The sequence below is a fragment of the Mycobacterium sp. SMC-13 genome, assembly GCF_045311035.1.
In the GTDB taxonomy this organism is placed as follows: Bacteria; Actinomycetota; Actinomycetes; order Mycobacteriales; family Mycobacteriaceae; genus Mycobacterium.
Map to the genome: position 1 here is coordinate 1 of NZ_JBJIAI010000021.1, position 104,418 is coordinate 104,418.

The following is a 104,418-nucleotide window of genomic DNA, read 5'->3' on the forward strand; positions in this document are numbered from 1 at the left end:
GGCCGCTGCGACGACCCGAAGGAGACGGTCTCTCACCGCCTCTCGATATACCCAGCGCCTCGTGGCGCACAGCTCCCCCGCGAAGAAAGTTGTCGCCGCTTTCAGAATCGCGACATCCTCACGTAGCCTTCGGTTTTCAGCCCTCAGCCGCTTGATTTCCTCGTTCTCCTCCGTGGTGACACCGGGTCGTTGACCATCATCGATCTGGGCCTGCACCACCCAGCGCCGCACCGATTCCTTACCCACCCCAAGCTGACGGGCCACCGCTTCCGAAGCGGCGGTCGACGACGAGTACTCCTGCTGATGCTCGGTCACCAGCCGCACCGCCCGCTCACGCAAGGCAGGATCGATTTTCTTCGGCATGCTGTCATCCTTCCGGACTCAAACAGCAGCGGCATCAAACCTGGGGCGGTTCAGTCCCACCCCGTCAGGGGTCAACCCCAGGTGTGCACGAAAGTCGGGGCGATTCAGTTCATGTTCCAGGGTTCGCCGTAGGTGGTGACGCTATCACCGGTCTTGGCGATCAGCCGGGCGAAGGGACGCAGAAGAACACCGCCGGCGGCGCCAGTGACCGTGCCATGGGCATTCGAGACGGCAACAGCACCGGCCGGGCCGGACACGTCCACCGAGAACGTCGCGACTTCCTGGATACCCGGACCATTGCCCAGGTCAGCAGAAATCGACACACCCGGGAATAGGTTCGGCGTGATGATGCCACCGGAACCGCTGCCGATGGTGCCCGGGAAGAACGTCGCCGGCGTCACATCATCGAGCAGGATGTTCGGTGTGGTGTAACTGAAATTGATCCCCACACCCAGCGACCATGGGAAACCAATCTGATAACCCAACTCCAACGTGCCCGCGAACCCGTCACAACCCGTACCAGCGCAGTTGTACTTGGCCCGGCCCGAATGGAACCACTCACGCGTCAACCGGTTGCGATCCAGAGGGAACACCCCGTTGAGGAACGTGTCCCACTGCTGCACCGTCAACGTCCGATCCTGACCATCGACCAGGCTCAGCTCATTGTCCAGACCCGCATGGGACGTCCCTGCCCCCGCGCCCAGGAACGGCGACGACACCGCTGTGGTTCCCCCGAGATCGTGGAGGGTTCCTTATGCCGCTTCCGGCGTGATGTTGGATTCCCTGATCTCGTAGTTGACCGGCGATAGCCCGTCAGCGGCGCTGTGCCGACGCTGGTGATTGTAGAAGGTGTAACACCAATCGATCACCACAGCCTGCGCGTGAACGGTATCACGGAACTTATTGCGGGATAACACTTCCCATTCCAATGAAGAGAAGAACGCTTCCGCGGCGGCGTTATCGAAACACGACCCCACACGGCCCATCGACTGCCGAATACCCAAGGTCCGGCACAACGTGGTGAACACCTTCGCGGTATAAGTGCTGCCGCGATCGGTGTGAAATATGACCCGTTCGGACTCCTCGTCGCGCCAGATCGCTTGGCGGCCACCGCGGGCGACTACGGCCATGTTGATCGCCGCGCACGCCAACTCGGCATCCGGGTGCAGTCCCATCGCCGCCCCCAACAACCGCCGACTGTAGAGGTCGATCACCGTCGCCAGATACAGCTTCTGCCCGCACTCGGTGGGAATCTCGGTCATATCGCCCACCCATTTACAGTTCGGCGCGGCCGCAGTGAAGTCCCGTTTAACCAGGTCAGGGACCTTCGGCGCCGTCTTGTCCTGCTTGGTCAGCCCACCCCGGCGGCGGATCTTGCGGGCCACCAAACCTTGGCGGCGCATCGAATCGGCCACCGTGTTCTCCGATACCTGCCAGCCCAGATCCCGCAGGTCAGCGACCAGCCGCGGCGAACCGTGCAACCCCTTGGCCGCCGTGAACGCCTCAGCGACTGCGGCATCGAGTGCCACGCGGCGCCGATCGGTGTCGGTGTGCACCCCATCATGGTTGCCGGCGCGGCCGAGCCACTTGTAGAACCACGACACACCAACACCCAACAGCGCGCACGTGATCGTATGGGGCACACGGTATTTGGTCCTCTGGTCGGCGATGAAGCGTGCCACGCTCACTTCGTCGCCTCCTTCACCCACAGGACCACCGATCGCTTGAGGACATCACGCTCCATCCTCAGCTCCGCCACCTCGGCGCGCAGCCGCTTAAGTTCGGCCACATCGTCCTTGGACATCTCACCGCGGCCCTCCCGCGCTTCCCGCGCCCGGGTCACCCAGTTGCCCAGGGTGCCCTCGTTCACCCCCAGATCCCGAGCCACCGCCGCGATCGACTTACCCGTCTCCTCGACGATCCGGACCGCTCCCTCACGGAACTCCCGGTCGTACTTCTTCCGCTTCTCTGACATCGCTACTCCTTATAGCTGATGCCTCCACGGTCTCGGGGGAAGGTCACCGCCGCTGCCATCGCCAACAGCACCCGACCAACCACCCTCATGCTCTCCCCAACCTAGCCGGTGGCGCTAATACGCCATCCGTGCAACGGTCGCAAGATGTCCATATGTGTCCGATGGGCGAATTCGCATGTTGCTCTTGCCAATTCCACATCATTGAACACGAAATTCATGGACGGTTCGCGAGCTGGTGGCGGTGGAGCGGGTCAGGAACGTGCGGCCGGGGGTGGCGTCCCGGAAGGCGACCGGGTGGTGGTGGCCTGGGTGAATGCCAGCTTCCATGGAACCTCCGTCAACTAAGTGAAAATTGTTTTCATTAATGGCTGCCGACGATACCCGACACCCAAGGGCTTGTCGAAAATCGTTTCCAATAGGCGGCGCCTCAATGACCTCACGTGGCATGCCGTCCGCCGGTAACGTTTCCACCGTGCCGGAAGCGGCGACGGATGAACTGGCCTCGCTGGGGTTCTTCTCCAGTTGATCCGCCCCTGAACTACCCCAGGTTTTGTTCCGATCCGTATTGGAGGATTGGAATCATGCCGAAGCAGTATCCGCCGGAAATCCGGCACAAAGCGGTCCGCTTGGTGGCGGCGGTCATGGAGGAAGACTCGGTGCTGACCGAGTACGAGGCGATCCGCCGGGTCGCGGCCAAGATGCATGTGGCCGAGGAAACCGTGCGCCGGTGGTTGCGCAAGGCTCAGGTCGACGCTGGCGAGCGTACGGGCACCACCAGCGCCGAGCACGCGGAGATCCGTCGGCTCAAGCGTGAGCTCGCCGAGGCCCGCCGGGCCAACGAGATCCTCAAAGCCGCGTCGGCGTTTTTTGCCGCAGAGCTCGACCGCCCCACGACGAAATGATCGCGTTCATCGACACCTATCGCGGCCAGTTCGGGGTCGAGCTCATCTGCCGCACCCTGGGTGCCACACTCGTGGGCTGGATCACCTCACGTGGCTACCGTGCCGCCAAATCCCGTGGGGCGTCGGCACGTTCGATCAGCGACGCGCAACTGGTCGACACCATCAGGACCCTACACAAGCAGAATTTCTCGGTGTATGGGGTGAAGAAAATGCATGCTGTCGCTTGCCAAGGTGATGGGACCACCTGATTGCCAGGGGGATGGGACCACCGTGGCGCGTTATTGAGGATGCTCGTTGGCCTGGTCTGGGTCAAGCTGGCCGGGCGGGTGCGTTGGCGGTAGGACGGTCCTTCGATGACCAGGGTGTGGGCGGTGGCGGTGAGGCGGTCGATCGCTGATTGAGCCAGCAGGGTGTCGGCGGTCATGGTCAGCCATTCGGCGGGTTCTCGGTTCGAGGTCACGATGGTGGTCTTGGCGCGGTGGCGTTCGACGATGATTTCGTAGAAGTCGCTGGTCTCGGTGGCGCCGAGCGGGCGCAGGGCGAAGTCGTCGATGATGAGGACGTCGATGGCGGTCAGGCGGCGGATTTCGGTGTCGACGGTGTTGTCGAGGCGGGCGGCGCGCAGCCGGGTGAACAGTTTGTCCGATCGGGCGAACAGTACGGTGTGGCGTCGTCGAATTGCCATGTGCCCCAATGCTGTTGCCAGGTGTGTTTTGCCGACGCCGACGGGGCCGAGGATAATCGCGGATTGGCCTGCGTCAAGGAATCGCAGGGAGGTCAGGTCCCCGAGCAGGGTGCGGTCATAGCGCAAGTCCTCTTGTGTGGTCTAGGTGTCGAACCGCATGCTCGGGTCGAGTCCGGCCTTGGCGGATCGTAGTGCCGCGGAACGGGATTCGCGTCGGGTGACCTCGTCGGCGAGCAGTGTTTCGAGGAACCCGATGTGGCTGAGCTTGTGTTGACGGGCCAGGGCGGCGCGGTCGGGCAGTGTGTCGGCCAGGGCACCGAGTTTGAGGGTCTTCAGTAGCCGGAGCAGGTCGGTGCCGACCGGGTCTGCGGCGCTGCGGGGGGTGCTGGTCATGTCAGTTCTCCTCGGCGGGGGTGTTGGGGACAATGGTCAAAGTGTTTGTGGTGGTGGTGAATTCGGCTGGATCGCGGGCGAATCGGGTGGCGCCCTGCCCGACGGCTTGTGGTAGTGCCGGGGCGGTGTTCTCGGTGGCCCGCTCCAGCATGGAAGCGATCTTGTTGACCGAGACGACATCGAGCTCCAGTGACAGCGCGCACGCCGCCTCGACCCGGTCGGCGCCGTAGCGGCGCACCAAGCCCTGCAGCCGGTAGACGGTGCGCATCCGGGTCCATGGCAGCGGGTCATCCAGGATGCGTTCGGCGTAGATCCCGATGTTCGGACCGGCCGCGGCGCAGGTGGCGATCAGCGCGGACAAGTCCCGCAGTGCGTACCCGGCCTTGCGCTCGGGCAGATCGTCGCGGTCGGTGCTGCGCCCCCCTGGGCGTTGGCGGGGATGGATTTCACCAGTGTGCCGCGGTGGTAGAACTTGACCAGCTCACTGTCGGCACGCACATCCAGCGTGGTGCCGATCCACTGCTCGGGCAGCGAGTACAACGCTTTGCCGACCTCGGCGTGAAAATCCTTGTGCACCTTCACCTGTTTGAACACCGGTACGTCGTAGGCTCCCGGCGCCGGCAGCAGCACCGGGGCTTCCTCGGCGGTGAACACCTCCAGTGGGCGCGCGCAGGTGGTGCCGTGGATACGGCTACCAGCGGTCCGTGCGCACCACGTCGCCGCGGCCTGCTGCGCCGCATCGAGACTGGTGAAAGTCTCACCGTCCCAAAAGTTTCGGCGCACATGCTGCACCACGCGTTCCACCCGGGGTTTGTCTTTCGGGGACCGCACCCGCGCCGGGTCGGTGAGGAACCCGGCATGGGCGGCGTAGTCGAGCCACCCCTGGGTGAATCGCGGATTGAGCGCGTCCGCGGCGGCGATCACCGGTTTCAAGTTGTCGGGGATCAGCACCGCGAACACACCCCCGAAAAACGCCCACGCCGCCTGGGCGCCGGCGATCACCGCGGCCAGGGTCTGCGAATAGGACAGCCACACGAACATGTGACGGGAGTACACGGCGGTGAAGATCAACGCATGCACCCGCCGGCGCCGTCCATCGGTGGCGTCGGTGAGCATCCCGAGATAGCCGAAATCGATCTGGCACTCGATCCCCGGGTCACCGTCAGCGACCCGCACGGTGGTGTCTTTGCGGCCGAAACCGCAACGCTCACTGGCGAATCGGTGCAATGTGCGATACGGCACCACACAGCCCTGCCGGGCTAACAGGGTATGGATCTTGGTGACCGTCAACGGCCGCTGCTCACCCTTACCGGCCACCCACGCGCGGATCTGCTCCTCGAACGCGACGAGTTGCTCCCACGCCGCACCATGGCCGTTCAGACGGGCCGGACGCACCGCTTCGGCGACCGCCCCGACCAACCCGTCATCGATGGCGCTCACGTCGTCACTGCGGCGTAACCCGGCCGCCTGGGCGGCCTCGACGTAGCGGCGCACCGTTTTTCGGTCCACGCCGCAATGAGCGGCGATGGTGCGGTATCCAGGTGCGGGCAGCCCCGCCACCCCCAGCCACACCCGAAGTACTTCCCTGATCTCGTTCACACTGACCTCCCGAAAAGCCATGCCGCCGACCTCCGTGACTTGCGCTGTCACGGCGATCGAACGAACAAATGAAGGGACCACCGACGCGGCGCGCCGGTGGTCCCATAACCGGCAATCCAGGTGGTCCCATCACCCTGGCAAAAATCAGATCAGAGTGGTCCCAAGCTCATGGCAGGCGACACATGCTCTGATGCGGCGGGAAGGCTACGCCGTCGGCCGTGAACAGACCCGCCGGCTGATGCGCCTGGCCGGGGTACGCGGAGTGCACCGCGGGCGGCGGGTGTTCACCACCCACGTCGATCCTGATCTGACCAAACCGAAGGACCTGGTGAAGCGCAATTTCTTTGCCACCCAACCGAATCAGCTGCGGGTGGTCGACATCACCTAATGGGAGAGTCGGATTTCGTTCCGACACGCAGGAGGCGAACCGGCAGGGGTCACTGAGATTTCACCGATCCGGGCGCAGTCTGGCCGGTGAGCTGCCGGCAGGTGATCACTGCATGTGATGACACGGACGCGTCAGAGATCTCTTATGTAGACGGTGACCCTGCCGGTCCGCCACGAGGTACGTGATCGGCTAGTGAGATGCCGCGCCATCGAGCGCTGTCCATTAGGTCGCCGCACCAGCCTCGAGCTCAACGAAGGAGAACACGCGGCAACTGGAACGGAGACAACTACATGACGCTGACCTGCGGGGTCGACTGGGCCGAGGTGGTGCTTGGCCAACGGCCAGATGTGGGACGACATCGCTGCCTGGCCACACCGAGAGCAGGAAAATCCGGCCGCTGCTTGACAACTCACTCGCGTGGGATGTCTACGTCCGATTGGCCGGCGGGGCGTTCGTGGACACCGCGTTCGCCATCGACGCCTACGCCGGGCGGATCGTGGGCTGAGAATGCGCCACCGGCAACACCGACATATTGGTGCGGACCACCATCACCCAGGCCGCAGCACTGCGGGTTGTTCGAGTGCTTCCTTCCAGTTGGTGACCACCTGCCCTTCCACGAGGCGTCCAGGGGCTGTGCGGCCCTGTTTCTGGCCGCGTTCCTTGGCCCGCTCGGCGGCGCGTTTGTCTTCGATGTTGCAGATCGCCAGCCACAGCAATTTGACCACTGCGGCGTCGTTGGGGAACTGGCCGCGGTGCTTGATGATCTTGCGCAACTGATATTCAACGACTCGATTGAGTTGGTCGTGTAGATCACCCGGCGCAGCTCGGGCGGGAACGCCAAAAACGGGATGAACTGCTCCCATGCCCGTTCGAAAACCATTGTCACCGTTGGGTTCTTCTTCCCCAGCTCCGAGGCGGCGAACGCGTCCAACTCGACGCGGGCAGCGTCGGCATCGGCTGCGGTGTAGATCGGCTTGAGCGCCGCGGCCACGGCCTTGCGGTCGGCATAGGACACGAACCGCAGCGCGTTGCGGAGTCAGGTGCACCACGCAGGTCTGCACCGCGGCCTGCGACCAGGTCGCGGCGATCGCCTCCGGAAAGCCCGTGAGCCCGTCGCAGCACACGATCAGCACGTCCTTGACACCCCGATTGGCCAGGTCCGCGCACACCGACGCCCAGAACGAGGCACCTTCATTGGGCTGGACCCAGATCCCCAGAACGTGCTTGACCCCGGCCATATCCACGCCCACCGCGATGTGCGCGGCCTTGTTGCGGGTGTGGCCACCGTCTTTGACCTTCACGATCATCGCGTCGAGGTAGATCACCGGATACAGCGGCTCCAACGGCCGGCGCTGCCAGGCCAGCACCTCATCGGAGATCTCTCGTCGACGATCTTGGAGATCGTCTCATGCGACACTTCGGTCCCGATCGTCGACGCGAGGTGAAATGTTGTTCAGCTGTGGTGCGGCGGGACGTTTTCCCGTAGCCAGCGATCCCGGTCACCATCCCCCGAATCTGGCTGATCGTTACATTCGTCCCGGGTAACGTCCGGCAAAACGTCGCCGAACACCTTGTTAACTAGGTCGCGCGAGGGCTGTGTATCGCTCATCACAAGCCACCACGAGTGTGATCAAGATCACACCTTTGCCAAATTGAAGGGTTCAGGTGGGACGAGCCCATGACCACTCCGTTCGACCATCGAGCCCCATGGGAGCTCAGCTATCAGATGTCCAGGCTGGACAGCTGCGCGATGATGTACGCCGCCAACGGCCCCAGCGTCGCCATACCGTCGCGCACCGACGCACGCGAGCCGGCGATGTTGACCACCAGCGTGCTTCCCGAGACGCCGGCAAGGCCGCGCGACAGGCCCGCGTCCGAGATACCGGCCGCCAACCCCGACGACCGCAGCGCCTCGGCGATACCGAGTAGCTCGCGATCGAGCATGGTGCGGGTGGCTTCGGGAGTCACATCCCGGGGGCTGACGCCGGTGCCACCGACGGAGATGACGAGATCGACACCACCGATCACCGCGGTGTTGAGGGCGTTGCGAATCTCGATCTCATCGGCGGGGACCACGACGACGCCGTCGACGAGGAAGCCGGCCTCACCGAGCAGTTCGGTGACCAACGGGCCGCTGTGATCCTCTTCGCCGTGCGCGGTCCGGTCATCCACGACCACGACGAGAGCGCGCCCGGCCAATTCCCCTGCCTGTTCCATGCCTGTCACCGTATATCCCGCCTCTGACATCGAACTCGGCCCTGCACTCATCACTGTTGCGCCTTTCCCAGGGTCACCTGAACGGTCTGCGGTTTGCCCGCGGTGTCGAGGTAGGTCAACGTGACCTTGTCGCCGGGCGCCTTCGAGCGCACGGCAGCTACCAGCGCGTCGGCGCTGCTGATCACCCGGTCGTCCACCTTGGTCACCACCACACCACTCGGCAGACCGGCCGACTGAGCCGCCCCACCGTTGGTGACGTCGACGATCTTGGCCCCGTCGATGGCCTTGTCATTACCCACCTGCACGCCGAGCGACGCATGGCTGGCGATGCCGTTCTTGATCAGCTCGTCGGCGATGCGCTTGGCCTGGTCCACCGGAATGGCGAAGCCCAGGCCGATCGAACCGCTCTGCGACTGGCCGGAATCCCCGCCGAGCGTCGCGATCGCCGAGTTGATGCCGACCAGCTCGCCGCTCATGTTGACGAGCGCGCCACCGGAGTTGCCGGGGTTGATCGCGGCGTCGGTCTGGATGGCGTCCAGCACGGTGTTCTGGTTCTTGGCATCGCCGCCGGCGGCGACGGGGCGATTCAGCGAGCTGATGATGCCCTCGGTCACCGTGCCCTGCAGACCCAGCGGCGAACCGACGGCCACCACCTGCTGACCCACCACCAGGTTGGACGACGATCCCAGCGCGATGGGCGTCAGGCCCGAGACGCCCTTGGCCCGCACGACTGCGATGTCACTGCTCGGATCCGTCCCGACGATCTGGAACGTCGCGGTGCTACCGGTGTTGAACGTGACCTTGGTCTGCACCGGCGGAGCCCCGGGCGGCGGGGCGTCTTTGGCACCGGCCACCACGTGGTTGTTGGTGAGGATGAGCCCGTCGGCGGACAGGATGATGCCCGAGCCCTCTTCGGACGCCCGGCCCATGTCGGTCTCGAGCTTCACGACGCTGGGCACCACCTTGGCGGCGACCTGCTCCACCGAACCGATCGGCGCGTTCCCGGCGTGCTGCCCGCGCGCCGAACCGCCCAACGAGGTCGAATTGCTCGAGTAGTCGGGCTGCGCCAGCATCACGATGCCGCCGCCGATACCCGCGGACACCAGCGCCACCGCCGCCATTCCGGCGATCAAAGGGCCTGTGCGGGAACGGTTTTGCGGCCGTGGCGCGATCGAAGGCCGGCCGTTGGGCGAGCCGTTGCGGTACGGGTCGTACGGCTGCGAGCCGTACTGACCCGTCGAATACTGGCCGGTGGTGTACGAGCCGGTCTGGTGCTGCCCCGTCTGGTACTGACCGGTCTGGTAGCTGCCGGTGGGGTACTGCCCGGTGTTCTGCTGCTGGCCGGCGTAGCGCCAGTCGTATGACGACCCCTGCTGCGGCGACGCGCCGTAGCCGGGCGCGGACTGATAGGAATCAGGACGCCGACCGGACTCGGGCTGCTGCGAGTACCTCGGGTGATTCGTCATTACTGGTCGACACTCTTCCTGTATTTCCGATCCGTTGCCGGGACAACGAACGACATGACCTGACGGTGCCCTTTCGGGCTGAGAATCCACTGAGACACCACAGGCCGCACCCTAGACTTCCTCCCCCGTCCGGGCAGGTTCATTTTCCGTGGTCACGCCCGTTACGTCCAGCCCAGAGGGCCGGTGTGTTGCGGTCACGCCGGAGGGTCGCCCGGGCAACACGAGATGGATCGATGTGCCCGGCGGTGTCCCGCCCGGCACGGTGTCCTCAATCCGCAGTGCGCCACCGTGTTTGAGCACCACCTGCTTGACGATGGCCAGTCCCAGACCGGAGCCGGGCATCGCCCGTGCCGTCGTCGATCGGTAGAAGCGCTCGAACACCAGCGCCCGCTCCTGCGGCGGAATGCCCGGCCCCCAGTCGGACACCACCAGCTCGGCATGCGTCGGATTGATGCGGCCGAGCCGGACCCGCACCACTGAACCGGCCGGACTCCACTTGGCGGCGTTGTCGAGCAGGTTCAGCACCGCCCGGGACAACCCCGCCCCGTCGCCGTACACCTGCCATCCGGCGATTTCGACGTCGAAGTCAATGTCATTGCGGCGGCGGCGAACTCGTTCCAGACTGCGCTCGACGACCTCGGCCATCTCGACGGGCTCGTGGACCGTCACCGCGGCGTCGTCGCGGGTCAGGTCGACCAGGTCGCCGACGAGGGTGGACAGCTCCTCGATCTGGGCGATGACGTCGGACTGCAGACCCGCCATCTCCTCCTCGGGGAACGGCGGCGCGCCGGGTGCCATGGCCGCCATCAGCAGTTCGACGTTGGTCCGCAGTGAGGTCAGCGGCGTGCGCAACTCGTGACCGGCGTCCGACACCAACCTGGCCTGCCGGTCTCTCGACTCGGCGAGCGCCCGCAACATCATGTTGAAAGCCTCTGTCAGCCTGGCCAATTCGTCATTGCCGTACACCGGGATGGGGCGCAGATCGTCGGTGCGGGCCACGCGTTCGGTGGCCTCGGTCAATCGGGCCACGGGTCTCAGCCCGGTCCGCGCGACCGTGCCACCGGCGATCGCGGCGACGGCCATACCGATTCCACCCACGATGAGCAAAATGGTGCCCAGCCGTTTGAGCACCTGGCTGGTGGGCCAGAGATTCTTCGAGATCAACAGCGAGTTACCCGACTGCAGATGCACCGCCAGCACGCGCTGATAGTTGGTGGTACGCAACGACATCAGCAGCTTGCCGGCGATGACGTCCTTCTCCGGCGTCCCGAGCGGCAGCGTCTGCCCCTGCTGATTCGCGGTGTAGATCGACTGGCCCGGGATGACGTACATCGCATTGACGTCCGAGTAGGCGGTGCCCTCGATGGCCTTGCCGGGGTCGACTGCCAGGGAACCGCTCTCGATGAGCAGTTGCGCGCGGCTGTGCAACTGGTTGTCGATGTCGCCGTACAGCGCCTTGGACACCACCACATACACCGCGACCGACATGAGGACGACGACCATCGCCACCATCGACATCGCGAGCAGCATCACGCGCCATTTCAGCGACACAGAGCTGGCGTCGTGTTGCACCGTGCCGTCCGGCGTCGCCGCCGGCATCTGCGGCACTTCCCGCATCTTCCGATCCACGGTTGCGCGAAGCTTGTCGAGCATCAGGGTGGCGTCTCACGCAGCACGTAACCCACGCCGCGCACGGTATGGATCAGGCGCGGTTCTCCCTCGGCCTCGGTCTTGCGGCGCAGGTACCCGACGTAGACCTCGAGGGCGTTTCCCGACGTCGGAAAATCGAAGCCCCACACCTCTTCGAGGATCCGGCTGCGGCTGAGCACCCGGCGCGGGTTGTGGATGAGCATCTCGAGCAGCGAGAACTCGGTCCGGGTCAGGCTGATCGACCGGGAGCCCCGGGTGACCTCGCGCGTCACCGGGTCGAGGCTGAGGTCGGAGAACGTCAATGCCGCCGACTCGGCGCCGTCGGCGGGGCCGGTACGGCGGAGCAGGGCCCGCATCCGGGCCAGGAGCTCCTCGAGCGCGAATGGCTTCGGCAGGTAATCGTCGGCACCGGCGTCGAGGCCGGCCACCCGCTCATCGATCGAGTCACGGGCGGTCAGCATCAGCACGGGCAGGTCATCGCCGCTGCTGCGCAGCTGACGGCAGACACCGCGCCCGTCCAGCCGGGGCATCATGTCGTCGAGCACGACAGCGTCGGGCCGGTCGCTGGAGATGCGCTCCAACGCCTCGACACCGTCTTGAGCCAGTTCGACCGAGTACCCGTTGAAAGTCAGTGACCGACGCAGTGATTCGCGTACAGCGCGGTCATCGTCGACTACAAGGATTCGCACAGGCACAGTCTCACCCCACCATCTGAGAGCGGACTGAGAAGACGCGCCACGCGGGCGCGAGAAAAACCGTCAGTCGGTTCAGGCGCGGCGGTCGAGGTCGATCAGACCCAGACGCGCGGCCTTGAGCAGGCGACGCGGCACCTTGTGTGCCTGACCTGCGACGTTCACGCTGACCAGGCCGGTGGCCTCGGCCTTCCACTGCGCGCGACGGCTACGGGTGTTCGAGCGCGACATCCTGCGCTTGGGCACAGCCATGATGTGCACCTCTCTGACTAAACGGAATTGCTTGCGGTCGGCCGCGTCGCGAACAAATAGGGCCTATGGCCTCTCTATTGCTTCTCACGTGCGCAGCGATTGCACCTCAGGATAGCCGTCGACCTGCGTAGGCTCCAAAACGTCGCCCCAACCGGGCAACACGCAACCCCCAGCCCCCTTGACTCGGTACCGCTAGTACCGACTAACCTCCCTACCGGTTGGTTGAACGACGGGAGTGTGTGTGACATCACCAGCAGTCCGGATCGGTAACTGCTCAGGGTTCTATGGCGACCGGCTGGCGGCGATGCACGAGATGCTCGCCGGGGGTGAGCTGGACTACCTGACCGGCGACTACCTCGCCGAGCTGACCATGCTGATTCTGGCGCGGGACCGGGCCAAGAACCCCGACCTCGGCTACGCCAAGACCTTCCTGCGTCAACTGGAGCAGTCGCTGGGCCTGGCCCTCGACAAGGGCGTGAAGATCGTCGCCAACGCCGGCGGCCTCAATCCGGCCGGCCTGGCAGCAGCGGTACGCGCCCTGGCCGACAAGCTCGGGCTGTCGGTCAACGTGGCACACGTCGAGGGCGACGACCTCGTGGCGCGTGCCGGCGAGCTCGGCTTCGGCACCCCACTGTCCGCCAACGCCTACCTCGGCGCGTGGGGCATCGTGGACTGTCTGAAGTCCGGCGCCGACGTCGTCGTCACCGGCCGGGTCACCGACGCCTCGGTGATCGTCGGACCGGCCGCCGCGCACTTCGGCTGGACCCGAACCGACTACGACGCGCTCGCCGGCGCCATCGCCGCGGGCCATGTCATCGAATGCGGCACTCAGGCCACCGGCGGCAACTTCAGCTTCTTCACCGAGATTCCCGACCTCATCCGCCCCGGTTTCCCGTTGGCGGAGATCTCCGCGGACGGGTCGTCGGTGATCACCAAGCACCCCGGCACCGGGGGACGCGTCAGCGTCGACACCGTCACCGCGCAGCTGTTGTACGAGATCACCGGCGCGCGCTATGCAAATCCCGACGCGACCCTGCGGGTCGACTCGCTGGAGCTGACGGCCGACGGGCAGGACCGCGTCCGCATCTCCGGCGTCCGCGGCGAGGCGCCGCCGCCCACGTTGAAGGTGTCGCTCAACAGCATCGGCGGCTTCCGCAACGCGGCGTCGTTCATCCTCACCGGCCTCGACATCGAGGCGAAGGCAGACCTGCTGCAGCGCCAACTGGAGGCCGCCATCACCGAGCGTCCGGCCGAGTTGCAGTGGACGCTGGCGCGGACCGACCATCCCGACGCCGACACCGAGGAGCGGGCCAGCGCCCTGCTGCACTGCGTGGTGCGCGACCCAGACCCGAAGAAGGTCGGCCGCCAATTCTCCGCGGCGGCAGTCGAACTCGCGCTGGCCAGCTACCCGGGCTTCACCACCACCGCACCCCCGGGCGACGGCCAGGTGTACGGCCTGTTCAAGCCGGGCTACGTCGACGCGGCCCTGGTGCCACACGTGGCGGTGCTGGCCGACGGCACCCGGACGGACATCGCGCCGTCCGCCGAGACGGTGGCACTGGGACCGGTCGACGATCCGGCCCTGCCGGAACCGCTGCCCGCCGGACCGGCCCGTCGCGCGCCGCTGGGCACCATCGCCGGGGCCCGCAGCGGCGACAAGGGCGGGTCCGCCAATGTCGGCGTCTGGGTGCGCACCGATTCCCAATGGCGTTGGCTGGCAAACACTTTGACGGTCGAGAAGCTGCGCGAGCTGCTGCCCGAGTCCGCCGAGCTGCCCGTGACGCGACACCTGCTGCCCAACCTGCGCGCCATCAACTTCGTCATCGAGGGCATCCTCGGCGAAGGCGTCGCATACCAGGCCCGATTCGATCCCCAGGCCAAGGGCCTCGGGGAATGGCTACGAACCCGTCATCTCGACATCCCGGAGGAACTGATCTCGTGAGCATCTGGACCACGCCCGAACGTGACGCACTGCGAAAGACGGTGCGCGCGTTCGCCGAACGCGAGATCCTGCCCCACGTCGACGAGTGGGAGCGCAGCGGCGAGCTGCCCCGTTCATTGCACGAGGCAGCCGGCGCGGCCGGCCTGTTGGGCGCCCAGGCGCCCGAATCCGTCGGTGGCGGAGGCGGCGACGGTGCCGACGCCGTGATCGTCTGCGAGGAACTGCATTACGCCGGCGTGCCCGGCGGTGTCTTCGCGTCGCTGTTCACATGCGGCATCTCGACGCCGCACATGATCGCCTCCGGCGATCAGCGGCTGATCGACACCTACGTGCGACCGACGTTGCAGGGCAAGATGATCGGCTCACTGGCCATCACCGAACCCGGCGGCGGCTCCGACGTCGGACACCTCACCACCCGCGCCGACCGCGACGGCGACGACTTCATCATCAACGGCGCCAAGACCTACATCACCTCCGGTGTGCGGGCCGACTATGTCGTGACCGCAGTGCGCACGGGAGGCCCTGGCGCAGCGGGTGTTTCGCTGATCGTGGTGGACAAGGACACGCCGGGCTTCACCGTCAGCCGCAAGCTGGAGAAGATGGGCTGGCGTTCGTCGGACACCGCCGAGCTGTCCTACGTCGACGTCCGCGTCCCGGCCGCCAACCTCGTCGGGCCCGAGAACTCCGGCTTCCTGCAGATCGCGGGCGCCTTCGTCTCCGAGCGGGTCGGCCTCGCCGCCCAGGCCTACGCGAGCGCGCAGCGCTGCCTGGACCTGACCGTGCAGTGGTGCCGGGACCGCGAGACGTTCGGCCGGCCGCTGATCACGCGCCAGTCGGTGCAGAACACCCTGGCCGAGATGGCCCGGCGCATCGACGTCGCCCGGGTCTACACGCATCACCTGGTGGAGCGCGAGCTGGCCGGCGAGACGAACCTGATCGCCGAGGTGTGCTTCGCGAAGAACACCGCCGTCGAGGCCGGCGAGTGGGTGGCCAACGCCGGAGTCCAGTTGTTCGGCGGTATGGGCTACATGGCCGAATCGGAGATCGAACGGCAGTACCGCGATATGCGCATCATCGGTATCGGCGGCGGCACCACCGAGATTCTGACCTCGCTGGCCGCCAAGACGTTGGGATTCCAGTCGTGAGCTGGGTCAGTATCGCGACGAGCGTGCAACCAGCGCGAGAACATCGCGAGAAAGACGCACTGACCGCACATCCGATGACGGGAGCACGCGCATGACCGCGCTCAAATCCAGGCTCGACACCGCGTCGGCCGGCTACACCGAGGCCGCGGCGGCGATGACGGCCAAGCTCACCGAGCTGGACGCCGAGCACGCCAAGGCCCTCGCCGGTGGCGGCGCGAAATACGTTGACCGCCACCATGCCCGCGGCAAGCTGACCGCACGCGAGCGCATCGAACAGCTCGTGGATCCGGACTCGCCGTTCCTGGAGCTGAGCCCGCTGGCCGCGTGGGGCAGCGACTTCGTCGTCGGCGCGAGCCTCGTCACCGGCATCGGTGTGGTCGAGGGTGTCGAGTGCCTGATCGTCGCCAACGATCCGACCGTCAAGGGCGGCACGAGCAACCCGTGGACGCTCAAGAAGATCCTGCGCGCCAACCAGATTGCCCGCGAGAACCGGCTGCCGGTGATCTCCATGGTCGAGTCGGGCGGCGCGGACCTGCCCACGCAGAAGGAAATCTTCATCCCCGGCGGCGCGATGTTCCGCGACCTGACCCGGCTGTCGGCCGAGGGCATCCCGACCATCGCGCTGGTGTTCGGCAACTCGACCGCCGGCGGCGCCTACATCCCCGGCATGTCCGACCACGTGGTGATGATCAAGGAACGCTCCAAGGTGTTCCTGGCCGGCCCGCCACTGGTCAAGATGGCCACCGGCGAGGAGTCCGACGACGAATCCCTCGGCGGCGCCGAAATGCACTCCCGCACATCGGGACTCGGTGACTACTTCGCACAGGACGAGCTCGACGCCATCCGCATCGGCCGGCGCATCGTGGCCCGGCTGAACTGGCGCAAGCAGGGCCCGACGCCGGCACCGGTCGTGCCGCCGCTGTATCCCGAGGACGAACTGCTCGGCATCGTCGGCGCCGATCTGCGTATCCCGTTCGATCCGCGCGACGTCATCGCCCGCATCGTCGACGGCTCGGACTTCGACGAGTTCAAGCCGCTGTACGGCTCTTCGCTGGTCACCGGCTGGGCCAATCTGTGGGGCTACCCGGTCGGCATCCTGGCCAACGCGCGCGGCGTGTTGTTCAGCGAGGAATCCCAGAAGGCCACGCAGTTCATCCAGCTGGCCAACCGCTCCGACACGCCATTGTTGTTCCTGCACAACACGACCGGCTACATGGTCGGCAAGGCGTACGAGGAGGGCGGGATGATCAAGCACGGCTCGATGATGATCAACGCCGTGTCCAATTCGAAGGTGCCGCACATCTCGCTGCTCATCGGTGCCTCCTACGGCGCCGGCCATTACGGCATGTGCGGCCGGGCCTACGACCCCCGCTTCCTGTTCGCCTGGCCCAGCGCGAAATCCGCCGTGATGGGTGGCGCGCAGCTGGCCGGTGTGCTCTCGATCGTCAGCCGCGCCGCCACCGAAGCCCGGGGCGGCCAGGTCGACGAAGCCGCCGACGCGGCATTGCGGGCCGCCGTCGAAGCGCAGATCGACGCCGAATCACTGCCGGCGTTCCTGTCCGGCCGGCTCTACGACGACGGCATAATCGACCCCCGCGACACCCGCACCGTGCTGGGAATGTGCTTGTCCGCCATTGCCAATGCGCCGATCGAGGGGACGTCGAACTTCGGCGTCTTCCGCATGTGACCGTGATGAGCGCTCGCGCGAAGAACAGAAAGCACAGCGATGATTCATAAAGTCTTGGTCGCCAACCGCGGTGAAATCGCCCGCCGGGTGTTCGCCACCTGCCGCCGGCTCGGCATCGGCACCGTCGCGGTGTACACCGACCCCGACGCGGCCGCCCCGCACGTCGCCGAGGCCGACGACCGCGTGCGCCTGGAGGGTCGCACCGGTTATCTCGATGCCGCCCAGCTGATCGCCGCGGCCAAGGCGTCCGGCGCCGACGCGATTCACCCCGGCTACGGATTCCTCTCGGAGAACCCGGATTTCGCGGCCGCGGTGCAGGACGCCGGGCTGACGTGGATCGGTCCGCCGGTGGCCGCCGTGCAGGCCATGGGTTCCAAGATCGAGGCCAAGAAGCTGATGTCTGCGGCCGGCGTTCCGGTGCTGACCGAGCTGGACCCCGACACCGTCACCGCCGACCAGCTGCCGGTACTGATCAAGGCCTCTGCCGGCGGCGGCGGTCGCGGCATGCGGGTGGTGCGCGAATTGTCCGCGCTGCCGGCCGAAGTCGCGGCCGCACAGCGCGAGGCGCAGTCCGCGTTCGGCGATCCGACGGTGTTCTGCGAGCGCTACCTGGCCAGTGGCCACCACATCGAGGTCCAGGTGATGGCCGATGCGCACGGCACGGTCTGGGCCGTCGGCGAGCGTGAGTGCTCCATTCAGCGGCGACACCAGAAGGTGATCGAGGAAGCGCCGTCCCCGCTCGTCGAGCGGACGCCGGGCATGCGCGCCAAGCTGTTCGAGGCCGCGCGGCTGGCGGCGACCGCCATCGGGTACACCGGCGCCGGCACCGTCGAGTTCATGTCCGACGGAGGTGGCGACTTCTTCTTCCTGGAGATGAACACCCGCCTGCAGGTCGAGCACCCCGTCACCGAGGAGACCACCGGACTCGACCTGGTCGAGCTGCAGCTGGATGTAGCCGACGGTGGTGCGCTGGCCGCGGAACCGCCCGCCACGCAGGGTCATTCGATCGAGGCCCGGCTCTACGCCGAGGATCCGGCCAAGGACTGGCAGCCGCAGGCCGGCACGGTGCACAAGTTCGACGTACCGGGCGTCCGCACCGAGTTCAGCCTGCTCGGCCGCGCCGGAACGCGCGTCGACTCCGGCATCGTCGACGGCTCGGTGGTGTCGGTGTTCTACGACCCGATGCTCGCCAAGGTCATCTCGTTCGCGCCGACGCGGGAGCGGGCCGCGGCGATCCTCGCCGACGCGCTGTCCCGCGCACGCATCCACGGCCTGCGCACCAACCGCGACCTGTTGGTGAATGTGTTGCGGCACCCCGCTTTCCGGGCCGGCGATACCGACACCGCGTTCTTCGACACGCACGGTCTGGCCGAGCTCGCGGCACCGGCGGACACCGACGTCACACTCGCTGCCGTCGCCGCGGCGCTGGCCGATGCGGCGCACAACCGAGCCACGGCAACGGTTTACGCTGCCGCACCGAGCGGTTGGCGCAACCTCGCGTCGGGCTACCAGAGCCGTTCGTACAGCGACGCGGCCAGTGCCGAGCATCAGGTGCGGTACCGGTACACCCGCGACGGTGTCGAACTGCCCGACCGTGACGACGTCACCGTCGTGACCGCCGATCCCGCTCGGGTGGTGCTGTCGCTCAAGGGAGTTGAGCGGTCGTTCGACGTCGCCCGGTACGGCGCCGACGTTTTCGTCGACTCCCCCGCCGGCGCCGTGCACCTCGTGGCGCAGCCGCGGTTCCCCGACCCGGACGCGGCCGTCGCCCAGGGCTCCCTGCTGGCGCCGATGCCCGGACTGGTGGTCCGGGTCGACGCGGCCGTCGGCGACGCCGTCACCGCCGGTCAGCCCCTCATCTGGCTGGAAGCGATGAAGATGGAACACACCATCGCCGCACCGGATTCCGGTGTGCTCGCCGAACTCAACGTGCAACCCGGCCAGCAGGTCGACGTCGGCGCCGTATTGGCGCGTGTGGAAACCCCCGAAGGAGAATGACCGTGTCTTTCATCGAATCCGACGAGCGCAAGGCGCTGCGCGAGGCCGTGGTCGCGATGGCCTCGAAATTCGGCCAGGACTACTTCCTGGAGAAGGCCCGCGCGGGCCAGCACACCGACGAATTGTGGGCCGAGGCAGGCAAACACGGATTCCTGGGCGTGAACATGCCTGAGGAGTACGGCGGCGGTGGCGCCGGCATGTACGAGCTGAGCCTGGTCATGGAGGAGATGGCCGCCAATGGCTGTCCGCTGCTCATGATGGTGGTCTCGTCGGCCATCAACGGCACGATCATCTCCAAGTACGGCACCGAAGAGCAGAAGAAGCGCTGGGTCCCGGGTCTGGCGGACGGCTCGCTCACCATGGCCTTCGCGATCACCGAACCCGACGCCGGCTCCAACAGCCACCGCATCACCACGACGGCCCGCCGCGACGGCGGCGACTGGATTCTGTCCGGCCAGAAGGTCTTCATCTCGGGCATCGACCAGGCCGACGCCGTGCTGGTCGTCGGCCGCACCGAGGACCACAAGACCGGCAACCTCAAGCCGGCGCTGTTCGTGGTCCCGACCGATGCGCCGGGCCTGAGCTGGACCAAGATCGAGATGGAGATCATCAGCCCCGAGAGCCAGTTCCAGGTGTTCCTGGACGAGGTGCGGCTGCCCGCCGATGCGCTCGTCGGCTCCGAGGACGCCGCGATCGCGCAGCTGTTCGCGGGCCTGAACCCGGAGCGGATCATCGGTGCGGCCATGGCCGTCGGCACCGGCCGGCTGGCGATCCGCACCGCGACCGAGTACGTCAAGACCCGTCAGGTCTGGAAGGTGCCGATCGGTTCGCACCAGGGCATCTCGCACCCGCTGGCGCAGATCCACATCGAACTCGAGCTGGCCAAGCTGATGATGCAGAAGGCCGCCACGCTGTATGACGCCGGTGACGACTTCGGGGCCGCCGAAGCCGCCAACATGGCCAAGTACGCCGCCGGTGAGGCCTCGGTGCGCGCGGTCGACCAGGCCGTGCAGTCGCTCGGCGGCAACGGCCTGACCAAGGAGTACGGCATCGCCGCCGCGGTCACGGCTTCGCGACTGGCACGCATCGCTCCGGTCAGCCGTGAGATGGTGCTTAACTTCGTGGCGCAGACCTCGCTGGGTCTGCCTCGCTCGTACTGACAGGGAAGTCTCATGACCGCACTGGTCCACTACTCCGTCGACAACGGTGTCGCCCGGTTGACGCTGGACTCACCGCACAACCGCAATGCGATGTCGACCGCGCTGGTGGACCAGTTGCGGCAGGGCCTCACCGACGCCGCTGATGATCCGGGGGTGCGCGTCGTGGTCCTCGGCCACACCGGCGGCACCTTCTGCGCCGGGGCCGACCTCAGCGAGGCGGCCGGGCGCGATCCGGGAGACCTGGCCACCGCCCGCGCACTGGAGGCAGCCCGGTTGCTGCGGTCGATCCTGGAGCTGCCGGTTCCGGTGATCGCCGCGATCGACGGTCACGTCCGGGCCGGCGGCATGGGGCTGATCGGCGCCTGCGACCTGGTGGTCGCCGGCGCTGCGAGCACCTTCGCCCTCACCGAGGCCCGGATCGGGGTGGCGCCGTCGATCATCTCCCTGACGCTGCTGCCGAAGCTGACGGCCCGCGCGGCCGGCCGCTACTTCGTCACCGGCGAGAAGTTCGGTGCCGAGGAAGCCGAGCGGATCGGCCTGGTGACCGTCGCGACCGACGACGTGCCGGCGACCGTGGCGAAGCTGACGGACGAGATCACCAAGGGTTCACCGCAGGGTCTGGCCACATCCAAGGCGCTGACCACGGCATCGATCCTGGCCGATTTCGACCGCGACGCCGAGAAGCTGGCCAAGCAGTCGGCGGAGTTGTTCGTCTCCGACGAGGCCCGGGAAGGCATGCTGGCCTTCCTCCAGAAGCGGCAGCCGAACTGGAATAAGTGATCCACATCCCGTAACGGATCCGACATCGATGCGGCCACAGTTTGCAACATCAGCCTTGCAAGTCCCTGTGATCGTCGTAGGCTCGAGTTGATGAGCACCCCAGGTTCGCGCGCACAGATGCGCGTCGTCGATACCGACCGGATACAGGTCGCTCACCTCCTCAGCGACGCGGCCGCGCAGGGACGCCTGCCCATGTCCGAATACGAGGACCGGCTCAACCGCGCCTACTCGGCGCAGACGTACGCCGAGCTGTCGAAATTGAGCGACGATCTGCCGTACATCACCACCGCGCCGTGGGAAGCGGGCGGCGAATGCCACCCCGCGCCGTCGACGCTGCTGCTGGCCATCATGAGCGGATTCGAGCGCCGGGGCCGCTGGAATGTGCCGCAGCGGCTGACGTCGTTCTCGTTGTTCGGTGGCGGTGTCATCGATCTGCGCTACGCCGATTTCACCTCGCCGGACGTCGAGATCCACTCCTACTCGATCTTCGGCGGGCAGACCATCCTGCTCCCGCCCGAGGTCAACGTCGACGTGCACGGCGTCGGCGTCATGGGCGCGTTCGACCACCTCGGTCAGCAGGGCACACCCGGCGCCCCGCGCGTCACCATCCGCGGCTTCTCGCTGTGGGGCCGCGTCGGCATCAAGTGCAAGAAGCGCAAGCCGCCGACCACTTAGCTCACTTCCCGCCAGCTCTCATTCCCGCGAGCGGCCGTGTTTGTACGCAACACGCCGCAGTTGGCGTGCACTTTGGGGCCGCTCGCGGGCGGTGAACGGCCGCATCCGGCACAGGCTCGACAGCGTGTCGCGGTACAAACACGGCCGCTCGCGGTGAAGTGGTTACCCTCGCGTGAAGTGGTTACCCCCGCGTGAGGTGGTTACCCCGCCGTGGAGTGGTTACCGACGCCGGCGCCGCGAGCGGAGGTAGTCACCAACGACCGCGGCGCCCAGCCCGTCGAGCTCGGGCACGACGACGCGGCCTTCGACGCGCCGGGCCACCTGATCGATGAACCGCGCCAGGCCGGGATCGCTGCCCAACCGGAAGATCGTGATCTGCGCGCCCAGCCGGGCCACCTCGTCGAAGCTGCGCACCGTGAAGGCGATGGTGCGCGGGTGCGGCGGGTAGTCGAAGAACGTCTCGGTCCCGTTGCGGTACTGCTCGAGGTGGGCCGTGGGCTCGCCGTCGGTGACGACGAGGACGACCGGCTGGGCGTTGGGATGACGCCGCAGATGCCGGCCGGCGAGCAACAGCGCGTGGTGCAGGTTGGTGCCCTGTTCGTAGACGCCTTCCAGCCCCGTCAGTTCGGCCGCCGAGACAGTGCGGGCATGGCGACCGAAAGCGATGATCTGCAACGCATCTGACCGGAACCGGGTGCTGACCAGGTGGTTGAGCGCCAGGGCGGTGCGCTTCATCGGGAGCCACCGGTTCTCCATGACCATCGAGAACGAGGTGTCCACCAACAGCGCCACCACAGCCTGGGTGCGGGTCTCGGTCTCCGAGATCTCCACATCGTCGACGGTGATGCGCAACGGCCCGTCCTGACCCGTACCCGCCTGTCGCAGTACTGCATTGGTCAAGGTGCGGGTGACGTTCCACGGCTCGGTATCGCCGAACTGCCACGGCCGGGTGGCCCCGGTCAGTTCGCCCGCGGCGCCGGCGCGACGGGTGTCCCGCTCGCCGTGACGGCCGGAAAGCTGTTGCGCCACGTCGCGGAGCGCTGCCTGACCCAACTGCCGCATCGCCTTGGGCGACAACCGCCACTGCCCGTCGGAACCGCGGTCCAGGAAGCCCTGGTTCATCAGGGTGCGTTCCAGTTCCGCGAGGGCGCGGGCATCGACGGCGGCCTCGCCTCCCAATTGCCGGGCGAGCATGTCCAGATCGACGTCGTCCATCTGGGCACCGGCGTAACTCTGCGAAAGTTGTTCCGCCAGTTGCTCCAGCTCGGCGATGTCCTCCATCGCCTGTGCGGCCTCCCCCATGCCCAGCGGGTTGTTTCCGGTGAAATTCCGCTCGCCGGTCCAGTCCTCACCCGGGCGGGCGGCCTGCAGGTTGGCATCGAGTCGGTCGAGTGCGTTCATCAACGACGGCGACCCGAATGCCTGCTGCGCCAACGCATCCAACTCGGCGCGTTGGTCGGGTGAGAGGCTGTTGCGGAACCGCTGCGCGGCGGCGGCCCGCTTGGCCAGGGAGTCCAGCAGTTCGTCGACGTTCTGTGGATTCTCGGGAAAGAACTGGCCGTGCTTGGCCATGAAATCCTGGAAATCCTGTTGGGTGTCTTCGCCGTTGGCGTGCTTCTCCAGCAGGTTGTTCAGGTCGTCGAGCATGTCATTGACGGCTTGACGGTCCTCGTCGGTGGCGTTCTGCAGCGCATCTTTCATGCCGGCGAATCGCTGGTCCAGCATCTCCCGGCCCAGCAGATCCTTGATCTGCTCGTACTTCTGCCGGGCTTCGGCCGATCGCCAGTCGTATTCGGACAGCTCCTGAACTGCTTTGGCCGGTGACGGCGACAACGACTCCAACTGCAGTTCACCGAACCGTGCGTCGTCGTCGAGCGCCCGGGCCAGTTCCTTGCGCTCGGCGAGCACCGCTTCGTCGAGCAGCTTTTTGATCTCCTGCAGGGTGCCGTCAAGGTTGTTGCGCGACAGCAACTCCCGACGACGCCGGTTGGCCTCGGCGGCCAGTCGGTCGGCGCCGCGCATGTTCTGGGTGCCACGGCGCAGCAACTCGGAGAGTGCGCGCCGGGGCGACGCGCCCTCCATGACGTCCTGCCCGATCTGCTCCAGCGCCTCCCGCAGGTCGACGGGAGGCGCCAGCGGGTCGGGCCCGCCGGTGTAGCGCGAGTACCGCGAGAGGTGGTTAGCCATATACCGTTTCGCCGTCGTCGGAGGTCTTGTCGATGCGCTTGGCCAGATACAGCGCTTCCAGCGCCAGTTCGACGGCCGCCGCCCGCTCGCCGTCGGACTGCGCGCCCAGCCGGTCGGCGATGGCATCGATCACCGGCAGGTCCGGCAGCGCGGCCAGGACGTCCTTGGCCGACACCCGCTCGCCCGTCGTGACCGGTGAATCGCCTTCCACCGCGGCGACCAACGAACCGACGTCGATGCCGCCGAGCAGCCGCTGCGCGGTGTCCGCCGTCGCGCGCCGCAGCAGGTGCTCCAGGACGGCCTGTTCGCGGCCTTCCTCACCGGATTCGAATTCCAGCTTGCCGCGTAGGACGCCGATGATGGTCTGCAGATCGACCACGCGCGCGACCGGATCCTGTTCACCCAGAATCGCGGAGCGGTGCTGGGCCGCGGCGCCGACGGTCTCGGCCGCCGCGATGGCGAAGCGGGCCGAGACGCCCGACCGCTGATCGATCGACTGCGACTCGCGCAGGTACCGGGCGAACCGGGCCAGGATCTGCAGCAGGTACTCCGGGACCTCGGCAGCCAGGTGCGCTTCCTGCCTGATGACGCCGACCTCCGCGTCGAGCTCGAGCGGGTAGTGGGTGCGGATCTCGGCGCCGAAGCGGTCCTTCAGCGGCGTGATGATGCGGCCACGGTTGGTGTAGTCCTCGGGGTTGGCGCTGGCCACCACGAGCACGTCCAGCGGCAGGCGCAACGTGTAGCCGCGCACCTGGATATCCCGCTCCTCCATCACGTTGAGCATGGCGACCTGGATGCGCTCGGCGAGGTCGGGCAGCTCGTTGATCGCGACGATGCCGCGGTGCGCCCGCGGGATGAGGCCGTAGGCGATGGTTTCCGGGTCACCCAGACTCCGCCCCTCGGCCACCTTGATGGGGTCGATGTCACCGACGAGGTCGGCGACGCTGGTGTCGGGCGTCGCCAGCTTCTCGAAGTAGCGCTCGCTGCGGTGTTGCCAGGTGACCGGCAGGTCGTCGCCGGAATCCGCGGCCCGGCGGATCGACTCGGGCGTGATCGGCGAGTACGGGTGCTCGCCCAGCTCCGAGCCCGCGATGACGGGCGTCCACTCGTCCAGCAGACCGACCAGACCGCGCAGCAGACGGGTCTTGCCCTGGCCGCGTTCACCGAGCAGCACGACGTCGTGTCCGGCGATCAGCGCGCGCTCCAGTTGCGGCAGGACGGTGTCCTCGAAGCCGAAGATGCCGGGCCAGACGTCCTTGCCGTCAGCCAGCGCTGCCAGCAGGTTCTCGCGAATCTCGGTCTTGATGCCCCGCTCACGGTGGCCCGAGGCCTTGAGCTCGCCGACGGTCCGCGGCAGGTCGGCTGGAAGGTCGTTAGGTGATGTCACGACCTCCACGCTACGACGGTGCACGGTGAGCGGCAGCCCCTTGGGCTCCGGAGCTTTACCCAGTACCCTCGGTATCGTGAACTCGCTCGACTGGACGCACCGCCCCACCGACCTCGAGTTCGGCCCCGCCGCGTGGCAGAGCCGACTGCTCGGCGGGCTCACCGCGGTGTTCGTCCGACCGGTAATCGCCCTGCTCACGCTCATCGGCCTGGTGGTCAACCGGTTCTATCCGGAGCTGGTCCAGCGCGGCCGCTACGACATCATCGACGGGCCCTTCCGCGCGTTCCGCGCCCTGCCCGGCACCACGGTGACGCCGATCAAGCTCGACGACTGCGACGCCGAATGGATCGTCGCGCCGCGTGCCCAGGGTTCCGATCGCGTGATCATCTACTTCCACGGTTCGGCGCTGATCACCCTCGGGCTGAACTCGCACCGGCGGTGGGCCAGCAAGCTCTCGGCCGCGACCGGCGCCCGGGTCCTGAACGTCGGCTATCGACTGGCGCCGCAGGCGCTGATCGAGGACGCCATCGCCGACGGCGTGTGCGCCTACCGCATGGTGCTGGGCGCGGGCGTCGACGCGAAGAAGATCGTCTTCGCGGGCGACTCCGCCGGCGGCCTGATCGCGACCGGCACGGCGCTCGCGGCGCGGGACGCGGGCCTGCAGGTACCCGCCGGCCAGATTTTGCTGTCGCCGCTGACGTCGTCCGACATGAACTTGAAGTACAACGCGATGCTCGAACACCGCGACGTGCTGTTCCCGTTCATGGCGGTGAAGTACCTCTACGACGTCTTCGCGACCAAGAACGGCACGCACCCGGTGCCCGAGATGCCGACCGAGGCCGATCTGCACGGCCTGGGACCGACGCTCCTGCAGGTCGGCAACAACGAGATGCTGCGCAACGACTCGTTCGCGCTCGCCGACGCGTTGCGGGCGGCGGGTGCGCAGGCGTGGGTTCAGGTGTGGGACAAGGCGATGCACATGTTCCAGCTGAGCTTCGACGTCAACCCGGACGCCCGCAAGGCCGTCGACGAGATCGTCGACTTCTTCGAATACGCCACGACCACGCAGCAGTCCGGCGAGGTCGCGTCCTGATTCACGCGGCGTCAGCGGTTGTGGGCGGCCTTGGCCGCCCACTCCGTACGCAGGAAGGCCAGCAGTCTGCGCGCTGCGGGAGTGCCGGCGGTCGGCGCCCACGCCAGCGCGATCTGTCGCTGATAGTTGTTGGGCGTCAACGGGATTTCCCGGACCTTGCGTGAGGTGTGCTCGTCGTGCGGCAGCAGCGCGATGCCCATCCCCCGGCCGACCAGCTCGCGGATGGTCGAGAATTCGGTGATCTCCACGGGCACGTGCGGAACGAAACCCGCGTCACGGCACCAGCTTTCCGTCGCCTGACGCAGGTGATAGCTGGCCGGGTTGGCGATGAAGGTCTCGTCGCGCAGTTCGTCCAGCCGAAGACGACGACGGGCCGCGAGCGGATGGGCCGCCGGTAACACGGCCCGGATGTGTTGTCCGCCGATCACCACATGTTCGACGCCGTCGGGCGGCGGGATCACCACGGCGACGTCGAGTGTCCCGGCCTTCAGATCCGCGGCGAGTTCACTGCCGTGCGCCTGCTTCATCTGCAGCCGGATTCCCGGTGCGCGCCGGTGGAATTCGGTGACCAGGTTCGGCACCACGCCGGCCCCCATCGTCAGGGGGAAGCCTAACCGGATGGTCCCGTGCTCGGGGTCGGCTTCGCCCGCGATCGTCTCGACCGTCGCTTCGAGCTCGCGCAACGGGCGCCGTGACTGTTCGGCAAGCTGCACCGCGACCGGTGTCAGGCGCACCGTCCGCCCCTCCTGAGTGAGCAGCCGGACGCCGAGCATCTTCTCCAAGGCGTGGATGCGCCGACTCATCGATGACTGCGGAATACCCAGGCTGTCGGCGGCACGGGTCATGTGTCCGCCCTGGGAGTCGAGCTCTTCGAGCGCCCGAAGCTGCGGCGCGAGCAGACTCATCCATTGATCCATATTCGGATGATAATCGCCAGAACATTCATTGGACGGATCAAATTCTCGGGGGTGATGCTGGAGTAACGAGACAAGGAGCAACCATGAACACCGTTGAACCGGAAGTCGCCGACGTCGTCCTCATCGGTGGCGGCATCATGTCTGCCACCCTGGGCGCCATGATCAGCACATTGGAACCACAGTGGCGCATTGTGTTGGTGGAGCGGGCATCCGACATCGCCACGGAGAGCAGCGGGCCGTGGAACAACGCCGGCACGGGCCACTCCGGCTACTGCGAACTCAACTACATGCCCGATCCCGAAGACGGCAGCGCGCCCACGCAGATCGCCGCACAGTTCCAGTTGTCCCGCCGCTGGTGGGCACATCTGGTCCAGCAGGGCCTGCTGGACCCGGCGACTTTCGTCCACGGCACGCCGCACATGGACGTGGTGTTCGGTGACCACGATGTGGCCTACCTCCGGCGCCGATTCGAAACCCTCAGCGCCGATCCGCTTTTCGCCGATCTGGAATTCAGCGACGACCCCGCGACCATCGCGGCATGGGCACCGCTGGTGATGGCCGGCCGCGATCCGGCGCAACCGATTGCGGCGACCCGCCACCCCGGCGGCACCGATGTCGACTTCGGAGCGCTCACCCACGGACTGACCCGCATCATCACCTCGAACGGCGGCGAGGTCCGCCTCGGCCATGAGGTGCGCCGGCTACGCCAGGACCCGGACGGCACCTGGTTGGTCGGCGGCCGACGTACAGGGTCGCACAACAGGTTTCAGCTGAGGGCGCGCCACGTGTTCGTCGGAGCCGGCGGGTTCGCCCTGCGGCTGCTGCAGCGCGCGCACGTTCCCGAGGTCCGCGGCTACGGTGTGCTGCCCGTCGGCGCAGCGTTCCTGCGGTGCGCGCAACCCGACGTCGTCGCACGACACGATGCCAAGGTGTATGGCCAGGCGGCGATAGGCGCCCCGCCGATGTCGGTGCCGCACTTGGACAAACGCGTCGTCGACGGCAAGGGCTACCTCATGTTCGGCCCGTATGCGACGTTCAGCACCAAGCTGCTCAAAGGCGGCAGGCTCACCGACTTCTTCACCACACTGCGGTGGCACAACCTGCATGTGCTGGCCGCCGCGGCCCTGCAGAGCCTGACCCTGGTGCGCTATCTGATCGGCGAGTTGCTCACCCCGCTCAGCGGCAAGATCAAACAGCTGCAACGGTTCTACCCGGAGGCCGACCCCGGCGACTGGGAGCTGATACCGGCCGGACAGCGGGCTCAGCTCGTCACACCGGACCCGAAGCGCGTCGGCGTGTTGCAATCGGGAACCGAGCTCGTCACGTCGGCCGACGGCACCATCGCAGGACTGCTGGGCGCCTCTCCGGGAGCCTCGACCGCCGTGCCGATCATGCTCGGCCTCCTGCAGCGGTGCTTCCCCGAGCGCTGGGCCGCCTCCTGGCAGTCCCGCATGGATGATGCCGTGGCCCCTCGCGACACTGCAGCGCTGCTCAGCCTCTGAACGGCCAATGGCCAGGTTTGCACGGAGCATCTCCGTGCGAACCTGGCCATCAGCCTGTGAATCTAGTGGGCGAAGTGCCGCGCCCCGGTCAGGTACAGCGTGATGCCCGCAGCCGCGGCGGCCGCGGTCACTTCGTCGTCACGGACCGAACCACCCGGGTGCACAATGGCTTTCACGCCGGCGTTGGTCAGGGTCTGCAAACCGTCCGGGAACGGGAAGAACGCGTCGGAGGCAGCGACGGCGCCCTTGACGCGGTCACCGCCCCGCTCGACCGCCAGCCGCGCCGCGTCGACGCGGTTCACCTGGCCCATGCCGACGCCGACGGTGGCGCCGTTGGCAGCGACCACGATGGCGTTCGACTTCACCGCGCGGCACGCGCGCCAGGCAAACACCAAGTCGGCCAACGTCTCCGGGTCCGCCGGGCTGCCGGTCGCCAGGGTCCAGTTCAGCGGGTCGTCACCCGCGGCATCGAGCGCGTCACGCTGCTGCACCAGCAGGCCACCGCTGACCTGACGGAACTCGGTGCCGCCGGGCTGCGGTTCGCTCGCCACCAGGATGCGAATGTTCTTCTTGCGGCTCAGGATTTCGACGGCGCCCGGCTCGAAGGCGGGAGCGACGATCACCTCGGTGAAGATGTCCGCGACGGTCTCGGCCATCTCCTCGGTCACGGCCGTGTTGGCCGCGATGACACCACCGAACGCGCTCAGCGGGTCGCACTCGTGAGCCTTGCGGTGCGCATCGGCAACCGAGATCGACGACACCGCAATGCCACACGGGTTGGCGTGCTTGATGATCGCCACGCAGATGTCCTCGTGGTCGAACGCCGCCCGCCACGCCGCGTCGGCGTCGGTGTAGTTGTTGTAGGACATCTCTTTTCCGTGCAGCTGCTCGGCCTGGGCCAGCCCCGGCCAGCCGGCGTCGTCGCTGTAGAGCGCCGCCTTCTGGTGCGGGTTCTCGCCGTAGCGCAGCACGTCGGTGCGACGCCATGTCGAACCGAGCCACGCGGGCATACCGGCGGCGGATGCCTCGTCGTCGCCGGGCACCAGCACCGAACCCATCCAGGATGCGACGGCCACGTCGTACTCGGCGGTGTGACGGAAAGCCAACGACGCCAACTTCTTCCGCTCTTCGAGCGTGAAACCGCCATCCCGGACGGCGGCCAGCACACCGTCGTACCCCAGCGGGTCGACGACGACGGCGACGCTGGGGTGGTTCTTGGCCGCAGCACGGACCATCGACGGGCCGCCGATGTCGATCTGCTCGACGCACTCGTCCTCGGAGGCGCCCGACGCCACGGTCTGCGTGAACGGATACAGGTTCACCACAACGAGTTCGAACGCCTCGACCCCGAGCTCATCGAGCGCGGCGAGGTGCTCGGCCTTGCGGGTGTCGGCCAGCAGACCGGCGTGCACGCGCGGGTGCAGCGTCTTGACCCGGCCGTCCAGCACCTCCGGGAAACCGGTGACCTCTTCGACCGGAGTCACCGGGATACCCTCGGCAGCAATGGTTTTCGCTGTCGAACCGGTCGACACCAGGGTCACCCCGGCCTCGTGCAGCCCGCGGGCCAGCTCGGCCAGGCCGGTCTTGTCGTACACGCTGATCAGCGCGCGCCGAATCGGTCGTCGCGTCATCCTATTGCTCCTCACCGCGGCACCCGATGGCCGCCTTTCGCCCACTCCACGTCACACCGCGGAGGGCCACCGCGGCGATCACATCTACCAACAGTCGTCGTTCGACGACTTTGATCCGCTCATGCAGCGACGACTCGTCATCGTCGTCGCGTACCGCCACCGGCTCCTGCGCCAGGATCGGTCCGGTATCGGTGCCGTCGTCGACCAGGTGCACCGTGCTGCCGGTGACGCGAACCCCGTAGGCGAGGGCCTCGGACACCGCGTGTGCGCCCGGAAACGACGGCAGCAGCGCCGGGTGGGTGTTGAGCACCCGTCCCTGGAAGCGCGCCAGAAATGCAGGTCCGAGGATCTTCATGAACCCGGCCGACACCACCAGGTCCGGCTCGTGGGCCGCGACGGCGGCGGTCAACGCGGCATCCCAGGCGGCCCGGTCGGCGTGGTCGCGCAGCCGCGTGGTGAACGTCGCCGCCCCGGCGGCCGCGCCGATCTGCAGTGCCGGGCAGTCACGGTCCGTGCCGACGGCGACGACGCGCGCCGGGTAGTCGCCGACCGCTGCGGCGAGCACAGACTCCAGCAGCGAACCGGTCCCGGACGCCAGGACGACGAGCCGCGCCGGCGCAGTCGGGGGCACATGGACCGGTAGCTGCACGGGAGCAGCCTAGTGGCCGTCGTCGTCGACCACGAAATGCGCCTCAGGGTCCTCGTCCGGGTCGAAGGTGACGTGCTCACCGATGCGATCGGTGGTGCCGGATTGATAGGCCTCCGCCGGCGCCGGGGTCATGTCCGGTTCCGGACGTGCCGGCCGGCGTGGTTCGGCGGGTTTGGGCGCGGGCTCAGCATCCGGCTCCGGCGCAGTCTCGGCGGCCGGCTCGAATGCCGGGCCACCGGCGAAGTGCGAGTCGTCGTCCCCGTCCGCCGGGGCGGCCGACACGTCACCGATCAGCTTCTCGGTCACGGGCTCGTCATCGTCGACGACGTCTGCCGCGTCATCTTCGTACGGTTCCTCGTCAACCGGCGGGGCCGGCGCGACGGGTGCCGGCCGGGCCGGACGGCGGGTCAGGCCGCCCGCCATGGCCACCGTGAGACCGCCGATGGAGATGAACCACAGGAAAACCGCAGGCCCGAACGTCGTCTGATCGACGCCGAGCTCACCGAAGTTGCCCAGGCGACCGCTGCCGGCGACCGCGAGCAGGACCATCATCACCGCAGCCAGGAGCGACGCCACCGCCAACTTGGCGAATGCAATCGGCCACGGGGCCGGGCGCCGCGAACACTGCTGGCCCACCGCCACGGCCGAGGCCGCCGCGATGATCAGCAGCGCCACCCATACCGGACCCAGCGGAGGTGACGGCACGGCGGCGAGTACCGGCACGGCGGGCACATCCCCGCCGAGGACCGTGAAAGAACTGAACGTGGCCAACCCGACGTGCACGCTCGAACCGACGGCCACCGCGGCGGCGCCGACCATCACGTTCGGGATGTACAGCGCAGACAGCACGGTCAGGCTGAGCTGGCCGAACACCGAATCCGTGATGCCGAAGAGGTCGTGCATGGTCGACCAGTGCACGACCATCGAGCCGACCGCGACCAATCCCGACAGACCGAGCAGCGCCAACACGCCGGCGACGGCCCCGCGCAACGCCTCCGGGAGCCAGTCCGGCAGGTGCGCATCGGTCAGCAGCCGTCCCTGCAGGCGCGAGCCGACACCGATGGCCGCGCCGACCGCGTGCACCGCCAGGACGCAGCCGAATGCCTGGAGGGCACTCGGGGTTTGCAGCTCGGTGAGCACCGACGACGCATCGTGGATCACCGCGATCGCGATCGCCGCGATCAGCAGTGGTCCACCGAGCGCCGACGCGACGATCCACCGGACCACGAACCAGGACGCACCCGGCCGCGTCGCCGCGGCCGTGGTGCGGGCCGTGCCCCAGACCATCGCCAGCAGCGGGGCCAGGGGCATCACGCCGAGCTCGGCACCGCCGATCGACACCGGGACGCCGTGCACGCCCAGCCACATACTGGCCATCGCGCCGAACGCACCGGTCAGATCGCTGTTGGCGATGACCAGCTGGATCAGCACCAGCGCGGCGATGATCGCCAGGGCGATGCCCGACGGGCCGAACGCAACCCGAAGCAGGTCACGCGCCTGACGCGTACCGACTGGTCGGTTATCCACTAGCTGGGTCACTCCTCGCGAGGTCGTCACTCGCGTGCCGCGAGCGCCCTAGCGATTATGACGAAGCCGGACCCGATTACTGCGGAGCCGGGGGTTGCTGGAAGGTCGTCGTCGGCTCCGAGCCGGATCCCGTCGAGCCCGGAACGCTGGGCGACGAGGTGAACGACGACGATCCGGCCGAGGCCTCGGACGCCGACGGACCCTGGCCCGACGACTGCTGCGGGGACGACGACTGGCCGGCCGACTGCTGCGGCTGACCGAAGGCCGGGAACCCGGTCGGCGGGGTCGGCGGACCCGAGTCGGCGCCGTGCTGCGACGCGCTCTGTGCACCGGTGTAGCCGCCGATGGGACCGTTCTGGGACTGCGGCTGGTAGCCACCCTGCTGACCGAAGTGCTGGCCGGTCTGCTGGCCGTACTGCTGCTGGGGCTGCTGGCCGTAGTACTGAGCCTGCGGGTTGTAGCCCTGCGCCGGTCCGCCGTAGCTGTACGGATCGGCCTGCGGACGCGGTGCCGGCGGCTGGATGACGCCGGCGTCCAGCAGCAGCGCCCCGACCGCGCTACCGGCCTGCAGCACCGACAGCGCGAGCACGACATAGAGGCCCCACTCGACCTCGATGCCCTTGGGCGCCTGCACGATCTCATTGATCACCAGCAGCAGGGCCAGCACCGCGAGGATGGCGACCCACGACTTGAAGCTCTTCTGCTTGGGCAGGAGGCTGACACCGGCGAGCAGCGCCGCCAGTACGGCGACGACGATCGGCGCCTGGGTCAGGATGCTGCCGGTGCCCGCATCCAGGCCTCCCGCACCCAGCTGGGGCGCGAAGTTGAAGCCGAAGATGAGCAGGCCGAGCGCCGCGACCGCGATGGTCAGGTACTCCGGCAGTTTGCTCGGGCCGGCCGGCGCCGCGGGCGCAGCCGGGATCTGCTCGGGCAGACGGTTGAACTGCTGGGTCGGCCCGCCGTACTGGTTGCTGTACTGGCCGGGCTGCTGGGCGGGCGGGTAGCCGGGGTTACCGGGCTGGTACGTCATGACCTCTCCTGTACCTGTCGACTCGACCAACCACGCTAGCGCACTTCACTGAGGTCGCCCCGCATCAGTTCGACCCGCAGTGCACCGCGCTGACCGGCCGCGACGGTCCTGAGCAAACTCGCCGAGGCGTCACGCCGGGACGCGGATCGGCGCCTCCGCGGCGTCCTGTTCCGCCTCCTCGATTTCCCGCACCAACGGCAGCACCTTGGCTCCGAAGTACTCGATTTCCTCCTGGAAATGCAGGAAGCCGCCGAGGATCAGGTCCACGCCCCGTTTGCGGTAGGCAGCAATCCGTTCGGCGATCTGTTCCGGAGTTCCGATCAACTTGGTACGAAAACCGTCGTTGTACTGCACGAGGTCGTCGAAGCTCGAATCCGCCCACATGCCCTTCTTGTCACCGGTGGAGTTGCCGGCCTGCTGCACGGCCTGGCGGAATCCCTCGACGGCGGGCCGGTTGGCCTTCGCGACGATCTCCTTGAGGACCTCTTTCGCCTCTTTCTCGGTGTCGCGCGCGATGATGAATCCGTTCAGCCCGAAGCGGACCTCCCGGGCAACCTGACGGGCGTGGTCGCGGACGTCGACGACTTGCTCGGTCACACCGTCGAAGTCCTTGCCGTTGGAGAAGTACCAGTCGGCGTAGTAGCCGCCGTTGCGGCGGGCCGCGCTCGAGTTGCCGCCCTGGAACAGTTCCGGGTTGGGGCGCTCGGCCGTGTTGAGCGGCTTGGGCTTCAGCGTGAAGTCGTGGATCCGGTAGAAGTCGCCGCGGAAGTCGACGTCGTCCTCGGTCCAGATCTTGCGCAGCACCTGGAGGAATTCGGCGCTGCGGCGGTAGCGCTCGTCGTGTTCCAGCCAGGGCTCGCCCAGGTGCGTGAATTCGTCCTTGAACCAACCGGAGACGACGTTGACGGCGAAACGGCCGTTGGAGAGGTGGTCGGCCGTCGCTCCCAGTTTCGCGAGCACCGCCGGCTGCCAGAGGCCGGGGTGAACGGCTGCAATGACTTTCAGCCGCTCCGTTGCCAGGAGCAGCGCGAGGCTGAAGCTCGTCGACTCGTGCTGATACTCGGCGCCGTAGCTGGCCTCGTACCGCACCTGGCTGAGGGCGTACTCGAAGCCGTTGTTCTCCGCGGTCTGCGCGAGCTTCTTGTTGTACTCGTAATTCCAGTCGGTCCGCTGCTCGATGTCACTGGTCACCAGGCCGCCGCTGACGTTGGGCACCCAGTAGGCGAACTTGACGTGGTCGGCGATGCGTTCGGTCGTCATGGGCCCATGTGAACAAGCAAGCCCAGCCACCGTCGTGGGTAACGTTCGCGATGAAGTTATCTCCGGATCGGTTCACGGGCGTCCAGCAGCTGCGCTGTTTGGGAAATTCCCAGGTAATGGGCCCACTTCGGCATTCTTGACACCCACTCTTGCGCCCCATACTGAAACACGTTCTAATTCACCGTATGGACTACGGGCTCGTACTTTTCACCAGCGACCGCGGCATCAAGCCCGCCGCCGCCGCCAAACTGGCCGACGACCACGGCTTCACCACCTTCTATGTGCCCGAACACACGCACATCCCGATCAAGCGCCAGGCGGCCCACCCCACCACCGGTGACGAGACGCTGCCCGACGACCGCTACATGCGGACGCTCGATCCGTGGGTCGCGCTCGGCTCCGCCGCATCGGTGACGTCGCGGGTGCGGCTGTCGACCGCGGTGGCGCTGCCTGTCGAGCACGACCCGATCACTCTCGCGAAATCGATTGCGACACTGGATCATCTGTCCGGCGGCCGGGTCTCGGTCGGCGTCGGATTCGGCTGGAACACAGACGAACTCCAGGACCACAACGTCCCGCCGGCCCGCCGCCGCACCATGCTGCGCGAGTACCTGGAGGCCATGCGCGCGCTGTGGACCCAGGAAGAAGCCGAGTACGACGGCGAATTCGTGAAGTTCGGTCCGTCGTGGGCCTGGCCGAAGCCCGTGCAGTCGCACGTCCCGATCCTGGTCGGGGCGGCCGGCACCGAGAAGAACTTCAAGTGGATCGCCAAGTCGGCCGACGGCTGGATCACGACGCCGCGCGACTTCGACATCGACGAGCCGGTCAAGCTGCTGCAGGACACCTGGGCCGCTGCCGGCCGTTCAGGTGCGCCGACCATCGTCGCGCTGGACTTCAAGCCGGACGCCGACAAGCTGGCGCACTGGAAGAAACTCGGTGTGACCGAGGTGCTGTTCGGGTTGCCGGACAGTGACGAGGCCACCGTGTCGGCGTATGTCGAGAAGCTGGCGAAGAAGTTGAGCGACTTCGGGATCTGAGGTTCTGTCCCGCGCCGAGATTGACGAATTGGTCGCTAATCTCTTGCAAGAACGACCATTTCGTCGATCTCGGCAACCAAGATCAGGCCAGCACAGCCCGATTACCCTCGTCGGTCGAGGTGACGACGATCTTTGCGCCCAGCGGCTCGCCGTCGCAGAGCACTGCCATGAGGTCCACGTCCGTTGTGGTGGCCAAGAACCGGCTGCCATCCGCGTCAAGGCGCCCGATGATGATGCCCGTGTTGGGAGTCCAGTCGTATCGGACGGTGTAGGTCTCGATGGTCGCGGGGCCTTTCGCATGCTCGGTGACGGCGACCGTCGGCCACGACGCGACCTCTGCGCACAATTCGGCGCTGTTGTCGGCCACCCAGTCCGCCGGCTCGGTCGAATAGATGCCGACCGAGAACTTGCTGGCGATGCCGCCGTTCGCGCCCACCAATGCGAATTCGCCTGGGGCTTCCCGCATTCGGGTGACCGCTTCAGCGATGCCATGCAGCGAGTAGTTGTTTCCCGGGCCGCCGAAGTACGGCAGGCCGCCGGTCAATGTCAGACCCCGCGGATCGTCGGTCGCCAGGCCGACGCCGTCACAGATGTTGAACACCGGGAACGGGAAGCAGCTGTACAGGTCGAATGCCGAGACGTCATCGATTCCAATTCCGGCCACCCGCAACGCTTCCCGTACGGCCAGTACCGATGCCGGGCTGGCACCGACATCGGGACGGTCGAGCAGCTTCTGCTCCTTCATGTCCGCATGACCACGCAAGTAGACCCACTTGGATTCCGGCACACCGAGTTTGCGCGCCGACTCCACGGACATCAGCAATGCGGCCGCACCCATGTTCACTTGGTCGCGGGCCACCATCAGCCGCGGGTAGGGGTCGCAGATCATCCGGTTCTTGTCGGTGACGGTCACCAGCTCGTCGACGGTGCGCTCCACCGGCGCCGACGAATACGGATTCTTGGCCGCGACTTTCGACATCGGGGCGAACAGCTCCCCCATCGCCTGTCGGTAGTCCTGCACGGACAGGCCAAGCCGTGCCCGCCGGGCGTTCTCCAAGAGGCCATACTGCACCGGCGCACCGATCAGCCCGTGCCGGACGGTGTACTCGTCGAAGATGCCGTCGTACCCGTAGCCGCGGTCCTCGAGCTGGCCGTCGATGGTCTCCGAGTGATCGGGGTTGTCATCCCGACCCTTGAAGTAGCGGATGCTGGACGTGTTTTCCGACCCCATGATCATCACGACGTCGGCGCGGCCGGCCACGATCTCGCCGGCGAATTCGGTGATCAGGTGTTGCGGGCTCTGCCCGCCGATGACTTCGAGCACGGCGCGGGCGGGATCAGCGCCGATGCGCTGCGCCACGGAGCGCGGGTAGTTGTTCGATTTGCCGAGCGGCGCCGGAACGTGGCCGGAGATCTCGAACTGCCGGGTGCCCGCGACAGTGTCGATCGCCGCGGCAACTGCGGTGACGTCGGCTCCGGTGTCCTGCAGTGCCGCCTGCGCGGCCGCCGCTGCGAGGTCGACCGAGGACATGCCGCGGTAGTCGGGGTCCTCAAGGCGCTCGGTGAACTGACCGACACCCACGATCACCGGCGTACGCGGATCGACACCCATTACAAACCTCCAGGCAACTGTTAATTCGACAGGCTAACCGATTGGGATGCGAACACGCATTACGGGTAGCTGCACATTTGCGCCAGGAGGTACCCACAGAGCGAAGTACGGTTGAGTGATGGCAGTGGCGAAGTCGCACGTCGACGGCGTTGATCTATGACTACCGCGACGAGGGCAAGCCCACGATTGGGCGGTCTATGCCAACTGGCGGCGGCAGGCCTCATTGTCTCGATGGCGAGCGCATGCCACATATCGTCGCCCGGCCGGTCCGCTTCTGAATCGCCCCATGAAATCCCTGACTTCTCGAAGTACACCTCCGTCGATTGGCAACAGTTCGACGCCGACGGCAGCCCCGGCAAGGGGTATCTCGTCCGCTTCAGCACGCCCGACGGGTCAACACGCTGCAGCATCCTGAACGGCCTTTCAGCATCATGTGTGGGCAACATCGTCGGGATGCCGAACTCCGCCCCTGATTACTCCCGAGATCGAGACACCTTCGCCGGCAACGACAGCGGCAGTTGCCCCGGCGTCTTGTTCGATGCCTCTGACGCCCAGAATCCCCAATACGCGTTCCGCAAGAACGGCGGTGGATGTCCGCCCTTTGCTGAGACCAAGACGCTCGGCGCCGGCCAGAAACTCGTCAAGTACCAGATCACGTGCGCCGTCGGCGACGACGGCCTGACTGCCTGCGTCAACACCGTAACCAATCACGGCTTCGTTCTCCGCCAGACCGGCAGCTGGACCTTCTAATCCACGACGATTCCAACGTACAACTATCTAGACGTACATCTAATTCGACGTACAATTGCCAGATGAATTGGCCCATCAGACCCATGTCCCTCGTGGTCGGCGGCGTCGTCCCGCCCGAGAACGTGGTGGGCCGCGTCCGCGAGCAGCAGGAAATCCTGGCCAGTCTGCCCGACGGTGGCGCTGCCCTCGTTGGCGATCGCCGGCACGGCAAGACGTCCCTGGCTCGACTCGTCGCGCACACCGCGCGGCTGCAGGGCTTGAACGTCGTCTCGGTCAGCGCCGAGCGGCAGACCTACGCCGAGTTCGTCACGGCTCTCGCCGCCGAGCTCGGCCGCGTCGACAACGCCCTTCGCCAGGAGGTCGACCGCTGGAAGGTCGCGGTGGGCACCGGGCCGTTCAAGTTCGAGCGGGTCCGCGCCGACGCCGCTCTCGACGATCTGCTGCAGCGCGCCGTCGCCCGCACGAAGGACGGCCCGTTGGTGCTGTTCATCGACGAGGTCACCGTGCTCGCACGCAACCTCGAACGCGAAAAGCCCGGCGGCGGAGACGCGTTCCTGCACCTGCTGCGCCGCTTCCGCCAGGAACACTCCGGACGCCTGGCCACCGTCCTCTCCGGTTCCATTGGCTTCCACCATGTCTCGGAAGACGCGCTCAGCTCGGTCAACGACATCCGCAAGGTCACGGTCGGCCCGATCCGCCACGACCACGCCACTTACCTCGCCGAGTGCCTGCTGCTCGGCGCGAACGTCCCGACCACCGACCGACATCAGGTCGCAGAATCCATTGCAGCGGCGGCGGAGAACGTGCCGTACTACATCCAGCACCTGGTCGCAGGCGCGGCACGAGAAGGGTCCGTCAAGCCAGACCGTATCGCGGAGCTACTCTCAACCGCCATCACCGATCCGCACGACCCCTGGGACCTGCGGCACTACCGCGACCGCCTGCGCAACTACTACGGCGACGATGCCCCCGCCATCGCCGGACTGCTCGACATCTACGCCCACGCCCCAACCCCGTTGAGTGTCAACGCAACACTGCAGTTCCTGAAGACCGAGGGCTCACCCATCACCGACCGCGACCAGCTGGTGTCCTTCATCGAGCGCCTCGAGCAGGACCACTACCTGCGCCGCGTCGGCGACGACGACTGCTTCGCCTCCGGCCTGGTGCAGTCGGCATGGCGAGCCATGAGGCGGTAGATGATGACTCATCCCGCCTTCTCCCCCGGCACCGTCGACCCCGACGAACTCGACGCCCGCACCGTCGGGCGCGGGCCCCTGCTGAAGCGACTGACGGATCGCATCGTCAGCTCCGCACAGGACGGCTCCCGGCCGCACACCTTGCTCATCGCACCTCGCGGCGCCGGTAAGACCCACACACTTCGGGTCGCGATCCATCGCGCGCTGAAGCACCGTAAGGCCGCCAAAGCCACTCTGCTGCTAGCACTTCCAGAGGACGCCCTGTCCATCGGCAGCTACCCGGACCTACTCGTCGAACTGCTGCGCACGCAGGGACCGGACACATACGAACGAGCGCAGGAGCTTCGGGGCGACGCACTGGAGCTGGAACGGGAAATCCTCGACCTGGCCGCGGGCCGCATGGTGCTGGTCGCGATCGAAAATGCCGACCGCATCTTCGACGCCATCGGCGAGGCAGGTCAGGGCAGCTTTCGCGCCTGGGTCGAAACATCCACCGCCGTCCTGGTTTTCGCGACGGCGCCGGCGTTGTTCCCGGCAGTCTCCTCCCGCACCCACCCGTGGTACGGCTCGTTCATCATCGAGGAACTACCCGACCTCGCTGACACTGACGTCGCCGAACTCCTCAGGCAGCGCGCCCGCGCTCGCGAATTGGCTTCATATGTCGAGACTTCCGAGGGCCGGGCCAAGATCGACGAGGTGGCCCAGATCATCGGCTGGTCACCGCGTAGCTGGCAGATCATCGCCGAGACCGTCGACCGCACCGCACTGGAAAGCGTCACTCCCGCTGCCGACGCGGTATTGGAACAGCTGACGCCGCACTACCAACAACTCCTCTGGCAGCTTCCGGCCGGCGAACAACGCCTGATCGTCGAACTGGCCCGCGCCGACGGCGCCCGGACTGTCACCGATCTCGCTGCCGCCGTGGGTATTTCGAATCAGTCGGCCTCCGCGGCGCTGGGCCGCCTCACCACCGGCGGCTGGGTCCACGCCGCAAAAGCAGACTCCGGCGATCGCCGCGCCACCTGGTACGACCTCAGTGATCCACTGCTCCGGAACTACTTGCACTACCGCGAGCGCCGCCAACACTGACGCCGTGAGCGCGCCGCCAGCATGCCGGAGGTGCGATCAGCGGCGGCGACCCGACTCCTTGACGAACCTGTCACTTAGTGACACAGTTGGACTGTCACTAAGTGACAGAAGGGAGGGCTATGAGCGACAAGCAGGACCAGGCGCGGCTTGCGGTGTCGCGCATTGCCTGTGCCTTGTTCTGGGAACGGGGCGTCGCCGGAACCAGCGGTGACGACATCGCCGCGGCCGCCGGACTCTCCACCCGCACCATCTGGCGCTATTTTCGCAGCAAGGAGAGTTGCGTCGAACCCCTGCTCGCCAAGTCAGCCGACCGGTTCGTGACGAGCGCCCGGCGCTGGCCGCATGAGCTGTCGTTGTCGGAACACCTTGCGGCAGATGCCATTACGCATCCGCTGTCACCGCAGGACATCGAGGACGAGCTCAGCGCGATCCGGCTGGCGACCATGACAGCATCCGACCCCGCGCTGCGCACTGCGTACCTGATGGTCCATGACCGCATGGAGCGGGGACTCATCCCGGTCATCGCCGACCGATTGGGCTTACCCGACGACGATCTCACCGTCCGCCTGTGCGCGGCGGCCGTAACGGGCGCCTTCCGAGTCGTCGATGAAGACGTGAGCAGGGCAATCGTGGTCGACGGCAAGAAAGTCAGCCAGGAAGAGGCGCTGACGCTCATGGACCGGGCGATTCGCGAAGCCACCAACGGCAGGCTGGGCGGCCCGGTCAAACACTGAAAAATCCCATATTCCTCACGAGCCGGCGATGCCGGCCCGGCGAACAAGCTTGTCCTAGAAAGGATTCCCATGGCGTTACCCGAACTCATCTCAGTCGAAGACCTTTTCAGCGCACCCGAACGCACGGCGGCGACGATCTCACCCGACGGAACCAGGATCGCGTACCTGGCACCGTGGAAGAACCGTCTGAACGTCTGGGTACAGGACGTCGACGACGACGAGACGGCGCGGTGCGTCACGGCCGACGAAACGCGCAGTGTGTACATCTACCGGTGGACCGACAATCCACGATGGATGCTCTATATGCAGGACACCGGCGGTGACGAGAACTGGCATGTCTACCGCATCGACCTGGAGAACCCGGATACGCCCGCGGTGGATCTGACCCCGTTTCCCGGCACGCGAGCGAGTTTCGAATTGCCGAAGAGGTTGCCGGGGAAGGCCATCGTGCAGATCAACAAACGCAATCCCGAGCTGTTCGATGTCTACGAACTCGACATTGCCACAGGCGAACTCACGCTGCGCGCGGAGAATCCCGGCAACGTCGTCACCTGGCTGAGCGGGCCGAGCGGCGACCTGTTCACCAACACGCTGACCGCAGAAGGCGACGTCGAGATCTCGCATTGGGACCCGGCAACGAGCACGCTACGCCCGGTCAAGGTCTATGACGGCAGCGATTACCCACTGGGCATCTTCCCGGTCACCGTCACGCCGGATGGCAAGGGCATCTGGCTCCCCTCGTATGAGAACAGTGACAGGTCTCGCCTGGTCGTGGTCGACGTCGCTGACGGCACTGAGACCGAGATCGACAGCCACCCGACATTCGATCTGGGCAACCAGATGGTCCTCCCGTCGCCGTTCATCCTCAGCCAGCGGACCGGCGATCTGATCGGAGTCCGCTACTACGGCGAACGTCAGGTCATCCACCCGCTGGACCCGAATTTCGCTGCGGTGCTGGAGAATTTGGCCAAACTGTCGGACGGCGACCTCGCCAACGTCTCTTCCGACGACAGCGGTCAGCGGTGGGTGGTCAGCTTCACCCATGACCGTGATCCGTGGGCCACCTATTTCTACGACCACTCGACCGGCGAAAGCCGGTTGCTGTTCCGGCCGTACGCGCGTCTGGACCCCGATGCGCTCGCCCCGATGACACCCGTGACCATCACGTCGCGCGACGGGCTGGACCTGCATGGGTATCTGACGCTGCCGGTCGGGATCGAACCGCTCGGCCTGCCGTTGATCCTGCTGGTCCACGGCGGTCCGTGGGCGCGCGACTGCTGGGGTTTCCAACCTGATGTGCAGCTGCTGGCCAATCGCGGATATGCGGTGCTGCAGGTGAACTTTCGCGGCTCGACGGGCTACGGCAAGGCCTTCACCAAGGCTGCGATCGGCGAATTCGCGGGCAAGATGCACGACGACCTGATCGACGCCGTGGACTGGGCCGTCAAGCAGGGCTACGCCGATCGGGACAAGGTGGCGATCTACGGCGGCTCGTACGGAGGTTACGCCGCGCTGGTGGGCGTGACGTTCACCCCGGACGTGTTCGCGGCGGCCATCGACTACGTCGGGATCTCCAGTCTCGCCAATTTCATGCGCACCCTGCCCAACGTGGCCCGGCCCTTTCTTGCCACCAACTGGCACACGTACGTGGGCGACCCCAGCGACCCTGCGCAGGAAGCCGACATGCTGGCCCGCTCCCCCATCACCAGGGTGGATCAGATCCGCACACCACTGCTGGTTGTCCAGGGCGCCAACGACTCTCGTGTCGTGCAAGCAGAATCCGACAACCTCGTCGAGGCATTGCGCGCCCGCGGAGTCGCGGTCGAGTACATGGTCAAGGCCGACGAAGGACACGGATTCCTCAACCCCGACAACCAGATCGATATGAACCATGCCGTCGAGCGCTTCCTCGCCCGGCACCTGGGCGGCCGCGTCTGATCACGCATTCGCCGCGAAACACAACAGGCCCCCACCAGAAGGTGGGGGCCTGTTGTGCAGAAAGAAATTACAGCGACTGCAGGATCTCGCGAGCCAGCGCAGCGGTGGCCGACGGGGTCTTGCCGACCTTGACGCCGGCAGCCTCGAGGGCTTCCTGCTTGGCGGCGGCGGTGCCCGACGAGCCCGAGACGATGGCGCCGGCGTGGCCCATGGTCTTGCCCTCCGGAGCGGTGAAGCCCGCGACGTAGCCGACGACCGGCTTGGTGACATTGGCCTTGATGTAGTCGGCGGCACGCTCTTCGGCGTCGCCACCGATCTCGCCGATCATCACGATGACCTTGGTCTCGGGGTCCTTCTCGAACGCCTCGATGGCGTCGATGTGGGTGGTGCCGATGACCGGGTCGCCGCCGATGCCGATGGCGGTCGAGAAGCCGAAGTCACGCAGCTCGTACATCATCTGGTAGGTCAGGGTGCCGGACTTGGAGACCAGACCGATCGGGCCCTTGCCGGTGATGTTGTTCGGCGTGATGCCGACCAGCGCCTCACCGGGGGTGATGATGCCCGGGCAGTTGGGGCCGATGATGCGGGTCTTCTGACCCTTCTCGACGTTGTAGGCCCACGCGTACGCGCTGTCCTGCACCGGGATGCCCTCGGTGATGACGACCAGCAGCGGGATCTCGGCGTCGATGGCCTCGATGATGGCGTCCTTCGAGAAGGCCGGCGGCACAAAGGCGATCGACACGTCGGCGCCGGTCTCCTTCATGGCCTCGGCCACCGTGGCGAACACGGGCAGCTCGATGTCGTTGCCGTCCTTGTCGACGTGCGAGACCTTGGTGCCGGCCTTGCGGGCGTTCACGCCACCGACGACCTGGGTGCCGGCCTTCAGCATCAGCTTGGTGTGCTTGGTGCCCTCACCGCCGGTGATGCCCTGGACGATGACCTTGGAATCCTTGTTCAGGAAGATAGACATAAGTTGTTGGCTCCCTTACTTGTTCGCCAGCTCGGCGGCTTTGTCGGCACCGGAGTCCATGGTCTCGGCCTGGATCACCAGCGGGTGGTTGGCCTCGGCCAGGATGCGGCGGCCCTCTTCGACGTTGTTGCCGTCGAGACGGACGACCAGCGGCTTGTTGGCCTCGTCGCCCAGCATTTCCAGGGCCTTGACGATGCCGTTGGCGACGGCGTCACACGCGGTGATGCCACCGAAGACGTTGACGAAGACGCTCTTGACCTGGCTGTCGCCCAGGATGACGTCCAGACCGGCGGCCATCACCTCGGCCGAGGCGCCACCACCGATGTCCAGGAAGTTGGCGGGTTTCACGCCGCCGTGGTTCTCGCCGGCGTACGCGACGACGTCCAGCGTCGACATGACCAGGCCGGCACCGTTACCGATGATACCGACGGCGCCGTCGAGCTTGACGTAGTTGAGGTCGTGCTCCTTCGCCTTGAGCTCGAGCGGGTCGGTGGCTTCCTTGTCCTCGAACTCGGCGTGGCCGGGCTGACGGAAGTCGGCGTTGGCGTCCAGGGTGACCTTGCCGTCGAGGGCGAGAATCTGGTCGTCGGGGGTGCGAACCAGCGGGTTGACCTCGACCAGGGTGGCGTCCTCGGCGACGAAGACCTCCCACAGCTTCTGGATGGTCACGGCTGCGGCGTCGAGCACCTCGGCGGGCAGGTGGCCCTTCTCGGCGATCTCGCGGGCGAAGGCCAGGTCAACGCCCTTGACGGCGTTGACGGGAACCTTGGCGAGACGCTCCGGCTTGGTGGCGGCGACCTCTTCGATCTCCATGCCGCCCTCGACAGAGCACATGGCCAGGTAGGTGCGGTTGGCGCGATCGAGCAGGAAGGAGATGTAGTACTCCTCCGCGATGTCGCTGGCCTCCGCGACGAGCAGCTTCTTGACGATGTGGCCCTTGATGTCCAGACCGAGGATGTTCTGCGCGTGCGTGAGGGCGTCCTCCGGGGTGGCGGCGTACTTCACGCCACCGGCCTTGCCACGGCCACCGACCTTGACCTGCGCCTTGATCATGACGGGCTTGCCGATCTCTTCGGCGATCGCCTTGGCGTCATCGGCGGACTCGGTGACCCGGCCCGGTGTAGTAGGGACGTTGTGCTTGGCGAACAGCTCTTTCGCCTGGTACTCGAAGAGATCCATGAGCTCTGAGAAATCCCGTTCTGTCTGCGTTGACGGTTGAATTCACTTCAGCATTGGGCCGCACTGGCTCGCTCGGCACTTTAGCCACGTACTAATGAGTAGCCAGCACCGCCTACTACCCATGTGGTACATCTCACCTGAGAGCAACCAGTGAGGCAAATCACAGTTCCCGGCCAATGACATCTATAGGTTGCCAATCGGTTCTGATTTTCAGTACCGTCATGGGCGGTCTCGGTAACGGTACGGTCACGGAGCAAAGGAATTTTCGGTTGGCTGAGCACGATTCGTCGGTAACTCCCCTCGGAGAGGCGACGAACGCCGGCAACACTGAGAACGCTGCCCGCACCACCATCAAGCTATCCCGCGCTGTGAGCCCTGCTGAAGTGACCGACATCATCCCGTTCAACGAGTTCGGTGACCTGCACGATCTGGACCTCTCCGAGAGCGCGTTCCACCGCGATTCCCGCGTCAACGCCGCCCCCGAGCTCGACGATCTGAACGACACCGACGACGAGACTCCCCTGACTCTGACTGTTCCGGCCGAATTCCGGCAGCCCGAGGGCGCGCAGCGCCTCTCCGCGAGCGCCTACCGCGACAGCCACACCGACACCAGCAACGGTCTCGACGACACGGACGTCATCGACCTGCGCGCGAGCCGTGGCACCCATCGCAAGCCTGAGCCCGTCAATGGCGTGAAGGGCCGCCTGGTCGCCGCCGCCATGGCCGTCGGCGCCACCGCTGCCGCCGGGTACTCGATGATGACCAGCGCCGACCAGCCGACCAGCACGAAGCTGGCCGCTGACCAGGTCGTCCGCGCGGACGGGTCGACCGGCTCCTCGGACGGCATCCAGATCGTCAACGTCGAACCCGCCGCCGCGTCCGGCGCGGTGCACGCCCAGGAGCTCGCCAACGGCGCGGCGTTCGCGCAGGAACGCGCCGAGCGCGAAGCCCGGCTGGCCCGCCCGCTGTTCGTGATGCCGACCAAGGGCGTGTTCACCTCCGGCTTCGGTTACCGCTGGGGCGCGTTGCACGGCGGTATCGACATCGCCGGCCCGATCGGTACGCCGATCGTCGCCGTCTCCGACGGCGTCGTCGTCGCTGCAGGCCCGACCGCTGGTTACGGCGCGTGGGTCAAGGTCCGTCACTCGGACGGGACCGTCACGCTGTACGGCCACGTCAACACCTGGGTCGTCTCGGTCGGCCAGCGGGTTTTCGCCGGCGACCAGATCGCCACCATCGGCAACCGCGGCAACTCGACCGGCCCGCACTGCCACTTCGAGGTGCTCATGGGCGGCAGCCAGCGCATCGACCCCGTGCCGTGGCTGGCACAGCGTGGCCTGAGCCCGGGTAACTACGTCGGCTGATCCGTGACGGACAACAACGCCGACGGGCCAGCCCAGACGCATTCGTCCGACCCCACCCAATCTTTCGGACGTCACTCTGACGACGAACCCAGAACGGGGTTGATCCGGCGCGCGCCGACGGGAGCCTTTCCCGTCGCTGACGCACCGCCCACCAGCATCATCCGCCGCACGCCCACTGGTTCGATACCCGTCGTCGACGCTCCTCAAACGAGTGTCATCGAGCCCGCGACCGGTCTCATTCCCGCCGAGCCCGTGACCGGCCTGATCCGGGCCGAGGATGCCCCCGCGACCACGTTCATCCCGGCCTCGGGCCCCGCTCCGGCAGCGGCTCCCGCTCCCGAGTCGGCTCCGACGCCGGCGCCCAAGCCACCGCCCGGGCCGTTCGCCGCCTGCGCCACTGCCACGGCCTGCATCTTGAGTGGCTGGGCGACGGCCGTCATCGCCACTTCACTGATCGCCGGGTGGTGGCGCACCGATCCGCTGTTCTGCGTCGCCATCGGCTTCCTCGCCGCCGTCGGCTGCGGCGCCACCATCGGCGGGCAGATCGCCGTCCTGCTGCGGCGCCGCACGGGCCGGGTCGTGGTGGTGGTCGGCGCCTTGGTGACGCTGGTGATCTTCGCCAGTTTGTTCGTCGCCGGGGCCAAACTGCCGCCGATCGTCTACGGCATCCCGGTGCTGCCGATCGCCAGCATGGTGCTCGCGATGCTGCCCGTTACCGGCCGCTGGTGCACCAAAACCTGACGCGCCGAAGCGAATCCGGCTAAAAATCAGCGAGATCGCACCGTCCGACTTTCGCGCGCGCCGACGCTAAAGCTTCTGTACCGGAGCGTGGTTGTGCATCAGTTTGACCCGGCCGGAGCTGCCGAAATCGATGAGCGACATGGCCGATTCGCCGACACCACTGACCTCCTCGACGCGGCCCAGGCCGTACTTGTCGTGCGTGACACGGTCACCTGGCGAGAGCACCACCAGCGGCTTGTTGCGGTTCGGCGCCGGCCGCATGGGCGACGGACGTCCACCACCGAGACCACCGCCCGATCCGCCGGACCCGTAGCCTCGCGGCGCCGACAGCGATGGTGGCGGCTCGACGCGGCGCCAGTCGATGAGCTCCTGCGGAATCTCCTGCAGAAAGCGCGATTCCGGGTTGAGCATGGGCTGCCCCCACGACGAGCGCACCTTGGCGCGGCTGAGGTACAGCCGCTGGCGCGCCCGGGTGATGCCGACGTACGCCAGCCGACGTTCCTCGGACAGTTCGGTCGGGTCGCCGAGGGCGCGCATGTGCGGGAACATGCCGTCTTCCCAGCCGGTCACGAAAACCACGGGGAATTCGAGGCCTTTGGCGGTGTGCAGCGTCATCATCGTGACGACGCCGTCGCCGTCTTCGGGGATTTCGTCGGCGTCCGCCACCAGCGAGACCCGTTCCAGGAACGCGGCCAGCGCTCCGGTGTCGGGCACGTCCTCGTCCAGTTCCTCTTCCTGCAACGCCTGCGCGTTGGCCAGGTCGGTGCTGAATTCGTGTGCGACGCTGACCAATTCGTTCAGGTTGTCGAGCCGCGCCTGGTCCTGCGGGTCGCTGGACGCTTCCAGTTCGCGGCGGTAGCCCGTGCGGTCCAGCACCGTCTCGACCAGGTCACCCAGCTCGCCGTCGAGCCCGCCGCGCAGGCTGTCCATGAGCTCGACGAAACTGGCTATCGCCTTCTCCGAGCGGGAGTTCAGCATCGGCACCCGGCCCTCGGCGGCGGCCTGCAGCGCGTCACTGAAGCTGGCGCCGGTGTTCTCCGCGTACACCGCCACGCAGGCCTCGGCGCGGTCACCGATGCCGCGGCGGGGGGTGTTGAGGATGCGCCGCAGGCTCACCGCGTCGCCCGGGTTGTCCAGCACCCGCAGGTACGCGACGATGTCGCGAATCTCCTTGCGCTCGTAGAAGCGCATGCCCCCGACGACTTTGTACGGGATGCCGGCCCGGATGAAGATGTCCTCCACGGACCGCGACGAGTTGTTGGTGCGGTAGAACACCGCGATGTCGCCGTAGCTGTACTTGGTGTCGATACCGCTGCCCTTGGTGGTCAGCGTGTCGATCTCCTCGGCGATGAACCGGGCCTCGTCGTGTTCGTTGTCGGCGACGTAGCCGACGATCAGCTCGCCCTCGCCGGCGTCGGTCCACAGCTTCTTGTCGCGGCGTCCGGCGTTGCGGCTGATGACGCCGTTGGCGGCCGACAGGATGGTCTGCGTGGAACGGTAATTCTGTTCCAGCAGAATGGTTTTCGCATTCGGGAAGTCGCGCTCGAAATCCTCTATGTTGCGGATCGTCGCGCCGCGGAACGCGTAGATGGACTGGTCGGCGTCACCCACGACGCACAGTTCGGCGGGCGGGACGTCGTCGGCGCCTTCGGGCGCGTGGTGCCCGACGAGCTCGCGCACCAGCACGTACTGGGCGTGGTTGGTGTCCTGGTACTCGTCGACCAGGATGTGCCGGAAGCGGCGCCGGTAGTACTGCGCGATCTGCGGAAAGCTCTGCAGCACAGCGACCGTCTCGCCGATCAGGTCGTCGAAGTCCATGGCGTTCGCCGCCCGCAGCCGGCGCTGGTATTCGCCGTAGACCTCGGCGACGATCTTCGGCAGGTCCTCGTCGGCCTCCGACGCCTCCGAGGCCGCCTGCAATGGGTCGATCAGTTCGTTCTTCAGGTTCGAGATCGCGGTCGCCAGCATGCGCGGCGAGTACCGCTTGACGTCGAGGCCCAGGTCCTTGCCCACCATCATCAGCAACCGGCGCGAGTCGTCGGCGTCGTAGATGGAGAAGTTGGAGTTCAGCCCCGGCAGCAGTGAGGCCTGGTTCCGGAGGATGCGGACGCAGGTGGAGTGGAACGTCGACACCCACATGGACTTGGCGCGGGGGCCGATCAACTGGACCACGCGCTCACGCATCTCGGCGGCGGCCTTGTTGGTGAACGTGATGGCCAGGATCTGGCCGACGCCGACGTCGCGGTTGGCCAGCAGGTAGGCGATGCGCCGGGTCAGCACCGCGGTTTTGCCCGAGCCGGCGCCGGCCACGATCAGCAGCGGCGAACCCTCGTGCAGAACCGCTGCACGCTGCTGCGGGTTGAGGCCGTCCAGAAGCTGATCGATGTCGGGGGCTGTGCTCGTCATATCAGCTCAAACTTACCGCCGGGGTGCGACAAGCCACGCATTTCCCCGGTCGCTTCAGTCGCCTCTTTGCGCTGGCACCGGCCGGGATGGCACACTCGGAACGTGCTCAATGCGCAGCAGCGATTTTTCTACGGGTACCGGACGCCGGTACCCGGGGTTTAGCTGCTTCCCTTCAGCCCCGTGGTCCGCATCCGGATCCGGGGCTCGTTTGTTGTGTGAGGCCTGAATTCGGATGACACCAGAATCCACCAACAGCGAGGAAACCATGTCGACCGAAACTGAACTCCCCAACATCGACGAGCTCCGCCTGGAGATCGACAAGCTGGACGCCACCATCCTTGCGGCCGTCGCCCGTCGCACCGAGGTCTCCAAGATGATCGGCAAGGCCCGCATGGCCTCCGGCGGCACCCGGCTGGTGCACAGCCGCGAGATGAAGGTCATCGAGCGCTACAGCAAGCTGGGCCCCGAGGGCAAAGACCTCGCCATGCTGCTGCTGCGTCTCGGCCGCGGCCGCCTCGGCCACTGACCAAACTTCCCGCGAGCGGCCGTGTCTGTACGGCGACGCACCGACTTCGATGCGTGGTTTGCGCACCTTCGCGGCCGGTGAGCGGCCCCATTTGTACAAGCAACCACGGCGTGTTGCGTACAGACACGGCCGCTCGCGCCAAGAGAGGCGCAAGGGTGAGAGGCGTCAGGGAGTCAGGGCGATGTACTTGGTGTCGAGGTACTCCTCGATACCTTCGGTGCCGCCTTCGCGGCCGAACCCTGACGACTTCACCCCGCCGAACGGCGCCGCCGGGTCCGAGATGACGCCCCGGTTGACGCCGACCATGCCGGACTCCAGCGCCTCAGACACCCGTAGCGCCCGGTCGAGCGATTGCGTGTAGATGTAGGCCGCCAGACCGTACTCGGTGTCGTTGGCCGCGGCGATCGCCTCGTCCTCGGTGTCGAATCCCGTCACGGGAGCGACGGGCCCGAACACCTCCTCCCGCAGGATGCGGGCATCGGCAGGGACGTCCGCCAGGACCGTCGCCGGATAGAAGTAGCCGGGGCCGCCCGGGGCCGTGCCGCCGACGGCGACGGTCGCGCCGCGCGACACCGCGTCGGACACCAGGTCGGTGACGGTGCCGAGCTGCTTGGCGTTGATGAGCGGGCCGAGCGTCGCGTTCTCGTCCAGGCCGTTGCCGAGCGTGAACTCGCTCATCCGCTGCACCAGCTTCGTGGTGAACTCCTCCCGCACCGCATTGGCGACGTGGAAGCGGTTGGCCGCCGTACAGGCCTCGCCGCCGTTGCGCATCTTGGCGAGGATCGCGCCGTCGACGGCGGCATCGATGTCGGCGTCGTCGAACACCAGGAACGGCGCGTTGCCGCCGAGTTCCATCGACATGCGCAGCAGCTTCTCGCCGCCCTGCTGCACCAGCGCCCGGCCGACGCCCGTCGACCCGGTGAAGGTCAGCTTGCGCAGCCGGCCGTCGTTGACCAGCGCGGCGGTCAGTTCACCCGGACTGGTGGTCGGCAGCACCGACAACACTCCCTTGGGCAGCCCCGCGTCGGCCATCAGTTTGGCCAGCAGCAACATGGTCAGCGGGGTTTCGGCGGCGGGCTTGACCACCATGGTGCAGCCGGCCGCCAGGGCCGGGCCGATCTTGCGGGTGCCCATGGCCAGCGGGAAGTTCCACGGCGTCACCGCGTAACACGGGCCGACGGGCGACTTGGTGACGACGATGCGCCCGGTACCTGCTGGGCTGGGGGTGTAGCGGCCGCCGATGCGGACGGCCTCTTCGGCGAACCAGCGGAAGAACTCAGCGCCGTACTTGACCTCGCCGCGGCTCTCGGCGAGCACCTTGCCCATCTCGAGCGTCATCAACATCGCGAGATCCTCGGCGCGGGCGGTGATGGTCTCGAACACCGACCGCAGGATTTCGCCGCGCTCACGGGGCGGGGTTGCCGCCCACTCCTTTTCGACGGCCTCCGCGGCGTCGAGTGCGGCGATGCCGTCCTGCGGCGCGGCGTCGGCGACGCGGACGATGACGTCCTCGGTTGCCGGGTTGAGCACTTCGAACGTGGATTGACCGGCGCGCTCCTCACCGCCGATCCAGAGGCCAGTTGGGACAGACGACAACAGCGCGGCGATGTCCATACACCCATCATGTACGGCGGCGTTTCCTACGTCACACTAGGGTTTGAGGCATGGCTGATCAGACTCCCGCTGCCGACATCACGACCACCTCAGCCTGGAAGGCGCTCAGCGCGCACCACGCCGCGGTCGAGGCGACCACGCTGCGCGAGTTGTTCGCCGACGACCCGGACCGCGGCCGGGAGCTGACGCTGACCGTCGGCGATCTGTACATCGACTACAGCAAGCACCGCGTGACCAGGGAAACCCTTGCCCTGCTGCTCGATCTGGCCCGTGCGGCCGGCCTCGAGGAGCGGCGCGACGCCATGTTCGCGGGCCAACACATCAACACCTCCGAGGACCGCGCCGTGCTGCACACGGCGCTGCGGCTGCCCCGCGGCGCCTCGTTGGTGGTCGACGGTCAGGACGTGGTCGCCGACGTGCACTCGGTACTCGACGAGATGGGCACCTTCACCGACCGGCTGCGCAGCGGTGAGTGGACCGGGGCCACCGGGCAGCGCATCACGACCGTCGTCAACATCGGCATCGGTGGCTCCGACCTGGGCCCGGTGATGGTCGACCAGGCGCTGCGCCATTACGCCGACGCGGGCATCACGGCGCGGTTCGTGTCGAACGTCGACCCGGCCGACCTGGTGGCCAAGCTCGACGGACTCGACCCTGCCACAACGCTTTTCATCGTCGCCTCCAAGACGTTCTCGACGCTGGAAACGCTGACGAACGCCACCGCCGCCCGGCGCTGGCTGATTGAAGGACTGGGCGACGGGGCTGGATCGGAAGCCGTCGCCAAGCACTTCGTCGCGGTGTCGACCAACGCAAAGCTGGTGTCCGAGTTCGGCATCGACACCGCGAACATGTTCGGCTTTTGGGATTGGGTCGGCGGCCGCTACTCCGTCGACAGTGCCATCGGGCTGTCGGTGATGGCCGTCATCGGCAAGGAGCGCTTCGGCGAATTCCTGGCCGGCTTCCACCTGGTCGACGAGCACTTCCGCACCGCGCCGCTGGAGGCGAACGCGCCGGCGCTGCTCGGGCTCATCGGCCTGTGGTACTCGGATTTCTTTGGGGCACAAGCGCGTGCGGTGCTCCCCTACTCCAACGACCTGGCCCGGTTCGCCGCCTACCTGCAGCAGCTGACCATGGAGTCCAACGGCAAATCGGTGCGCGCCGACGGCACTCCGGTGAGCACCGACACCGGCGAGATCTTCTGGGGTGAACCGGGAACCAACGGCCAGCACGCCTTCTACCAACTGCTGCACCAGGGCACGCGGCTGGTGCCGGCCGATTTCATCGGCTTCAGCGAGCCGACCGATGATCTGCCCACCGCCGACGGCACCGGCAGCATGCACGACCTGCTGATGAGCAATTTCTTCGCCCAGACCCAGGTGCTCGCGTTCGGCAAGACCGCCGAGGAAATTGCCGCCGAAGGCACCCCTGCTGCCGTCGTCCCGCACAAGGTGATGCCCGGAAACCGGCCCACCACTTCGATTTTGGCGACCAAGCTGACGCCGTCGGTGGTCGGGCAGTTGATCGCGCTGTACGAGCACCAGGTGTTCACCGAGGGCGTCATCTGGGGCATCGACTCGTTCGATCAGTGGGGTGTCGAGCTCGGTAAGACGCAGGCCAAGGCCCTGCTGCCGGTCATCACGGCCGACGCCGCGCCCGCACCGCAGTCCGACAGCTCCACCGACGCCCTGGTGCGCCGCTACCGAGCGGAGCGCGGCCGCGTTTCCTAGGGATTTGTGCACGAAAATCCGCGGCCGGCGCGGAAAATCGTGCACAAATCCCTAGGCGAAGTACTTGGTGAACCGCGGCGGCACCAGCTTCATCACCTCGACCAGCGGCCACCACGGCCAGCCGGGGACGACGGCGCGGCCCTTCTCCTTCTCGATGGCGTCGACCATGGCCTTCACACCGGTCTCGTTGTCGACCATGAGCATCGTGGAGCCGGCTTTCGCGGTCATCTCCGACTCGATGTAGCCGGGCTCGAGGACCGTGATCTTGATGGGTCCGGACGGGTACTCGGCACGCAGCGACTCACCCAGCGACGTGACGCCGGCCTTGCTCGCGGCGTACGCGGCCTTGAACCCGGGCACCCCGACGTTGCCGAGCACCGACGACACCAGGACCAGATGGCCGCGGCCCGTGGCCTTGAACATCTCCAGTGCCGTTTCGATCTGCACCAGCGCCGCAACGAGATTCGTCTCGATGGTCACCTTGTTGGCCCACAGCTTGCCGCCGCCCAGCGGGTAGCCCTTGCCGATGCCGGCGTTGACGATGACGCAGTCGATACCGCCCAACTGATCGGACAGTTCCTCGAACACCTTGGGCACCTGGTCGTGGTCGTTGACGTCCAGCGCCGCGATGGCCACCGTCACCCCAGGGTACTGCGCCGTCAGTTCGGCCTTCAGTTCTTCCAGGTTGTCCAGCCGGCGAGCGCACAGCGCGAGGTCGCGGCCCTTGGCGGCGAACTGCCGGGCCATACCGGCGCCCAGGCCCGAGCTCGCGCCGGTGATGAGGATCTTCTGCCGAGTCATGCCTGCAGCGTAACCAACTCGACACCTGTCAAGAAAGGTTGCATGGTGCAGGATCGAAGGATGAAGCTCGCCGCCCTGTTGATTGCCGCCATGGGCATGACGTGGCTGCCGCTCGCCCACGCCGACGACGATCAGCTGTTCCGGCTGGTTGACACCGCCGCCCAGCGGCTGCAGACCGCCGATCCGGTGGCCGCCGTCAAGTGGATCAGCGGCGGCTCGATCGAGGATCCCGCACGGGTGCAGCAGGTGCTGAATGCGGTCGGCGCCCAGGCCACCGCGTCCGGCGTCGACCCGGTGTTCGTGCGGCAGGTGTTCACCGATCAGATTCACGCCACCGAGGGCATCGAGTACCTGCGGTTCAGCCAGTGGAAGTTCGATCCGGCCGCGGCTCCCACCACCGCCCCGGATCTATCCGAATCACGCACGGCGATAGACGGTTTCAACCGCACCATGGTCGCCGAGCTGGCGGCACACCAGAGTGTCCTGCACGGCCCTGGATGCCCGGGTGCGGTGGACGCCGCTCGAACACAAGTCACCGAGCAACGGCACCTCGACCCGCTGTACCAGCAGGCACTGGTGGCGGCGACCAAGAACTACTGCAACTGAATCACTTGAGCAGTTTCGACATCCGCCGGTCGGCCAGCACCTTGCCGCCGGTCTGGCACGTCGCGCAGTACTGAAAAGACTTGTCCGCGAAGGACACTTCCCGGACGGTGTCACCGCAGACCGGGCACGGCAGCCCGGTTCGGGCATGGACCCGGAGCCCAGAGCGCTTCTCCCCCTTGAGGGTTGCCGCCCCCTGCCCGACCGATCGGGTCACCGCATCGGTGAGCACCGAGATCATCGCGTCGTGCAGCGCACTCAGTTGTTCGGGCGTCAGCTTGCCCGCGGTCGCGAACGGCGAAAGTTTGGCCACATGCAGAATTTCGTCGCTGTAGGCGTTGCCGATCCCGGCGATCACGCGCTGATCGGTGATGACGTTCTTGATCCGGCCGGTGTTGCCGGCCAGCACCGCTGCCAACTCCGCCGGCCCGAGCGATAGCGCGTCCGGACCCAGCGTGGCGATCTGCGGCACGGCCAATGGATCGTTCACGAGCCAGACCGCCAGCCGCTTCTGGGTCCCCGCCTCGGTGAGGTCGAAACCCGGTGCCTCACCCGGCTTTCCGAGATGCACCCGCAGCGCGATCGGGCCCTTGCCCGGTTTCAGCGGCGCGGCCGCCAGCTTCTCCGACCAGCGCAGCCAGCCCGCCCGTGACAGGTGGGTGATCAGGTGCAGGTCGCCGACCTGCAGCCCCAGGTACTTGCCCCAGCGGTTGGCGCCCGTCACCTCCTTGCCGTACAACGCCGTCGGCGGCGGGTCGAAGGTTTTGAGCACCGACAGGGCGGAGACGTCGACGCGGCCCACCGGCAGTCCGACCGCATGACGACGCAGGTGATCGGCGAGCGCCTCGACCTCGGGAAGTTCCGGCATGGGTTCAGGCTAGCGACTGGATGTACCGCATGCTGTACACATGGCAGACCGCTCGGCGCCCGCCCCGGCCACCAATCCGCTGCGACGCATGCTGGTCATCAACAGCGTGCCGCGTCGCTGGCCGTTCGCACTGCGGGCGTCGATCTGCATGGTGGTGCCGATTCTCGCCGGGTGGGCGGCAGGAGACGTGCCGGCCGGGCTGGTCGCCACCATCGGTGGTTTCACCTCGCTGTACGGCAGCGGACGGCCGTATCTCAACCGTGCGATGTATCTCGGCGCCATCGCGGTCTCGTTCGCGGTGGTCGTGGCGCTCGGCGACTGGGCGGCGGCAACCCCGTGGTCGGCGGTTCTCGTGGTGAGCGTCATCGCGATGGCCGCCGTACTGATCTGCCAGGCCCTGTCGGTCGGACCGCCCGGCGCCTACATGCCAGTGCTGGCGTGCGCGGCGGCGGTCGGGATCGCGGCCGAGCACCTGAGTCCCTGGCGGCTGGGTGCGCTGGTACTGGCCGGCGGCGCGTTCGCCTGGGTGGTGCACATGGCCGGCGTACTGGTCCGCCCCCGCGGGCCCGAGCGCGCTGCGGTGGCCGGTGCCGCCGAAGCGGTGGCCACCTACATCGAAACGTCTTCGCCCGATGCGCGGCACCGCGCCGCTCAACTCTTGCACGAAGCGTGGATCACGCTCGTCACGTTCCAGCCGGTGCACCCCAAGCCTGACGACACCCTGTATCGACTGCGGATGACGAACCGCCGACTACATGTGCTGTTCGCCGAGGCCATGGCCGCCGCCGATCACGGCCGGCCGCTGTCCGTCGACAGCGCCGCACTAGCCCGGCAACTGGGCACGGTGCCCGACGACATCGGCGGCAGTTTCGCGGGCCTGATCCCGCTCGGGCGGCCGTCCGTCGCGACGCTGCTGCGCCGGGCGATGACGCCGGGGGCTCCCCCGCTGACCGCGGCCCTGCGCACCGCGGTCGCCGTCGCGATCGCCGGAACCGTCACCGTCGGCCTGAACATGGACCACGCGTACTGGGCGATGGCGGCGGCGGTGCTGATGCTGCACCAGGGCTTCGACTGGCGGCGCACGGTGCAACGCGGCCTCGAACGCACCCTGGGCACGTGGCTCGGCTTGGTGCTGGCCGGGGGAATCTTGACCGCGGCACCGGGTGGACCGTGGCTGGCCCTGATCGTCGGTACGTTGCAGTTCGTCATCGAGATGTTCGTGGTGCGCAACTACACCGTCGCGGTCATCTTCATCACGCCCGCGGCACTGACCATCGCGTCGGGCGGACACCACATCACCGATGTGCCCGCCATGCTGCTGGCCCGCGGCATCGACACCGTGATCGGTTGCGCGGTGGCACTTGTGGTGCTGTGGCTGACGCGGCGTGGCCATCCCGCAGCGCGCCCCGCCGAGTCGATCGCGGCCACGCTGGACGCCGTCGCCGTCGTGGTCGGCCATCTGGCCGCGGGTGCGGTCACCACCGATCAGGCCCGCAACGACCGCCGCGATCTGCAGGTACGGGCGATGGCGATGCTCCCGGTCTACGACACCGCCATCGGCGGATCGAACCGCAGCCGGGTTGCGGCAGAACGACTTTGGCCGATCATCGTCGCAACCGAGCAACTGGCCTACCGCACACTCGCCACCGCATGGGCCACCGAGCAGTCCGAAGCGCCGTTCACCCCCGCCGACGCCCAGCGACTGACCGCGACGCTCGGCGATCTGGCCGACGCGGTGCGCACCGGACGCCCGGCAGCCGAGATCACCGAACCACCGGCGTTCGGCGCCAACGAATTACACGCGATCCGGGCGTCGCTGGCGTAGGGATTTGTGCACGTTTTTCCGCGGTCGGCGCGGAAAAACGTGCACAAATCCCTAGCTCTCGATGGCGCGCTGCACCAGACCCAGCGCCCAGCCGACGATTGACAGCAGGATCGCCGCCCAGATCGCCGTGAACCAGAACTGGTCGATCCCCAGGCCCCAGTGGGTGGTGTTCTCGGTGATCCACGAGGTGATCCACAGCATCCAGGCGTTGATGACGATGTGGATGAGGCCGAGCGTGAGGATGTAGAGCGGGATCGCGAACAGCTGCACGATCGGCTTGATGATGGCGTTGACCAACCCGAAGACGAACGCCACCACCAGGATGATGCCGACCCGCTCGAGTTGGCCGGCGCCCACGGGGAAGACGAAGTAGATCCCCGACACCATGCGCGTGACCAACCACAACGCCAGGCCGGTCAACCCAGCACGAACCAGCAGCGATTTCATGCTGTCGATTCTGCCCGCAGCAGGTAGGTGTCCATGATCCAGCCGTGCCGCGCCCGGGCGTCGGCCCGCTCCCGCGCGATGCGTTCCCCGACCTCGCCGACGGTCCCGGCGATCAGCATCTCGTCCGGGGTGCCGAGGTAGGCGCCCCACCAAATCCGCGTCTGCGGTGGGCATTCCAGGAACGAGCACTCGCCGTCGAGCATCACCACCGCGGCCCCCGCCAGCCCGTGCTCACGCAGCTGACGCCCCGTCGTGATGAGCACCGGCTCGCCAATGTCGTTGAGCGGGACGCGATGTCGAGCGGTGAGCGCCTGGATGGCGGTGATGCCGGGGATGACGTCGAACTCGAACTCGACGTGTTCGGCGACGCGGTCCAGGATGCGCAGCGTGCTGTCGTAGAGCGACGGGTCGCCCCACGCCAAAAAGGCGCCCACGCCATCCGGCCCCAGTTCGGTCTCGATGGCCTGCGCCCACAGCCGGGCCCGCGCGGCATGCCATTCGGCGACGGCCTCGTGGTACTCGCGATCTTTGGCCCGCTTGGGATCGGGCAGTGCCACGAACCGGTAGCCGGGGTCTTCGATGAAGCGCTCGCAGATCAGCCGGCGCAGCGCGACGAGATCGTCCTTGGTGTCGCCTTTGTCCATCGCGAAGAACACCTGCGTGTCGTTGAGCGCCGCGATGGCTTGGGCGGTGACGTACTCCGGGTCGCCGGCGCCGATACCGATGACGTGGATTGTGCGCATCCGCGAAGGCTAGCGGCCTGCGGCGGCCGCAGTTTTATCCAGTACCGCAGGTATTGACTACCTCTGGTATCGGACGTAGCTTCGGATTACGGACACTTTCGAAGGGATGTCAACGATGACAGCTTCGGTCAAAGGCCAGACGACGCGCGCGGAATTCGCCGAACGCCTGCTCAAAGGCTCGGTACGCAAGTCTTACGCGCCGATCGTCGACATCGACTGGGACGCGCCGATCGACCCGGACAAGTACTTCCTGCCGCCGAAAGTGGTGTCGCTGTACGGCACCCCGCTCTGGGAGTCGATGAGCCGGGCCGAGCAGATCGAGCTGTCACGCCAGGAACTGGTGAACACCCTGTCGGCGGGCATCTGGTTCGAGAACATCCTCAACCAGGCCCTGCTGCGCAAGGCGATGCATCAGGACCCGACGGCGAGTGCCACCCACTACGAGCTGACCGAACTCGGCGACGAGACCCGCCACATGGTGATGTTCGGCAAGGCCATCGAGAAGGTGGGCGCCGACCCGGTACGCCCCAAGTGGTACCAGCGCACCATCATCAACATGCTGCCGTTCGCGTTCCAGGGCTCGGTGCTGTGGGTGGCGGCGCTGATCGGCGAGGAGATTTTCGATTCACTGCAGCGGCAGATGATGGACGATCCCGAGCTGCAGCCGATGGTGCAGCGGCTCATGCGAATTCACGTCACCGAGGAGGCCCGGCACATCCAGTTCGCCCGCGACGGCCTGCGCAAGCGGGCGCCGGAGATGTCGTGGGCCAAGCGCTTCTGGATCGGTAACCTCAACGGCGTGGGCGGCCTGTTCTTCCGGTTCCTGTTCACCAACAAGGTGCAGTACCGCCGCGTGGGGCTGGACGCGCGGGCCGCGCGCCGCATGGCGCGGACGTCGCCGCACCGGATCGAGACACAGATCGCCGGCTTCGCGCCGCTGGCGTCATTCCTGGAGGAAGTTGGACTCCTCGGCCCCATCGCGCGGCGGTTGTGGCGGCGGAGCGGATTCCTGCCCGGCGGTCCCGTGGCGCCGGCCGCGCGGGCGGAAATTGCGGAGGCCGAAGACCTGTACGACGGACCCGCCACGATCGACGGCCGCGACGTCCGGGTCCGGCTGGCCGGGCACCTCGATCCGATCGACGGCCAGTACCACTGGCGGGGAACGGTTTTCGAGACGCTCGACGAGCTGCCGCGCACTGCCGTCACCGTGGCCGTGGGCGAGCGCACTGCAACGGCACGCGTCACCGAGCGCAGCCAGCAGGGCGGCTACGCAATCAGCGGCACCGGGTTGCCGCCGTTCCCGCTGAACTGACGACCACTGAATGGGCCGTACCCGGCCCATGAAACTAGAACACGTTCTAGTATCGCTTCATGAGGTTCACCTACGCCGAAGCGATGACCGACCCGTCCTACTACATCCCGCTGGCCAAGGCGGCGGACGAGGCCGGCTACCACGCGATGACCATCCCGGACAGCATCGCGTACCCCTTCGAGTCCGACTCGACCTACCCGTACACCGCCGACGGCAGCCGCGAGTTCCTCGACGGCAAGTCGTTCATCGAGTCGTTCGCCCTGATCGGCGCGCTGTCGGCCGTCACCACCAAGCTGCACTTCAACATCTTCGTGCTGAAGCTGCCCATCCGGCCGCCGGCGCTGGTGGCCAAGCAGGCCGGCTCGCTGGCCGCGATGTTCGACAACCGCCTGGGCCTGGGCGTGGGCACCAGCCCGTGGCCGGAGGACTACGAGGTCATGGGTGTGCCGTTCGCCCGCCGCGGCAAGCGCATGGACGAGTGCATCGACGTCATCCGCGGCCTGACGCAGGGCGACTACTTCGAGTACCACGGCGAGTTCTACGACATCCCCAAGACCAAGATGACGCCGGCGCCGACCAAGCCGGTGCCGATCCTGGTCGGTGGCCACGCCGACGCCGCACTCAAGCGCGCCGCCCGCAACGACGGCTGGATGCACGGCGGCGGCGACCCGGCTGAGCTCGACCCGCTGCTCAAGAAGCTCGCGCAGTACCGCGAATCCGAAGAGCGCATCGGGCTGTGCGACGAGTTCCAGATTCACGTCATCTCGATCGACGGCTTCACCGTCGACGGCGTGAAGCGCCTCGAGGACAAGGGCGTCACCGACGTCATCGTCGGCTTCCGCGTGCCCTACATCATGGGCGAGGACACCCAGCCGCTCGACGAGAAGATCAAGCACCTGGAGATGTTCGCCGAGAACGTCATCGCCAAGGTCTGAGCGCGACTACTCGTCGATGACGTGGACCGCGGCCTCCTCGGCGGAGGCCGCGCTCCCGTCGATGCCGACGTCCCCGGCAAGCAGCTCACCGTCCTGCTCGCCGGCCACGAGCCGGCCGGACCGCTGGTCACCGACCTCGTCTTCGCCCCACTGCTCGTCGGGATCGTCACCCTCGTCAAGCTGCAGCGCCGGGTCCGGCTCTTCCTCGGCGAGCAGCTCGTCGAGGGTCTCTTGGTCCCGGGGCTCACGCCATTTGTCGGGCGGCACGTAGCCCTCGTCCAGCAGGTCGTCGACGCCGCGGTCGATCAGCATGTCCTCCTGCGTCAGCTGATCGTCATCCTCGTCGGTGTAATCGCCTGAGCTCATGGCCTCAGGATGCCACCGAACGGCGCCTTTGGCGAGGAGACACAGATGTCCCCGACACGTCAGGGCGTCAGGGACATCTGTGCACACTCCAGCAGCTGGATCACAGCGTGCGGCTGATGATCTCCTTCATGATTTCGCTTGTGCCGCCGTAGATCTTGTTCACGCGCGCCGCGGCGTAGGCCCGGCCGATCGGGTACTCCATCATGTAGCCGTACCCGCCGAAGAACTGCACACAGCGGTCGACGACGGCCACTGCCCGATCGGCGGCGATCAGCTTGCCCATGGACGCGATCGCCGGATCGTTGTCGCCGTCGATCAGCGACTGGACGCAGTAGTCCACCGTGGTCTTGATCGACAGCACCTCGGCCTTGAGCTCGGCGAGCTGGAATCGGTTGTGCTGGAAGTTGATCAGCGGTTTGCCGAAGGCCTCGCGCTGCTTGGTGTACTTGATGGCCTCCAGCACCGCGGCCTCGGCCATGCCGGCGCAGATCGATCCGATGACGAGCCGCTCGCGGGCCAGCTGCGACATCAGCTGGTAGAAGCCCAGACCTTCCTGCTCACCGAGCAGGTTGGTGACCGGCACGCGCATGTCGGTGAAGAACAGCTCGCGGGTGTCCTGGCCGTGCTGACCGACCTTCTCCAGCACCCGGCCGCGCTCGAAGCCCGGCAGGTCGTTGACCTCGGCGACGATCAGCGACACCCCGGCCGCGCCCTGCGTGGGATCGGTCTTGGCGACGATCACCACCATGTCGCACAGAGATCCGTTGGAGATGAAGGTCTTTGAGCCGTTGATGACGTAGTGGTCGCCATCGCGGATGGCGGTGGTGCGGACGGCCTGCAGGTCCGAACCGGTGCCCGGCTCGGTCATCGCGATGGCCAGCACCGTCTCGCCGCTGATGATCTTCGGCATCCAACGGGCCTTCTGCTCCGCGTTGCCGTAGGTGTCGATGTAGTGCGCCACGATCGGCGAATGCACCGACCAGCCGGAGGCCGAATCATGGGCCAGCGCAAACTCTTCGGCCACCACGGCCGAGAACCCGAAGTCACCGCCCGCACCGCCGTACTCCTCGGGCAGGTCCAGGCCGAGCAGGCCGGCGTCGCCGAGCTTGTTCCAGAACTCGCGGTCGACCTGGTGGTTCTTGGCCCACCGCTCCTGGTTGGGCGTGGCCTCCTTGGCCAGGAACGCCGCCGCGTGCTGACGCAGCTCGCGGTGCTGATCGGTCTCCCAGCTGGCCCGGTACTTCGGGAAGAGCTCTGACATTGGTCCACCTCGCTAAATTCTGCGCGCTATACAACTGTATAGGCCCCTGTTCATGTGTACAGTACATTGATCCGGTTGCCGATGGGAGGTCTGATGGTTGATCCGAGGGCAACTGTCGACGACCTGACAGCCAAAGCGCGCATCCGCAACACCGCGCTGGACCTGTACGCCAAACACGGCGAAGACCGAATCTCGTTGCGCGCCATCGCCGCGGAGGCAGGCGTCGCGGTCGGCCTGGTGCAGCACCACTTCAAGACCAAGGCCGGCCTGCGGAACGCGGTGGACCAGCTGGTGGTCGACTACTTCGCGGGTGCGCTTGCCGAGGTGCCCGAAGACGCCTCCACCGCCGTGCGCGACGCCGCCGTCCGCGACATGCTGCGGGCCAATCCGGCGGTGGTCGACTACGTGCGCCGGGCCCTGCTGCAACCGAACGTCGCCGACAGCCACCTGGTCGACGTCATCGTCGACCTCACGCAACGCGAGGTCCGGGCGGCCCGCAAGACCGGTCGCGCCTCGACCACGCGCCGCGAGAACACCCAGGTCGTCGCCGTGCTCGCCCGGCAGATGGGCGAACTACTGTTGGCGCCCATGGTCGACGCGGTGTGGGCACGGGTGGCGCCGGATACGAAACCGCCACGACTCCGGGTGACGGTCGACGAGGCCGGGCAATGACCGTCAGCGTCGATGAATTCGAGGTCGCCGACCCCGCCGACGCGTGGACCGCGGCCGGCTTCACCGTCGAGCCGGACGGCGTATGCCGGGTCGGCGGCGTCCGTATGCGGTTGGTCGGACGCGAGCGTGGCACGGGCATCGTCGGATGGGCACTGCGCGGCGTGCCGTCCGACCAGCCGCTCGACGGCATCCCCACCATGCGATCGGACGCGCCGCCGCCGACGCCCGCCGAGCACCCCAACGGCGCGGTATCGGTCGACCACGTCGTGCTGCTGTCACCCGACTTGAAACGGACCGTCGCGGCGCTGGCGGCCGTCGACGTCCATCCGCGCCGCGAACGGGACGGCGAACTGGGCGGCCGGCCGATGCGGCAGATCTTCTTCCGGCTGGGCGAGGTGATCCTCGAGGTCGTCGGGTCGCCCGGCGCCACGGGCGACGGCCCGTCCACGTTGTGGGGCCTGACCTACGTCGTCGACGACATCGATGCCACCGCCGCCTTCTTCGCTGACCGCACCGCGCCCGTCAAACCGGCGGTGCAACCCGGACGCCGGATCACCACGCTGCGGCATCACGAATTCGGGATGTCGGTCCGCACGGCGATGATCTCGGCACCTATTCTCAGCCGATGAGCGACTCCGCTACCGACGACGTCGTGGTCATCCACACCGACGGCGGCTGCCGCCCCAACCCCGGCCCCGGCGGCTGGGGTGCGGTGCTGCGCATGCGCCACCACGTGCGCGAAATGTTCGGCGGTGAGGCCGGTGAAACCAGCAACAACCGCATGGAGCTGATGGCACCGATCATGGCGCTCGAGGCGTTGACGCGGCCCGTCGTGGTGCACCTGCACACCGACAGCACCTACGTCCGCAACGGCATCACCAAGTGGGTGTACGGCTGGGAGCGCAACGGCTGGATGACGGCGTCGAAGCAGCCCGTGAAGAACGTCGATCTGTGGCAGCGACTACAGGCGGCCTGCGCCCGGCACCAGGTCGAGTGGTTCTGGGTCAAGGGGCACTCCGGCATCACCGACAACGAGTTGGCCGATCAGCTGGCGACGCGCGGGCTGGAAGAGGCCGTCGCCGCCGCACTCTGCCTGCCGTGATTTGTGCACGAAAATCCGCGCCTGCCGCGGAAAATCGTGCACAAATCACTCCCAGGTGACCTCTGCGGGCGTCTTGTCGGGGCGGAGGCCACGCCAGCTGGGCTGGCGCAAGCGGTTGTCCGTGGTGCGCTCGCTGTAGCGCACCTCGCCCACCAGTTCGGGCCGCACGTAGGTCACGCCTTTGGCATCCAGGGTGGAAAGCGGTGCGGTAAAAGGTGATTCGCGCGTCTCGAGCGGCTTGAGCATCGCCTTCAGATCAGCCAGCATCTTGTCGGTGAACCCGGTACCGACGCGGCCGGCGAACTGCAGGCCGTCGCCTTCGGGAACCCCGACCAGCAGCGCCCCGATACCGCTGGTGCGGCCGCCCTCCCCGGCCCGCCAGCCGCCGATCACCACTTCCTGTGTGCGCCAGAACTTGTCCTTCACCCAGGCCTCCGACCGCCCCGGCCGGTACCCCGAATCCCATTTCTTCGCGACCACCCCTTCATAGCCGCGCTCATCGGCGAACTTCAGGGGGTCTTCCGCCGGCAGCAGTGGCGGTACCGTCAGCGCACCGTCAGAGGCCAAGGTCTCCAACAACTTTCGCCGATCCCGGTACTTCGCGCGGGTCAGGTCGCGTCCGTCGAGGGACAGGATGTCGAAACACCAGAATTCGATGTGGCTGCCGGATCCGCGGTTCTGCATGGCCTGGAAGCTCGGCACACCGTCCTGCAACGCCACCACCTCGCCGTCGAGGATCACGTGGTGGTCGGCGAGATCGGCTGCCAACGACTGCAGTTGCGGGAATTCTCCCGTGACGTCACGGCCGCTGCGAGCGGTCAGCCGAATTCGGCCGTGGTCGGCGTCGACCAGGAGCCGGTAGCCGTCCCACTTTCCTTCGAAGGCCCAGTGGTCCGGAGACAGCCGGCCCACCGAGCCGTGCGTGGCCAGCATGGGTTGCAGCCGTTGCTCTTTCATCCGGCGCACCAGCCAGTTCTTACCTTCGGTCTGGATCAGCACGTAGCGCCCGGAGACCCGGCTGCCGTGGAGGTTGACGATGACCTCGCCGTTTTCGCCTGGGTCCCGGAACTTTTCGGTGTCGTAGGTGCCCGAATCCCAGATCGTGACGTGCCCGCCGCCGTATTCGCCCTTGGGGATGTCGCCTTCGAAGGTGGCGTACTCCAGCGGGTGGTCTTCGGTGTGCACCGCGAGGTGGTTGACGGTCGAGGTGTCCGGAAGGTTCTTCGGGACAGCCCAACTGACCAGCACGCCGTCGCGTTCGAGCCGGAAGTCGTAGTGCAGCCGGCGGGCGTGGTGTTCTTGGATGACGAAGCGGTTGTTGAGACCCGATGCGGGCGGGGCCGCGGGCACCGGCTCCGGCGTGCGACCGGGGTCCCGCATGCTGCGGTAGGTGGTGAGCCGGTCGGCCACCGGCGCGTCGCCGTCCATGTCCGCGAGCAGATCGCCGTCGTCGGCCAGGCGGGCCAGCACCTCGTCGAACCGCAGCTGGCGCAACTCGGGATCGTCGAGTTCCTCCCAGGTACGCGGCGCCGCCACCGTCGGCTCGTCGCGGCCGCGCAACGAGTACGGGGCCACCGTCGTCTTGGCCGCGGAGTTCTGGCTCCAGTCCAGAAACACCTTGCCGGCCCGCAGACTGCGGGTCATGGTCGCGGTGACCAGCCCACCCATCGACGATTCGAGTTGCTGGGCAACACGTTTGGCGACAGCCGACGCACCGCGGGAGCTGACGGGCGAGGCCAGCGGCACATACAGGTGTAAACCCTTACTGCCGCTGGTCACCGGATGGGCCTCCAGATCCATGCCGGCGACGAGTTCGCGGACGGCACGCGCCACCTCGCACAACTGCGCCATCGTGACACCCTCGCCCGGATCCAGGTCGAACACGATGCGTGTCGCGGGCCCGGGCGCCGGGGCCTCGCCCGGCCCGCCGCCCCCACCGACAAAGCGCCATTGCGGCACATGCACTTCCAACGACGCCTGTTGGGCGATCCAGGCCAGCCCCTCGGGCGTGTCGATGATCGGATAGACGGTGGTTCCGCTGCGATGCGTGATGGCGCCGCGCTCCAGCCACTCCGGCGCCGACGACGCCAGCTGCTTCTCGAAGAACGGCTGCTGCGCAACACCATTGGGCCACCGTTTACGGGTGACGGGACGGCCCGCGATGTGCGGCAACATCGCGCCGGCGACGGCGAGGTAATAGTCGAAAACGTCGGCCTTGGTGGTGCCGGTCGCCGGATAGAGCACCTTGTCGGGGTTGGTCAGCCGCACCCGTCCGAATTGCTCCACACCTCAAGTATCCAAGCCACGGCGCGATCATGGGCCATACTGGGGTATGCGGTCCATCTGGAAGGGGTCAGTCGCCTTCGGTCTGGTCAATGTGCCGGTGAAGGTGTACAGCGCCACTGAGGATCACGACATCAAGTTTCATCAGGTGCACGCCAAGGACAACGGCCGCATCCGATACAAGCGGGTGTGCGAGGTCTGCGGCGAGGTCGTCGAGTTTCGGGATATCGCCAAGTCTTTCGAATCGGAGGACGGCCAGACCGTCATCATCACCGACGAGGACATCGCCACGCTGCCGGAAGAGCGCAGCCGCGAGATCGAGGTCGTCGAGTTCGTCCCGGCCGAGCAGATCGATCCGCTCATGTACGACCGCAGTTATTTCCTCGAGCCGGACTCGAAGTCCTCGAAGTCGTACGTGCTGCTGGCCCAGACGTTGGCGCAGACCGACCGCGTGGCCATCGTGCATTTCTCGCTGCGTAACAAGACGCGGCTGGCGGCGTTGCGCGTCAAGGATTTCGGCAAGCGCAACGTGATGATCGTGCACACGCTGCTGTGGCCCGACGAGATTCGCGATCCGGATTTCCCGGTGCTGGACAAGGAAGTCGAGATCAAGAAGGCCGAGCTGACGATGGCCGGCCAGGTGGTGGACTCGATGACCGAGGACTTCCAGCCCGAGCAGTTCCACGACACCTACCGCGAGCAGATGGAAGAGCTCATCGAAGCCAAGATCGCGGGCGGCGAGGCGTTCACCACCGAGGAAGCGGCGACCGAGCTGGACGCGACCGAGGACGTCTCCGATCTGCTGGCCAAGCTGGAGGCCAGCGTGAAGTCGCGGAAGTCCACCGCCAAGGCCGGCTCGAAGTCCGGCGCCAAGTCCAGCGCGAAGTCGCGGTCCTGAGCGGTCGGCGGTCTCTCACCGGGGCCGCCCGCGCGTCCTACGACGAACGTGTCGCTTTTGTCTGGTTTCGCCCGCCGATCCGGTCCAAACCCGCACGCTCGCCATAGCACCCCACGTGTACGTATCAGCCGGAGCGGTCAACGCATTCGCAGCAATTGAAACGTGTTCTAGAAATTCGTTCCCGCGGCGTCCCAAACTTGCTAGCGTGCCTAACAACGACCACGACGACGCGAGTGAGGCACACGTGATTCTGGACAGATTCCGGCTCGACGACCAGGTAGCGGTGGTGACCGGCGCGGGCCGCGGCCTCGGCGCGGCCATTGCCGTCGCATTCGCCGAAGCCGGTGCTGACGTGCTGATTGCCGCGCGGACCGAGTCTCAGTTGCACGAGGTCGCCGCGCAGGTCGAGGCCGCCGGCCGCAAGGCGCACGTCATCGCCGCCGACCTCGCCCACCCGGACGAGACCGCCAAGCTCGCCGCCGCGGCGGTCGAGGCGTTCGGCCGACTAGATGTCGTCGTCAACAACGTCGGCGGCACCATGCCCGGGCCGCTGATGTACACCTCGCCGCAGGATCTCAAAGACGCCTTCACCTTCAACGTCGCCACCGCGCACGCACTGACACAGGCGGCGGTCCCGCTGATGCTGGAGCACGCCGGCGGTGGCAGCGTCATCAACATCACCTCAGCCGTCGGCCGGCTGGCGGGCCGCGGATTCGCCGCATACGGCACGGCCAAAGCGGCACTCGCGCACTACACCAAGCTCGCCGCCATGGACCTGTGCCCGAAGATCCGGGTCAACGGCATCGCGCCCGGTTCGATCCTGACCTCCGCGCTGGACATCGTCGCCTCCAACGAGGCGTTACGCGACCCCATGGAGAAGGCCACCCCGATGCGCCGCCTCGGCGACCCGGAGGACATCGCGGCCGCCGCGCTGTACCTGGCCTCCCCGGCCGGTGCCTACGTCACCGGCAAGGTGCTGGAGGTCGACGGCGGCCTCACGTTTCCCAACCTTGATCTCCCCATCCCGGACCTGTGAGGAACGTCTGCATGCCCATCAAAGTCGCCGCAGTCGGCACTGGCAACGTCGGCCGCCATGCCCTGACTCAGCTCATCAATGACCCCGCCTACGAACTGACCGGCGTCTGGGTGTCCTCTGCCGCCAAGGCCGGCAAAGACGCCGGAGAGCTTGCCGGACTTGATATTTCGACCGGCGTCACGGCCACCGACGACCTCGACGCCATCTTGGCGAGCAAGCCCGACTGCGTCGTCTACACGGCGATGGCAGACAACCGGCTGCCCGAGGCGCTGGAGGACTACCGCCGCATCCTGGCCGCCGGGATCAACGTCGTCGCCAGTGCGGCGGTGTTCCTGCAGTATCCGTGGCAGGTGCTGCCCGCCGAACTGATCGCGCCGCTCGAAGACGCCGCACAACAAGGCGGTTCGTCGCTGTTTGTGAACGGCATCGACCCGGGCTTCGCCAATGACCTTCTCCCCCTTGCCCTCATGGGCACCTGTCAGAGCGTCGAGCAGGTCCGGTGCATGGAGATCGTCGACTACGCCACCTACGACAGCGCGACGGTGATGTTCGACGTGATGGGCTTCGGCAAGCCCATCGATGAGTTACCGATGCTGCTGCAGCCCGGCGTGCTGAGCCTGGCGTGGGGTTCGGTCGTGCGGCAGTTGGCCGCGGGTCTCGGCATCGAACTCGACGAGGTGACCGAGACGCACGCCCGGGTGCCCGCGCCCGAGGACTTCGACATCGCGTCGGGCCACATCCCGGCGGGCACGACGGCAGCCATGCGGTTCGAGGTGCGCGGCATGAAGGACGGCCACCCGGCCGTCGTGCTCGAGCACATCACCCGCCTCCGTGACGATCTCTGCCCCGACTGGCCACAGCCCGCGCAGGAGGGCGGCTCGTACCGCGTCGAGGTGACCGGCGAGCCGTCGTACGCCCTGGACCTGTGCCTGAGCAGCGGCAAGGGCGACCACAATCACGCCGGACTCGTTGCCACCGCTGCCCGCGTCGTGAACGCGATCCCGGCGGTCGTGGCCGCCGAGCCGGGCATCCGCACGACGCTGGACCTGCCGCTCATCACCGGGAAAGGGCTGTACCGGCGCATCTGACGCCGTCGAAAATAGAGTCATTCGTCGCTAGCGGGCGACCCACCTCTCGAAGCCAGAATCAGGGCGAACTTACGCGAAAGTCAGTTCGCCGAATGTCCGATTCTGAGCCTTTGAAAGGGCCCGCCATGCACACCGCCGCTCGACCGTTCGCTTCCGTCGGCGTGTCCCTGGCCGGGGCCGCGGCTATCGCCGTCGCCCCGGTCATGGCGCCGACCGTCAGTACCCAGATTCACCACATGGAAGCTCAGATCGAGCGCACCGCGGTACGTCTGACCGCCACCATCAACCCCTTCGAGGCGTACGCGCAGGCGTTCAACAACACCGTCGCCAGCCTGCAGACCATCGTGAGCACGGCACAGACCAACGGGCCGACGCCGATCCTGACCGCGGCCCTCAACAACCAACTCGCCGCGCTGCAGGACCTGCTGAAGCTGGTGTCGTCGCCGGGTTCGGTCAAGGTCGACCCGACTCCGCAGCCGGCCGTGCCGTTCGCACCGGCGCCGCCGCTGTTGAACGCGCTGGGCAGCACCCTCGGCCAGATCGGGACCAATCTGACGAAGGGCAACGTCGAGGATGCGACGAATCAGCTGCTCCTGGTCGGGTTGAACGCGCTGATCCCGCTGACCAATCTGCTGGCGCCGGCGCTCAACTCCATCGCCTACCCGCTGCAGGGCCTCGTCAGCGCGATCGACAAACTCGGCCCGCTGGGCGTCATCGCCGCCAACCCACTGCAGAACGCGGTCAACGTCCTCAACACCCTGAACCAGGGCTTCGGCGGGCTGCAACCGTCGAACGCCCTCGTCATCGTCGGCGGCCTCCTCGGCCCGCTGATCCAGGCGCCTGCCGCGCTGGGCGCCGCCGTGCAGGACGTCATCGACGCCACGCGCACCGGCGATCTCGGCAAGGTCGCCACCTCGCTGATCTCGATTCCCGCCACCGTCCTCAACGGTGTTCTCAACGGCGGCTACGGCCCGGACCTGTCGACCGTGATCGATACCGGGCTCCCCGGCGTGCCGCTGTACGCGGGCGGGCTGCTGACCTCGTTCGGCATCAACATCGGTGACGGACCACTGGGCTTCACCGTCAATCTGCCCGGTCCGGTGGCCGCGCTGCAGCTGCTGCAGAAGCTGGTTGCGGGTGCGCTCAAGCCGCCGCCGATCACGACGACCAAGACGGCGGCGGCCAACGCTGTGCCGGCCACCGATGCGACGACGATCGCCCTGCCGGCAGCGACCACCGTGAAGGCGCTGCCCGCCAAGGCAGCAACGGAGACCGCACAGCCGGCCGACCAGCCCACGACGAAGACCGACACCACGAAGACGGATACCCCGAAGACGGATCCGGCCAGCTCGGCGGACACCGCCACGAAACCGGCTGTGACCAAACCGGATTCGTCGACGGGCATCGGCACGGATGGCGGCAAGGACACCGCGACCGACCCCAGCGGCGCGACCAAGCCCGCGGACACCAGCGGCGGCACGTCCGGCAACAGCGGCACCGTAGCCACCGGCACCGGCACCGGTACCGGCAGCGGCAAGACGCCCACCACGGGACAAGGCAAGGGCGCTGACCACGCCTCAGGTGGGGACTCCTCATCCGGCGCCGACGGCGGCGACACCAAGGCCGGCACCAAGGGCAGCACCCCGGGCGGAACGAAGACCGAAACCAAGCCGGCCAAGACCGGAACCACGAAGCCCGCCAAGGCATCCCACGACGCCGGGCACACCAAGGAGGGCACGGGCACGCACGCCAAGTAGCAGTCGAATGTCGGCTTGTGGTCGAGGATGTCGACGATCGTCGACCACAAGCCGACACTCCCGATGAGCTAGCCTGGCGCCGCCTGGATCAGCATGTCGGCCAGGGCCGCGGTGGCCGGTGTCAGGCGGTCCCTGGGCTGCGACGCCAGATAGACCTGCCACCTGACAGATTGCCGCAATTCGATGACGCGCAGATCGTCGAACTGTGCGCACTCCGACGCCGGCATGAAAGTGGTCCCGAGGCCTTGGCGAACCAGTTCACCGATAACCGAGAAGCCGGCAGGGATCACATGGACGGGCCGCGACTGGACGCCCGCGGACAGAAAGGCGTTGTCCAGCAAGGACCGAAAACCCCAGTCGGGTGGGAACCCGATCAGGTCCTCCCCCGCCAGTTCGAGCAGACCGGCCACGTTCTGGGCTGCCATCGGGTGATCGTCGCGGCACACGAACACCATCGGTTCCTCGAACATCAGCCGCATCTCGAGCTGTGGCGGGAATCTGTTGGGCACCGAGACCAGCGCCAGGTCCAACGAGCCGTCGACGAGTGCCGAGAGGTATGCCGAGGCGCCAGATTGATTGAGTTGCAATCGAAGTCGTACAAAGGGGTGCTCTCGATGGAACTCTCCGAGCACCTGGGCGACATTCATCGGCCCGTAGGAGATCAATGACCCGAATTCGACGCTGCCCATCAGCCGGCCGCGACTGGACGCGACCGATTCCGCGGCTGAGCCCGCGACGCGCAACAGTTCGTGCGCCTGGGCGAGAAATCGTTCGCCGGCGACCGTGAGTTCGATCTGCTGACGGGAGCGATCGAACAACTGCACACCGAGCTCACGTTCCAGCTTCGCGATCGATGTCGAGACGGCGGACTGCACGACGTGGACGCGGCGTGCCGCGCGGGTGAAGCTGCGCTCGATGGCGACCGCCACGAAGTGCTCCACCTGCCGTAACTCCACGCGCCAGATTATCTACGGCGTAGATGGAAGTTATCAATATCTGTCGTTAGACGTGCTGACCGATCGGATGTCTCATGGTGCGTGTGAATACCGCGTCGACACGGCTGATCGGCCGCGACGCGGAACTCACGGTCCTGCGGAACGCCATCGCCACACCACCGCACGGGCAGGTGATCGTCATCTCCGGGGCCTTGGGCTCGGGCAAGACGTCCCTGCTCACGATCGCCCAGCAACAAGCAGCCGCGTCGGGTCATCGCGTCCTCGGGATCGCCGGATTACCCGGAGAGACCGGCACACCGCTGGGCGGTCTGCACCGGCTCCTGCGGGCGTTGAACGGCGCCGAGGCCAACCCCTACGGGCGTGCCGACATCATCGAGACCCTTTTCAGCACACCGCTGTTCGGCGATCAGATCCACACCGCGCGACTGGCCACGGCGCTGCTCGAACTCTTGGACGCGGTGCCGCGGCGACAGCCGGTCCTCGTCACTGTCGACGACGCGCATTGGCTCGATGACCAATCCCGCAGCGTCCTCTTGTTCGCCGCCCGACGCAGTGCCGGCCGCCCGGTCACCGTGGCGCTGACCTTGCCCGACACCGTCGCGGCAACGGGTCTGGCAGGCCGGTCCGCCGTCGAAATCCCGCTCAAACCAATGAATCTCGATCAGTCGCTCAGGCTGTTGGAGGCGCAACCCACACCGCCGAGCGGAGTCCTGCGCGAGCAGATCGTGAAGCAATCCGCGGGCAATGCCGCGGCGATCATCCACTTTTCCAGTGCGACCTCAGGCCCGGCGGCCATGGCGGGCCAGGCCCCGGACCCCCTGCCCCTGCCGATCAACGTGCAAGCCATCTACGCGCAGCATCTGGCGCATCTGCCCGCGGCCACGCGTGCGGCGCTCGTCGTCGTCGCCGCGGCGTCCGCCGCAGATCTGCGCGTGCTGCCCCCGGGCGCGCTGGCCGACCCGGCTGCCCTGGCGCCGGCGGAGACCGCGGGCATCATGCGGATCGAGGCGGCGCGCATCAGCCCCGTCAACCCGCTCATCCGCTCCGCGGCCTACTACGGGGCGCCGCTGGCCGCCCGGCAGGACGCACATCGTCTCCTGGCCGATGCACTGCATGCGTTGCCGCAGCGCCAGACCTGGCACCGTGCCCATGCCGCGTCAGCCACCGCGCACAGTCCGCATGACCGGATTCGCGCCCTGACCGCCCACGGGATGGCGACGATGTGGAACGACGGCCAGGCCGCTGCCGCGACGCTGCTGGCCGCAGCCGACGAAGCGCTCCAACTGGAACCCGCGCTGGCCTGGGAACCGCTACGCGTGGCGGCCGCCGCAGCATTTCTGTCCGGCGACCCGGCCGCCTATCACGACACAGCGAAAACACTTCAGCGACTTGCTGACTCGATCCCGGCGGCCACAAGGAGCGCATCGACATCACGGCTGTGGGTCCGGGCGGTGACCGACGCCCCGCGCGCACGCGCCGAGCTGGCGTCTTTCAGCACCCGGCCGATCGACGGATTCGGGGTGCTGGATCTGAGCCTGATCGGGCTCGCCGCCGGAGTCACCGACGAGTCAGAGCTCGGCATCCGGACGCTACGTGCCGCCCAATCCCTGATGACGCAACATGATTCGACGACCGGGCACGCCCTTACGACGGCGATGCTGGCGTGGTCGTGTGTCGACACCGGGCGCTGGGACGAGGCGCTTCGCATCACGGGCCACTTGCACACGCTCGGGGCCGTCAGCGATCAGCCGTTGGTCACCGCCACCGGGGACCTGATCAGAGCCACGGTCACAGCGCGGCGCGGCGACACCACGTCCGCGCGAGATCAGCTGACCGCTGCCCTCGATGTGCTGGATTTCCACGACAACCGCCTGCACTCTGCGCGGGCACACCACATCCTCGGGCAGATCAATCTCGTCGACGGCAACGACCTCGGGGCCTACGGCCATCTGGCCGAATTGTTCAGCGATTCCGGCGCACCGCTGCACCCGCACGTCTCCTTCCGCGCCCTCGTCGACTACGCCGAAGCAGCCCTCCGGACGGGCATGGTCGACGACGCACGACGCAGATTCAGCGCGGCACTGACCCACCTTTCACCACCGCACTCCGCGCGCGTCGGCCAGTTGGTGAACCACGCCTCGGCCCTCCTCGGCGTCGGAGACACCGGCGACACCCTCGCCCGGACGCTGGCCGACGCCGCAGGTGAGCAGTGGCCGTTCGAACGCGCGCGGTTGCGGCTCAGCTACTCGGGCTGGCTCCGGCGCAGTCGACGACGCAAAGAAGCGCGCCGGCACATCTCCGCCGCACTGGCGACGTTCGAAACACTCGGCGCCGGACCGTGGCTGGAAATCTGCGCCCGGGAGCTGCGCGCTTCCGGAGTTCCGACGACGGCACCCGCGACGCCGTCCACCGGACGGTTGAGTCCCCAGGAGCATCAGGTTGTCTATCTGGCCGGCCGCGGTTTGACGAACCCGCAGATCGCGGCCCGGCTTCAACTCTCGACGCGCACCGTCTCCGGGTACCTCTACCGCTCATTTCCGAAGCTGGGCGTGACCAGCCGGCATCAGATCCGCGACATCCCGCCGCCACCCGACGGGCGCTCGACGGCCGGCTGACAGGGTTTCCACAATCCCAAGATTTCGGCTAACCTAACTTTTCTATTCGCAAACCCGGATAGAGAGTGAGTGCATGCTGACCGAGACCCGCGCACCGTCGCGCTCGTCGCGCCCGACCTGGTCCCTGTTGGGTCCCGCGTTCGTCGCTGCCATCGCCTACGTGGACCCGGGCAACGTCGCGGCCAACATCAGCGCAGGCGCGAAGTTCGGGTTCCTGCTGGTCTGGGTCATCCTGCTGGCCAACGTCATGGCCGGCCTGGTGCAGTACCTGTCCGCCAAATTGGGGCTGACGACCGGCCGGTCCCTGCCGGAGCTGGTCGCCGAGAACTGCCGCACGCCCACCCGGCTCGCATTCTGGGTGCAGGCCGAAATGGTCGCCGTGGCAACCGATCTCGCCGAAGTGGTGGGCGGCGCCATCGCGCTGCAACTGTTGTTCGGGCTGCCCATGCTGGCGGGCGGTGTGATCACCGGCGTGGTCTCGATGTGCCTGCTGTCGGTGCAGAACCGCGGGAGCCAGCGCGCGTTCGAACGGATCATCGCGGGACTGCTGATGATCATCACCATCGGCTTTCTCACCAGTCTGATCGTCGATCCGCCCGCGCCCGGTGCCGTGCTCGGCGGCGTCGTGCCGCACTTCGCCGGACCCGAGAGCCTCTTGCTGGCCACCGCGATCCTGGGTGCGACGGTCATGCCGCACGTGGTCTACCTGCACTCCGGCCTGGCCCGCGACCGGCACGGCAAGCCCGAGACCGGCGCTCCGCTGCGCCACATGCTGCGCGTCACCCGCTTCGACGTCGGCCTGGCGATGGTGGTCGCGGGCGCGGTGAACCTGTCGATGCTGCTTGTCGCGGCGACGCATCTGCAGGGGGTGGCAGGCACCGATACCATCGCGGGTGCGCACGCCGCCGTCGGCAATGCCCTGGGCCCCGCGGTCGCGCTGTGCTTCGCGGTCGGTCTGCTGGCTTCGGGCCTGGCGTCCTCATCGGTCGGTGCGTACGCCGGGGCCATGATCATGCAGGGCCTGCTCAATCGGTCGTATCCACTCTTGCTGCGCCGGGCCGTCACGGTGATTCCGGCGCTGGTCGTGCTGGCCGTCGGCTTCGACCCGACGCGCGCGCTGGTCATCTCGCAGGTGGTGCTGTCGTTCGGCATCCCGTTCGCGCTCATCCCGTTGGTCCGCCTGACCAGCAACCGCGCCGTGATGGGCGAGAACATCAACCACCGCCTCGTCACGACATTGGGATGGGCTGTGGCCGTGCTGATCTCGGCCCTCAATGTGGTGCTGATCTACCTGACCGTCACGGGCTGATCGCCGCCGCGATCTCGCCGCTGCGAACGGCCACGTTCGACAGCAGCGTCGCGCCGAGCCCGTGGCTGTGTTCGACGGTCGCGCCGTTGAGGTAGATGTCCCCGGGCGCGCCCGGCCTGGCCACCAACTTGTAGTCCCGGGTCGCCAAGGGACGGCCCCGCTCATCGAACTCGTAGCAGGACGCCAGCTCGCCCAGGAACGCCGGCACATCCATCGGCGCGTAGCCGGTCGCGTACACCACGGCATCGCAGCGCACGGTCTCGGTCGTGTTGTCGATGCGATTGCGCAGGCCCAGCCGGACCTCCGCGCCGTCTTCGTCGGCGCCGGTGACAGTGCAGGCCCGGTGCAGGAACAACCGGCGGTCCCCGCTCACGCGTTCGCTGTACTCGCGTTCATACAGTTCCGCGATGAGGTCGACGTCGACGGCCGAGTAGTTGGCCGACCGGTGGTAGTCGAGCAGCCGCTGACGTTCCACGCCGTCCGCACCGTAGAACTCGTCGACCGCGGCGGGATCGAAGATGCGGTTCACGAAGGCACTGTCGTCGGCGAGGCTGTACCCGTACCGCCCGAACACCGCGTGCACCTCGGCGCGCGGGTAGGTGCGGTGCAGGTAGGAAACCACCTCGGCGGCGCTCTGCCCCGCGCCCACCACGGCGAACCGGCCACGCTCCACCGGACCGAGAGCAGCCACCCCACTGAGTAATTGGTGGCTGTGCCACTGGCGCAGGCTCGAGCGCGCGCCCGGGGGCAGCACCGGGTGCAGGCCCGTGCCCAGCACCAGGGTGCGCGCCGAGATGACCTCGTCGGGTTCCAGATGCACCGCGAATCCCGCGTCCCCTGCCGTCACGCCGACCACGCGGCGGCCGTAGCGCACATCGGCGGCGAACTGATCCGCGGCCCACTGCAGGTAGTCGTGGAATTCGTGCCGGCTGGGAAAGACGTCATGGCGACCGATGAAGTCGACGAGCCTGCCCCGATCACTCAGGTAGTTGACGAACGTGAACGCGCTCTGCGGATTGCGCAGCGTCGCCAGGTCTTTGAGGAACGGAATCTGCATCCGGGTGCCGGGCAGCAGCATGTCGCGGTGCCAGCCGAACCGCTGCTGGGCGTCGACGAATCGGCCGCGCACGCCACGCTCGGCGAGCGCCACGGCCAGCGCCAGATTCGACGGTCCGAACCCGACGCCCAGCATGTCGGGGTTCTCAGGTCTGGACATGGTTGCGGGTGAGCCGGGCCAGATAGAGCTGGTGCACCATGTCCCGATTGATGAGCACCACGAAGTCGGCCATGTCGAATTCCGGGTCGTACGACGGTTCCCCACAGATCACACCGCCGATCCGCAGGCTGCCGGCCACCATCGGCGGAATCCGCACCAGACCGGGATCGGGCAGCTCGGCGAGGGGTATTCCGTTGACCTGCACCGGGTTTCGTGGTGTCACGCGAAACTCCGGCGGCGCCGGATGCTGCCGGTACGCCCGGTCGAGAACGCCGCGCACCAGCGCACCACGCGAACCGCCGTCCGCCATGCGCACCGAGAGGCTGCCGATCGCCCACTGGTAGCCGGTGAGTTCCTGGTAGCGCAGGATGCCGGCCCACAGCATCGCCATGACCGCGCCACTGCGATGGTCGGGATGCACGCTGGCCCGGCCCAACTCGACCAGCGACGGCCGCAACGCGTCGATGCCGGCACCGAGCTCGAAGTTGGTGTCGGTGAAGATGCCGCCGGCCGCCCGCGCGCCGTCCGGGGGCAGTAGCCGATAGCAGCCGACGATCGCCCCGGTCTGTTCGTCCCGGGCCAGCAGGTGATCGCTGTAGGCGTCGAAGCGGTCGATGTCGATCATCTCGCCGGTGCGCGGTCCGCGAATCGCTTGTGGCAGTGCGGCCCCCAGCTCTTCGGCGAACGTCTGGTACCGCAGGCGCTGCGCCGCTTCGATCTCATCGGGGTCGTCGGAGATGACGATGCTGTAGCGGCCGGAATCGGTCGCTGGGATGAGAACAGCAGCGCCGAACATAAGATTCGAAACTATCCGCATTGCGGCGCGGCCGTAGCAACTTCGGCTAATCCACAGACTCTGCACGGATTGTTTGCCGGGTGCCAGTCCGGATGAGCAGCGCCACGAACAGCGTGGCCGTGGTGGCGGCGAGCGCGGCAGCGGTCAACGCGGACTGCAGGCCGGCGGCATTGGCTTCCCGTGCGAGCGTCGCGAGCGCGGGGCGCAGCCTGTCGGGCACGGCCTCGAGCGCCCGCAACCCGGCGCCGGCCGCCAACCCGTCACTGAGCTGCCGGCGCGCTTCGGCGCCGAGTCCCGGTACTGCGGAAAGCCGAGACGTGGCAAGGTCGCCCGCGTGTCGGCTGAACAAGGCTCCGAGCCCGGCCACGCCGGCCAGAATCCCGACCTGCCGCGCCGTGCTGACCGTCCCCGTCGCCATCCCGGCGTCGGCGACCGGCACGAAGCGCAGCGCCGCGTCCGACGTCAACGCGGACAGCCCGCCGAGTCCCAGCCCGGCCACGACCGACCCCGAGACGAAGTGCGTCCACGTCGTGTTCGCGTTTACTGCGGTCATCATCCACATACCCGCGGCAATCAATGCGACGCCGGCCGGGATGGTGGCGGCCACCGGTATCCGCCGCGCCGCGACCATCGCCATCGGGGCACCCAGGACGATGGCCAGCGTCAGCGGCAGCGAGCGCAACCCGGCCCCAAAGGGACTGAACCCCAACGTGTTCATGAAGTACAGCGCCAGGTAGTTCGTCGACGCGATCAGCGTCCCGGTCGCGGCGAACGCGGCCAGGGAGACACCCGCGAAACCGGGACCGGCGAGCAGCCGCACGTCGAGCATCGGCTCGGCCAGGCGGGACTCGCGCAGCCCGAAGGCGGCCAGCGCGACGACACAGAAAGCACTCAGTCCCAACATGATCGGGCTGCCCCAGCCGAAGTGGTTGCCCTCGATCAGCACGTACACGCCCGCGAACAGCGCCGCTGTCAGCACCACCGTGCCCCAGATGTCGACCGGACGGGACCGCGGGACGACGCTTTCGGGGACAGCGAAGATGACGATGTACAGCGCGACCACGCCGACCGGCAGGTTGATCAGAAAGATCGACGGCCACCCGTACGCGGTGACGAGCGCACCGCCCAGCAGCGGCCCGACGGCACCGCCCGCCCCCATCGCCGCTCCGTACGCCGCGATGGCGCCCGCCCGCTGCCGCGCATCGGGGAACGCGGCCGCGAGCATCGGCAACGACACCCCGAGCAGCACCGCGCCGGCCGCGCCCTGCACTGCCCGCAGCCCGTTGAGCGCATCGATGTTGCGGGCGAGCGCGCACCCGGCCGACGCGAACATGAACACCACGAGGCCACCGAGGTACAACCGCCGCCGTCCCAGCCGGTCCCCCACCGTCGCCGCCGTGAGCAGCAATCCGGCCATCGGCAGGGCGTACGCGTCGACGACCCACTGCAATCCGGACAGCGGCGCGTGCAGGGCAGCCTGCATGTCGGCCAATGCCGCGGCGACGATCGTCATGTCGAGCAGCAGCATGAACACCACCACGCAGACCGCGGTCAGTGTCAGTCTGGGGCGCACACCTGCAGTTTGCACCGGCGTGCACGCCCCGCGCGTCCGTAAGGTCGAACCCATGACGAGAGATTTCCGTTTCGGCGTCGGCCTGCGGCACACCGACAGCCGGTCAGCGGTCCAGGAGGCGGCGCGCCGCGGTGAGGACCTCGGCTACGACGTCCTCCTGGTGCCCGACCATCTGGGCGCTCCGGCGCCGTTTCCGGTGCTGGCGACCGCCGCCGCGGCGAGCAGCACGCTGCACCTGGGCACCTTCGTGTTCAACGCGTGCTTCTACAAGCCCGCGCTGCTGGCCCGCGACATCGCGGCCATGCGCGACCTGACCGAGGGACGTTTCGAGACGGGCCTCGGTGCCGGGTACGTCAAGGAAGAGTTCGATGCCGCCGAACTGCCGTTCCCCAGTGCCGGGAAACGGGTGGAGTACACCGCGCACGTCACCTCGTATCTGCGCACCCACCTGCCCGAGGTGCCGGTGATGATCGCCGGTGCCGGCGACAAGCTGCTGACGGTCGCCGCCCAGCAGGCACAGATAATCGGGCTGACCGGCGGCGGCCCGCCATCCGCCGACCACGACCCGCTCGCTGAGCGAATCTCGTTCGTGCGCAACGCCGCCGGCGACCGGTTCGATGAGCTGGAGCTGAACCTGGCCATCACCGCGGTGCCGACCGACGGGTCCGGGATACCGAACCTGTCCATGACCCGGCGCTTCCAGCCCGACCTCAGCGACGCCGAGTTGTTGACGACACCGGGCGCCCTCAGCGGCAGCACCACCGACATGGCCGACCGGATCCGCGACCTGCGGGATCGCTACGGGGTGAGCTACTTCATTGTCCAGCAACAGCATTCGGAGGCCTTCGCGAAGGTCATCGCAGAACTGCGCTGACGGCGCGCGCAGGGCTCGGCTGCGCCATGGGCTCGTAGACGGCGAACTGCAGCACGGTGTTGAGGATCAGCTGCGCGAGGCCGTCCCACGGCGTGGCCTGCACGGGCCGAGTGGACGCGAACGGCAACGCCACCGCGGTGGCCGGTCCGGCTTTGGTGTCGATCGTGATGGTCTGCCCTGGCGCGCCATAGATTCCGGTCTGGGTACCGGCGAACATGTCGTTGATCCAGCCGATGGCGAGCGTCTTCTCGGCCTCGATATTCGGTGACCGCGAGAAGCCGGCCACGACGTACTCGGCGAATTGCAGCACGGGGTTCGCGCCCTGCAGCGCATCGATGTGCCGGCCCCCGACCAGCATGACCCCGTTGAACTGCCCGGGCCGAGCCGCTTCGAGCTCCCGCCCGACCAGACCGTCGATGTTCCATACATACGGCTCGGACGAAATGTCGTAAATCGGGCGGTAATTGGCGCCGCTCAGCTTCTGCAGCGCGGCGGGCACCACACCGTTCAGATCGACCGAATCCATCAACACCACCCCCTCCAGATTCGCGACCGCACCGTTGTCCACCATGCGGCCGGCGGCCGAACTCACCAGCGCGCCGCCGAGCGAATGGCCGACCAGGATGAACTTCGTGGGTAGCGTCACCTCGTGTCCGGCTGCGGCGCCGGCACTTTCGGTCAGTGACGCGCGATCACCGGCGAACAGGTCGGCCACCGCCTGCTGGTCTGCCGAACCGCCGAGCCACCGCGCCTTGGAATCAAACGCGTTGGAGGACAACGTCGGAGCCACCACGATGCTGTTGGTGCCCTGCGCCAGTGCGGCCAGCGTGTAGCTGTACATCGGGGCGACGGCCATGAAGCCGTGCTGGAAATAGATCACCCGGGTCGCCGAATCCGCGTGCTCCGGGAAATACCAGTTCGCCTGGACCTTCTGCCCGGTGCCCGGCATGGCCAGGCTGGACACCTTGACCGTGACTGTGCTGCCCCGCGGCAGCACCGGCGGGCCGGCGAACGCGAGCATGGCGCTGCCGATCACGTTGAACACGAACGACCCGATGACGTTGATCAGGCTGGGCCGTGCGGTTTTCACCGCCGCGGTCGGGGTGTCGGTGGTCGTGGCACCGGTGGTCACGGCGCTCGTGGTCGTGGCGCTGGTGGTCGTGGCTGCGGCTGCCGCCGTCTTGACCACGGCACTCGGCTGCGATGCCGTCGCTGAAACCGGTTGCGCAGCGGAGACGGCTGGAACCTGAGACCGCTTGGCCAGCAACGCGTTCGGAAGCTTCACCGCCGGCAGTGTCGGCTTGGGTCGAGCCGCCTGCGCCCGGACCGCTTTCTCCGGCGCGGTGGGTCGCGTCACCGAGGCCTTGTCGGGCGCGCCCTTGTCGGGTTTGGTGGCGTCTTTGGCCTTCTTGGTCCGCGAGGAATGGTCGGCGGACTTGCGCGCATGCGGATCAGTCGCGGGCTTCGACTTCCCGGCCGGCGCCGCCCCAGCCTGTGACGCCGTCCCTGCCGGTGACGTCGTCGGCTGCGAAGCGGTGGGGTGCGACGCGTCCCCCACGCTGTGCGCGGCACCGGATGCATCGTCGGCCCACACCGGCGCCATCGGCAGCCACAGCGCCAGACACCCCGCGGCCAGCATCACCCAAACCGCTCTCGACCACCCCGTCATCAACCGCACGCTAGCCCGCAGCGCGGCGCGTGGGAGGAAAATGAACAAATTGGTTCAGATGTTCCATTAGCGCTCGGGGCGCCCCACTTGCCTGCGGCATACTGGTGATCCCCATCGCTCCCAATCCCCGACAGGACAGTCGAGTGTCAGCACCGCAGCGCAGGCCCCGCGGGCGTCCGGTCGGTGGCGGCAACAACACCGAGCAGGCCCGGCAGGTACTGCTCGACGCCGCGGAGCAGTTCTTCATCGACGGTGGCAGCGGGACCTTCACCATGGAGGTCATCGCCGCCGAAGCCGGCTACTCGCGCAGCGCGATCTACCGCCAGTTCGCCACCCGGAAAGAACTGATCGCAGCGTTGGTGCAACGCACCACCCAACGGCACATGCTGACGATGCTGCAGCAGGTGGCCGCCGACGCCACGCCGGTCGATCTGCTGATCGACAGCCTCGTCATCGTCGCGACGCAGCTGGTGCACGATCCACTGCTGCAAACCATCGCCGACCAGACGCCCGACGGCGCCGTCGCCACGCTCATCGCCAACGACGGCTCGCTGACCAGGACGGTCCAGTCGATGGTCGAAGGCATGCTCGCCAACAGCACGACGGGCCAGTTCCGGCCCGGCCTGCATCCGCATGACCTTGCGCAGTTCCTCATCTCGACGGCACTGAGCCTGCTGCTGGACGTGGTGCCCGGCAGCAGCGATCCGACGGTGGCGCGGAACTACCTCCGGACCTTCGTGTTGCCGGCAATTGTCGACAGTCCCCCACCGGCGACGCGCGTGTTTCCGGAGTAGCCGACACGGGTAGCCCACCCAGGTGCTCAAGGAACTGCAAGGCCGCCGGATCGCCATCCTGGCCGCCGACGGGGTCGAGAGAGTCGAGCTCGAGGAACCGCGCGCCGCGGTGGAGGAGGCCGGCGGCGCCGTCGAGGTGTTGTCGATCAAGGCCGGCGAAATCCAGGCCCGCAATCACGACCTCGAACCGGCGGGCAGCATCGCGGTGGACCGCACCGTCGGTGAGGTGCGCGTCGACGCATTCGACGCGCTGATCCTGCCGGGCGGCACGGTGAACCCCGACAAGTTGCGGGTCGACGAGACCGCGGTGGCGTTCGTCGGTGACTTCGTGCGCTCCGGCAAGCCCGTCGCCGCCATCTGTCACGGCCCGTGGACCCTCGTCGAGGCCGATGTCGTGCGCGACCGCAAGGTGACCAGCTACCCGAGTGTGCGCACCGATCTGCGTAACGCCGGGGCCACCGTCGTCGATGAAGCAGTGTGTATCGACGGCAATCTCATCACCAGCCGTTCGCCCTCCGATCTACCGGCGTTCTGCGAGGCCATCACCGAGGCATTGGCGAGCAGTCCGGCCCAGACCTGAGGTCAGCCGGCTCATGACAGCCATGACCACACAGAACCCCGCTGAGGTGCCGGACGCAGCTCCCGGTATCCGCCAGCGCAACTTCGTCTTCCTGGCCGTCGTCCTCGGGATGCTGCTGGCCGCGCTCGACCAGACCATCGTGGCGACAGCCCTGCCGACCGTCGTCGCCGACCTCGGCGGCGCCGGCCATCAGTCCTGGGTCGTCACCAGTTACCTGCTCGCCTCGACGATCGTGACCGCGGTGGTCGGCAAGCTCGGTGACATCTTCGGCCGCAAGAAGGTGTTCCAGGTCGCGATCCTGCTGTTCCTGGCCGGCTCGGTCCTGTGTGGGCTCTCGGGATCGATGGGGATGCTCGTCGCGTCGCGGGCACTGCAGGGCCTGGGTGGTGGCGCCATCACCGTGACGGCCGTCGCGGTGATCGGTGAGGTCATCCCGCTGCGCGAAAGAGGCAAGTACCAAGGCGCTTTGGGCGCGGTGTTCGGTGTCACGACCGTCGTCGGCCCGTTGCTCGGCGGGCTGTTCACCGACCATCTGGGGTGGCGGTGGGCGTTCTGGATCAACGTGCCGGTGGCGGTGGTGGTCATCGGGATCGCGGCAGTTGCCATACCCGAACTGGCGCGCGCCGGGCGACCCGTCGTCGACTACGCGGGCATCGTGCTGGTCGGCCTCGGCGCTGCCGGCCTGACGCTGGCGACCAGCTGGGGCGGCACCACGTATGCCTGGGGCTCGGCGACGATCATCGGATTGTTCGTCGCCTCGGCCGTGGCCATCGCAGGCTTCGTCATGGTGGAACGCCGTGCGCCCGAACCGATTCTGCCGATCCGTCTGTTCGCGAACCCGGTCTTCACGGTGTGCTGTGTGCTGTCGTTCGTCGTCGGGTTTGCGATGCTGGGTGCGCTGACGTTCCTGCCGACCTACATGCAGTTCATCGACGGTGTTTCGGCAACCGCGTCCGGGCTGCGGACCTTGCCCATGGTGGCCGGTCTGCTCGTCACCTCGCTGGGCAGCGGCGCGATCGTGGGCCGCACAGGGCAATACCGGATCTTCCCGATCGCCGGTACGGCCATCATGGCGCTGGGGTTCGTGCTGCTGTCACGGATGGACGCCGACACCTCGACGCTGACCCAGTCACTGTTCCTGCTGATCCTCGGCACCGGTATCGGGCTCAGCATGCAGGTGCTGATTCTCGTGGTGCAGAACACCGTCGACTTCGCCGACCTGGGTGTCGCCACCTCCGGTGTGACGTTCTTCCGCACCATCGGAAGTTCCTTTGGTGCCGCGATTTTCGGCTCGATGTTTGCGAACTTCCTCGGCGACAGGGTCCCGTCGGCCATGCGATCGAGCGGCGCGCCACCCGACGCGGCGACGTCCCCGAAAGTGCTGCACAGCCTTCCGCACGACACCGCCGCCCCGATCATCAACGCCTACGCCGATTCCCTGAGCCAGGTGTTCCTGTTGGCGGCGCCCGTCGCGATCGTCGGCTTCGTCCTGGCGCTGTTCCTCAAACAGGTGCCGCTGCGTGACGCTGCCGCCAGTGGCAGCACCGACATGGGCGAGGGCTTCGGCATGCCGACCACCGAGTCGCCGGAGAAACTCATCGAAGTCGCCGTCGGCCGGTTGTTGCAGCGCAGCAACGGCATCGATCTCGAAGCCGTGGCCCGCACCACGAACAGCCGCCTGGGGACGGCGCAACTGTGGGCACTGATGCTGATCTACCGCTATGCCTCAGTGACCGGGGCCGCGGATCTGCTCGACATCGCAGACGATCGACGGGTGCCACGTCAGGTCCTCGAACCGACCTTCGATCGCCTGGTGGCCACCGGATTCGCGACGCACTCCGGAACCGAATACTCGCTGACGCCGGCCGGTTCCGCCGAGGTGGGTGCGGCCCGCAACGTGATCACGAGTTGGATCACCGAAACCCTCACGCAGTCAGACGAATTCCAGGGCGTGCCCGAGCGCATCCATGTCCAGAGCGCGCTCGAGCGCATCGCCCGTGGTCTGCTGACCGAACGGGAGTCGGCCCGGCCGGAGCGGCGGCCGACGAAACTCGGTCCGCCCCAACAGTTTATCGCCGAGCAACCCACGACCCGCATGCGCGCGGCGCGGCCCGACGAACCCCCGACCCGGCCGTTCCGCCCCCACGCGACGCTGCCGCGCGGCTGACCGGACCGGCGTCGTCCCCACACATGGTGGCCGGGACGGTCCTGTTTGCGGCTGAACCGTCCCGGCGGTGCCAGTACGGAGCGACCGGGCGCCCGGATCTGTGGACCGGAGAGAGCGACGGCGATGTCTGAGCCACTCCGGCGGGGCGTCGCGATCGGATCCAACTGACGGTGGCTGAATACCCGCTCGGCCGCTTTGAAACACGCACTGTGGATGAGAGACAGCAAAAGCCGATGGGTTCAGATTCGCCACCGCGGGTATATGACGACCGACGCCTGGCGGATGCCGTCCAGCCGTAACGGCCGATCTGCGTTCCAGTCGGCAACGAAACACCGAGGAGGACATGTCATGACGCTTTCAACTCGACTCGCGGGCCTGATCCCGGTACTGGCCGCCGTACCGGTGTGTCTGAGCCTGGTCACCCCCGCGACGGCCGTCGCAGAAACCGACTGCAGCCCGGAATCTGTTGCGAACACCGTCAGTTCGGCCACCGGCGCGGCGAGCAACTACCTGACAGCGCATCCGGATGCCAATCAGGTTGTGGTGGCGTCGTATTCGCAGCCGCGGCCGGTGGCGTCGGCCAATCTCCGGGCCTACTTCACGGCCCACCCCCAGCAGTACCAGGACCTGCGCGGAATTCTGGCGCCGATCGGTGACACTCAGCAGCGGTGCAACGTGACGGTGCTGTCACCCGAAATGGCCTCCGCCTACGCCGAATTCATGGCCGGCTAAGCATGGCGGTGACCGGACCTCCCGAAGGTTGCCACCTGACCTCGTTGTGGTTGGCCGACCGTGAGATGTCGCCGTCCTCGTCGCCGGCGCCGGAGTCGACCGACATGGCGTCTCCCGCCGACGTGGTCGTGATCGGCGCCGGCATCACCGGGCTGACCACTGCCGTGCTCCTGGCCCGGGCGGGTAAGAACGTCACGGTTGTCGAGGCACGGCATGTGGGTGCCGGCACGACCGGCAACACCACCGGCAAATTGAGCGTCTTGCAGGGCAGCAAGCTGGCGCGCATCGCCGCCAAGCACAACGCGGATGTGCTGCGCGACTATGTCCGCGGCAACGCCGAGGGGCGTGACTGGCTGGTGCGGCATTGCGAGAACCACGCGATCCCGTGGCAGGCCGAAGCCGACCACGCCTACGCCCAGACGTTCTCCGGCGTCGCCACCGCGCGCGACACGTTCAGCGCCTGCCAGGAAGCGGGATTGACGCAAGCGCAGTGGGTCGACTCCGCCGATGTGCCGTTCCCCTTCCATGGCGGCGTGCGGCTACCCGAACAGGCGCAGCTCGACCCGATGCCCCTGCTGAACAGTCTGGCGGTGGAACTCGAGAGCCACGGCGGCACGCTGCTACAGGGTGTCCGCGCGCTGTCGGTGGCCGACGACGGCTTGGTGCGCGTGGCATTGCAGGCCACACATCCGACGGTCGACACCGCCGACGGTTCCGACATGTCGGTCACGGCGCACCGGTGCATCCTGGCGACCGGAACGCCGATCCTGGACCGCGGCGGCTTCTTCGCGCGGCTGACGGCGAAACGCTCCTATTGCTTGGCATTCGACATCACGCGCGAGGCGACGGGCGGCATGTTCATCTCGGTCGATTCGCCCACCCGGTCGGTGCGTTACGCGCCATCCGCGAGCGGTGAGAAGCTCATCGTCGGTGGCGCCGGCCATCCGGTGGGCCGCGCCCACGCGCCCGCCCACGACGTGGCCGAGCTCGCCAAGTGGGCGGAACTGCACTACCCGGGTGCCCACCCGACGCACTTCTGGTCGGCCCAGGACTATTCGCCCATCGACGAGTTGACGTACGTCGGACCACTACTCCCGGGCTACGAAAAGATCCGGGTGGCAACGGGTTTCGACAAGTGGGGGCTGACCAACGGCGTCGCGGCGGCGCTGGTCCTGGCCGCGCAGATGCTCGGCGGCCACATCGAGTGGGCTCGCGCGTTCGACAGTTGGAGTCCGCACGAGCTGCGCGGGATGACCGCCGCCCTGCGCGCGAATCTCGAGGTCGGACTCAATCTGGCCAAAGGCTGGATCACGCCGATCGTCACGTCGCCGGATGGCCTCTGCGAAGGCGGCGGGGTGGTCAGCGGGCTCCCGTGGCAGCTACGCGCCGACAGCCTGGTCGACGGGAAACAACACACCGTGTCGGCGATCTGTCCGCACCTGGGCGGCGTGGTGCGGTGGAACGACGCCGACCGGGCCTGGGAGTGTCCGCTGCACGGCTCGCGGTTCGCACCGGACGGGCGGCTCCTGGAGGGGCCCGCCACCCGAGGTCTCGCGGCGAAAACCCGGGCACGACAACCGAGCTGATCAGCCGCCCGTCACTTGGAGCGGTTGCGCCGATCGGCGGCGCTGCGCAGCGCGCTGTTGGCGTCCTCCAATTCGAGGATCCTGCTGATTCCCGCGATGTTGACGCCCGAGGCGACCAGGTCGACGATCCGTCCGATCCGGGCCACGTCGTCGGCGCTGTAGCGGCGGGTGCCGCCGTCGGTGCGCGCCGGAGTGAGGAGCCCGTGACGCTCCCACAGCCGCAGTGATTGCGTTGGCGCACCGGACAGTTCCGCCGCGACCGTGATCCCGTACACCGCATGATCGGATGCCGGGCCCGCGGCCGCGGGTCCTGCGCTCGGCGGCACCGGCCGGCGATCTGCATCGTTCATGAGATTCCCTGTTCCACCACTTGCATTGAATCATGTACCAGTGCTATATAGAAATCTATGTCAGTTGCCATAGATAAGCTACCCTGAATCGCACAAGTGGTAAAGGAAAGGACAGTGAGGTGACTGCCGGAGGGCCCGGCCTTCCCGGTTGAGCTGACGAGCATGAGCTTGTGTGCCAGATCTGGGCTGGATTTGGCACACAAACTCAGCTTCGGCGCCCGAATCGGTGATCACCTCAGGGACGCTTGGAGCAGAAGAGATGTCAGCAGAGAAGCAGGAAATGCACCTCGCGTACATCGAGCGCATCAGCGCGGCTCATCAGGCGCTGCGTGCGGCCCAGAGTGAACTGCGCGATGCTGTCCAAGCGGCACATGCCGCCGGCCACACCTGGGACGTCATCGCGACGGCGCTGAGCGACACCACACATCCCGCGACCGACGGGTTCGAGGAGATCCCCAGTATCGATGCTGTCGTTCAGACAGTTCTCGGCATAGACCGGAAGGCCGGACCACCTGACCACCAGGACTCCGTTGCTGGTCTGCAGTGACAGCGCTCAACCCGCGTGGTGGTGCGCGGTTTCAGCGCCCTGTGAACGTCAGCCGCTGTGCAGCACCGGCACGATGTTGAGATGACCTGATACCCGGGCCCATGGCCCGCTGCTCACGCTCGAAGTTCTCGAGGTCATATCGTCCGAGTCGGCGCCCAGGACCTTGATGGCGCAGCGAGCCGGAATGGGGTCACCCGCGGAAAATTGCTGCCCCTTTGTTCCTCAGGGACAACGATTCGGGCCAGATCGCCAAAAGATTGTCTCGGCGGTACCTGGGTCGCCGCATGCCCGCGCCGTACCGTTCTGGTATCAGCTTCCCCGTTGAGAAAACACCAAATATCAACGGAACAAACATATTTCACCAACCCAGGAGCACAGCCATGTTCGAGCCCGCTTTCATCTTCGACGCCATCGTCCTCTTCGCCATCGGCCTGTGGCCGCTGCTGCTGGTCGTCGGCGCCGCCGGCATCCGCTGGTTCAACGCCCGCCGCACCGCGGCCGCGGCCGCTGTCCACTCGGTGGCATTGCCGCACGTCGCCGCGCCCGCACGTGCGCGCACCCTGGCCTACGCCACCGGCCAGTAACAAATTGACGATTCAGTCAGTCGCGGGTCGCGCCCGCATTCCCAGATAGCGCGCCGCTGGGACGCGGGAGCCGGCAGGCGTCGCAGGACTCCGCCAATCGCATCGCCCCGCCCACCCCACGGCAGCACCGGGCACACCGCCTCGGCCAACCACCGCGCCGAGAACGCGGCCTCGCGCGAGTTTGCCAGGCCCATGGCCACGCCCACCTCACCCCGACAGCGATGAGCGGTGCCCCGACCCTCCCGGCGCGTACGTGCGCACCAACCCGAGGTTCAATTCCAGCGCCCGCGAGCTGCACCTGCACGTCAACTCGGTGAAGTACCGCAGCCAGCTCGCCATCGCGCGGCTCGGCAGACCGATCGAAGAAGACCACATAGACGTGGAAGTCACACTGCTGCTTTGCCATTGGTTCGGCGCCGCAGTTGTCGCTCCTTAACGCAACCTGTGGATTCCGGCAAAGTCCATACACCACCGGGGTCGACAAGGGACGCTGTGGGGAGAACCAGCAGCGCCACGGGGCGCTGCCGCAACCGAGGAGCGCCTGGTGTACGCACGCTCAACCACGTTTCAGGCCGAGCCGGCGTCGATCGACGCCGGTATTGCGTACATGCGCGACACCGTGCTCCCGGCCTTGGAGGAGCTGGGGGCCGCGGGGATGTCGCTGCTGGTGGACCGGCGCCTGGGCCGGTGCATCGCCACCAGCTCCTGGGAGTCGGAGGCAGTGATGCACCTGACGGCGCACGCCGCCCGACCCCTCGGTGAACGTGCGGCGGAGCTGCTGAACGGGACCCGGAAGGAGATCAGTGAGTGGGAGGTGGCGGCGCTGCACCGCCACCACCGCTCACCGGAGAGTGCCTGCCTTCGCGTTGCCTGGTTCTCCGTCGAGCCTCATCAGGCGGACCTCCTCACCGACTTCTACCGGACGCTGGTCCTGCCGCCGTTGGAGAAACTCGAGGGGTTCTGCAGTGCCAGCCTCCTGCTCGACAAGCCGTCCGGACGCGCCGTTTCGTCCGTGACGTTCGACAGCGCCGCGGCGCTGGACAACAACCGCGAACAGGCCAGTGCGCTGCGCACCGAAAAGCTCGCCCAGTTGGGCGGCAGTCTGGTCGACATCTGTGAGTTCGAGCTGGCGATCGCTCACCTGAGAGTGCCGGAACTCGTCTGATTGCCCTGATGGTGGTCTCGGCGTACCGGCCGCATCGATGAGTCTTGATTCAGCGGATCGTCAGGCCCGTCACCGCCCGTGAGATGACCAACCGCTGAATCTCACTGGTGCCCTCGAAGATCGTGAAAATCTTGGCATCTCGGTGCATCCGCTCGACCGGATAGTCGCGGGTGTACCCGTTGCCGCCGAGAATCTGAATCGCCTCGTCGGTCACGTACACGGCGGTCTCGCTGGCCACCAGCTTGGCCATCGAACCCTCGGCGTTCTCGAACGGCACATTGTTGCGCGCCATCCAGCCGGCCCGCCACACCAGCAGCCGGGCGGCGTCGATGCGGGCCTTCATGTCCGCCAGTTTGAAGGCAATGGCCTGGAATTCGCCGATCTTCTTACCGAATTGCTCACGCTGGCAGGCATATTCGAGGGCGTACTCGTACGCCGCCCGGGCCACCCCGACCGCCATCGCCCCGACCGTCGGGCGGGTTCGCTCGAACGTCTTCATCGCGGCCTGGCCACCCGCGGACACGCCCGACTTCACCCGCGCCACCCGGGCCTCGAACTTCTCCCGGCCGCCGAGGATCGCGTCCTCAGGCAGCCGCACGTTGTCGAGCACCACCTCGGCGGTGTGCGACGCCCGGATGCCGTGCTTCTTGAACTTCTGCCCCTGCGACAGCCCCTTGGTGTCCGGCCCGATCACGAAGCTGGCCTGGCCGCGCGACCCGAGCTCCGGGTAGACGGACGCGACCACGACGTGCACGTTGGCGATGCCGCCGTTGGTGGCCCACGTCTTGGTGCCATTGAGCACCCATTCCCGGGTGGCCTCGTCGTAGCGGGCCCGGGTCCGGATGGACCCGACGTCGGAGCCCGCGTCGGGCTCGGATGAGCAGAACGCCGCGACCTTCGGGTCCGCGGCCGAGCCGAACATCTGCGGCAGCCACTGCCCGATCTGTTCGGGAGTTCCGTTGCCCGCCAAGGCCGCCGCGGCCAGACCGGTACCCATGATGGACAGCGCGATGCCGGCGTCACCCCAGAACAGCTCCTCGAACACGGTGAGCATGCCGAGGCCGCTCGGTTCGGCGGCCTGCGTGCCGAACAGTTCGGGTGAGTACAGCCCGATCTTCGCCGCTTCCTGGATGATCGGCCACGGCGTCTGCTCCCGCTCATCCCATTCCGCGGCGGCAGGGCGGACGACTTCGGCGGCGAACTGGTGCACCCAGTCGCGCACCTCGATGACGTCGTCGCTGAGTTGTAGTGAGAATGTCATGTCACTCCTGTTGGTGGTCAAAGTGTTTCGGTGCCGCGAGTGATCAGTTGCTCCGCCACGCGGTGGCACCGACGTTCAGATACCGGATCTGGCGCTCGAGCATGGTGGCCGCCGCATCCAGGTCACGCGCCGTCGTCTCTTCGTCGAGCCCGCGCGCGATGACCTCGAGCATCGAATCGATGCCGGCGAGGATGGTGGCCATCAACATGCTCGACAGCATCTCGACATCCCCGACGCTCCACGACCGGATGGGTTCGAACCGGGCCATGTAAGTGGCCAATTGGCTGGCGTACAAACGGATTTCCGACCGAATCTCGCGCCGGAGCACCGAATGACCGGCCGCACGTTGGCGCGCCAGGAACGCCAGGTGTGCATGGTCCCGCGAGACCACGCCACGAAGCGCCTGCACCCCGACGTGGATGGCGCCGCCGGACGAATCGATGTCGAGAGTGGCCATCTCGCCCATGATCTCGCGCAGCGTCCGAAAGGTCTCGTGAATCACGGCGAGACCGAGGTCGTCGAGCGACTGGAAGTAGCGGTAGAACGCCGACGGCGCGACACCCGCCTTACTGGCGAGCTGCCGCAGGCTCAGCGCGTCGAAGCTCGATCCGCTGCCGGTCAGTTCCAGCGCCGCCGTCATCAACGCGCGGCGGGTGTGCTCGCGGCGCTCCTGCTGCGTCCGGCGCCCATGCCGATCCCGACCATTGCCGGAGTCCGCCTCGACAGATAGAGAGCGTTTGTTCTCTGTGTTGCCTGTCACGAAACCAACTATAGCTATTGACCTCGCCATATCGACAAACATACCTTACGGAACATTCGTTCTCTAACTTGAATGGAGAAATCATGGCACGTATCGCAACCCGCCTACCCGGCGAGCGCAACCTGGCCGAGGAGGACCGCGACCGGATCGCCGCGATCCGGGGCGAGCTCATCCGCATCGGCAACGGCTGGCGGGAACGCCATCCGTTCCTCGCCGCACACCAGGACGGCGTCGGGATGGCGATATTCCTGGCGTCCATCGCCGGCGTTCTCGTCGACGCCGCGCTGTACGCGGCCGGCATCCTGCCCTGGTACGCAACCATCCTGATCACCGCGTTCTGGCTGTCATTGCTGCACGAACTGGAACACGACCTCATCCACTCGATGTACTTCCGGCAGAACCGCCCGGTGCACAACGCGATGATGTTCGGGGTGTGGTTCTTCCGGCCCAGCACCATCAACCCCTGGATCCGGCGGACGCTGCACCTGCACCACCACGAGGTCTCGGGCACCGATTCCGACCTCGAGGAGCGCGGCATCACCAACGGCGAACGCTGGGGCAGCCACCGGCTGCTCAGCCTGCTCGACTCGATGCTCGGCATCTACACCAAGCCACTCCGACAGCGCGCCATCGTCACCGCCTACATCAAGCACGAGGCCCGCTCCCCCGAAGAAGCGCGTCAGCTCGCCGCCAAGACGCTCGCGCTGTACTTCCCGCTCGGCACCATCCACTACACGCTGTGGCACCTGTTCATCGGCGTGCACGTCTACGAACTCGTCACCGGCAGCAGCATTTCCGGCAGCTGGGTGACGGTGCTTGACTTCGTTGCCGTCACGCTGCTGGCACCGAACGCGGTGCGCACGTTCTGCCTGCACTTCGTCAGTTCCAACATGCACTACTACGGCGATGTCGAGGAGCACAACGTGATGCAGCAGACCCAGGTGTGGACGGCCAAGTGGCTCAAGCCCTTCCACGCCCTGTGCTTCAACTTCGGCGAGACCCATGCCATCCACCACTTCCTGGTGCGTGACCCGTTCTACCTCCGCGAGGCGATCAAGCATGATTGCCAGAAAGTGCTGCGCGACAACGGTGTCCGCTTCAACGACTTCGGCACCTTCGGGCGGGCCAACCGCTTCAGCCTCGCCCCGGCGCACGTCGAGCCCTGACCACACCACTTCTCCGAACGGACACACCATGACCGAGAGCCAAACCGCCCAGCTGTGGATCTGCGTGCGCTGCGGCATGATCTACGACCCCGCCGACGGCGACCCCGACAGCGGGATCGCCCCCGGCACCGCGTTCGAGGACATTCCCGACAACTGGGTGTGCCCCGTGTGCGGCGTCAGCAAGGACGAGTTCGTCCCCTACGAGGACTGAGCCGCGCGCCAGGCACCGCGCCGGAGCAGCCGTAGTCCGTTGAGCCCGACGATGATCGTCGAGCCTTCGTGACCCGCCACCCCCAGCGGGAGGGGCAAGGTGCCGACGAGGTCCCAGACCACCAGCACGGCAATGAAAGTCGCCGCAATCGCCAGGTTGGCCATCACCACGCGGCGGGCGCGCCGCGACAGTGCCATCACCGCAGGGATGGTGCGCAGGTCATCGCCGATGACGACGGCATCCGCGGTCTGCAGGGTGAGATCCGATCCAGCGCCGCCCATCGCAACGCCCAGGTGCGCCGCCGCCAGCGCGGGCGCGTCGTTGATGCCGTCGCCGACCATGACGAGCCGGTGGCCGTCGGCCTGCAAGTCCCGGACGGCCGCCACCTTGTCGTGCGGCAGCAGGCCGGCGCGCACCTCGGCGATGCCCACCTGACCGGCCAGTTGCCTTGCCGCCGCGGCATTGTCACCGGTGAGCAGGACCGGGGCCTGGCCCGTCAGGGCGGCGACGGCGGCGACCGCGCCGTGGGCGTCGGGGCGAAGTTCGTCGGTCATGCCGAACACTGCGACCGCACGACCGTCGACCGCCACGACGACCGCGGTGCAACCGCGCTGCTCCATCTGAGCCACCGCCTCGTCACTTTCCATCGACGGTGAGGACACGGTGATCGGGTGTCCGTTCACAGTGGCCCGCACGCCGCGGCCCGGTTCGGCGGCGAAATCGGCAACGCGCGGCAGGACCAGTCGACGCGCCTTCGCCGCACGGACGATCGCCGCGCCCAGCGGGTGCTCGCTGGGATGTTCGGCGGCCGCGGCCAGCGTCAGCACCTGGTTTTGTGTGAAATCAGCTGTCAGTAGCCGAATCTCCGCAAGTTCCGGCGTCCCCCTGGTCAACGTTCCGGTCTTGTCGAACGCCACGCGGGTGGCGGCGCCGAGCTGTTCCATGACCACCGCCGACTTGACGAGCACGCCGTGGCGCCCGGCATTGGCGATCGCCGCCAACAATGGCGGCATCGTGGCCAGCACCACCGCGCACGGGGACGCGACGATCATGAACGTCATCGCCCGCAGTAGCGCCTCCCGCACGGAGTCGCCCGCGAGCAGCGGGATCACGAACACCGCGAGGGTGACGACAACCATCCCGATCGAGTAGCGCTGCTCGACTTTCTCGATGAACAGCTGCGTGCGGGCCTTGGTCTGGGACGCCTCTTCCACGAGCGCCGCGATGCGCGCCACGACCGAGTCGGCGGCCCGTCGGTCGACCCGAATCCGCAGTGCCCCGGTGCCGTTCAGCGTGCCGGCGAAGACCTCGTCGCCGACGGCCTTGTCGACGGGCAGCGGTTCACCGGTGATGGTCGCCTGATCGACCTCGCTGGCGCCGTCGAGCACCGTGGCGTCCGCGGAGATGCGCTCCCCCGGGCGCACGAGCACCACGTCGCCGACCGCCAGCTCAGTGGCCGGCACGACGTGCTCGCCGTCGTCGGACAACCGGGTCGCGGTATCGGGCGCCAGGTCCAGCAGGCCGCGCACCGAGTCCTCGGTCCGCGCGGTGGCGAGCGCTTCCAGCGCGCCGGAGGTTGCGAAGATGACGATCAACAGCGCGCCGTCGGTGACCTGGCCGATCGAGGCCGCACCGATCGCGGCGACGACCATCAGCAGATCCACGTCGAGGGTCTTCTCACGCAGCGCCTGCAGCCCCGCCAGCGCCGGCTCCCAACCGCCGGTGACGTAGCACGCGAGATACAGAGCCCACCAAACCCATGCCGGGCCACCGGCCAGCTGCACCACCAAACCGGCGAGGAACAACGCCAAAGCGGCTGCTGCCCAGCGCATCTCAGACAGGTCGAACCATCCGCGGCGCGCCGGAGCCACCGCCGCACCGGCCATCGCCGGCCGGGCGTCCTGAGTCACCGTCGCCATGGCGAACCTCGCAAACACATGCGGCCAACGTTATCAGAACAAATGAATATGTCTTCATGTGTGTGCCCGAGTACACTACAACCGTGGGACATGGTGTCGAGGGGCGTGACCGCCCCACCGGGCGGCTCGATTCTGACGCCGCGGCTCAGGTCGCCACGACTCTGCAGGCACTCGCCACTCCGAGCCGGTTGATGATCCTCACCGAACTGCGCCAGGGCGCTCGCTCCGTAACCGACCTCGCCGACGCGATCGGACTCGAGCAGTCGCTCGTCTCACACCAGCTCCGCCTGCTGCGCAATCTCGGGCTGGTGACCGGCACCCGGAGCGGCCGCAGCATCGTCTACAGCCTGTACGACAACCACGTCGCGCAACTGCTCGACGAAGCCGTCTATCACAGCGAGCACCTGCGACTGGGGCTGGCGGACCGCACGGGCGACGCGAGCTGAGCGCCGGGTGGTCTCGTGAAGCGTTGCGCCACATCGCAAGGAGGGTCCATGTCCACCACACCCACAAGCACCAATGTCGCGACCTTCGAACGATTCCACTGCAGTTGCAACAGCGGCGACATCGACGACATCGTGGGCACGATCGACGACGTCTTCCTCCCCGACGCCGTGGTCCACTCACCGCTCGCGGCGGGTTCCGGGCCGGACACCATGAAGCTCATCTGGACGCTGCTCCTGCGCGCCTTCCCCGACATTCACGTCATGGTCGACGACATGGTCGTCGACCATGACAAGCTGGCCTCCCGCCAGACGGTGACCGGGACACATCTCGGCGAGTACCGCGGACTGGCGCCGACCGGCAAAACCGTTGTGTACGAAGAGATGTTCATCATCCGGTTTGCCGAGGGGCAGATCGCCGAAGTCTGGGGTGTCGTCGACACTTTCGCCCAGTTGCAACAACTCGGCGCCATCGACGGGGTCTAGCGCGCGGGGTATGCGTGGATCAGCGCCGTCGTGAGCTTGGGCACCGCGTGCACCAGACGATGCTCGGCGTCGTGGGCGATCTGGTGGGCCTGCGCCAGGCTCAGCTCGGGATCGAGGTCGAGTTCGACGTCGGCATGCAGGCGATGCCCCAGCCACCGCGTGCGCACGCTGTGCACCGACCGCACCCCCGGTTCGGCCGCCAGCGACTGCTCGGCGGTGTCGACGAGCGCCGGGTCGACACCATCGAGCAAGCGGCGGAACACATCTCGCACCGCCGTGCGCAGCACGACCAGGATTGCCACCGTGATGATCAACCCGACGATCGGATCCGCGAGCGGATATCCGAGGGCCACTCCACCGGCGCCGAGCACCACGGCAAGTGACGTGAAGCCGTCGGTGCGCGCGTGGATGCCGTCCGCGACCAATGCTGCCGACCCGATCTGCCGCCCCACCCGGATGCGGTAGACCGCCACCGTCTCATTGCCGAGAAATCCGACCAGTCCGGCCAGCGCAACCCACCCCACGTGGTCGATGACCTGCGGATGGATCAACCGCCGTATCGCCTCATAGCCGGCAATGACCGCCGACAGCGTGATCATGCCGACCACGAACAATCCCGCCAGGTCCTCGACTCGGCCGAAGCCATAGGTATAGCGGCGGGTTGCGGCCTTGGCACCCAACGCAAATGCGATCCACAACGGCACCGCGGTCAGGGCATCGGAGAAGTTGTGAATCGTGTCGGCAGCCAGGGCCACCGACCCGGACACCGCCACGATGGCGATCTGCACGACTGTGGTGAGGGCCAGCACCAGCAGACTGATCTTGACCGCCCGGATGCCGGCGGCGCTCGACTCGAGCGCGCTGTCCAGGCTGTCCGCCGCGTCATGGGAGTGGGGAGCGAACAGCCCGCGGACAGCGCCCCAGCCGCCGTGGGAGTGGCCGTGGTCGTGGTCGTGCGCATGGTCGTGGCCGTGGTGATGGTGGTGGTGCGCGCTCATCGTCGGCCGCCCTTGCGCACAGCTGTGTCGGCGTCGAGCCTCCGCACACCGGGGTCCTGACGATGATGTGCCGGCACCCCGGGACCCGCGTGTTCGGCGTTGTGCACGGCGTCGACCACCAACTGCCGCACGTGCTCGTTCTCGAGGCTGTAGAAGATCGTCGTACCGGCCCGTCGCGTCTGGACCAATCGCGCCATCCGCAGCTTCGCCAAATGCTGTGACACCGACGGCGCGGGCTTGCCGACGCGCTCGGCCAGTTCATTGACCGACAGCTCGCATGCGCTCAACGCCCACAGCAGTTGGACGCGGGTCGGGTCGGCGAGCATCCGGAACACTTCGGCCACCAGACGCACCTGGTCGTCGGCGAGCGGCGCCGGCACCTGGTTATCTGCATTCATACGCAGATAATAGACCATCGGGCCGCCGATCGGCCCGCGGAGCGACGCTCAGCTGCCGCGGTCGACCAGGTCGAACACCTTGACCGCATGCGAAAACGGCTGCGGGGTAACGCCTATGGGGCCGAACGGATGGTCGAGGGTGTAGATGACGTACAGCAGCAGTGACAACAGGATGGCGACGGCGCCGACGAGTACCGCGTGCGCACGGGCGTTCTCCAGCCGCATGAAGCACGTCAGCAGGATCAACACCGCCCCACCGAAGATCAGGGCGCACCACAACAGTGCCGGGATGCGCTGGTGGGAATTGAGGATGCGCTCGCTGCGGTCGGAGGCCAGCACCGTCAGCTCGCTCAGGAACTGCGAATCGATCGGACTCGCGCTCGGCCCCGAACCATGCGTTCCCACAACGCGATACAGCTCGCTGAGCGCGGCGCGGCCGTTGTTGCTGATGTCGGCGAATTCGTCCATGCCCCAGGCGGAGCCCTGCACCGCGGCGGCGTACTTGCGCAGCTGCTCGCGAACCTGCGCCTGCTCGGGTTGCGGCATGGCGACGGTCTGGCGATACAGCGTCGTCAGCGTCGATGCTTCGTTGGCGACATTCGTCTCCGCACTGAGGAACTGCTGCCACCCGACGACGACCGTGAACCCCAGGAGCGCCCCGTAGACCAGGCCGACGACGGTGAGGAACGGGGACAGGAACGAGTTCTGTTCCGGGCGCGCATCCCGGGCGATGATGCGTCGCGTCACGAACACACAGCCGACCGCCACGCAGACCGCCCCGCCGACGACCAACGCCAGCATGAGCCACGCGCCGAACACCCCGAGATCACCCATAGTGGACCAAGCATGCCAAGCTCGCCGAGGGCTTGCCAAGCAATCTCCGCAAACTGCCTAGAGCACGAAACCGCACAACACGACCCAGTTGTCCGGCGCTTCGGCAACCTGCGGCGGTAGCGCCGACGGACTCCGACACCGCGACCAGTCAGCCGTCGAGGTAACAGCCGTCAGACAGGGATCGTCCACGACAAGCCGGAGAAGAAGATCAAGAACGAGCCCGGGATTTGCGCCCTCGCAGAAAATGTCGGCGGGGTCAATCCGCCTGCTACAGTCCGGCTGTGTCCGGTGGTCGATCGACCCGGAAGCCGGGACTGTGGAAAGGAATACGGCAATGGTCTTCACCAAATCGGTCGCCCAGCGGGCGGTCGTAGCTGCCGCAGGAGCCGCCATGGCCGTCATGGCCGTCGCCCTGCCGATGTCGGGTCAGGCGATCGCCGCTCCGACGGCCCCCAACTGCACTCCCGCGGATCTGGCCGGGGTGGCTTCGGGTGTCGCTGCTGCCGCCTCCGCCTACCTGTTCACGCACCCGGACGTCAACGACTTCTACGGCAGCCTGCAGGGCAAGCCGCGCGATGAGGTCGCCAATGAGGTGCGCACCTTCTTCGACGCAAACCCGCAGGCGCACAACGAACTTCGGGCGATCCGTCAGCCCATGACCGATTTCCGTGAGCGCTGCGGCCTGGCGCAGCCCGACCGGCCGCTGCTGGGCGAATGATGTCCGCGCCACGCCCCCGCCGCCGGCTGATCGCCGCCGCATTGGCCGCGGCTGCCGTACCCGGATTGATCGCGATCGTCCCCGCGGGCACCGCCAATGCCGACGTCTGCTTCGGTGCCGGACGGCGCATCACGGTCAGCGGCTGCACCGACTTCGGCGCTGTCGCGCCGTACGCGCCGCCGCCGGCCTACTACGCGCCACTGCCCGAGGACATGCCGCCGCCACCGCCGCCCCCACCGGTTCAGGGCTGCGTCGGCTGGAACGGCCGCTGGGTCAGCGCCAACACCTGCCGCTGAGCGCGGCACCCGCCCCGGACCACGCCGGTCAGTACGCCCCTGCGGCCGCCGGCTGGTCCGCGGCGTCGGTGCGGCCACGCAAGGCCCAGTGCAGGCGCTTGGCCGCGGCCAGCGCACCGCTGGGCGCGTGCGGCTGGCCGTAGTGAATGAGCAGTGTCACGCGCCGCCGGCCGGAAGCGATCGGCATGTTGGCATGCAGACTCCGATAGCCCCAAAACAGGTACACGTCACCGACATTCATGTCGACGACGGTCGGGCCGTGGCTGCGGCCGAGACTGTCCAGGATCCGCTGCCGGAACGTCGCGCTCTGATGGACGATCTTCTCGAAGATGTTGACCATCACCGAACGGCGGAACGGCCGCTTGTTGAAGTAGCCCACCAACTCGCCCGACCGACCCGGTTCTGCTTCGGGGATGAACAACGGGACCACCATCGTCACGACGCTGGCGTCGTAGTGGAACCACCAGGCATCGCCGTCGGCGTGTGGCCCGGCAACGATGCGCACCGCCGTACCGTCCATTTCATGGGCGCGGTCCGGGAACCGCTGGCGGACGACATTGTCGAGAAATGCGCGAACCGAATCGCTGGCCATGAACGCGTGAATCGATTCCAGGTGCCCGTCCTGCGGCGATAGGACGAAATGGTCTTTCTCGCCGTACTCGGCCAACCAGCGGTCGATTTCCGCCCGGGATTCAAGCACCCAATCCCATTGCACTGCGTTTGCTACCCGCGCGACGCCGGTCGCGTCCAACTGGTGCGCCACATCGACGGGATCGCACGCGCTCATGTCAAATTCACACATTTGGACGGAAGTGTAGACAACCAGAGAACGTCGTTACCACGATTGCTGCGATTTGACATTTGCCCGGTAATGACCGTGCAATTCGCGAGTCAAGAGAGCGATTCTGCAATCACGTAAATATTGCCGAATTACTGCACTTCAAGCCAGTAACCGCGCACCGAGGGCGCGTTGCGTTACTGCTCGATGCGAGTGAGTCCGAGAACCGGAATCGTCCGCGTGGTTTTGCGCTGATATTCGGCGAAATTCTCGAAGCGGCCGGCCTGCGTCGCGTAGACGCGGTCGCGTTCGGCGCCCTGCAGCTCGCGTACCCGAACCTGGTACTTGTCGGGCCCGATCTCGACCGCGACCTGCTCGGGATGGGCCAGCGCATTGTGGTACCAGGCCGAGCTCGTGTCCTTGCCGTTGTTGGAGGCGAAGACGTAGATCTCGTCGCCGTCCGACTTCTGGTAGGCCATCGGGTTCTGCCGCGGTTGGCCGGACTTGGCGCCAACGGTATGCAGGATCAGCATGTCGAACTGGGCGAACCAGCCCTCGACCACGCCGTTTTCGCGAATCTGCCTGATGACGTCGTTGTGGAAATCGGTCTCATCCCCGGAAGTGCTCATGCGTCCATCCTGCTGCCGCACGACCACCTATGTCAATCAGGTTGATATGTGGGCCGCCTCACGGGCCGGTGGGTTGCTGCCAATCGATCGACCTGTCGCCATCAACCCGCCCCTAGCGCGATATACCCCCCAGGGGTATCGTGGAGTCGACTCCGATACCGCTCGATTTCGACGATGAGGAACGACAACGATGGCCAGCGATTCCCACCACCATCCCGCCGACCACCACGGCGGACACGACCACGGCTCCCACCTGGATCATGCGCACCACGGCGGCGACATCAACGCCATGGCAGTCAGCGCGACCCTGCATTGCCTCACCGGCTGCGCCATCGGGGAGATCGTCGGCCTGATCATCGGCACGGCTCTGGGTTTGACGAACCTGGCGACCATCGGACTGGCCATCGCGCTGGCATTCGCCTTCGGCTACACCCTGTCGACGCTGCCACTGCTGAAAGCGGGTGTCGCGATCGGCACGGCGCTCAGCGTGGTCCTGGCTGCAGACACGCTGTCGATCGCGACGATGGAGATCGTCGACAACCTGGTCATGGCCGTGATCCCGGGCGCGATGAATGCCGGCCTGGTCAACCCGATCTTTTGGATCGGGATGATGATCGCGCTGACTGTCGCCTTCTTCGCCGCCTACCCGGTAAACCGGTACCTGCTGCAAAAAGGCAAAGGCCACGCACTGACGCACAAGTACCACGGGGGCGCCGGCTCCGACGTCACCGGAATTCGGCGCTTCATCCCGACGCTGAGTACGCCGACGCTGACCGCGGCGATCACCGCGTTCATGCTCGGCGGCTTGGTCGTCGCCGTCGCAGACCAGCTCGGCTCGCCCGACACCGCGCCGCACAGTGACACATCGCCGTCCGCGCACGCGGCACCGTGACCGACATCAGAATCCCGATGCCACCGATACGGCGCGCGGCGTTTAGCATGAGTCGTCCCTATGGGTCCCTATCTCGGTAGGTGCCGCCCCCGTAGCTCAGGGGATAGAGCACGGCTCTCCTAAAGCCGGTGTCGCAGGTTCGAATCCTGCCGGGGGCACTTTGCCGGGTGTATTACGTCGGTTGATGGCTGACATTCCTCTGTCGGGTGATGCCTGACAGTGTTTCGGCTGATGCTTTACACCTGCTTCGGTTGATCCTTGACACTCCCTGAATGAGGGAGTTGAGCGTGGCTGAGCAGCGGTATCAGACGGTGCTGGCAGTGATCAGTGATGGGTTGTCGGTGACGCAGGCGGCCGAGAAGGCGGGGGTGTCGCGCCAGACAGTGCATGCCTGGTTGGCCCGGTATGAGGCCGAGGGTTTGGACGGGTTGGTTGATCGGTCACACCGGCCGGTGTCGTGTCCGCATCAGATGCCAGCCGAGGTCGAAGCGGCGGTGCTGGAGTTGCGGCGCTCACGTCCGTATTGGGGGCCGCGGCGGTTGGTGTTCGAGCTGACCAAACGCAAGGTGTCACCGGTGCCCTCGGAGTCGGCGGTGTACCGGGCGTTGGTGCGGTCGGGGTTGATCGATCCGCGGTTGCGCGACCGGCGGGCCCGCAAGTGGAAACGCTGGGAGCGGGGCGCGCCGATGGAGTTGTGGCAGATGGATGTCGTCGGTGGGTTCCCGCTGGCCGACGGGACCAGCGCCAAGGCCTTGACCGGGATCGACGACCACTCCCGGATGTGCGTGTGCGCCCGGCTGATGACTCGCGAGCGCACCCGCGCGGTGTGCGATGGACTGCGCGGTGCGTTGGCGACCTACGGCTCACCAGAACAGATCCTGACCGACAACGGCAAGGTGTTCACCGGCCGGTTCAACCATCCACCGGTGGAGGTGCTCTTTGATGCGATCTGCCGCGAGCACGGCATCGAGCACTTGTTGACCCAGCCGCGCTCGCCGACCACTACAGGCAAGATCTGTGAAGACTTGGACTTGGCGCTGTACCGGCTCGGTCTGACCCCGGCCAAGGTATGACCACGGTGTCC

At 67.1% G+C, this 104,418-nt stretch carries 94 protein-coding genes, 1 tRNA gene and 5 pseudogenes; 53 read left to right on the plus strand and 47 right to left on the minus strand.

Going from position 1 to position 104,418, the window contains the following annotated elements; translation table 11 throughout:
• The 4 genes from ACJH6I_RS24440 to ACJH6I_RS24455 form a co-directional block, all read right to left on the minus strand.
• Positions 1–363: transposase (locus ACJH6I_RS24440; protein ID WP_406784699.1), on the minus strand; the 363-nt coding region annotated here is incomplete at its 3' end.
• A gap of 104 nt (positions 364–467) precedes the next feature.
• Positions 468–1,082 carry an MspA family porin gene (locus ACJH6I_RS24445; protein ID WP_212812944.1) on the minus strand — a complete coding sequence of 205 codons (615 nt, stop codon included), beginning with the start codon at positions 1,080–1,082 and terminating at the stop codon, positions 468–470.
• A gap of 33 nt (positions 1,083–1,115) precedes the next feature.
• Entirely contained in the window at positions 1,116–2,051 is a 936-nt protein-coding gene (locus ACJH6I_RS24450; RefSeq protein ID WP_212812946.1) for an IS3 family transposase, read from the minus strand.
• Positions 2,048–2,338: a transposase gene (locus ACJH6I_RS24455; RefSeq protein ID WP_212812948.1), complete on the minus strand. Its 291-nt coding sequence runs from the start codon at positions 2,336–2,338 to the stop codon at positions 2,048–2,050. Before ACJH6I_RS24455 ends, ACJH6I_RS24450 begins: the two co-directional genes overlap by 4 nt.
• Before the next feature lie 581 nt (positions 2,339–2,919).
• Between ACJH6I_RS24455 and ACJH6I_RS24460 the strand changes: the two genes are divergently transcribed.
• Positions 2,920–3,240 carry a hypothetical protein gene (locus ACJH6I_RS24460; RefSeq protein ID WP_212812950.1) on the plus strand — a complete coding sequence of 107 codons (321 nt, stop codon included), beginning with the start codon at positions 2,920–2,922 and terminating at the stop codon, positions 3,238–3,240.
• 94 nt (positions 3,241–3,334) lie between these two features.
• Here ACJH6I_RS24460 and istB read toward each other — a convergent pair.
• Positions 3,335–4,318 (minus strand): annotated as a pseudogene (gene istB, locus ACJH6I_RS24465) (IS21-like element helper ATPase IstB).
• A 1-nt stretch (position 4,319) separates the two neighbouring features.
• Positions 4,320–5,938: pseudogene (gene istA / locus ACJH6I_RS24470) on the minus strand (IS21 family transposase).
• Positions 5,939–6,107: 169 nt separating this feature from the next.
• On the opposite strand from istA, the gene ACJH6I_RS24475 reads away from it, so the two are divergent.
• On the plus strand, positions 6,108–6,305 hold the full coding sequence (locus ACJH6I_RS24475) for a hypothetical protein (protein WP_061006803.1): 198 nt from the start codon (positions 6,108–6,110) through the stop codon (positions 6,303–6,305).
• A gap of 548 nt (positions 6,306–6,853) precedes the next feature.
• Here the strand turns inward: ACJH6I_RS24475 and ACJH6I_RS24480 are convergent.
• The 6 genes and pseudogenes from ACJH6I_RS24480 to rpmF form a co-directional block, all read right to left on the minus strand.
• Positions 6,854–7,752, minus strand: a pseudogene (locus tag ACJH6I_RS24480) (IS256 family transposase); the annotation flags it as partial.
• A 275-nt stretch (positions 7,753–8,027) separates the two neighbouring features.
• A complete protein-coding gene (locus ACJH6I_RS24485; RefSeq protein WP_133763292.1) occupies positions 8,028–8,552 on the minus strand; it encodes a molybdenum cofactor biosynthesis protein B in 525 nt (174 codons plus the stop codon).
• Positions 8,553–8,572: 20 nt separating this feature from the next.
• Complete coding sequence (locus tag ACJH6I_RS24490; protein ID WP_212812952.1) at positions 8,573–9,988, minus strand: S1C family serine protease; 1,416 nt, start codon at positions 9,986–9,988, stop codon at positions 8,573–8,575.
• 111 nt (positions 9,989–10,099) lie between these two features.
• Entirely contained in the window at positions 10,100–11,587 is a 1,488-nt protein-coding gene (locus ACJH6I_RS24495; RefSeq protein ID WP_212814964.1) for a HAMP domain-containing sensor histidine kinase, read from the minus strand.
• A gap of 53 nt (positions 11,588–11,640) precedes the next feature.
• Positions 11,641–12,327 carry a response regulator transcription factor gene (locus ACJH6I_RS24500; RefSeq protein ID WP_020099048.1) on the minus strand — a complete coding sequence of 229 codons (687 nt, stop codon included), beginning with the start codon at positions 12,325–12,327 and terminating at the stop codon, positions 11,641–11,643.
• A 78-nt stretch (positions 12,328–12,405) separates the two neighbouring features.
• The gene (gene rpmF / locus ACJH6I_RS24505; RefSeq protein ID WP_029104679.1) at positions 12,406–12,582 is read right to left on the minus strand and encodes a 50S ribosomal protein L32; all 177 of its coding nucleotides are present in this window, start codon (positions 12,580–12,582) and stop codon (positions 12,406–12,408) included.
• Positions 12,583–12,823: 241 nt separating this feature from the next.
• Here rpmF and ACJH6I_RS24510 point away from each other — a divergent pair, with 241 nt between their 5' ends.
• The 7 genes from ACJH6I_RS24510 (at position 12,824) to ACJH6I_RS24540 (ending at position 21,969) form a co-directional block, all read left to right on the plus strand.
• A complete protein-coding gene (locus ACJH6I_RS24510) occupies positions 12,824–14,524 on the plus strand; it encodes an acyclic terpene utilization AtuA family protein (protein WP_406784700.1) in 1,701 nt (566 codons plus the stop codon).
• Positions 14,521–15,669, plus strand: a complete 1,149-nt coding sequence (locus ACJH6I_RS24515) for an acyl-CoA dehydrogenase family protein (protein WP_061005709.1) — start codon at positions 14,521–14,523, stop codon at positions 15,667–15,669. Before ACJH6I_RS24510 ends, ACJH6I_RS24515 begins: the two co-directional genes overlap by 4 nt.
• A gap of 91 nt (positions 15,670–15,760) precedes the next feature.
• A complete protein-coding gene (locus ACJH6I_RS24520; protein WP_133426626.1) occupies positions 15,761–17,356 on the plus strand; it encodes an acyl-CoA carboxylase subunit beta in 1,596 nt (531 codons plus the stop codon).
• A gap of 39 nt (positions 17,357–17,395) precedes the next feature.
• Positions 17,396–19,354 (plus strand): biotin carboxylase N-terminal domain-containing protein, encoded by a 1,959-nt coding sequence (locus ACJH6I_RS24525; RefSeq protein ID WP_212812958.1) that lies wholly within the window; start codon positions 17,396–17,398, stop codon positions 19,352–19,354.
• A complete protein-coding gene (locus ACJH6I_RS24530; protein WP_212812961.1) occupies positions 19,351–20,514 on the plus strand; it encodes an acyl-CoA dehydrogenase family protein in 1,164 nt (387 codons plus the stop codon). The genes ACJH6I_RS24525 and ACJH6I_RS24530 overlap by 4 nt, the downstream gene beginning before the upstream one ends.
• 12 nt (positions 20,515–20,526) lie before the next feature.
• Complete coding sequence (locus ACJH6I_RS24535; RefSeq protein WP_212812963.1) at positions 20,527–21,294, plus strand: enoyl-CoA hydratase family protein; 768 nt, start codon at positions 20,527–20,529, stop codon at positions 21,292–21,294.
• A gap of 90 nt (positions 21,295–21,384) precedes the next feature.
• The gene (locus tag ACJH6I_RS24540) at positions 21,385–21,969 is read left to right on the plus strand and encodes a DUF1707 domain-containing protein (RefSeq protein ID WP_133426623.1); all 585 of its coding nucleotides are present in this window, start codon (positions 21,385–21,387) and stop codon (positions 21,967–21,969) included.
• A gap of 219 nt (positions 21,970–22,188) precedes the next feature.
• Here ACJH6I_RS24540 and ACJH6I_RS24545 read toward each other — a convergent pair whose 3' ends face one another.
• Together ACJH6I_RS24545 and ACJH6I_RS24550 are read right to left on the minus strand one after the other, a co-directional pair.
• Positions 22,189–24,156, minus strand: coding sequence for a VWA domain-containing protein (locus ACJH6I_RS24545; protein WP_406784701.1), 1,968 nt, complete (start codon positions 24,154–24,156; stop codon positions 22,189–22,191).
• Positions 24,149–25,543 (minus strand): sigma 54-interacting transcriptional regulator, encoded by a 1,395-nt coding sequence (locus tag ACJH6I_RS24550; RefSeq protein WP_133426621.1) that lies wholly within the window; start codon positions 25,541–25,543, stop codon positions 24,149–24,151. The genes ACJH6I_RS24545 and ACJH6I_RS24550 overlap by 8 nt, the downstream gene beginning before the upstream one ends.
• Before the next feature lie 76 nt (positions 25,544–25,619).
• On the opposite strand from ACJH6I_RS24550, the gene ACJH6I_RS24555 reads away from it, so the two are divergent.
• Complete coding sequence (locus tag ACJH6I_RS24555) at positions 25,620–26,636, plus strand: alpha/beta hydrolase (protein WP_318987236.1); 1,017 nt, start codon at positions 25,620–25,622, stop codon at positions 26,634–26,636.
• An 11-nt stretch (positions 26,637–26,647) separates the two neighbouring features.
• On the opposite strand, the gene ACJH6I_RS24560 is transcribed toward ACJH6I_RS24555, so the two are convergent.
• Complete coding sequence (locus ACJH6I_RS24560; RefSeq protein ID WP_406784702.1) at positions 26,648–27,553, minus strand: LysR family transcriptional regulator; 906 nt, start codon at positions 27,551–27,553, stop codon at positions 26,648–26,650.
• 83 nt (positions 27,554–27,636) lie between these two features.
• Between ACJH6I_RS24560 and ACJH6I_RS24565 the strand changes: the two genes are divergently transcribed.
• The gene (locus ACJH6I_RS24565; protein WP_406784703.1) at positions 27,637–29,055 is read left to right on the plus strand and encodes a malate:quinone oxidoreductase; all 1,419 of its coding nucleotides are present in this window, start codon (positions 27,637–27,639) and stop codon (positions 29,053–29,055) included.
• A gap of 62 nt (positions 29,056–29,117) precedes the next feature.
• On the opposite strand, the gene purH is transcribed toward ACJH6I_RS24565, so the two are convergent.
• The 5 genes from purH to sfnG form a co-directional block, all read right to left on the minus strand.
• Positions 29,118–30,686 carry a bifunctional phosphoribosylaminoimidazolecarboxamide formyltransferase/IMP cyclohydrolase gene (gene purH, locus ACJH6I_RS24570; protein ID WP_073694331.1) on the minus strand — a complete coding sequence of 523 codons (1,569 nt, stop codon included), beginning with the start codon at positions 30,684–30,686 and terminating at the stop codon, positions 29,118–29,120.
• A 1-nt stretch (position 30,687) separates the two neighbouring features.
• Positions 30,688–31,335: a phosphoribosylglycinamide formyltransferase gene (purN, locus tag ACJH6I_RS24575; RefSeq protein WP_212812979.1), complete on the minus strand. Its 648-nt coding sequence runs from the start codon at positions 31,333–31,335 to the stop codon at positions 30,688–30,690.
• A gap of 9 nt (positions 31,336–31,344) precedes the next feature.
• Complete coding sequence (locus ACJH6I_RS24580; protein ID WP_406784704.1) at positions 31,345–32,862, minus strand: DUF6350 family protein; 1,518 nt, start codon at positions 32,860–32,862, stop codon at positions 31,345–31,347.
• A 76-nt stretch (positions 32,863–32,938) separates the two neighbouring features.
• Positions 32,939–33,892 carry a DUF5336 domain-containing protein gene (locus tag ACJH6I_RS24585; RefSeq protein WP_406784705.1) on the minus strand — a complete coding sequence of 318 codons (954 nt, stop codon included), beginning with the start codon at positions 33,890–33,892 and terminating at the stop codon, positions 32,939–32,941.
• A 129-nt stretch (positions 33,893–34,021) separates the two neighbouring features.
• Positions 34,022–35,152, minus strand: coding sequence for a dimethylsulfone monooxygenase SfnG (gene sfnG, locus ACJH6I_RS24590; RefSeq protein ID WP_212812982.1), 1,131 nt, complete (start codon positions 35,150–35,152; stop codon positions 34,022–34,024).
• Positions 35,153–35,337: 185 nt separating this feature from the next.
• Here sfnG and ACJH6I_RS24595 point away from each other — a divergent pair, with 185 nt between their 5' ends.
• Positions 35,338–36,189 (plus strand): LLM class F420-dependent oxidoreductase, encoded by an 852-nt coding sequence (locus ACJH6I_RS24595; protein WP_212812984.1) that lies wholly within the window; start codon positions 35,338–35,340, stop codon positions 36,187–36,189.
• 82 nt (positions 36,190–36,271) lie between these two features.
• Here ACJH6I_RS24595 and ACJH6I_RS24600 read toward each other — a convergent pair whose 3' ends face one another.
• A complete protein-coding gene (locus ACJH6I_RS24600) occupies positions 36,272–37,801 on the minus strand; it encodes an acetyl-CoA acetyltransferase (RefSeq protein ID WP_318987230.1) in 1,530 nt (509 codons plus the stop codon).
• A gap of 156 nt (positions 37,802–37,957) precedes the next feature.
• Here ACJH6I_RS24600 and ACJH6I_RS24605 point away from each other — a divergent pair, with 156 nt between their 5' ends.
• From ACJH6I_RS24605 to ACJH6I_RS24625, 5 genes are all read left to right on the plus strand, one after another.
• Complete coding sequence (locus tag ACJH6I_RS24605) at positions 37,958–38,551, plus strand: hypothetical protein (protein ID WP_318987229.1); 594 nt, start codon at positions 37,958–37,960, stop codon at positions 38,549–38,551.
• A gap of 83 nt (positions 38,552–38,634) precedes the next feature.
• Entirely contained in the window at positions 38,635–39,747 is a 1,113-nt protein-coding gene (locus ACJH6I_RS24610; protein ID WP_318987242.1) for an ATP-binding protein, read from the plus strand.
• A 3-nt stretch (positions 39,748–39,750) separates the two neighbouring features.
• Positions 39,751–40,836 (plus strand): MarR family transcriptional regulator, encoded by a 1,086-nt coding sequence (locus ACJH6I_RS24615; protein ID WP_318987228.1) that lies wholly within the window; start codon positions 39,751–39,753, stop codon positions 40,834–40,836.
• A gap of 119 nt (positions 40,837–40,955) precedes the next feature.
• Complete coding sequence (locus ACJH6I_RS24620) at positions 40,956–41,570, plus strand: TetR family transcriptional regulator (RefSeq protein ID WP_318987227.1); 615 nt, start codon at positions 40,956–40,958, stop codon at positions 41,568–41,570.
• 69 nt (positions 41,571–41,639) lie between these two features.
• Positions 41,640–43,508, plus strand: a complete 1,869-nt coding sequence (locus ACJH6I_RS24625) for a S9 family peptidase (protein ID WP_318987226.1) — start codon at positions 41,640–41,642, stop codon at positions 43,506–43,508.
• Between the two features lie 67 nt (positions 43,509–43,575).
• On the opposite strand, the gene sucD is transcribed toward ACJH6I_RS24625, so the two are convergent.
• Together sucD and sucC are read right to left on the minus strand one after the other, a co-directional pair.
• On the minus strand, positions 43,576–44,478 hold the full coding sequence (gene sucD / locus ACJH6I_RS24630; RefSeq protein ID WP_020099021.1) for a succinate--CoA ligase subunit alpha: 903 nt from the start codon (positions 44,476–44,478) through the stop codon (positions 43,576–43,578).
• A gap of 15 nt (positions 44,479–44,493) precedes the next feature.
• Positions 44,494–45,657, minus strand: a complete 1,164-nt coding sequence (gene sucC, locus ACJH6I_RS24635) for an ADP-forming succinate--CoA ligase subunit beta (protein WP_318987225.1) — start codon at positions 45,655–45,657, stop codon at positions 44,494–44,496.
• A gap of 269 nt (positions 45,658–45,926) precedes the next feature.
• On the opposite strand from sucC, the gene ACJH6I_RS24640 reads away from it, so the two are divergent.
• Complete coding sequence (locus ACJH6I_RS24640; RefSeq protein WP_318987224.1) at positions 45,927–47,021, plus strand: M23 family metallopeptidase; 1,095 nt, start codon at positions 45,927–45,929, stop codon at positions 47,019–47,021.
• Positions 47,022–47,024: 3 nt separating this feature from the next.
• Positions 47,025–47,762, plus strand: a complete 738-nt coding sequence (locus ACJH6I_RS24645; RefSeq protein ID WP_406784706.1) for a hypothetical protein — start codon at positions 47,025–47,027, stop codon at positions 47,760–47,762.
• A 66-nt stretch (positions 47,763–47,828) separates the two neighbouring features.
• On the opposite strand, the gene pcrA is transcribed toward ACJH6I_RS24645, so the two are convergent.
• Positions 47,829–50,168 carry a DNA helicase PcrA gene (gene pcrA / locus ACJH6I_RS24650; RefSeq protein WP_318987223.1) on the minus strand — a complete coding sequence of 780 codons (2,340 nt, stop codon included), beginning with the start codon at positions 50,166–50,168 and terminating at the stop codon, positions 47,829–47,831.
• A 232-nt stretch (positions 50,169–50,400) separates the two neighbouring features.
• On the opposite strand from pcrA, the gene ACJH6I_RS24655 reads away from it, so the two are divergent.
• Entirely contained in the window at positions 50,401–50,694 is a 294-nt protein-coding gene (locus tag ACJH6I_RS24655; protein ID WP_406784707.1) for a chorismate mutase, read from the plus strand.
• A gap of 165 nt (positions 50,695–50,859) precedes the next feature.
• On the opposite strand, the gene ACJH6I_RS24660 is transcribed toward ACJH6I_RS24655, so the two are convergent.
• Complete coding sequence (locus ACJH6I_RS24660; RefSeq protein ID WP_318987221.1) at positions 50,860–52,308, minus strand: NAD-dependent succinate-semialdehyde dehydrogenase; 1,449 nt, start codon at positions 52,306–52,308, stop codon at positions 50,860–50,862.
• Between the two features lie 50 nt (positions 52,309–52,358).
• On the opposite strand from ACJH6I_RS24660, the gene pgi reads away from it, so the two are divergent.
• A complete protein-coding gene (pgi, locus tag ACJH6I_RS24665; protein WP_406784708.1) occupies positions 52,359–54,035 on the plus strand; it encodes a glucose-6-phosphate isomerase in 1,677 nt (558 codons plus the stop codon).
• Between the two features lie 51 nt (positions 54,036–54,086).
• Here pgi and ACJH6I_RS24670 read toward each other — a convergent pair whose 3' ends face one another.
• The gene (locus ACJH6I_RS24670) at positions 54,087–54,836 is read right to left on the minus strand and encodes an SDR family oxidoreductase (RefSeq protein ID WP_346416128.1); all 750 of its coding nucleotides are present in this window, start codon (positions 54,834–54,836) and stop codon (positions 54,087–54,089) included.
• Between the two features lie 60 nt (positions 54,837–54,896).
• On the opposite strand from ACJH6I_RS24670, the gene ACJH6I_RS24675 reads away from it, so the two are divergent.
• The gene (locus tag ACJH6I_RS24675) at positions 54,897–55,442 is read left to right on the plus strand and encodes a chorismate mutase (protein ID WP_406784709.1); all 546 of its coding nucleotides are present in this window, start codon (positions 54,897–54,899) and stop codon (positions 55,440–55,442) included.
• A gap of 1 nt (position 55,443) precedes the next feature.
• On the opposite strand, the gene ACJH6I_RS24680 is transcribed toward ACJH6I_RS24675, so the two are convergent.
• Both ACJH6I_RS24680 and ACJH6I_RS24685 read right to left on the minus strand, forming a co-directional pair.
• Positions 55,444–55,917 carry a zinc finger domain-containing protein gene (locus tag ACJH6I_RS24680; protein ID WP_346416179.1) on the minus strand — a complete coding sequence of 158 codons (474 nt, stop codon included), beginning with the start codon at positions 55,915–55,917 and terminating at the stop codon, positions 55,444–55,446.
• Positions 55,918–56,064: 147 nt separating this feature from the next.
• Positions 56,065–56,307: pseudogene (locus tag ACJH6I_RS24685) on the minus strand (DNA-formamidopyrimidine glycosylase family protein); the annotation flags it as partial.
• Between the two features lie 40 nt (positions 56,308–56,347).
• Between ACJH6I_RS24685 and ACJH6I_RS24690 the strand changes: the two are divergent.
• Positions 56,348–58,132: an FUSC family protein gene (locus ACJH6I_RS24690; RefSeq protein ID WP_406784710.1), complete on the plus strand. Its 1,785-nt coding sequence runs from the start codon at positions 56,348–56,350 to the stop codon at positions 58,130–58,132.
• 51 nt (positions 58,133–58,183) lie between these two features.
• Here the strand turns inward: ACJH6I_RS24690 and ACJH6I_RS24695 are convergent, their stop codons facing one another.
• Together ACJH6I_RS24695 and cobF are read right to left on the minus strand one after the other, a co-directional pair.
• The gene (locus ACJH6I_RS24695) at positions 58,184–58,579 is read right to left on the minus strand and encodes a phage holin family protein (RefSeq protein ID WP_318987171.1); all 396 of its coding nucleotides are present in this window, start codon (positions 58,577–58,579) and stop codon (positions 58,184–58,186) included.
• Positions 58,576–59,322, minus strand: coding sequence for a precorrin-6A synthase (deacetylating) (gene cobF, locus ACJH6I_RS24700; protein WP_406784711.1), 747 nt, complete (start codon positions 59,320–59,322; stop codon positions 58,576–58,578). Before cobF ends, ACJH6I_RS24695 begins: the two co-directional genes overlap by 4 nt.
• Positions 59,323–59,437: 115 nt before the next feature.
• Between cobF and ACJH6I_RS24705 the strand changes: the two genes are divergently transcribed.
• Both ACJH6I_RS24705 and ACJH6I_RS24710 read left to right on the plus strand, forming a co-directional pair.
• Positions 59,438–60,634: a diiron oxygenase gene (locus ACJH6I_RS24705; RefSeq protein ID WP_318987169.1), complete on the plus strand. Its 1,197-nt coding sequence runs from the start codon at positions 59,438–59,440 to the stop codon at positions 60,632–60,634.
• 59 nt (positions 60,635–60,693) lie between these two features.
• Positions 60,694–61,569 (plus strand): LLM class flavin-dependent oxidoreductase, encoded by an 876-nt coding sequence (locus ACJH6I_RS24710; RefSeq protein ID WP_318987168.1) that lies wholly within the window; start codon positions 60,694–60,696, stop codon positions 61,567–61,569.
• 6 nt (positions 61,570–61,575) lie between these two features.
• Here ACJH6I_RS24710 and ACJH6I_RS24715 read toward each other — a convergent pair whose 3' ends face one another.
• A complete protein-coding gene (locus ACJH6I_RS24715) occupies positions 61,576–61,935 on the minus strand; it encodes a DUF5709 domain-containing protein (RefSeq protein ID WP_318987167.1) in 360 nt (119 codons plus the stop codon).
• Between the two features lie 100 nt (positions 61,936–62,035).
• On the minus strand, positions 62,036–63,196 hold the full coding sequence (locus ACJH6I_RS24720; RefSeq protein WP_318987166.1) for an acyl-CoA dehydrogenase family protein: 1,161 nt from the start codon (positions 63,194–63,196) through the stop codon (positions 62,036–62,038).
• A gap of 93 nt (positions 63,197–63,289) precedes the next feature.
• Here ACJH6I_RS24720 and ACJH6I_RS24725 point away from each other — a divergent pair, with 93 nt between their 5' ends.
• From ACJH6I_RS24725 to rnhA, 3 genes are read left to right on the plus strand one after another with little or no spacing between them, the layout of a single operon-like run.
• The gene (locus tag ACJH6I_RS24725; RefSeq protein WP_020099003.1) at positions 63,290–63,868 is read left to right on the plus strand and encodes a TetR/AcrR family transcriptional regulator; all 579 of its coding nucleotides are present in this window, start codon (positions 63,290–63,292) and stop codon (positions 63,866–63,868) included.
• On the plus strand, positions 63,865–64,497 hold the full coding sequence (locus ACJH6I_RS24730; protein WP_318987165.1) for a glyoxalase: 633 nt from the start codon (positions 63,865–63,867) through the stop codon (positions 64,495–64,497). Before ACJH6I_RS24725 ends, ACJH6I_RS24730 begins: the two co-directional genes overlap by 4 nt.
• Positions 64,494–64,970, plus strand: a complete 477-nt coding sequence (gene rnhA / locus ACJH6I_RS24735; protein ID WP_212813016.1) for a ribonuclease HI — start codon at positions 64,494–64,496, stop codon at positions 64,968–64,970. Before ACJH6I_RS24730 ends, rnhA begins: the two co-directional genes overlap by 4 nt.
• A gap of 45 nt (positions 64,971–65,015) precedes the next feature.
• On the opposite strand, the gene ligD is transcribed toward rnhA, so the two are convergent.
• Positions 65,016–67,256 (minus strand): non-homologous end-joining DNA ligase, encoded by a 2,241-nt coding sequence (gene ligD, locus ACJH6I_RS24740; protein WP_318987164.1) that lies wholly within the window; start codon positions 67,254–67,256, stop codon positions 65,016–65,018.
• Positions 67,257–67,302: 46 nt separating this feature from the next.
• Here ligD and ACJH6I_RS24745 point away from each other — a divergent pair, with 46 nt between their 5' ends.
• The 4 genes from ACJH6I_RS24745 to ACJH6I_RS24760 all read left to right on the plus strand — a co-directional run bounded on the left by ACJH6I_RS24745 (position 67,303) and on the right by ACJH6I_RS24760 (position 72,032).
• On the plus strand, positions 67,303–68,151 hold the full coding sequence (locus ACJH6I_RS24745) for a Ku protein (protein ID WP_318987163.1): 849 nt from the start codon (positions 67,303–67,305) through the stop codon (positions 68,149–68,151).
• Positions 68,152–68,395: 244 nt separating this feature from the next.
• Positions 68,396–69,187, plus strand: a complete 792-nt coding sequence (locus ACJH6I_RS24750; protein WP_318987178.1) for an SDR family oxidoreductase — start codon at positions 68,396–68,398, stop codon at positions 69,185–69,187.
• A gap of 11 nt (positions 69,188–69,198) precedes the next feature.
• Entirely contained in the window at positions 69,199–70,275 is a 1,077-nt protein-coding gene (locus ACJH6I_RS24755; RefSeq protein ID WP_318987162.1) for a diacylglycerol kinase, read from the plus strand.
• Between the two features lie 125 nt (positions 70,276–70,400).
• Entirely contained in the window at positions 70,401–72,032 is a 1,632-nt protein-coding gene (locus ACJH6I_RS24760; RefSeq protein WP_318987161.1) for a hypothetical protein, read from the plus strand.
• A gap of 68 nt (positions 72,033–72,100) precedes the next feature.
• Here the strand turns inward: ACJH6I_RS24760 and ACJH6I_RS24765 are convergent, their stop codons facing one another.
• Positions 72,101–72,988: a LysR family transcriptional regulator gene (locus tag ACJH6I_RS24765; RefSeq protein WP_318987160.1), complete on the minus strand. Its 888-nt coding sequence runs from the start codon at positions 72,986–72,988 to the stop codon at positions 72,101–72,103.
• A 74-nt stretch (positions 72,989–73,062) separates the two neighbouring features.
• Here ACJH6I_RS24765 and ACJH6I_RS24770 point away from each other — a divergent pair, with 74 nt between their 5' ends.
• Positions 73,063–75,603: an AAA family ATPase gene (locus ACJH6I_RS24770; protein WP_318987159.1), complete on the plus strand. Its 2,541-nt coding sequence runs from the start codon at positions 73,063–73,065 to the stop codon at positions 75,601–75,603.
• Positions 75,604–75,676: 73 nt separating this feature from the next.
• Entirely contained in the window at positions 75,677–76,912 is a 1,236-nt protein-coding gene (locus tag ACJH6I_RS24775; protein WP_318987158.1) for an Nramp family divalent metal transporter, read from the plus strand.
• Here ACJH6I_RS24775 and ACJH6I_RS24780 read toward each other — a convergent pair.
• Genes ACJH6I_RS24780 through ACJH6I_RS24790 form a run of 3 tightly spaced genes read right to left on the minus strand, consistent with a single transcriptional unit; the run spans position 76,902 to position 80,485 of the window.
• Entirely contained in the window at positions 76,902–78,104 is a 1,203-nt protein-coding gene (locus ACJH6I_RS24780; RefSeq protein ID WP_406784722.1) for a lysine N(6)-hydroxylase/L-ornithine N(5)-oxygenase family protein, read from the minus strand. The genes ACJH6I_RS24775 and ACJH6I_RS24780 overlap by 11 nt on opposite strands.
• Positions 78,105–78,114: 10 nt before the next feature.
• Positions 78,115–78,924, minus strand: a complete 810-nt coding sequence (locus ACJH6I_RS24785) for a GNAT family N-acetyltransferase (RefSeq protein ID WP_406784712.1) — start codon at positions 78,922–78,924, stop codon at positions 78,115–78,117.
• A gap of 46 nt (positions 78,925–78,970) precedes the next feature.
• Complete coding sequence (locus ACJH6I_RS24790; protein ID WP_406784723.1) at positions 78,971–80,485, minus strand: MFS transporter; 1,515 nt, start codon at positions 80,483–80,485, stop codon at positions 78,971–78,973.
• 64 nt (positions 80,486–80,549) lie between these two features.
• Here ACJH6I_RS24790 and ACJH6I_RS24795 point away from each other — a divergent pair, with 64 nt between their 5' ends.
• Positions 80,550–81,371, plus strand: a complete 822-nt coding sequence (locus ACJH6I_RS24795; protein ID WP_406784713.1) for a TIGR03621 family F420-dependent LLM class oxidoreductase — start codon at positions 80,550–80,552, stop codon at positions 81,369–81,371.
• On the opposite strand, the gene ACJH6I_RS24800 is transcribed toward ACJH6I_RS24795, so the two are convergent.
• On the minus strand, positions 81,352–83,040 hold the full coding sequence (locus ACJH6I_RS24800; protein ID WP_406784714.1) for an alpha/beta hydrolase: 1,689 nt from the start codon (positions 83,038–83,040) through the stop codon (positions 81,352–81,354). The genes ACJH6I_RS24795 and ACJH6I_RS24800 overlap by 20 nt on opposite strands.
• 143 nt (positions 83,041–83,183) lie before the next feature.
• Between ACJH6I_RS24800 and ACJH6I_RS24805 the strand changes: the two genes are divergently transcribed.
• The 5 genes from ACJH6I_RS24805 (at position 83,184) to ACJH6I_RS24825 (ending at position 88,899) form a co-directional block, all read left to right on the plus strand.
• Positions 83,184–83,834, plus strand: coding sequence for a TetR/AcrR family transcriptional regulator (locus ACJH6I_RS24805; protein WP_267324732.1), 651 nt, complete (start codon positions 83,184–83,186; stop codon positions 83,832–83,834).
• Between the two features lie 22 nt (positions 83,835–83,856).
• Positions 83,857–84,414 carry a type 1 glutamine amidotransferase domain-containing protein gene (locus ACJH6I_RS24810; protein WP_406775484.1) on the plus strand — a complete coding sequence of 186 codons (558 nt, stop codon included), beginning with the start codon at positions 83,857–83,859 and terminating at the stop codon, positions 84,412–84,414.
• Between the two features lie 22 nt (positions 84,415–84,436).
• On the plus strand, positions 84,437–86,581 hold the full coding sequence (locus ACJH6I_RS24815) for an MDR family MFS transporter (protein WP_346416116.1): 2,145 nt from the start codon (positions 84,437–84,439) through the stop codon (positions 86,579–86,581).
• 348 nt (positions 86,582–86,929) lie between these two features.
• A complete protein-coding gene (locus ACJH6I_RS24820) occupies positions 86,930–87,313 on the plus strand; it encodes a heme-binding protein (protein WP_212813041.1) in 384 nt (127 codons plus the stop codon).
• Positions 87,314–87,315: 2 nt separating this feature from the next.
• Positions 87,316–88,899 (plus strand): FAD-dependent oxidoreductase, encoded by a 1,584-nt coding sequence (locus tag ACJH6I_RS24825; RefSeq protein ID WP_406775485.1) that lies wholly within the window; start codon positions 87,316–87,318, stop codon positions 88,897–88,899.
• A gap of 11 nt (positions 88,900–88,910) precedes the next feature.
• Here ACJH6I_RS24825 and ACJH6I_RS24830 read toward each other — a convergent pair whose 3' ends face one another.
• The gene (locus ACJH6I_RS24830; RefSeq protein ID WP_406775486.1) at positions 88,911–89,249 is read right to left on the minus strand and encodes a MerR family transcriptional regulator; all 339 of its coding nucleotides are present in this window, start codon (positions 89,247–89,249) and stop codon (positions 88,911–88,913) included.
• A gap of 259 nt (positions 89,250–89,508) precedes the next feature.
• Between ACJH6I_RS24830 and ACJH6I_RS24835 the strand changes: the two genes are divergently transcribed.
• The 4 genes from ACJH6I_RS24835 to ACJH6I_RS24850 all read left to right on the plus strand — a co-directional run bounded on the left by ACJH6I_RS24835 (position 89,509) and on the right by ACJH6I_RS24850 (position 91,545).
• Entirely contained in the window at positions 89,509–89,796 is a 288-nt protein-coding gene (locus ACJH6I_RS24835) for a hypothetical protein (protein ID WP_406775487.1), read from the plus strand.
• A gap of 380 nt (positions 89,797–90,176) precedes the next feature.
• On the plus strand, positions 90,177–90,380 hold the full coding sequence (locus tag ACJH6I_RS24840) for a hypothetical protein (protein ID WP_212813049.1): 204 nt from the start codon (positions 90,177–90,179) through the stop codon (positions 90,378–90,380).
• 253 nt (positions 90,381–90,633) lie between these two features.
• Positions 90,634–90,816, plus strand: a complete 183-nt coding sequence (locus ACJH6I_RS24845; protein WP_212813051.1) for a hypothetical protein — start codon at positions 90,634–90,636, stop codon at positions 90,814–90,816.
• Positions 90,817–90,924: 108 nt separating this feature from the next.
• Complete coding sequence (locus ACJH6I_RS24850) at positions 90,925–91,545, plus strand: hypothetical protein (RefSeq protein WP_212813053.1); 621 nt, start codon at positions 90,925–90,927, stop codon at positions 91,543–91,545.
• Positions 91,546–91,594: 49 nt separating this feature from the next.
• Here the strand turns inward: ACJH6I_RS24850 and ACJH6I_RS24855 are convergent, their stop codons facing one another.
• Both ACJH6I_RS24855 and ACJH6I_RS24860 read right to left on the minus strand, forming a co-directional pair.
• Entirely contained in the window at positions 91,595–92,806 is a 1,212-nt protein-coding gene (locus ACJH6I_RS24855; protein ID WP_212813055.1) for an acyl-CoA dehydrogenase family protein, read from the minus strand.
• Positions 92,807–92,849: 43 nt separating this feature from the next.
• A complete protein-coding gene (locus tag ACJH6I_RS24860; protein ID WP_212813057.1) occupies positions 92,850–93,566 on the minus strand; it encodes a TetR family transcriptional regulator in 717 nt (238 codons plus the stop codon).
• An 83-nt stretch (positions 93,567–93,649) separates the two neighbouring features.
• Between ACJH6I_RS24860 and ACJH6I_RS24865 the strand changes: the two genes are divergently transcribed.
• Together ACJH6I_RS24865 and rd are read left to right on the plus strand one after the other, a co-directional pair.
• Positions 93,650–94,732, plus strand: coding sequence for a fatty acid desaturase (locus ACJH6I_RS24865; protein WP_406775488.1), 1,083 nt, complete (start codon positions 93,650–93,652; stop codon positions 94,730–94,732).
• Between the two features lie 28 nt (positions 94,733–94,760).
• Positions 94,761–94,943: a rubredoxin gene (gene rd / locus ACJH6I_RS24870; protein WP_406775489.1), complete on the plus strand. Its 183-nt coding sequence runs from the start codon at positions 94,761–94,763 to the stop codon at positions 94,941–94,943.
• On the opposite strand, the gene ACJH6I_RS24875 is transcribed toward rd, so the two are convergent.
• Entirely contained in the window at positions 94,931–96,862 is a 1,932-nt protein-coding gene (locus ACJH6I_RS24875; RefSeq protein ID WP_406784715.1) for a heavy metal translocating P-type ATPase, read from the minus strand. The two genes, rd and ACJH6I_RS24875, sit on opposite strands and share 13 nt — an antisense overlap.
• Before the next feature lie 83 nt (positions 96,863–96,945).
• Here ACJH6I_RS24875 and ACJH6I_RS24880 point away from each other — a divergent pair, with 83 nt between their 5' ends.
• Positions 96,946–97,308, plus strand: coding sequence for an ArsR/SmtB family transcription factor (locus ACJH6I_RS24880; protein WP_406784716.1), 363 nt, complete (start codon positions 96,946–96,948; stop codon positions 97,306–97,308).
• 48 nt (positions 97,309–97,356) lie between these two features.
• On the plus strand, positions 97,357–97,791 hold the full coding sequence (locus tag ACJH6I_RS24885) for an ester cyclase (protein ID WP_406784717.1): 435 nt from the start codon (positions 97,357–97,359) through the stop codon (positions 97,789–97,791).
• Here the strand turns inward: ACJH6I_RS24885 and ACJH6I_RS24890 are convergent.
• Genes ACJH6I_RS24890 through ACJH6I_RS24900 form a run of 3 tightly spaced genes read right to left on the minus strand, consistent with a single transcriptional unit; the run spans position 97,788 to position 100,021 of the window.
• Entirely contained in the window at positions 97,788–98,789 is a 1,002-nt protein-coding gene (locus ACJH6I_RS24890; protein WP_406784718.1) for a cation diffusion facilitator family transporter, read from the minus strand. The genes ACJH6I_RS24885 and ACJH6I_RS24890 overlap by 4 nt on opposite strands.
• Positions 98,786–99,187, minus strand: a complete 402-nt coding sequence (locus ACJH6I_RS24895) for a metalloregulator ArsR/SmtB family transcription factor (protein ID WP_020098965.1) — start codon at positions 99,185–99,187, stop codon at positions 98,786–98,788. Before ACJH6I_RS24895 ends, ACJH6I_RS24890 begins: the two co-directional genes overlap by 4 nt.
• A 48-nt stretch (positions 99,188–99,235) precedes the next feature.
• Entirely contained in the window at positions 99,236–100,021 is a 786-nt protein-coding gene (locus ACJH6I_RS24900) for a DUF4239 domain-containing protein (RefSeq protein WP_406784719.1), read from the minus strand.
• Between the two features lie 334 nt (positions 100,022–100,355).
• On the opposite strand from ACJH6I_RS24900, the gene ACJH6I_RS24905 reads away from it, so the two are divergent.
• Positions 100,356–100,739: a heme-binding protein gene (locus ACJH6I_RS24905; RefSeq protein WP_212813083.1), complete on the plus strand. Its 384-nt coding sequence runs from the start codon at positions 100,356–100,358 to the stop codon at positions 100,737–100,739.
• Positions 100,739–101,035, plus strand: a complete 297-nt coding sequence (locus ACJH6I_RS24910) for a hypothetical protein (RefSeq protein WP_371824513.1) — start codon at positions 100,739–100,741, stop codon at positions 101,033–101,035. The genes ACJH6I_RS24905 and ACJH6I_RS24910 overlap by 1 nt, the downstream gene beginning before the upstream one ends.
• 28 nt (positions 101,036–101,063) lie before the next feature.
• On the opposite strand, the gene ACJH6I_RS24915 is transcribed toward ACJH6I_RS24910, so the two are convergent.
• Positions 101,064–101,837, minus strand: coding sequence for a hypothetical protein (locus ACJH6I_RS24915; RefSeq protein ID WP_318987135.1), 774 nt, complete (start codon positions 101,835–101,837; stop codon positions 101,064–101,066).
• 173 nt (positions 101,838–102,010) lie between these two features.
• Entirely contained in the window at positions 102,011–102,442 is a 432-nt protein-coding gene (locus ACJH6I_RS24920; protein WP_406784720.1) for a nitroreductase family deazaflavin-dependent oxidoreductase, read from the minus strand.
• Positions 102,443–102,632: 190 nt separating this feature from the next.
• Here ACJH6I_RS24920 and ACJH6I_RS24925 point away from each other — a divergent pair, with 190 nt between their 5' ends.
• From ACJH6I_RS24925 to ACJH6I_RS24935, 3 genes and pseudogenes are all read left to right on the plus strand, one after another.
• Complete coding sequence (locus tag ACJH6I_RS24925) at positions 102,633–103,334, plus strand: DUF4396 domain-containing protein (protein ID WP_406784721.1); 702 nt, start codon at positions 102,633–102,635, stop codon at positions 103,332–103,334.
• A gap of 85 nt (positions 103,335–103,419) precedes the next feature.
• Positions 103,420–103,492: transfer RNA gene (locus tag ACJH6I_RS24930), tRNA-Arg, on the plus strand.
• Between the two features lie 114 nt (positions 103,493–103,606).
• A pseudogene (locus ACJH6I_RS24935) lies at positions 103,607–104,350 on the plus strand (IS481 family transposase); the annotation flags it as partial.
• Positions 104,351–104,418 lie beyond the last annotated feature (68 nt).

Coding starts and splice junctions, on each gene's coding strand:
- ACJH6I_RS24455 (WP_212812948.1), bottom strand. CDS start 2,338: ATGTCAGAGAAGCGGAAGAAGTACGACCGGGAGTTCCGTGAGGGAGCG.
- ACJH6I_RS24460 (WP_212812950.1), top strand. CDS start 2,920: ATGCCGAAGCAGTATCCGCCGGAAATCCGGCACAAAGCGGTCCGCTTG.
- ACJH6I_RS24475 (WP_061006803.1), top strand. CDS start 6,108: ATGCGGCGGGAAGGCTACGCCGTCGGCCGTGAACAGACCCGCCGGCTG.
- ACJH6I_RS24485 (WP_133763292.1), bottom strand. CDS start 8,552: ATGTCAGAGGCGGGATATACGGTGACAGGCATGGAACAGGCAGGGGAA.
- ACJH6I_RS24490 (WP_212812952.1), bottom strand. CDS start 9,988: ATGACGAATCACCCGAGGTACTCGCAGCAGCCCGAGTCCGGTCGGCGT.
- ACJH6I_RS24495 (WP_212814964.1), bottom strand. CDS start 11,587: ATGCCGGCGGCGACGCCGGACGGCACGGTGCAACACGACGCCAGCTCT.
- rpmF (WP_029104679.1), bottom strand. CDS start 12,582: ATGGCTGTGCCCAAGCGCAGGATGTCGCGCTCGAACACCCGTAGCCGT.
- ACJH6I_RS24520 (WP_133426626.1), top strand. CDS start 15,761: ATGACCGCGCTCAAATCCAGGCTCGACACCGCGTCGGCCGGCTACACC.
- ACJH6I_RS24525 (WP_212812958.1), top strand. CDS start 17,396: ATGATTCATAAAGTCTTGGTCGCCAACCGCGGTGAAATCGCCCGCCGG.
- ACJH6I_RS24530 (WP_212812961.1), top strand. CDS start 19,351: ATGACCGTGTCTTTCATCGAATCCGACGAGCGCAAGGCGCTGCGCGAG.
- ACJH6I_RS24535 (WP_212812963.1), top strand. CDS start 20,527: ATGACCGCACTGGTCCACTACTCCGTCGACAACGGTGTCGCCCGGTTG.
- ACJH6I_RS24540 (WP_133426623.1), top strand. CDS start 21,385: ATGAGCACCCCAGGTTCGCGCGCACAGATGCGCGTCGTCGATACCGAC.
- ACJH6I_RS24545 (WP_406784701.1), bottom strand. CDS start 24,156: ATGGCTAACCACCTCTCGCGGTACTCGCGCTACACCGGCGGGCCCGAC.
- ACJH6I_RS24560 (WP_406784702.1), bottom strand. CDS start 27,553: ATGGATCAATGGATGAGTCTGCTCGCGCCGCAGCTTCGGGCGCTCGAA.
- ACJH6I_RS24565 (WP_406784703.1), top strand. CDS start 27,637: ATGAACACCGTTGAACCGGAAGTCGCCGACGTCGTCCTCATCGGTGGC.
- purH (WP_073694331.1), bottom strand. CDS start 30,686: ATGACGCGACGACCGATTCGGCGCGCGCTGATCAGCGTGTACGACAAG.
- ACJH6I_RS24585 (WP_406784705.1), bottom strand. CDS start 33,892: ATGACGTACCAGCCCGGTAACCCCGGCTACCCGCCCGCCCAGCAGCCC.
- sfnG (WP_212812982.1), bottom strand. CDS start 35,152: ATGACGACCGAACGCATCGCCGACCACGTCAAGTTCGCCTACTGGGTG.
- ACJH6I_RS24595 (WP_212812984.1), top strand. CDS start 35,338: ATGGACTACGGGCTCGTACTTTTCACCAGCGACCGCGGCATCAAGCCC.
- ACJH6I_RS24600 (WP_318987230.1), bottom strand. CDS start 37,801: ATGGGTGTCGATCCGCGTACGCCGGTGATCGTGGGTGTCGGTCAGTTC.
- ACJH6I_RS24605 (WP_318987229.1), top strand. CDS start 37,958: ATGACTACCGCGACGAGGGCAAGCCCACGATTGGGCGGTCTATGCCAA.
- ACJH6I_RS24610 (WP_318987242.1), top strand. CDS start 38,635: ATGTCCCTCGTGGTCGGCGGCGTCGTCCCGCCCGAGAACGTGGTGGGC.
- ACJH6I_RS24615 (WP_318987228.1), top strand. CDS start 39,751: ATGACTCATCCCGCCTTCTCCCCCGGCACCGTCGACCCCGACGAACTC.
- ACJH6I_RS24620 (WP_318987227.1), top strand. CDS start 40,956: ATGAGCGACAAGCAGGACCAGGCGCGGCTTGCGGTGTCGCGCATTGCC.
- ACJH6I_RS24625 (WP_318987226.1), top strand. CDS start 41,640: ATGGCGTTACCCGAACTCATCTCAGTCGAAGACCTTTTCAGCGCACCC.
- sucD (WP_020099021.1), bottom strand. CDS start 44,478: ATGTCTATCTTCCTGAACAAGGATTCCAAGGTCATCGTCCAGGGCATC.
- sucC (WP_318987225.1), bottom strand. CDS start 45,657: ATGGATCTCTTCGAGTACCAGGCGAAAGAGCTGTTCGCCAAGCACAAC.
- pcrA (WP_318987223.1), bottom strand. CDS start 50,168: ATGACGAGCACAGCCCCCGACATCGATCAGCTTCTGGACGGCCTCAAC.
- ACJH6I_RS24655 (WP_406784707.1), top strand. CDS start 50,401: ATGACACCAGAATCCACCAACAGCGAGGAAACCATGTCGACCGAAACT.
- ACJH6I_RS24660 (WP_318987221.1), bottom strand. CDS start 52,308: ATGGACATCGCCGCGCTGTTGTCGTCTGTCCCAACTGGCCTCTGGATC.
- pgi (WP_406784708.1), top strand. CDS start 52,359: ATGGCTGATCAGACTCCCGCTGCCGACATCACGACCACCTCAGCCTGG.
- ACJH6I_RS24670 (WP_346416128.1), bottom strand. CDS start 54,836: ATGACTCGGCAGAAGATCCTCATCACCGGCGCGAGCTCGGGCCTGGGC.
- ACJH6I_RS24675 (WP_406784709.1), top strand. CDS start 54,897: ATGAAGCTCGCCGCCCTGTTGATTGCCGCCATGGGCATGACGTGGCTG.
- ACJH6I_RS24690 (WP_406784710.1), top strand. CDS start 56,348: ATGGCAGACCGCTCGGCGCCCGCCCCGGCCACCAATCCGCTGCGACGC.
- ACJH6I_RS24695 (WP_318987171.1), bottom strand. CDS start 58,579: ATGAAATCGCTGCTGGTTCGTGCTGGGTTGACCGGCCTGGCGTTGTGG.
- cobF (WP_406784711.1), bottom strand. CDS start 59,322: ATGCGCACAATCCACGTCATCGGTATCGGCGCCGGCGACCCGGAGTAC.
- ACJH6I_RS24705 (WP_318987169.1), top strand. CDS start 59,438: ATGACAGCTTCGGTCAAAGGCCAGACGACGCGCGCGGAATTCGCCGAA.
- ACJH6I_RS24710 (WP_318987168.1), top strand. CDS start 60,694: ATGAGGTTCACCTACGCCGAAGCGATGACCGACCCGTCCTACTACATC.
- ACJH6I_RS24715 (WP_318987167.1), bottom strand. CDS start 61,935: ATGAGCTCAGGCGATTACACCGACGAGGATGACGATCAGCTGACGCAG.
- ACJH6I_RS24720 (WP_318987166.1), bottom strand. CDS start 63,196: ATGTCAGAGCTCTTCCCGAAGTACCGGGCCAGCTGGGAGACCGATCAG.
- ACJH6I_RS24725 (WP_020099003.1), top strand. CDS start 63,290: ATGGTTGATCCGAGGGCAACTGTCGACGACCTGACAGCCAAAGCGCGC.
- ACJH6I_RS24730 (WP_318987165.1), top strand. CDS start 63,865: ATGACCGTCAGCGTCGATGAATTCGAGGTCGCCGACCCCGCCGACGCG.
- rnhA (WP_212813016.1), top strand. CDS start 64,494: ATGAGCGACTCCGCTACCGACGACGTCGTGGTCATCCACACCGACGGC.
- ACJH6I_RS24745 (WP_318987163.1), top strand. CDS start 67,303: ATGCGGTCCATCTGGAAGGGGTCAGTCGCCTTCGGTCTGGTCAATGTG.
- ACJH6I_RS24755 (WP_318987162.1), top strand. CDS start 69,199: ATGCCCATCAAAGTCGCCGCAGTCGGCACTGGCAACGTCGGCCGCCAT.
- ACJH6I_RS24760 (WP_318987161.1), top strand. CDS start 70,401: ATGCACACCGCCGCTCGACCGTTCGCTTCCGTCGGCGTGTCCCTGGCC.
- ACJH6I_RS24770 (WP_318987159.1), top strand. CDS start 73,063: ATGGTGCGTGTGAATACCGCGTCGACACGGCTGATCGGCCGCGACGCG.
- ACJH6I_RS24775 (WP_318987158.1), top strand. CDS start 75,677: ATGCTGACCGAGACCCGCGCACCGTCGCGCTCGTCGCGCCCGACCTGG.
- ACJH6I_RS24780 (WP_406784722.1), bottom strand. CDS start 78,104: ATGCTGGGCGTCGGGTTCGGACCGTCGAATCTGGCGCTGGCCGTGGCG.
- ACJH6I_RS24785 (WP_406784712.1), bottom strand. CDS start 78,924: ATGTTCGGCGCTGCTGTTCTCATCCCAGCGACCGATTCCGGCCGCTAC.
- ACJH6I_RS24795 (WP_406784713.1), top strand. CDS start 80,550: ATGACGAGAGATTTCCGTTTCGGCGTCGGCCTGCGGCACACCGACAGC.
- ACJH6I_RS24800 (WP_406784714.1), bottom strand. CDS start 83,040: ATGACGGGGTGGTCGAGAGCGGTTTGGGTGATGCTGGCCGCGGGGTGT.
- ACJH6I_RS24815 (WP_346416116.1), top strand. CDS start 84,437: ATGACCACACAGAACCCCGCTGAGGTGCCGGACGCAGCTCCCGGTATC.
- ACJH6I_RS24820 (WP_212813041.1), top strand. CDS start 86,930: ATGACGCTTTCAACTCGACTCGCGGGCCTGATCCCGGTACTGGCCGCC.
- ACJH6I_RS24825 (WP_406775485.1), top strand. CDS start 87,316: ATGGCGGTGACCGGACCTCCCGAAGGTTGCCACCTGACCTCGTTGTGG.
- ACJH6I_RS24830 (WP_406775486.1), bottom strand. CDS start 89,249: ATGAACGATGCAGATCGCCGGCCGGTGCCGCCGAGCGCAGGACCCGCG.
- ACJH6I_RS24835 (WP_406775487.1), top strand. CDS start 89,509: ATGTCAGCAGAGAAGCAGGAAATGCACCTCGCGTACATCGAGCGCATC.
- ACJH6I_RS24840 (WP_212813049.1), top strand. CDS start 90,177: ATGTTCGAGCCCGCTTTCATCTTCGACGCCATCGTCCTCTTCGCCATC.
- ACJH6I_RS24855 (WP_212813055.1), bottom strand. CDS start 92,806: ATGACATTCTCACTACAACTCAGCGACGACGTCATCGAGGTGCGCGAC.
- ACJH6I_RS24865 (WP_406775488.1), top strand. CDS start 93,650: ATGGCACGTATCGCAACCCGCCTACCCGGCGAGCGCAACCTGGCCGAG.
- rd (WP_406775489.1), top strand. CDS start 94,761: ATGACCGAGAGCCAAACCGCCCAGCTGTGGATCTGCGTGCGCTGCGGC.
- ACJH6I_RS24875 (WP_406784715.1), bottom strand. CDS start 96,862: ATGGCGACGGTGACTCAGGACGCCCGGCCGGCGATGGCCGGTGCGGCG.
- ACJH6I_RS24885 (WP_406784717.1), top strand. CDS start 97,357: ATGTCCACCACACCCACAAGCACCAATGTCGCGACCTTCGAACGATTC.
- ACJH6I_RS24890 (WP_406784718.1), bottom strand. CDS start 98,789: ATGAGCGCGCACCACCACCATCACCACGGCCACGACCATGCGCACGAC.
- ACJH6I_RS24895 (WP_020098965.1), bottom strand. CDS start 99,187: ATGAATGCAGATAACCAGGTGCCGGCGCCGCTCGCCGACGACCAGGTG.
- ACJH6I_RS24900 (WP_406784719.1), bottom strand. CDS start 100,021: ATGGGTGATCTCGGGGTGTTCGGCGCGTGGCTCATGCTGGCGTTGGTC.
- ACJH6I_RS24905 (WP_212813083.1), top strand. CDS start 100,356: ATGGTCTTCACCAAATCGGTCGCCCAGCGGGCGGTCGTAGCTGCCGCA.
- ACJH6I_RS24910 (WP_371824513.1), top strand. CDS start 100,739: ATGTCCGCGCCACGCCCCCGCCGCCGGCTGATCGCCGCCGCATTGGCC.
- ACJH6I_RS24915 (WP_318987135.1), bottom strand. CDS start 101,837: ATGTGTGAATTTGACATGAGCGCGTGCGATCCCGTCGATGTGGCGCAC.
- ACJH6I_RS24920 (WP_406784720.1), bottom strand. CDS start 102,442: ATGAGCACTTCCGGGGATGAGACCGATTTCCACAACGACGTCATCAGG.
- ACJH6I_RS24925 (WP_406784721.1), top strand. CDS start 102,633: ATGGCCAGCGATTCCCACCACCATCCCGCCGACCACCACGGCGGACAC.